The organism is Enterobacter cloacae complex sp. I2, assembly GCF_014896205.1.
GTDB lineage: Bacteria > Pseudomonadota > Gammaproteobacteria > Enterobacterales > Enterobacteriaceae > Enterobacter > Enterobacter quasihormaechei.
This window is the reverse complement of the sequence record NZ_JADBRA010000020.1, coordinates 1-110,701: the sequence shown is the minus strand read 5'-3', so window position 1 is coordinate 110,701 and position 110,701 is coordinate 1. Positions and strand designations below refer to the sequence as shown.

General features: G+C 56.8%; 100 protein-coding genes, 1 pseudogene and 1 riboswitch. Of the genes and pseudogenes, 49 read left to right on the top strand and 52 right to left on the bottom strand.

Features of this window, described 5'->3' with window-relative positions; all coding sequences use genetic code 11:
• Window positions 1-169: 169 nt before the first annotated feature.
• Window positions 170-673 carry a molybdopterin-guanine dinucleotide biosynthesis protein MobB gene (gene mobB, locus IM300_RS17585; RefSeq protein WP_193037599.1) on the bottom strand — a complete coding sequence of 168 codons (504 nt, stop codon included), beginning with the start codon at window positions 671-673 and terminating at the stop codon, window positions 170-172.
• Complete coding sequence (mobA, locus tag IM300_RS17580) at window positions 670-1,254, bottom strand: molybdenum cofactor guanylyltransferase MobA (protein WP_193037597.1); 585 nt, start codon at window positions 1,252-1,254, stop codon at window positions 670-672. Before mobA ends, mobB begins: the two co-directional genes overlap by 4 nt.
• Window positions 1,255-1,322: 68 nt before the next feature.
• Between mobA and IM300_RS17575 the strand changes: the two genes are divergently transcribed.
• The 3 genes from IM300_RS17575 to dsbA all read left to right on the top strand — a co-directional run bounded on the left by IM300_RS17575 (window position 1,323) and on the right by dsbA (window position 3,305).
• Window positions 1,323-1,592 carry a YihD family protein gene (locus IM300_RS17575; protein WP_003861904.1) on the top strand — a complete coding sequence of 90 codons (270 nt, stop codon included), beginning with the start codon at window positions 1,323-1,325 and terminating at the stop codon, window positions 1,590-1,592.
• 75 nt (window positions 1,593-1,667) lie between these two features.
• The gene (locus tag IM300_RS17570) at window positions 1,668-2,654 is read left to right on the top strand and encodes a serine/threonine protein kinase (RefSeq protein ID WP_193037595.1); all 987 of its coding nucleotides are present in this window, start codon (window positions 1,668-1,670) and stop codon (window positions 2,652-2,654) included.
• 27 nt (window positions 2,655-2,681) lie between these two features.
• Window positions 2,682-3,305, top strand: coding sequence for a thiol:disulfide interchange protein DsbA (dsbA, locus tag IM300_RS17565; protein ID WP_063449666.1), 624 nt, complete (start codon window positions 2,682-2,684; stop codon window positions 3,303-3,305).
• Between the two features lie 22 nt (window positions 3,306-3,327).
• Here the strand turns inward: dsbA and IM300_RS17560 are convergent, their stop codons facing one another.
• Window positions 3,328-4,236, bottom strand: a complete 909-nt coding sequence (locus IM300_RS17560; protein ID WP_193037593.1) for an acyltransferase — start codon at window positions 4,234-4,236, stop codon at window positions 3,328-3,330.
• Between the two features lie 439 nt (window positions 4,237-4,675).
• On the opposite strand from IM300_RS17560, the gene polA reads away from it, so the two are divergent.
• Window positions 4,676-7,468 carry a DNA polymerase I gene (polA, locus tag IM300_RS17555; RefSeq protein WP_193037591.1) on the top strand — a complete coding sequence of 931 codons (2,793 nt, stop codon included), beginning with the start codon at window positions 4,676-4,678 and terminating at the stop codon, window positions 7,466-7,468.
• A 310-nt stretch (window positions 7,469-7,778) separates the two neighbouring features.
• On the opposite strand, the gene yihA is transcribed toward polA, so the two are convergent.
• Window positions 7,779-8,408 (bottom strand): ribosome biogenesis GTP-binding protein YihA/YsxC, encoded by a 630-nt coding sequence (gene yihA, locus IM300_RS17550; RefSeq protein WP_003861913.1) that lies wholly within the window; start codon window positions 8,406-8,408, stop codon window positions 7,779-7,781.
• A 299-nt stretch (window positions 8,409-8,707) separates the two neighbouring features.
• On the opposite strand from yihA, the pseudogene IM300_RS22860 reads away from it, so the two are divergent.
• From IM300_RS22860 to hemN, 3 genes and pseudogenes are all read left to right on the top strand, one after another.
• Window positions 8,708-8,794 (top strand): annotated as a pseudogene (locus IM300_RS22860) (hypothetical protein); the annotation flags it as partial.
• A 194-nt stretch (window positions 8,795-8,988) separates the two neighbouring features.
• Window positions 8,989-9,504: a Der GTPase-activating protein YihI gene (yihI, locus tag IM300_RS17545; protein WP_006808729.1), complete on the top strand. Its 516-nt coding sequence runs from the start codon at window positions 8,989-8,991 to the stop codon at window positions 9,502-9,504.
• A gap of 188 nt (window positions 9,505-9,692) precedes the next feature.
• Window positions 9,693-11,066 carry an oxygen-independent coproporphyrinogen III oxidase gene (gene hemN, locus IM300_RS17540; protein ID WP_063865412.1) on the top strand — a complete coding sequence of 458 codons (1,374 nt, stop codon included), beginning with the start codon at window positions 9,693-9,695 and terminating at the stop codon, window positions 11,064-11,066.
• A 100-nt stretch (window positions 11,067-11,166) separates the two neighbouring features.
• Here the strand turns inward: hemN and IM300_RS17535 are convergent, their stop codons facing one another.
• The 4 genes from IM300_RS17535 to glnA form a co-directional block, all read right to left on the bottom strand.
• A complete protein-coding gene (locus IM300_RS17535) occupies window positions 11,167-11,277 on the bottom strand; it encodes a YshB family small membrane protein (protein WP_017382667.1) in 111 nt (36 codons plus the stop codon).
• A gap of 109 nt (window positions 11,278-11,386) precedes the next feature.
• A complete protein-coding gene (gene glnG / locus IM300_RS17530; protein WP_063449670.1) occupies window positions 11,387-12,799 on the bottom strand; it encodes a nitrogen regulation protein NR(I) in 1,413 nt (470 codons plus the stop codon).
• An 11-nt stretch (window positions 12,800-12,810) separates the two neighbouring features.
• Window positions 12,811-13,860, bottom strand: coding sequence for a nitrogen regulation protein NR(II) (gene glnL / locus IM300_RS17525; RefSeq protein WP_003861923.1), 1,050 nt, complete (start codon window positions 13,858-13,860; stop codon window positions 12,811-12,813).
• A gap of 167 nt (window positions 13,861-14,027) precedes the next feature.
• Entirely contained in the window at window positions 14,028-15,437 is a 1,410-nt protein-coding gene (gene glnA / locus IM300_RS17520) for a glutamate--ammonia ligase (protein ID WP_003861925.1), read from the bottom strand.
• Window positions 15,438-15,814: 377 nt separating this feature from the next.
• Between glnA and typA the strand changes: the two genes are divergently transcribed.
• Window positions 15,815-17,638, top strand: a complete 1,824-nt coding sequence (typA, locus tag IM300_RS17515; RefSeq protein ID WP_006808726.1) for a ribosome-dependent GTPase TypA — start codon at window positions 15,815-15,817, stop codon at window positions 17,636-17,638.
• Window positions 17,639-17,717: 79 nt separating this feature from the next.
• Here the strand turns inward: typA and ompL are convergent, their stop codons facing one another.
• The 7 genes from ompL to yihU all read right to left on the bottom strand — a co-directional run bounded on the left by ompL (window position 17,718) and on the right by yihU (window position 26,455).
• Window positions 17,718-18,404: a porin OmpL gene (gene ompL, locus IM300_RS17510; RefSeq protein ID WP_063865415.1), complete on the bottom strand. Its 687-nt coding sequence runs from the start codon at window positions 18,402-18,404 to the stop codon at window positions 17,718-17,720.
• A 74-nt stretch (window positions 18,405-18,478) separates the two neighbouring features.
• Window positions 18,479-19,903: an MFS transporter gene (locus IM300_RS17505; protein ID WP_193037589.1), complete on the bottom strand. Its 1,425-nt coding sequence runs from the start codon at window positions 19,901-19,903 to the stop codon at window positions 18,479-18,481.
• 43 nt (window positions 19,904-19,946) lie between these two features.
• Window positions 19,947-21,329, bottom strand: a complete 1,383-nt coding sequence (locus IM300_RS17500; RefSeq protein ID WP_049138041.1) for an MFS transporter — start codon at window positions 21,327-21,329, stop codon at window positions 19,947-19,949.
• Window positions 21,330-21,374: 45 nt separating this feature from the next.
• A complete protein-coding gene (locus tag IM300_RS17495) occupies window positions 21,375-23,399 on the bottom strand; it encodes an alpha-glucosidase (RefSeq protein WP_193037582.1) in 2,025 nt (674 codons plus the stop codon).
• Between the two features lie 16 nt (window positions 23,400-23,415).
• Window positions 23,416-24,657 carry a sulfoquinovose isomerase gene (yihS, locus tag IM300_RS17490; RefSeq protein ID WP_063865419.1) on the bottom strand — a complete coding sequence of 414 codons (1,242 nt, stop codon included), beginning with the start codon at window positions 24,655-24,657 and terminating at the stop codon, window positions 23,416-23,418.
• A gap of 14 nt (window positions 24,658-24,671) precedes the next feature.
• Window positions 24,672-25,547, bottom strand: a complete 876-nt coding sequence (yihT, locus tag IM300_RS17485; RefSeq protein WP_193037580.1) for a sulfofructosephosphate aldolase — start codon at window positions 25,545-25,547, stop codon at window positions 24,672-24,674.
• A gap of 17 nt (window positions 25,548-25,564) precedes the next feature.
• Window positions 25,565-26,455 carry a sulfolactaldehyde 3-reductase gene (yihU, locus tag IM300_RS17480; RefSeq protein ID WP_041911769.1) on the bottom strand — a complete coding sequence of 297 codons (891 nt, stop codon included), beginning with the start codon at window positions 26,453-26,455 and terminating at the stop codon, window positions 25,565-25,567.
• Between the two features lie 155 nt (window positions 26,456-26,610).
• Here yihU and IM300_RS17475 point away from each other — a divergent pair, with 155 nt between their 5' ends.
• The 8 genes from IM300_RS17475 to nadS all read left to right on the top strand — a co-directional run bounded on the left by IM300_RS17475 (window position 26,611) and on the right by nadS (window position 32,106).
• Window positions 26,611-27,507: a sugar kinase gene (locus IM300_RS17475; RefSeq protein WP_193037578.1), complete on the top strand. Its 897-nt coding sequence runs from the start codon at window positions 26,611-26,613 to the stop codon at window positions 27,505-27,507.
• 34 nt (window positions 27,508-27,541) lie between these two features.
• Window positions 27,542-28,342 carry a DeoR/GlpR family DNA-binding transcription regulator gene (locus IM300_RS17470; protein WP_063865422.1) on the top strand — a complete coding sequence of 267 codons (801 nt, stop codon included), beginning with the start codon at window positions 27,542-27,544 and terminating at the stop codon, window positions 28,340-28,342.
• A gap of 118 nt (window positions 28,343-28,460) precedes the next feature.
• On the top strand, window positions 28,461-29,060 hold the full coding sequence (yihX, locus tag IM300_RS17465; protein WP_063449678.1) for a glucose-1-phosphatase: 600 nt from the start codon (window positions 28,461-28,463) through the stop codon (window positions 29,058-29,060).
• The gene (locus IM300_RS17460) at window positions 29,054-29,935 is read left to right on the top strand and encodes a virulence factor BrkB family protein (RefSeq protein ID WP_063449679.1); all 882 of its coding nucleotides are present in this window, start codon (window positions 29,054-29,056) and stop codon (window positions 29,933-29,935) included. Before yihX ends, IM300_RS17460 begins: the two co-directional genes overlap by 7 nt.
• On the top strand, window positions 29,932-30,369 hold the full coding sequence (gene dtd, locus IM300_RS17455; RefSeq protein WP_193037576.1) for a D-aminoacyl-tRNA deacylase: 438 nt from the start codon (window positions 29,932-29,934) through the stop codon (window positions 30,367-30,369). Before IM300_RS17460 ends, dtd begins: the two co-directional genes overlap by 4 nt.
• A 44-nt stretch (window positions 30,370-30,413) precedes the next feature.
• Window positions 30,414-31,355, top strand: a complete 942-nt coding sequence (gene fabY, locus IM300_RS17450) for a fatty acid biosynthesis protein FabY (protein ID WP_063449681.1) — start codon at window positions 30,414-30,416, stop codon at window positions 31,353-31,355.
• Between the two features lie 148 nt (window positions 31,356-31,503).
• Window positions 31,504-31,815 carry a type II toxin-antitoxin system RelE/ParE family toxin gene (locus IM300_RS17445; protein ID WP_193037574.1) on the top strand — a complete coding sequence of 104 codons (312 nt, stop codon included), beginning with the start codon at window positions 31,504-31,506 and terminating at the stop codon, window positions 31,813-31,815.
• Window positions 31,816-32,106, top strand: coding sequence for a NadS family protein (nadS, locus tag IM300_RS17440; RefSeq protein ID WP_193037572.1), 291 nt, complete (start codon window positions 31,816-31,818; stop codon window positions 32,104-32,106).
• A gap of 41 nt (window positions 32,107-32,147) precedes the next feature.
• Here the strand turns inward: nadS and fdhE are convergent, their stop codons facing one another.
• The 4 genes from fdhE to fdnG are packed head-to-tail and all read right to left on the bottom strand — an operon-like array spanning window position 32,148 to window position 37,671.
• Complete coding sequence (fdhE, locus tag IM300_RS17435; protein ID WP_023315053.1) at window positions 32,148-33,077, bottom strand: formate dehydrogenase accessory protein FdhE; 930 nt, start codon at window positions 33,075-33,077, stop codon at window positions 32,148-32,150.
• Window positions 33,074-33,709 (bottom strand): formate dehydrogenase cytochrome b556 subunit, encoded by a 636-nt coding sequence (gene fdoI / locus IM300_RS17430; RefSeq protein ID WP_015569914.1) that lies wholly within the window; start codon window positions 33,707-33,709, stop codon window positions 33,074-33,076. The genes fdhE and fdoI overlap by 4 nt, the downstream gene beginning before the upstream one ends.
• A complete protein-coding gene (gene fdxH, locus IM300_RS17425) occupies window positions 33,706-34,608 on the bottom strand; it encodes a formate dehydrogenase subunit beta (RefSeq protein WP_003861960.1) in 903 nt (300 codons plus the stop codon). The genes fdoI and fdxH overlap by 4 nt, the downstream gene beginning before the upstream one ends.
• 12 nt (window positions 34,609-34,620) lie before the next feature.
• Window positions 34,621-37,671 (bottom strand): formate dehydrogenase-N subunit alpha, encoded by a 3,051-nt coding sequence (fdnG, locus tag IM300_RS17420; protein WP_193037570.1) that lies wholly within the window; start codon window positions 37,669-37,671, stop codon window positions 34,621-34,623.
• A gap of 371 nt (window positions 37,672-38,042) precedes the next feature.
• Between fdnG and fdhD the strand changes: the two genes are divergently transcribed.
• Both fdhD and IM300_RS17410 read left to right on the top strand, forming a co-directional pair.
• Complete coding sequence (gene fdhD, locus IM300_RS17415; RefSeq protein WP_193037568.1) at window positions 38,043-38,879, top strand: formate dehydrogenase accessory sulfurtransferase FdhD; 837 nt, start codon at window positions 38,043-38,045, stop codon at window positions 38,877-38,879.
• Between the two features lie 114 nt (window positions 38,880-38,993).
• On the top strand, window positions 38,994-39,206 hold the full coding sequence (locus IM300_RS17410; protein ID WP_003861966.1) for a DUF1471 domain-containing protein: 213 nt from the start codon (window positions 38,994-38,996) through the stop codon (window positions 39,204-39,206).
• A gap of 40 nt (window positions 39,207-39,246) precedes the next feature.
• On the opposite strand, the gene IM300_RS17405 is transcribed toward IM300_RS17410, so the two are convergent.
• Together IM300_RS17405 and IM300_RS17400 are read right to left on the bottom strand one after the other, a co-directional pair.
• Window positions 39,247-39,570, bottom strand: a complete 324-nt coding sequence (locus IM300_RS17405) for an AzlD domain-containing protein (protein WP_193037566.1) — start codon at window positions 39,568-39,570, stop codon at window positions 39,247-39,249.
• Complete coding sequence (locus IM300_RS17400) at window positions 39,570-40,229, bottom strand: AzlC family ABC transporter permease (RefSeq protein ID WP_063449690.1); 660 nt, start codon at window positions 40,227-40,229, stop codon at window positions 39,570-39,572. Before IM300_RS17400 ends, IM300_RS17405 begins: the two co-directional genes overlap by 1 nt.
• A gap of 103 nt (window positions 40,230-40,332) precedes the next feature.
• Here IM300_RS17400 and IM300_RS17395 point away from each other — a divergent pair, with 103 nt between their 5' ends.
• The 5 genes from IM300_RS17395 (at window position 40,333) to IM300_RS17375 (ending at window position 46,334) form a co-directional block, all read left to right on the top strand.
• The gene (locus IM300_RS17395) at window positions 40,333-40,881 is read left to right on the top strand and encodes a helix-turn-helix domain-containing protein (protein ID WP_003861973.1); all 549 of its coding nucleotides are present in this window, start codon (window positions 40,333-40,335) and stop codon (window positions 40,879-40,881) included.
• A gap of 17 nt (window positions 40,882-40,898) precedes the next feature.
• Entirely contained in the window at window positions 40,899-41,894 is a 996-nt protein-coding gene (locus IM300_RS17390; RefSeq protein WP_193037564.1) for a LacI family DNA-binding transcriptional regulator, read from the top strand.
• 104 nt (window positions 41,895-41,998) lie between these two features.
• Entirely contained in the window at window positions 41,999-44,122 is a 2,124-nt protein-coding gene (locus IM300_RS17385; RefSeq protein WP_193037562.1) for an alpha-galactosidase, read from the top strand.
• Between the two features lie 44 nt (window positions 44,123-44,166).
• Window positions 44,167-45,438, top strand: a complete 1,272-nt coding sequence (locus tag IM300_RS17380; protein WP_131637386.1) for an MFS transporter — start codon at window positions 44,167-44,169, stop codon at window positions 45,436-45,438.
• Window positions 45,439-45,842: 404 nt separating this feature from the next.
• Window positions 45,843-46,334: a hypothetical protein gene (locus IM300_RS17375; RefSeq protein WP_193037560.1), complete on the top strand. Its 492-nt coding sequence runs from the start codon at window positions 45,843-45,845 to the stop codon at window positions 46,332-46,334.
• Between the two features lie 64 nt (window positions 46,335-46,398).
• On the opposite strand, the gene rhaM is transcribed toward IM300_RS17375, so the two are convergent.
• The 9 genes from rhaM to rhaB all read right to left on the bottom strand — a co-directional run bounded on the left by rhaM (window position 46,399) and on the right by rhaB (window position 56,285).
• On the bottom strand, window positions 46,399-46,713 hold the full coding sequence (gene rhaM, locus IM300_RS17370; protein ID WP_063449695.1) for an L-rhamnose mutarotase: 315 nt from the start codon (window positions 46,711-46,713) through the stop codon (window positions 46,399-46,401).
• Window positions 46,710-47,858: a lactaldehyde reductase gene (gene fucO, locus IM300_RS17365; RefSeq protein ID WP_193037558.1), complete on the bottom strand. Its 1,149-nt coding sequence runs from the start codon at window positions 47,856-47,858 to the stop codon at window positions 46,710-46,712. The genes rhaM and fucO overlap by 4 nt, the downstream gene beginning before the upstream one ends.
• 97 nt (window positions 47,859-47,955) lie before the next feature.
• Window positions 47,956-48,960, bottom strand: coding sequence for an ABC transporter permease (locus tag IM300_RS17360; protein ID WP_193037556.1), 1,005 nt, complete (start codon window positions 48,958-48,960; stop codon window positions 47,956-47,958).
• Window positions 48,957-49,961: an ABC transporter permease gene (locus IM300_RS17355; RefSeq protein ID WP_193037554.1), complete on the bottom strand. Its 1,005-nt coding sequence runs from the start codon at window positions 49,959-49,961 to the stop codon at window positions 48,957-48,959. Before IM300_RS17355 ends, IM300_RS17360 begins: the two co-directional genes overlap by 4 nt.
• On the bottom strand, window positions 49,962-51,464 hold the full coding sequence (locus IM300_RS17350; protein WP_193037552.1) for a sugar ABC transporter ATP-binding protein: 1,503 nt from the start codon (window positions 51,462-51,464) through the stop codon (window positions 49,962-49,964). It abuts the gene before it with no gap.
• 99 nt (window positions 51,465-51,563) lie between these two features.
• Window positions 51,564-52,550 carry a rhamnose ABC transporter substrate-binding protein gene (gene rhaS, locus IM300_RS17345; protein WP_063865444.1) on the bottom strand — a complete coding sequence of 329 codons (987 nt, stop codon included), beginning with the start codon at window positions 52,548-52,550 and terminating at the stop codon, window positions 51,564-51,566.
• Between the two features lie 82 nt (window positions 52,551-52,632).
• Window positions 52,633-53,463: a rhamnulose-1-phosphate aldolase gene (gene rhaD, locus IM300_RS17340; RefSeq protein ID WP_063865445.1), complete on the bottom strand. Its 831-nt coding sequence runs from the start codon at window positions 53,461-53,463 to the stop codon at window positions 52,633-52,635.
• Window positions 53,464-53,559: 96 nt separating this feature from the next.
• Window positions 53,560-54,819, bottom strand: coding sequence for an L-rhamnose isomerase (gene rhaA / locus IM300_RS17335; protein WP_102750828.1), 1,260 nt, complete (start codon window positions 54,817-54,819; stop codon window positions 53,560-53,562).
• Window positions 54,816-56,285 (bottom strand): rhamnulokinase, encoded by a 1,470-nt coding sequence (gene rhaB, locus IM300_RS17330; protein ID WP_193037550.1) that lies wholly within the window; start codon window positions 56,283-56,285, stop codon window positions 54,816-54,818. Before rhaB ends, rhaA begins: the two co-directional genes overlap by 4 nt.
• Before the next feature lie 301 nt (window positions 56,286-56,586).
• Between rhaB and rhaS (IM300_RS17325) the strand changes: the two genes are divergently transcribed.
• Both rhaS (IM300_RS17325) and rhaR read left to right on the top strand, forming a co-directional pair.
• The gene (gene rhaS / locus IM300_RS17325; protein ID WP_063449704.1) at window positions 56,587-57,423 is read left to right on the top strand and encodes an HTH-type transcriptional activator RhaS; all 837 of its coding nucleotides are present in this window, start codon (window positions 56,587-56,589) and stop codon (window positions 57,421-57,423) included.
• Between the two features lie 73 nt (window positions 57,424-57,496).
• Window positions 57,497-58,345: an HTH-type transcriptional activator RhaR gene (gene rhaR, locus IM300_RS17320; protein WP_063865449.1), complete on the top strand. Its 849-nt coding sequence runs from the start codon at window positions 57,497-57,499 to the stop codon at window positions 58,343-58,345.
• Here the strand turns inward: rhaR and rhaT are convergent, their stop codons facing one another.
• A complete protein-coding gene (rhaT, locus tag IM300_RS17315; RefSeq protein ID WP_102750825.1) occupies window positions 58,346-59,380 on the bottom strand; it encodes an L-rhamnose/proton symporter RhaT in 1,035 nt (344 codons plus the stop codon). It abuts the gene before it with no gap.
• 288 nt (window positions 59,381-59,668) lie between these two features.
• On the opposite strand from rhaT, the gene sodA reads away from it, so the two are divergent.
• Window positions 59,669-60,289 carry a superoxide dismutase [Mn] gene (gene sodA, locus IM300_RS17310; protein WP_003861999.1) on the top strand — a complete coding sequence of 207 codons (621 nt, stop codon included), beginning with the start codon at window positions 59,669-59,671 and terminating at the stop codon, window positions 60,287-60,289.
• Between the two features lie 71 nt (window positions 60,290-60,360).
• Complete coding sequence (gene yiiM, locus IM300_RS17305) at window positions 60,361-61,035, top strand: 6-hydroxyaminopurine reductase (protein WP_193037601.1); 675 nt, start codon at window positions 60,361-60,363, stop codon at window positions 61,033-61,035.
• A 51-nt stretch (window positions 61,036-61,086) separates the two neighbouring features.
• On the opposite strand, the gene cpxA is transcribed toward yiiM, so the two are convergent.
• Together cpxA and cpxR are read right to left on the bottom strand one after the other, a co-directional pair.
• Window positions 61,087-62,460 carry an envelope stress sensor histidine kinase CpxA gene (cpxA, locus tag IM300_RS17300; RefSeq protein WP_015569937.1) on the bottom strand — a complete coding sequence of 458 codons (1,374 nt, stop codon included), beginning with the start codon at window positions 62,458-62,460 and terminating at the stop codon, window positions 61,087-61,089.
• The gene (gene cpxR, locus IM300_RS17295; protein ID WP_003862004.1) at window positions 62,457-63,155 is read right to left on the bottom strand and encodes an envelope stress response regulator transcription factor CpxR; all 699 of its coding nucleotides are present in this window, start codon (window positions 63,153-63,155) and stop codon (window positions 62,457-62,459) included. The genes cpxA and cpxR overlap by 4 nt, the downstream gene beginning before the upstream one ends.
• A gap of 150 nt (window positions 63,156-63,305) precedes the next feature.
• On the opposite strand from cpxR, the gene cpxP reads away from it, so the two are divergent.
• From cpxP to IM300_RS17265, 6 genes are all read left to right on the top strand, one after another.
• Window positions 63,306-63,812, top strand: a complete 507-nt coding sequence (gene cpxP / locus IM300_RS17290; RefSeq protein WP_064910931.1) for a cell-envelope stress modulator CpxP — start codon at window positions 63,306-63,308, stop codon at window positions 63,810-63,812.
• A 153-nt stretch (window positions 63,813-63,965) separates the two neighbouring features.
• On the top strand, window positions 63,966-64,850 hold the full coding sequence (gene fieF, locus IM300_RS17285; protein ID WP_107534226.1) for a CDF family cation-efflux transporter FieF: 885 nt from the start codon (window positions 63,966-63,968) through the stop codon (window positions 64,848-64,850).
• Between the two features lie 184 nt (window positions 64,851-65,034).
• Window positions 65,035-65,997, top strand: a complete 963-nt coding sequence (gene pfkA / locus IM300_RS17280) for a 6-phosphofructokinase (protein WP_003862009.1) — start codon at window positions 65,035-65,037, stop codon at window positions 65,995-65,997.
• 213 nt (window positions 65,998-66,210) lie between these two features.
• Window positions 66,211-67,200, top strand: a complete 990-nt coding sequence (locus tag IM300_RS17275) for a sulfate ABC transporter substrate-binding protein (protein WP_063865454.1) — start codon at window positions 66,211-66,213, stop codon at window positions 67,198-67,200.
• Between the two features lie 111 nt (window positions 67,201-67,311).
• A complete protein-coding gene (locus IM300_RS17270) occupies window positions 67,312-68,055 on the top strand; it encodes a CDP-diacylglycerol diphosphatase (RefSeq protein WP_193037548.1) in 744 nt (247 codons plus the stop codon).
• 73 nt (window positions 68,056-68,128) lie between these two features.
• On the top strand, window positions 68,129-69,433 hold the full coding sequence (locus IM300_RS17265) for an SLC13 family permease (RefSeq protein WP_193033035.1): 1,305 nt from the start codon (window positions 68,129-68,131) through the stop codon (window positions 69,431-69,433).
• A gap of 81 nt (window positions 69,434-69,514) precedes the next feature.
• Here the strand turns inward: IM300_RS17265 and tpiA are convergent, their stop codons facing one another.
• Complete coding sequence (gene tpiA, locus IM300_RS17260; protein WP_006808674.1) at window positions 69,515-70,282, bottom strand: triose-phosphate isomerase; 768 nt, start codon at window positions 70,280-70,282, stop codon at window positions 69,515-69,517.
• A gap of 111 nt (window positions 70,283-70,393) precedes the next feature.
• Window positions 70,394-70,990 (bottom strand): DUF1454 family protein, encoded by a 597-nt coding sequence (locus IM300_RS17255; RefSeq protein WP_193037546.1) that lies wholly within the window; start codon window positions 70,988-70,990, stop codon window positions 70,394-70,396.
• 112 nt (window positions 70,991-71,102) lie between these two features.
• Here IM300_RS17255 and IM300_RS17250 point away from each other — a divergent pair, with 112 nt between their 5' ends.
• Complete coding sequence (locus tag IM300_RS17250) at window positions 71,103-71,522, top strand: DUF805 domain-containing protein (RefSeq protein ID WP_063865457.1); 420 nt, start codon at window positions 71,103-71,105, stop codon at window positions 71,520-71,522.
• Here IM300_RS17250 and fpr read toward each other — a convergent pair whose 3' ends face one another.
• The 4 genes from fpr to IM300_RS17230 form a co-directional block, all read right to left on the bottom strand.
• On the bottom strand, window positions 71,523-72,269 hold the full coding sequence (fpr, locus tag IM300_RS17245) for a ferredoxin--NADP(+) reductase (RefSeq protein WP_107534223.1): 747 nt from the start codon (window positions 72,267-72,269) through the stop codon (window positions 71,523-71,525). It abuts the gene before it with no gap.
• Window positions 72,270-72,365: 96 nt separating this feature from the next.
• Window positions 72,366-73,376 carry a class II fructose-bisphosphatase gene (gene glpX / locus IM300_RS17240; RefSeq protein WP_193037544.1) on the bottom strand — a complete coding sequence of 337 codons (1,011 nt, stop codon included), beginning with the start codon at window positions 73,374-73,376 and terminating at the stop codon, window positions 72,366-72,368.
• A gap of 122 nt (window positions 73,377-73,498) precedes the next feature.
• Window positions 73,499-75,007: a glycerol kinase GlpK gene (glpK, locus tag IM300_RS17235; RefSeq protein ID WP_063449719.1), complete on the bottom strand. Its 1,509-nt coding sequence runs from the start codon at window positions 75,005-75,007 to the stop codon at window positions 73,499-73,501.
• A gap of 21 nt (window positions 75,008-75,028) precedes the next feature.
• The gene (locus IM300_RS17230) at window positions 75,029-75,874 is read right to left on the bottom strand and encodes an MIP/aquaporin family protein (protein ID WP_063865458.1); all 846 of its coding nucleotides are present in this window, start codon (window positions 75,872-75,874) and stop codon (window positions 75,029-75,031) included.
• A 399-nt stretch (window positions 75,875-76,273) separates the two neighbouring features.
• Here IM300_RS17230 and zapB point away from each other — a divergent pair, with 399 nt between their 5' ends.
• A complete protein-coding gene (zapB, locus tag IM300_RS17225) occupies window positions 76,274-76,513 on the top strand; it encodes a septal ring assembly protein ZapB (RefSeq protein WP_022649799.1) in 240 nt (79 codons plus the stop codon).
• An 81-nt stretch (window positions 76,514-76,594) separates the two neighbouring features.
• On the opposite strand, the gene rraA is transcribed toward zapB, so the two are convergent.
• The 7 genes from rraA to priA all read right to left on the bottom strand — a co-directional run bounded on the left by rraA (window position 76,595) and on the right by priA (window position 84,530).
• Window positions 76,595-77,080 carry a ribonuclease E activity regulator RraA gene (gene rraA / locus IM300_RS17220; protein WP_003862032.1) on the bottom strand — a complete coding sequence of 162 codons (486 nt, stop codon included), beginning with the start codon at window positions 77,078-77,080 and terminating at the stop codon, window positions 76,595-76,597.
• 92 nt (window positions 77,081-77,172) lie between these two features.
• Window positions 77,173-78,099: a 1,4-dihydroxy-2-naphthoate polyprenyltransferase gene (menA, locus tag IM300_RS17215; protein ID WP_102750818.1), complete on the bottom strand. Its 927-nt coding sequence runs from the start codon at window positions 78,097-78,099 to the stop codon at window positions 77,173-77,175.
• Between the two features lie 63 nt (window positions 78,100-78,162).
• Window positions 78,163-79,494, bottom strand: coding sequence for an HslU--HslV peptidase ATPase subunit (gene hslU / locus IM300_RS17210; protein ID WP_063449721.1), 1,332 nt, complete (start codon window positions 79,492-79,494; stop codon window positions 78,163-78,165).
• 9 nt (window positions 79,495-79,503) lie between these two features.
• Entirely contained in the window at window positions 79,504-80,034 is a 531-nt protein-coding gene (hslV, locus tag IM300_RS17205; RefSeq protein WP_022649795.1) for an ATP-dependent protease subunit HslV, read from the bottom strand.
• 94 nt (window positions 80,035-80,128) lie between these two features.
• On the bottom strand, window positions 80,129-81,097 hold the full coding sequence (ftsN, locus tag IM300_RS17200) for a cell division protein FtsN (RefSeq protein WP_017383099.1): 969 nt from the start codon (window positions 81,095-81,097) through the stop codon (window positions 80,129-80,131).
• Window positions 81,098-81,189: 92 nt separating this feature from the next.
• Window positions 81,190-82,215, bottom strand: a complete 1,026-nt coding sequence (gene cytR, locus IM300_RS17195; RefSeq protein WP_003862038.1) for a DNA-binding transcriptional regulator CytR — start codon at window positions 82,213-82,215, stop codon at window positions 81,190-81,192.
• Between the two features lie 119 nt (window positions 82,216-82,334).
• A complete protein-coding gene (gene priA / locus IM300_RS17190; protein WP_063865461.1) occupies window positions 82,335-84,530 on the bottom strand; it encodes a primosomal protein N' in 2,196 nt (731 codons plus the stop codon).
• A gap of 200 nt (window positions 84,531-84,730) precedes the next feature.
• Here priA and rpmE point away from each other — a divergent pair, with 200 nt between their 5' ends.
• Both rpmE and IM300_RS17180 read left to right on the top strand, forming a co-directional pair.
• Window positions 84,731-84,943, top strand: coding sequence for a 50S ribosomal protein L31 (gene rpmE / locus IM300_RS17185; RefSeq protein ID WP_003862040.1), 213 nt, complete (start codon window positions 84,731-84,733; stop codon window positions 84,941-84,943).
• A gap of 320 nt (window positions 84,944-85,263) precedes the next feature.
• Entirely contained in the window at window positions 85,264-85,944 is a 681-nt protein-coding gene (locus tag IM300_RS17180) for an oligogalacturonate-specific porin KdgM family protein (RefSeq protein WP_102750817.1), read from the top strand.
• 42 nt (window positions 85,945-85,986) lie between these two features.
• Here the strand turns inward: IM300_RS17180 and metJ are convergent, their stop codons facing one another.
• Window positions 85,987-86,304, bottom strand: coding sequence for a met regulon transcriptional regulator MetJ (metJ, locus tag IM300_RS17175; protein ID WP_015966498.1), 318 nt, complete (start codon window positions 86,302-86,304; stop codon window positions 85,987-85,989).
• Window positions 86,305-86,581: 277 nt separating this feature from the next.
• Between metJ and metB the strand changes: the two genes are divergently transcribed.
• From metB to katG, 4 genes are all read left to right on the top strand, one after another.
• Entirely contained in the window at window positions 86,582-87,742 is a 1,161-nt protein-coding gene (gene metB / locus IM300_RS17170; protein ID WP_063449724.1) for a cystathionine gamma-synthase, read from the top strand.
• A 2-nt stretch (window positions 87,743-87,744) separates the two neighbouring features.
• Complete coding sequence (locus tag IM300_RS17165; RefSeq protein ID WP_102750816.1) at window positions 87,745-90,177, top strand: bifunctional aspartate kinase/homoserine dehydrogenase II; 2,433 nt, start codon at window positions 87,745-87,747, stop codon at window positions 90,175-90,177.
• Between the two features lie 226 nt (window positions 90,178-90,403).
• On the top strand, window positions 90,404-91,294 hold the full coding sequence (gene metF, locus IM300_RS17160) for a methylenetetrahydrofolate reductase (protein ID WP_063449726.1): 891 nt from the start codon (window positions 90,404-90,406) through the stop codon (window positions 91,292-91,294).
• 144 nt (window positions 91,295-91,438) lie between these two features.
• Window positions 91,439-93,619, top strand: a complete 2,181-nt coding sequence (gene katG / locus IM300_RS17155; RefSeq protein ID WP_063865464.1) for a catalase/peroxidase HPI — start codon at window positions 91,439-91,441, stop codon at window positions 93,617-93,619.
• Between the two features lie 91 nt (window positions 93,620-93,710).
• Here katG and IM300_RS17150 read toward each other — a convergent pair whose 3' ends face one another.
• From IM300_RS17150 to argE, 3 genes are all read right to left on the bottom strand, one after another.
• Window positions 93,711-94,814, bottom strand: a complete 1,104-nt coding sequence (locus IM300_RS17150) for a glycerol dehydrogenase (protein ID WP_063449728.1) — start codon at window positions 94,812-94,814, stop codon at window positions 93,711-93,713.
• Between the two features lie 187 nt (window positions 94,815-95,001).
• On the bottom strand, window positions 95,002-97,653 hold the full coding sequence (ppc, locus tag IM300_RS17145) for a phosphoenolpyruvate carboxylase (RefSeq protein WP_107534213.1): 2,652 nt from the start codon (window positions 97,651-97,653) through the stop codon (window positions 95,002-95,004).
• Window positions 97,654-97,900: 247 nt separating this feature from the next.
• On the bottom strand, window positions 97,901-99,052 hold the full coding sequence (gene argE, locus IM300_RS17140) for an acetylornithine deacetylase (RefSeq protein WP_023295619.1): 1,152 nt from the start codon (window positions 99,050-99,052) through the stop codon (window positions 97,901-97,903).
• An 88-nt stretch (window positions 99,053-99,140) separates the two neighbouring features.
• Between argE and argC the strand changes: the two genes are divergently transcribed.
• The 4 genes from argC to oxyR all read left to right on the top strand — a co-directional run bounded on the left by argC (window position 99,141) and on the right by oxyR (window position 103,619).
• Entirely contained in the window at window positions 99,141-100,145 is a 1,005-nt protein-coding gene (argC, locus tag IM300_RS17135; RefSeq protein ID WP_063865466.1) for an N-acetyl-gamma-glutamyl-phosphate reductase, read from the top strand.
• Between the two features lie 6 nt (window positions 100,146-100,151).
• Window positions 100,152-100,928, top strand: a complete 777-nt coding sequence (gene argB, locus IM300_RS17130) for an acetylglutamate kinase (RefSeq protein WP_107534212.1) — start codon at window positions 100,152-100,154, stop codon at window positions 100,926-100,928.
• Window positions 100,929-101,033: 105 nt separating this feature from the next.
• Window positions 101,034-102,407, top strand: coding sequence for an argininosuccinate lyase (argH, locus tag IM300_RS17125; protein ID WP_063865468.1), 1,374 nt, complete (start codon window positions 101,034-101,036; stop codon window positions 102,405-102,407).
• Window positions 102,408-102,701: 294 nt separating this feature from the next.
• A complete protein-coding gene (gene oxyR, locus IM300_RS17120) occupies window positions 102,702-103,619 on the top strand; it encodes a DNA-binding transcriptional regulator OxyR (RefSeq protein WP_003862055.1) in 918 nt (305 codons plus the stop codon).
• On the opposite strand, the gene sthA is transcribed toward oxyR, so the two are convergent.
• Complete coding sequence (gene sthA / locus IM300_RS17115) at window positions 103,602-105,002, bottom strand: Si-specific NAD(P)(+) transhydrogenase (RefSeq protein WP_003862057.1); 1,401 nt, start codon at window positions 105,000-105,002, stop codon at window positions 103,602-103,604. The genes oxyR and sthA overlap by 18 nt on opposite strands.
• Window positions 105,003-105,198: 196 nt before the next feature.
• Here sthA and fabR point away from each other — a divergent pair, with 196 nt between their 5' ends.
• On the top strand, window positions 105,199-105,837 hold the full coding sequence (fabR, locus tag IM300_RS17110) for an HTH-type transcriptional repressor FabR (RefSeq protein WP_003862059.1): 639 nt from the start codon (window positions 105,199-105,201) through the stop codon (window positions 105,835-105,837).
• A 9-nt stretch (window positions 105,838-105,846) separates the two neighbouring features.
• Window positions 105,847-106,206, top strand: coding sequence for a YijD family membrane protein (locus tag IM300_RS17105; protein WP_006808647.1), 360 nt, complete (start codon window positions 105,847-105,849; stop codon window positions 106,204-106,206).
• A 90-nt stretch (window positions 106,207-106,296) separates the two neighbouring features.
• Here IM300_RS17105 and trmA read toward each other — a convergent pair whose 3' ends face one another.
• Window positions 106,297-107,397: a tRNA (uridine(54)-C5)-methyltransferase TrmA gene (trmA, locus tag IM300_RS17100; RefSeq protein ID WP_193037542.1), complete on the bottom strand. Its 1,101-nt coding sequence runs from the start codon at window positions 107,395-107,397 to the stop codon at window positions 106,297-106,299.
• Between the two features lie 104 nt (window positions 107,398-107,501).
• Window positions 107,502-107,677, top strand: a riboswitch (cobalamin riboswitch).
• Between the two features lie 65 nt (window positions 107,678-107,742).
• Between trmA and btuB the strand changes: the two genes are divergently transcribed.
• Both btuB and murI read left to right on the top strand, forming a co-directional pair.
• Window positions 107,743-109,593, top strand: coding sequence for a TonB-dependent vitamin B12 receptor BtuB (gene btuB / locus IM300_RS17095; protein WP_193037540.1), 1,851 nt, complete (start codon window positions 107,743-107,745; stop codon window positions 109,591-109,593).
• Complete coding sequence (gene murI, locus IM300_RS17090) at window positions 109,538-110,389, top strand: glutamate racemase (RefSeq protein WP_193037538.1); 852 nt, start codon at window positions 109,538-109,540, stop codon at window positions 110,387-110,389. Before btuB ends, murI begins: the two co-directional genes overlap by 56 nt.
• Window positions 110,390-110,701 lie beyond the last annotated feature (312 nt).

Sequence of the window (110,701 nt, the reverse complement as noted above, 5' to 3'; positions counted from 1 at the left end):
CAGAAGTGAAACGCCGTAGCGCCGATGGTAGTGTGGGGTCTCCCCATGTGAGAGTAGGGAACTGCCAGGCATCAAACAAGTGAAAAGGCCATCCGCAAGGATGGCCTTTTTGCGTTTATACGTCGAAAAAAAGTAGGCCTGGTAAGGCGAAGCCGTCACCTGGCAGATCTCAGACTGCACACCACTCCACAATAAACTCTGCAATCACATCCACGTTATTCAAATCCAGAACCGGTACGTCCAGCGACAACGCAACGTCACTGGCTACGGCAATAACATGCTCATCCAGCGTTAACTCACTTACGTTATGCCCCGCATCGCTTCTGAACAGCAGGATCTTCGCAACAGCCTCGTGCTTGAACCCCTCAACCAGCACCAGATCCAGCGTGGAGTGATTCATCCGGCTGACAAGATAAGCGAGATCCAGCGGTGCTTCATCCGGTGTTTCTGTCATTAACGCCCAGCGCTGGTGACTCGCCACCATCGTTTGTGCCGCGCCAGCCTTACGCAGCTCATAGCTATCTTTCCCCGGCTTATCGACGTCCATGTTATGGTGCGTGTGCTTAATCAGTCCGGAACGAATGCCTTTAGCGCAAAGTGCAGGTATCAGTTTTTTTAGCAGCGTAGTTTTCCCGGTGCCGCTCCAGGCAGAGATCGCTAAAACGGGTATCATTTCTTCTCCTGCATCATCTGCAAATCTTCCGTCGTGTTTACATTCACAAACGCCGATTTCATGTCGCTAAAATCAACGGCGTGCCCCCCTGACTGGCGCATAAATACCATTACGCGTCGCTCTCCTGAAGCCAGATAAGCGTCCAGTGCGGGGATTAACGCGCGGTGAATCAATGCGATCGTTGGATGGTCGCGTTCACCATCATGCACCCAGACGACGGGAGCACCATCGCGCCGCTCCGCCAGACGTTCAGCCAGACAGGACGGGATGAAGGGTGTATCACATGAACAAAAGAGAAACCACTCTCCGTGTGACTGCTGCATAACGGAAAGCATTCCCGCCAGCGGGCCGGGGTAGTCCACCAGGTTATCCTGATAAACCGGATATCCACTGCGCTGATAAATATCGATATGCCGGTTAGCGCTGATCGCCATCGACGACACCTGATTTGCCAGCGTATCAGCAACATGCTGCCATAAGGGGGTATTGTTCAGGAGCTGAAGACCCTTATCTTTTCCGCCCATTCGTGTTGCCCGGCCCCCGGCCAGAACGACCCCGATGATTTGCTGGCATTGATTCACGAATATCGCCTCTTTTATTGTGGGATTGACCCTGCTAACGTGTCTCTCTAAATGAAAGGAGCACTACCATGAAATGTAAACGTCTTAATGAAGTCATTGAGCTTCTCCAGCCGGCCTGGCAAAAAGAGCCAGAGCTGAATCTGATGCAATTTTTACAGAAACTGGCGAAAGAGTCAGGTTTTGATGGTGAACTGGCAGACCTTTCTGACGACATCCTGATCTACCACCTCAAAATGCGTGACTCGGCTAAAGATGCTGTAATCCCTGGCATTCAGAAAGATTATGAAGAGGATTTTAAAACCGCATTACTGCGCGCCCGAGGCGTAATTAAAGAGTAAAAGCTTGTAAGCGGAGCCACCGAAATCGCCACAAGATGATATCCTGAATCATTCGTATAATTTCCGGATGATCGGATGAACGACCAGGCTTTTACTTTCCAGACATTACACCCGGATACCATTGTGGATGCGCTGTTCGAGCAGGGTATTCGGGTGGATTCCGGGTTAACCCCTTTAAACAGCTACGAAAACCGCGTCTATCAATTCCAGGACGAAGAGCGCCAGCGCTTTGTCGTAAAGTTCTACCGTCCGCAGCGCTGGTCCGCAGAACAAATTCAGGAAGAGCATCGGTTTGCCCACGATCTGCTGGCTGAAGATGTTCCCGTTGCGGCACCGATCAAATTCAATAACCAAACGCTGCTGAGCCATCAGGGCTTTTACTACGCGATATTTCCGAGCCTGGGCGGAAGACAGTTTGAGGCGGATAATATCGATCAGATGGAATGGGTCGCCCGCTATCTGGGGCGCATTCATCAGACGGGACGCAAAAAACCGTTTGTTGCCCGTCCGATGATTGGTGTTCAGGAATACCTTATTGAGCCGCGACAGGTATTCGAAACATCGGCGCTGATCCCGAAGGCGCTTAAGGATAAATTTCTTACGGCGACCGATAAGCTTATTGATGCGGTAAAAACCTGCTGGCGGGATGATATTACCGCTCTGCGCCTGCACGGTGATTGCCACGCCGGGAATATTCTCTGGCGTGATGGCCCCCTGTTTGTCGATCTCGATGACGCACGTATGGGGCCTGCGGTTCAGGATTTGTGGATGCTGCTCAACGGTGATAAAGCCGAGCAGCGCATGCAGCTTGAGACCATAATTGAAGCTTATGAAGAATTTAGCCCCTTTAATTCAGATGAAATTGCCTTGATAGAGCCTTTACGTGCGATGCGATTTGTTTATTATCTCGCGTGGTTAATCAGGCGTTGGGAAGATCCGGCTTTTCCCCGAAATTTCCCCTGGCTTACCGGGGAGGATTACTGGCGCAGCCAGATATCCACATTTACCGAGCAGGTTAAGGTTCTTCAGGAACCCCCTTTGCAATTAACGCCGATGTATTAATTGGACACACTCAGGAGAGAGTTAATCATGAAAAAAATTTGGCTGGCGCTGGCTGGTATGATTCTGGCATTTAGCGCAACTGCTGCGCAGTTTACCGACGGCAAGCAGTACATTACGCTGGACAAGCCTGTTGCTGGCGAGCCTCAGGTGCTGGAGTTCTTCTCCTTCTACTGCCCGCACTGCTACGAGTTTGAGCAGGTGCTTCATGTTTCTGACAACGTGAAGAAAAAGCTGCCGGAAGGCACCAAAATGACGAAATACCACGTTGAGTTCCTTGGCCCATTGGGTAAAGACCTGACTCAGGCGTGGGCGGTGGCGATCGCGCTCGGTGTGGAAGATAAGATCACCGCGCCTATGTTTGAAGCGGTACAGAAAACCCAGACCGTACAGACCACGGCAGATATCCGTAAAGTATTCGTGGATGCCGGCGTGAAAGGTGAAGACTACGACGCAGCCTGGAACAGCTTTGTGGTGAAATCTCTCGTGGCACAGCAGGAAAAAGCTGCCGCGGACTTCCAGTTGCAGGGCGTGCCGGCGATGTATGTTAACGGCAAATACCAGGTGAATATGCGTGGTATGGACACGACCAGCATGGATATCTTCGTACAACAGTACGCTGATACCGTGAAACACCTGGTTGAGAAAAAGTAACAAACATAAAGAAAAACGCCGGTCATTGACCGGCGTTTTTGTATGAAGATTTCATCTTCGCTATCTGTTCGTCTTTCTCTTTCCAGAGTGTATTAAGCCAAAGCTGGAAACGACGTTTGAAGTTCTTATCGTTTACGTAATCACCGTGCAGCGCCTTGTCTACGGGCACCAGATCAACGCGGACTACGATACGTGTCAGCCTGCCGCTGAGCATATCGTAGAACGGCCTCCTGTCGTTTTCCGGATAGCAGAGCGTTACGTTCAGCAACTTATCAAACTGCTCGCCCAGCACGTTGAGCGCCATCGCGATACCCGCGGCCTTTGGCGGCAATAGATTCTGATAGGGAGAGCGCGTCTGCTGTCGCTTCTCTTCGGTAAAGCGTGACCCTTCGACGAAGTTAACGATGGTGGTGGGATGCGCGCGAAACTTCTCGCAAGAACGGCGTGTGGTTTCCACATCCTTACCGCGTCGTTCCGGATGACGAATTAAATAGCTGCGAGAATAGCGTTTCATAAACGGCATATCCAACGCCCAGCAGGCCAAACCAATGAAGGGCACCCAGGCCAGCTGCTGCTTCAGGAAGTACTTATTCATCGGAATGTGTTTGCGAAACAGCACACACAATACAACGATATCGGCCCAGCTGTGGTGATTGCAGATCAGCAGATACCAGTGCTTTTTGTTCAGCTTCTCCAGGCCCTGAACATCCCACTTCAGCCAGGGGTTCAGACACAACAGGATCGCCAGCCCTTCACACCAGCAGTACATCATAAAATTACAAAAAGCAGACACTGCGCGCCATACCGGAGGGACGGGCAGCAGGAGCTTAATTATTCCGGCAACGATGATTGGCACAGAACAGGCGATGGTAACCAGAATAGTTAAAATGACGCTTAGCAATAATGTTATCGCAGCGAGTAGTCTCGACATAATGAATATTTTCAGATAGTTAGCTGTAATTGAGCAGCCGGCTATCCGGTGCTGGGCGCCGATCTTATCAGAAATACGCCCAGACCAGGGCGCTTTCACACGAAGAGGCTGCTGCTTTTCCTGCTATGCAGCAAAATTCTCTATATAGACACGGTGCTTAAGGCTTATATCCACATAGACTAAATAACCACCAGTGGGAAGGGATCTTAAGCGATCTCAATTCAACCGATTGTTTTTCTTGAATAAATAAGTTTTCCTCATCAGCTTTATTGAACTGTTATTCACCTGTATTAAAAATATGCACAAACTTATCCACAGTTTGATTTTGCGAGCGATCTTCACGATCGCAAAATCTTTTCCTGTATAAAGCGCTAAAACCTGATGTTTTCATCCTTCTGTGGCATCCTTTACCCATAAATTCATAACAGGCACGGACATTATGGTTCAGATCCCAGAAAACCCACTTATACTCGTCGATGGCTCTTCTTACCTGTATCGGGCGTATCATGCGTTTCCTCCTCTGACCAACAGCGCAGGGGAACCTACCGGCGCAATGTACGGCGTGCTGAATATGCTGCGCAGCCTCATTCTGCAATATCACCCAACCCATGCGGCCGTGGTATTTGATGCGAAGGGTAAAACCTTCCGCGATGAATTATTTGAGCATTACAAATCTCACCGTCCTCCCATGCCTGACGATCTGCGTGCGCAGATTGAACCGCTGCACGCTATGGTGAAAGCGATGGGGCTGCCATTACTGGCGGTCTCAGGTGTTGAAGCTGATGACGTAATAGGTACTCTGGCGCGCGAAGCGGAAAAAGCCGGCCGCGCGGTCCTGATCAGCACCGGTGATAAAGACATGGCGCAGCTGGTAACGCCGGGGATCACGCTGATCAACACCATGACCAATACCATTCTTGGCCCGGAAGAAGTTGTCGCCAAATATGGCGTGCCGCCAGAACTCATTATTGATTTCCTCGCCCTGATGGGGGATTCCTCAGATAACATTCCTGGCGTGCCGGGCGTGGGCGAAAAAACGGCTCAGGCGCTGCTGCAAGGGCTGGGTGGGCTGGATACGCTGTACGCAGAGTCCGACAAAATTGCCGGGCTTACCTTCCGTGGCGCAAAAACCATGGCCGGAAAGCTCGCCGATAACAAAGAGGTGGCTTATCTCTCCTATCAGCTGGCCACCATCAAAACCGACGTAGAGCTGGAGCTTACCTGCGAGCAGCTTGAAGTGCAGGAACCCGCCGCAGACGAGCTGCTTGGCCTGTTCAGAAAATACGAATTCAAACGCTGGACCACGGATGTCGAAGCCGGGAAATGGCTTCAGGCGAAAGGGGCAAAACCTGCGGCGAAGCCGAAAGAGACCCTCGTCGTTGATGCTGAAGAGCAGGAAGAAGAAGAGGCGGCAGCGCTCTCCTTCGACAACTATGAAACCCTCCTTGAGGAATCACAGCTCGTCGCCTGGATTGAAAAGCTGAAAAAAGCACCCGTGTTTGCTTTCGATACCGAAACGGACAGCCTCGATAACATTTCTGCCAATATGGTGGGCCTGTCCTTCGCAACGGAGCCGGGTATTGCAGCCTATGTTCCAGTAGCGCATGACTATCTGGATGCGCCGGAGCAAATCTCCCGCGAGCGTGCCTTAGAACTGCTGAAGCCGATTCTGGAAGACGAGAACGCGCTGAAGGTGGGGCAAAACCTGAAGTACGACCGCGGTATTCTGCAAAACTACGGCATTGAGCTACGTGGTATCGCTTTTGACACCATGCTGGAATCCTACATTCTGGACAGCGTGGCGGGCCGCCACGATATGGACTCCTTATCTGACCGTTGGCTGAAGCACAAAACCATCACTTTTGAAGAAATTGCCGGTAAGGGTAAAAATCAGCTGACCTTTAACCAGATTGCGCTGGAAGAAGCTGGCCGCTACGCCGCGGAAGACGCTGACGTCACGCTACAGCTGCACCTAAAAATGTGGCCAAAATTGCAGAAGCACGAAGGGCCGCTGAATGTGTTCCAGAACATTGAGATGCCGCTGGTGCCGGTGCTGTCCCGCATTGAGCGTAACGGCGTTAAAATCGACCCAACCGTGCTGCATAACCACTCTGGCGAGCTGGCGCAGCGACTGACCGAGCTGGAACAGAAAGCGCATGAGCTGGCGGGCGAGGCGTTCAACCTGTCGTCCCCGAAACAGCTGCAAACCATCCTGTTTGAAAAACAGGGTATCAAGCCGCTGAAGAAAACCCCGGGTGGCGCTCCTTCAACCTCTGAAGAGGTGCTGGAAGAGCTGGCGCTGGACTATCCGCTGCCAAAAGTTATTCTGCAATACCGTGGTCTGGCGAAGCTGAAATCGACCTATACCGACAAACTGCCGCTGATGATCAATCCGAAAACGGGCCGCGTACACACCTCTTATCATCAGGCTGTGGCGGCGACCGGGCGCCTTTCATCAACCGATCCTAACCTCCAGAACATTCCGGTGCGTAATGAAGAGGGCCGCCGTATTCGCCAGGCTTTCATTGCGCCAGAGGATTATCTGATTGTTTCCGCAGACTACTCGCAAATCGAACTGCGCATTATGGCGCACCTGTCGCGTGATAAAGGCCTGCTGACGGCGTTTGCCGAAGGGAAAGACATCCACCGGGCAACCGCTGCCGAAGTGTTTGGGCTGCCGCTCGAGAGCGTGACGAACGAACAGCGTCGTAGCGCAAAAGCGATCAACTTTGGTCTGATTTACGGTATGAGCGCCTTTGGCCTGTCACGTCAGCTCAACATTCCGCGTAAAGAGTCGCAGAAGTATATGGATCTCTACTTCGAGCGGTATCCGGGCGTGCTGGAATATATGGAGCGCACCCGCGCGCAGGCGAAAGAGAAAGGCTACGTTGAAACGCTGGACGGCCGTCGTCTCTACCTTCCGGACATCAAATCCAGCAACGCCGCGCGCCGCGCGGGTGCTGAACGTGCTGCGATCAACGCCCCGATGCAGGGCACGGCCGCAGACATCATTAAACGTGCGATGATCGCCGTTGATGCCTGGCTGGAAAAAGAGAAACCGCGCGTAAAAATGATCATGCAGGTACACGATGAACTGGTATTTGAAGTTCATAAAGACGACCTGGATACGGTCTCACAGAAAATCCATGAACTGATGGAAAACAGCATGAAGCTGGACGTTCCGTTGCTGGTGGAAGTAGGCAGCGGCGAAAACTGGGATCAGGCTCACTAAAGGTTCACGGAACAACGCGCGTTTTATGTAAGTAAGCAACATAAGAACGCGCATTTTGTGACGATCATTAGAATTCCCTATGTAAAGAATGAAAAAAAACTACAAAAAGTGCTTTTTCCAGCGATAAAAAAAGAGTAGAGTTAACGATGTAGGGTACAGAGGTAAGATGTTCTATCTTTCAGACCTTTTACTTCACGTAATCGGATTTGGCTGAATATTTTAGCCGCCCCAGTCAGTAATGACTGGGGCGTTTTTTATTGCGGCAAGGAAAGTTTCGGGCGAAAAAACGCGGTCATCGCCGCGCCTGTTGTTACTCTGCTTCCGCTTCTGTCGCCGGTTCCAGGTCGTTAAACCAGCTGTCGAGCTTCTGCCGCAGTTTGTCCACGCCCTGCTTTTTCAGCGAAGAGAACGGTTCAACCTGCACATCACCGTTGAATGCCAGCACCGCCTCACGAACCTTGTTCACCTGCGCCTTGCGCGCGCCGCTCGCCAGCTTATCCGCTTTTGTCAGCAGCACCAGCACTGCAATATCGCTTGCCACCGCCCAGTCAATCATCTGCTGGTCGAGATCTTTTAGCGGGTGGCGAATATCCATCAGCACCACCAGGCCTTTCAGACACATGCGTTTTTCCAGGTATTCACCCAGCGCACGCTGCCATTTGATCTTCATCTCTTCCGGTACCTGCGCGTAACCGTAGCCCGGTAAGTCGACCAGGCGTTTGCCTTCAGCCACTTCAAACAGGTTAATCAGCTGAGTACGGCCAGGTGTTTTTGAGGTACGCGCTAGGTTTTTCTGATTGGTCAGCGTATTCAGGGCGCTGGATTTTCCCGCATTGGAGCGGCCAGCAAATGCCACTTCAATCCCTGTGTCTGAGGGCAGGTGGCGAATATCGGGCGCACTGGTGACAAAATGCGTCTGTTGGTAGTTCCAGGTAGTCACGTGGTCGTCTCCAAAAATCGTAATCTGCGGGGGATTATACCTGAATGCGGGCAAAAGGCTTTTCCCATCGTCATTGACCTGTAAGTAAAGACCCTGCGGCGTGTGAGAGATCTGCCTTTATGCGTATGAGAAATTTCAGAGAAATCGCAGGCGCTAAAAGAATCAAAACATTAAAATTCAAAGAGTTAATAATGAGTAATTATCTGAAAATCCGGTTTAGTACCTTTTCGTTGCTTGTTAGTTTAAGAGAACAAGGTAAAGTGTGCGTCAAGGCGAGGATGCCAGCAGGATAACGACTTAAGGATAAGGGTCAGGAGCGCCAGGAGGCGAAGACTCAGGATTGTCAGGACGACCGGCGCCTGGAGGCGTTTTTAACAGGAAACGGAACCGTATCACGGACGGTAGTAGCCAAGGGATAAACAGGGTTTGTTGTAGGCAAACACGGAATGTCTGACCCGTTAAGGGTTGTGAGTCAGGAAAAAAGGCGACAGATTGCTCTGTCGCCTTTTTTCTTTGCTTGCTTTCTGCTAGATTTCGCCGCAATTCTATACTGAAGAAAACGACTTAAAGATAAAACATCATGAAAAAACCGACCTCCGCTGCGGGCGCGAAACGCCCTGCAAAAGCACGCCGCAAAACGCGCGAAGAACTGAATCAGGAAGCGCGCGATCGCAAACGCGATAAAAAACACCGTGGCCATGCTTCGGGTAGCCGTGCTAACGGTGGCGGTGCCGCAGGCGCTTCTGCAAAAGGCAAACAGCAGAAAGATCCTCGTATCGGCAGTAAAACTCCCATTCCACTGGGCGTGACAGACACGCCGGTCACTAAGCAGCACAAACCAAAGAGCGAGAAACCTATGCTTTCACCGCAGGCTGAGCTGGATATGCTGGAGAACGATGAGCGCCTGGACGCGCTGCTGGAACGTCTTGAAGAGGGTGAAACCCTGACCGCCGAAGAGCAGTCCTGGGTGGACGCCAAACTGGACCGCATTGATGAACTGATGCAAAAGCTGGGTCTGTCCTACGATGATGAAGAAGACGAAGAGGAAGACGAAAAGCAGGAAGATATGATGCGTCTGCTGAAAGGTGGAAACTAACATTTGCACCCGGCAGGTACACTCGTCCTGCTTATAACCCTTCCGGTTATATGTTATCTGGTGTGGTTATTCGTTAAACTACGGCGGTTGTCGCGGCGACAGAAGTGGCTGCGCACCCGAATGATGGCCCGCAACGGGACCAGAACGGGCCGCCGTATACGAACGCGACACCAACGGAAGGAGTGAGCATGTCTGTACCATCTATCGACTGGGATTTGGCCCTGATCCAGAAATATAACTATTCCGGGCCGCGTTATACTTCATACCCCACCGCGCTGGAGTTCTCTGACGCTTTCGGCGAGGCGGATTTTCAGCAGGCTGTCGCGCGCTACCCTGAGCGCCCGCTGTCGCTCTACGTCCATATTCCGTTCTGCCACAAGCTCTGCTACTTCTGCGGCTGCAATAAAATCGTTACCCGCCAGCAGCACAAAGCTGACCAATACCTCGATGCGCTAGAGCAGGAAATCCTGCACCGCGCACCGCTGTTTTCCGGGCGCCACGTCAGCCAGCTTCACTGGGGCGGCGGTACGCCAACCTACCTGAATAAAGCGCAAATTAGCCGCCTGATGACGCTGCTGCGCGAGAACTTCAGCTTCATCAACGACGCCGAAATCTCGATCGAGGTCGATCCGCGTGAAATCGAGCTGGATGTGCTGGATCATTTACGCGCCGAGGGCTTCAACCGTCTGAGCATGGGCGTGCAGGACTTCAACAAAGAAGTACAGCGCCTGGTCAACCGCGAGCAGGACGAAGCGTTTATCTTTGCCTTACTCAACCATGCGCGTGAAATCGGCTTTACCTCAACGAACATCGACCTGATATACGGCCTGCCGAAGCAGACGCCGGAAAGCTTTGCCTTCACGCTTAAACGCGTGGCTGAGCTCAACCCGGACCGCCTGAGCGTCTTTAACTATGCGCACCTGCCGACGCTGTTCGCCGCTCAGCGCAAAATCAAAGATGCGGATCTGCCCTCCGCCCAGCAGAAGCTGGACATTTTGCAGGAGACCATCGCCTCGCTGACCGAAACCGGCTATCAGTTTATCGGTATGGATCACTTTGCCCGTCCGGACGACGAGCTGGCGATTGCCCAGCGCGAAGGTGTTCTCCACCGTAACTTCCAGGGATACACCACTCAGGGCGATACCGATCTGCTCGGAATGGGCGTCTCCGCCATTAGCATGATTGGCGACTGCTACGCCCAGAACCAGAAAGAGCTGAAGCTGTACTATCAGCAGGTAGACGAAACCGGCAACGCGCTGTGGCGCGGCATCGCGTTAACGCGCGACGACTGCATCCGTCGTGATGTGATTAAGGCGCTGATCTGCAACTTCCGCCTCGATTTCAGCGAGGTGGCGTCGCAATGGGATCTGCACTTCAGCGATTACTTTGCCGAAGACCTGAAGCTTCTGGCGCCGCTGGCGAAAGACGGGCTGGTGGATGTGTCGGAGAGCGCGATTGAGGTCACGCCGAAAGGGCGTCTGTTGATTCGTAATATCTGCATGTGCTTCGACGCCTATCTGCGCCAGAAAGCGCGTATGCAGCAGTTCTCGCGGGTGATTTGAGCTGCAATGCCGGGTGGCGCTTCGCTTACCCGGCCTACATCTCGCACTTATGTAGGCCGGGTAAGGCAAAGCCGCCACCCGGCTTTTCCTCAACAGCTCGCTAGCTAAACAGCCCAACCAGCGCCGCACACAGCACCGCCGCAACGGCAGTTTGTGGCGTGTGGCTTTCCGCTGCTCCGCTCGAAAGCAAAGTCACTAATGATTCCAGCATGATGCTCCCCCCAATTTCCGGGCACGATCATACAAAACTCATCGGAACAGTAAAGCGCAAAATAACGGCAATTTGCGCTCAATTAATCATCTTTACACTGCGGTAGAGATCACTCCATTCCCAGCTCTTTCAGCTTGCGCGTCAGGGTATTCCGACCCCATCCCAGCAGGCGAGCCGCTTCCTGTTTGTGGCCCTGAGTATGACGAAGCGCGGTAGTCAACAGCGTGCGCTCCATCTCAGGCTGCGCTTCGGAGAGCAGATTTTGATGACCGGAACGCAGCGCGCGATCGGCCCACTGCGCCAGCAGCGTCGCCCAGCTGTCCGGCAGCGCATGTCCGGTGCTGCTTTCGGGCACGGTGGCTTCAAACAGTTCGGCAGGGAGATCCTGAATCAATACCTCCTGTCCGGCGGCCATCACGGTCAGCCAGCGGCAGGTGTTTTCCAGCTGACGCACGTTGCCCGGCCACGCCAGACGGGTGAGGGCGGCATCCGTTTCGGGGTGAAGCTGCTTGGCTTCCACGCCCAGCTCGCGGGCCGCCACTTGCAGGAAATGACGCGCCAGGCGCGGGATATCTTCCCGACGCTCGCGCAGCGGCGGCAGGTGCACGCGGATCACGTTCAGGCGATGGAATAAATCTTCACGGAACTTGCCCTCCTGCACGCGCAGCTCCAGGTTCTGGTGCGTCGCGGCGATAATACGCACGTCCACCTTCACCGGCGCATATCCGCCCACGCGGTAAAACTGACCATCTGCCAGCACGCGCAGCAGACGGGTCTGAACATCCAGCGGCATATCGCCGATTTCATCCAGGAAAAGCGTTCCACCGTCAGCCTGTTCAAAGCGTCCCTGACGAATGGTGTTCGCGCCGGTAAACGCCCCTTTTTCGTGGCCAAACAGTTCAGATTCAATCAAATCCTTGGGGATCGCCGCCATGTTGAGGGCGATAAAGGGTGCTTTCGCCCGCGGGCTGTGGCGATGCAGGGCGTGCGCGACCAGCTCTTTACCGGTGCCCGATTCACCGTTAATCAATACGCTGATGGACGACCGGGACAAACGCCCGATGATGCGGAACACGTCCTGCATGGCCGGCGCTTCACCGATGATGTCCGTCGTAGGCCCGAAATCCGGCGCGTGGCGGGGCTGCTGTTGCTCCTGATAGTGGCTGATGGCGCGTTCGACCAGAGCAACGGCTTCGTCGATATCAAACGGTTTTGGCAGGTAATCAAACGCCCCCTGCTGGTATGCGCTGACGGCGGCATCCAGGTCGGAGTGGGCGGTCATTATGATGACCGGAAGCATAGGGTGGCGCTGTTTGATCTGCTTTAAGAGCGCCAGTCCGTCCATTCCCGGCATGCGAATATCCGAGAGCAGCACGTCCGGCGTTTTGGTGGTAAGCGCATCGAGCACCTCGCTGCCGCTCTCAAACGTCGTGCAGCTTAATCCCGCTCCCGTGAGCGCGCGTTCAAGCACCCAACGGATGGAGCTATCGTCATCGACTACCCAGACTATCCCTCGTTGCATAAACGTCACCTTTATTTTTTAATCGGCAGGAAAACCGAAAACTCGGTATGTCCCGGCCAACTGGTAAATTCAATTTTGCCGGAGTGTTGGTCAATCAAATTACGGGCTATGGATAACCCCAGCCCGGTGCCGCCTTCGCGACCGCTGACCATCGGGTAGAACAGGGTGTCCTGGAGATGCGGCGGGATCCCCGGCCCGTTATCTTCCACATCAATACGTGCCGCCAGACGATAACGCACACCGTGCAGCGTCAGCTGGAACGCGGTGCGGGTACGCAGAATAATTTCGCCCCCCTCCGGGCCCAGCGCCTGCAACGCGTTACGCACAATGTTCAACAGCACCTGTTCAATCTGGTCCGGATCGTGCGCCAGCTCCGGCAGGCTTGGGTCGTAATCACGCACCAGCGTGACGTTATCCGGCAGCTCCATAGAGACGAGTTTCACCACTCGCTCCGCAACTTTGTGAATGCTTTCTGAAACGTGCATCCCCGGCTGCTGTGGCCCGAGCAGACGATCGACCAGATTACGCAGACGGTCCGCCTGCTCAATAATGACGTTGGTATACTCCGCCAGGGCAGGGTCAGGCAGCGCTTTGGTCAGGAGCTGTGCCGCACCGCGTAAGCCGCCCAGCGGGTTTTTAATCTCATGAGCCAGCCCGCGCACCAGGTCGCGCGCCGCAATCTGCTGCGCATGCTGAAGCTGCTCCTGGCTGAGACGACGCTGGTTATCCATCGGCGCCATTTCCAGCAGAATCATGCCATCCGGCAGGCGCTGGGCAGTGAGGGACAAAATATGCGAGCGTCCGTCAATCACCAGCGTCACTTCGTTATCGGTGAAGCCCTGGCCCGCCTGCAAACTCTCCTGCATCAGGCCAATATTCAGCGAGAAATAGCTCAGCAGTTCCGGCAGCGGCGTGCCAAACAGCTTACGGGCGCTTTGGGCGAGCAGCTGCTGCGCCGCCGGGTTGGCGTAATGCACCGCCAGCTCGTCGTCGACCAGCAAAATACTGTTAATCAAAGAATTGAGGATCTGCCCAGCATCGGGCAGCGTGCCAGTTGCCATTCAGCAGTCTCCTGGAGTAGTTGCACTATTTTAGTGCAGTATAGCGTTTTAAAGGTAAAAAGCGCGTGAGATCAGGTTGTTGGTGGAGAAAAAAGCCCATCCGAAGATGGGCTAAAGTTTCCACGGCAACTACTCCCGACGCGAAAGCGCCGGGCAAAACAAATCAATTAAACGCTGTAGTACAGCTCGAACTCAACCGGGTGCGGCGTCATGCGAACGCGGTCGTTTTCTTCGGTACGCAGCGCGATGTAAGCGTCGATCGCTTCATCGGTGAACACGCCGCCAGCGGTCAGGAACTCGCGGTCTGCGTCCAGCGCTTGCAGGGCTTCTTCCAGAGAGCCGGCAACCTGTGGGATCTCTTTCGCTTCTTCTGGCGGCAGGTCGTACAGGTTTTTGTCCATTGCTTCGCCTGGGTGGATCTTGTTCTTGATACCGTCCAGACCGGCCATCAGCAGTGCTGCGAAGCACAGGTATGGGTTAGCCGCCGGGTCCGGGAAGCGCACTTCGATACGACGCGCTTTCGGAGACGCCACCACCGGGATACGAATAGATGCAGAACGGTTACGGGCAGAGTAAGCCAGCATCACCGGTGCTTCGTAGCCTGGGACCAGACGCTTGTAGGAGTTGGTGGTCGGGTTCGCCAGGGCGTTGATCGCTTTAGCGTGCTTGATAACACCGCCGATGTAGTGCAGCGCCTGCTCAGACAGACCCGCGTACTTGTCGCCAGAGAACAGGTTGGTGCCGTTCTTGGACAGGGACATGTGGCAGTGCATACCGGAACCGTTATCGCCGAACATTGGTTTTGGCATGAAGGTCGCGGTTTTACCGAAACGGTGCGCAACGTTGTGCACAACGTATTTGTAGATCTGAATCTCATCCGCTTTTTTGGTCATGGTGTTGAAGCGGGTAGCGATTTCGTTCTGGCCAGCCGTCGCCACTTCGTGGTGGTGCGCTTCAACAACCAGGCCCATCTCTTCCATGATCAGACACATGGTAGAACGGATGTCCTGTGAAGAATCGACCGGAGGAACCGGGAAGTAACCGCCTTTCACGCCTGGACGGTGACCTTTGTTACCGCCTTCGTATTTGGTGGAAGAGTTCCATGCGCCTTCGATGTCATCGATAGCCACGTGGGAGCCAGAAATGGAAGCACCAAAACGGATGTCGTCGAACAGGAAGAACTCTGGCTCTGGCCCGAACAGAACGGTGTCTGCGATGCCGGTAGAGCGCAGGTACTCTTCAGCGCGTTTTGCGATGGAGCGTGGGTCACGGTCATAGCCTTGCAGCGTGCCGGGTTCCAGGATATCGCAGCGGATGATCAGCGTAGGTTCTTCGTAGAACGGGTCAATGAGCGCAGTGGTTGCATCTGGCATCAGAACCATGTCGGATTCGTTGATGCCTTTCCAGCCGCCAATGGAGGAGCCGTCAAACATTTTGCCTTCTTCAAAGAATTCGGCGTTCACCTGATGAGCAGGGATCGTGACGTGCTGTTCTTTACCTTTGGTATCGGTGAAGCGCAGATCAACAAACTTCACTTCATGTTCGTTCAGCATCGTCAAAACGTGTTCAGCGGACATACTTAACTCTCCAGATTGGTCATTGTCGTCGTGGTAACGAGGTCTTCAAATCGGCTGGGCTGCCATATTTTTACTGTATTTCTGTAAAGCGAAATCTGTGCCAACTTTTAAAACACCCCCAAAAGGCGTTATCATGCGCACCATAGTGCAGAAGGGCTGCACCACATTGGATTCGTTGCACCATTATAGTGCTTCAATGTGAACATTGAGCACCATATTGGTGCAATTTACGTTAAAGTGCCCTTTTACCGCTCCGTGAAAGCGATCACAAAGCATCTCTGCAATACTTGTTTGCGGGGGATGTTTGTGATCCTGTTTTGTAGTGCGATTAATCCGTGTACAATAACGCGCTATTTCTAAATGCCTGAGGCAAAGTTGTGATCGAAAAATTGCGTAATATCGCCATCATCGCGCACGTCGACCATGGTAAAACTACCCTGGTTGATAAGCTGCTACAGCAGTCTGGTACGTTTGATGCTCGTGCCGAAACTCAAGAGCGTGTGATGGACTCCAACGATTTGGAGAAAGAGCGTGGGATTACCATCCTCGCCAAAAACACCGCTATCAAATGGAATGACTACCGTATCAACATCGTTGATACCCCAGGGCACGCCGACTTCGGTGGTGAAGTTGAGCGCGTGATGTCCATGGTGGATTCCGTGCTGCTGGTGGTTGACGCATTTGATGGCCCTATGCCGCAAACGCGCTTCGTGACCAAAAAAGCATTTGCCCACGGCCTGAAACCTATCGTTGTGATCAACAAGGTTGACCGTCCTGGCGCGCGTCCTGACTGGGTTGTTGACCAGGTATTCGACCTGTTCGTTAACCTCGACGCGACCGACGAGCAGCTGGACTTCCCTATCGTTTACGCCTCTGCGCTGAACGGTATCGCGGGTCTGGATCACGAAGACATGGCTGAAGACATGACTCCGCTGTACCAGACGATTGTTGACCGCGTTCCTGCGCCAAACGTTGACCTGGAAGGCACCCTGCAAATGCAGATCTCCCAGCTCGACTACAACAACTACGTTGGCGTAATCGGCATTGGTCGTATCAAGCGCGGTAAAGTGAAGCCTAACCAGCAGGTCACTATCATCGATAGCGAAGGCAAAACCCGTAACGGTAAAGTCGGTAAAGTTCTGACTCACCTGGGTCTTGAGCGTATCGAGAGCGACATCGCTGAAGCGGGCGACATCATCGCCATCACCGGTCTGGGTGAGCTGAACATCTCCGACACCATCTGCGATCCGCAGAACGTTGAAGCGCTGCCAGCCCTGTCCGTTGATGAACCAACCGTATCTATGTTCTTCAACGTCAACACCTCTCCGTTCTGTGGTAAAGAAGGTAAGTTCGTTACCTCTCGTCAGATCCTTGACCGCCTGAACAAAGAGCTGGTGCACAACGTTGCGCTGCGCGTTGAAGAAACTGAAGACGCTGATGCATTCCGCGTTTCCGGTCGTGGTGAGCTGCACCTGTCCGTTCTGATTGAAAACATGCGTCGTGAAGGTTTCGAGATGGCGGTTTCCCGTCCGAAAGTTATCTTCCGCGAAATCGATGGCCGTAAACAAGAGCCGTTCGAAAACGTAACGCTGGACGTTGAAGAGCAGCACCAGGGTTCTGTGATGCAGGCGCTGGGCGAGCGTAAAGGCGACCTGAAAAACATGAATCCAGATGGCAAAGGCCGCGTACGTCTCGACTACGTGATCCCAAGCCGTGGCCTGATCGGCTTCCGTTCTGAGTTCATGACCATGACCTCCGGTACGGGTCTGCTGTACTCCACCTTCAGCCACTACGACGACGTGCGTCCGGGCGAAGTGGGCCAGCGTAACAACGGCGTGCTGATCTCCAACGGTCAGGGTAAAGCGGTTGCGTTTGCGCTGTTCGGTTTGCAGGATCGCGGTAAGCTGTTCCTGGGTCACGGTGCTGAAGTTTACGAAGGCCAGATCATCGGTATTCACAGCCGTTCTAACGACCTGACGGTAAACTGCCTGACCGGTAAGAAACTGACCAACATGCGTGCGTCCGGTACTGACGAAGCAACGGTTCTGGTTCCACCGATCAAGATGACTCTGGAGCAGGCTCTGGAATTCATCGATGATGACGAACTGGTCGAAGTGACGCCTCAGTCAATTCGTATCCGTAAACGTCACCTGACCGAGAACGATCGTAAACGTGCTATGCGCGGTGCGAAAGAAGAGTAATTCGGTTATGCCGTAGGCCGGGTAAGCGCAAGCGCCACCCGGCAACGAAAAAGCCGCTGAGCGATCAGCGGCTTTTTTATTAGAACGAATACCGTAACCCTAACCGAATCCGGTACTGCTCGCGGTTGTAATCATTCCATCGGTCCAGCCACTGAAGCTCGAGGTACGGCAGCCAGTTTCTGTCGATCTTATAGCTGAACTTGTTGGTTATTTCCCAGTGATGGTCTTTGCCATTTTTGCTGTGGTAATCATTTATCCGCTGGAAAAAGTGCGGCTCAAAGGTGTAGAAAAACGCATCCGTCACTTTGAAATTCCAGTAGTTGGCGAATTCGTGCGTGTCGTTCTTATCCATCTGCCCGTTATAGTCCGGCGTATCGTAATTGTTACGGTTATAGCGATAGCGGAACGTCAGATTAAACCCGTCCGTGAATTTATAGTTGGTATCTAAATACACCGCGCCACCCGAACCGGCGCTGCTGTCGTTGATCAACCCGCCGGGCTGAAAGGTGAGTTTATCCGTCGGTTTAAAGAGCGGATACCACCCCTCTATTTCGTTATAGCTGTGCTTGAGCTCATCCCATCTCCCCACGTTGTAGGCGTTGGTGAACATCAACCCCGCGCCCATATCGAAGTTATAGCCCGCACGCAGGATCACTTCGTGCAGCTCAGAGGCCGTATTGTAGGCTTCACGGGTTTCAACATAGGCCCCGGCGAATACCGGGCAGGACACAGACGACACGATCAGTACAGTGATGATTCTTTTCATAATTTGTCCATGTATCAGGTACAGAAAGGCCTCCCTCCTGATGAACAGGAAGGAAATACGGGCCGAATTTATTGTTATAAAGTGACTGCTGACGCTTTATTGTTGGGTGTTATCTCAGGGGTATTCGCTGACTGTTTTTTCCGTTTTCCAATCTCCTCGATGATAAAGGCGAAGCGCGCTTCGTTGAGTTTATAAAACAGCCCCATGGTCACGGCGGCGACGATTGCCAGGCCGCACGGCCAGAGGAAAATAAGCTGACGCAAACCCAGCAGCGTGCCCGCGCTCTGTACGGCGTGGGGAACGTAGCCGATCTGGGTCAGCATAATGCCGGGCAGGAAGCCGGCGAGGGCGGCGGAGATTTTGCGCGAGAAGGTATAGCCGGTGTAAACCGATCCCTCGGCGCGGATGCCGGTTTTCCACTCGCCGTAATCAACGGTATCCGGCACCAGCGCCCAGTTCAGACTGTTCACAAACGCGGTGCCGAAAAAGGCCATGCAGGAAAAGAGCACGAACAGCAGGGAGCTGGTTCCCCAGAAGAAGTTCAGCACGTCGCCCACCGCCCACAGCGCCAGCCCGCCCAGATAGACGGGCTTCTTGCCAAAGCGCTTCACCGCGCCGGGCACCAGAAACACGCCAATCAGAATGCAGCCCATGCTGAAAAAGCCCATCCACGACAGTAAATGCAGGTCGTTTAGCACGTACTGGGTGTAATAGACCTGAATCGCCAGCTTGATGTTAAACGCGGCGAGGGTGCAGAGGTTGGCGATGCACAGCACCAGCAGCGGCGGATTGCGAAAAATCGCACAGAACGATTTCAGAATGCCGGGCTTATGGTGATCGGGTGTGATCTCGACGTAGCGCTCTTTCACCCCGCTGTAGCACCACCACATGCAGAACAGGCCGCCGGTGACGAACACCAGCGCGGCTACCAGATAGCCGAGGGAAGGCTGGCTGACGAACAGCGCCTGAATGGGCATAAAGCCGACGGTGCAGAGCAACAGCCCCACCGTTGCGCCGCCCTGACGCCACGCGGCAAGCTGCGCGCGCTCGTTCGGGTTTTTGGTGATAGCCGGCACCATCGCACCGTAGGCACAGTTCATCAGGCTGTAGCAGAGCCCAAACATCATGAAGAGCACGGTGGCGATAGCCGTTTTGACCGTCAGGCTAAAGTCGTTGGCCATAAACTGCGCCGTCGCGACCAGCGCCACCGGCACGGAGGCATACAAAATGAATGGCCGGAATTTTCCCCGCGCGCCGATGTTTCGCCGGGAATCCAGCAACACCCCGGTAAGCATGTCGGTAAAGGCGGTAAAAAACTTTGCCACCAGGAAAATAATGCCGCCGTAGAACGCGGGCATCCCCAGTTCATCGGTGTAAAACTTCAGCAGGTACAGCGTGCCAATACACAGCATTAGATTCGAGCCAAAATCGCCCATCCCGTAGGCGCACTTCTCTCGCAGGCTCAATTTCAGGGTTAACGGATCAGTATTGTGTGTCATGGTCGATCCTCAGAGCGCCCCGCAGGGCGCTCTATCACGTCATTTATGCCGTACGTTTGCGCAGTTCGATCTCTTCCACGATGCGCACATACATCTTCTCGTTGAGGTTGTAGAAGCAGCCCATCGCCACGATGGTAATGACCGCCAGCAGGCTCGGGTAGATAAATATCAGCTGCCGCAGCCCTTCAACCGTCCCGGCGGACTGCACCACGTTGGGCACATAGCCGATCTGCGTGAGCATGATCCCCGGGAAGAAGCCCGCCAGCGCCTGCGAGACCTTACGGAAGAAGGTAAAGCCGGTATAGACCGTCCCCTCGGAGCGCACGCCGGTGCGCCACTCGCCGTATTCCACGGTATCGGACACCAGCGCCCAGTTCAGGCTGTTCACGAACGCGGAGCCGAAGAACGCCAGGCAGGAGAACGCCACAAAGCTCACCGAGCCGCCGCCGAAGAAGTAGTTGAGCAGATCGCCCGCCACCCAAATCATCAGCCCGCTGATGTAGACCTTTTTCTTGCCGAAGCGCCGCACCGCGCCGGGCATCATAAAGACGCCGATAAAAATACAGCCCATGCTGAAGAAGCCCATGTATGACAGCAGGATCGGGTCGTTCAGCACGTACTGCGTGTAGTAGACCTGAATGGCGAGCTTAACGTTAAACGCGCCCAGCGTGCACAGGTTCGCGATGCACAGGATAAACAGCGGACGGTTTCCGGCAATGGCGCGAAACGACTGCAACAGCCCCGGCTTTTGCGCCGGGTTAGCAGGCTGCGTCTCGACGTAACGCTCGGTGACGCCCTTATAGCACCACCACATAAAGAACAGCCCGAACAGCGAGAAGAGGGTGGCGGCAAAGATGTAGCCAAGCTGGTCGTTACCTTCAATCAGGTTCATCACCGGGACAAAGCCCACCGTACAGAGCAGCAGGCCGAGCGTGGCGCCGCCCTGACGCCAGGCCGCCAGCGAGGCGCGCTCGTCCGGGTTTTTGGTGATGGCGGGCACCATCGCGCCGTAAGAGCAGTTCATCATGCTGAAGAACAGGCCGTACAGCATGAACAGCACCGTCGCCATCACCGTTTTGCCGGTCATCTCAAATGGCGTACCGACGAAGTTGGCAATCGCCAGTAAGGTCACCGGGAAGGCGGCATACAGCACGAACGGGCGGAATTTCCCTTTCGGGCCAATTTTGCGCCGGGAGTCGAGCATGATCCCGGTGCCCATATCGGTGAAGGCGGTAAAGAATTTGGCAATCAGGAAGATGATCCCGCCGTAGGTGCCGGGCAGCCCCAGCACGTCGGTGTAAAACTTCAGCAAATAGAGCGTGCCGATATCCAGCAGGATGTTAGAGCCGAGATCGCCCATCCCGTAGGCGAGTTTTTCTTTAAACGGCAGGCGTAGGGTTGCCGGATCGGAAGTATGTTGACTCATTATTGTTCTCCGTCTGCCCGCAGGTTTCCCTGCGGGCGAGCCTTATCAGATATCACGTAAGGTGCTAAACAGATCTGCCCATTCGCTGTGCTGGCGATAGAAGACCGGCGGCTTGCCGATCGGGGCATCGACGGTCACGTCACCGCCCTGGCAGATTTCCCCCGTCCACGCATTGACCCAGCTGTCCTGCGGCAGATAGAGCGACCAGTCCCGGCGGCCCTCTTCATGAACCGGCGCCACCAGCAGATCGCGGCCAAACAGATACTGGTATTTCAGCGTGTAGGCGCGCGCGTCGTCCTCGTAGTGCAGGAACAGCGGACGCATCACCGGCAGGCCGCTTTTCGCGTTCTGCGCAACCGCAGCTTTGATATACGGCTTCAGGGTGGTGAACACGGTGGTCATGCGCGCGAAGTGCGCGATGGTTTCCGCATCGCCGTCGAACTGCCAGTTGTCGCCAGGGCGGTTGCCCTCGTGGGTACGCATCATCGGCGTAAAGGCGCTGAAGTCGCACCAGCGCAGGAGCAGCTCCTTGCTGCGCTTCATCTCGAACAGGGTGGTATAGCCGCCGATGTCGCTGTGGTGCAGGCCGTGCCCGGTCATCGCCAGCGACAGAGCCGCGGGCACGACGGACGCCAGACCGTCGTCCAGGCTCCAGTCAACGTTTTGATCCCCCGCCCACATCATCACCGAGTGCTTCTGGCTGCCGGTATAACCCGCGCGCATGAAGAACAGGATCTCCCCGAGCTTGCCGGTCTCTTCCAGCGCCTCGTAGTTACACTTCGCCCACAGGGCAGGCCAGGCGTTATGCATGATCTCCGCGCTCACGCCGTTGTGCAGGAAGGTATCGGTCGGCAGATATTCCCCGAAATCGGCCATCCAGCCGCCGCAGCCCAGCTCGATCAGGTTCTTTTTAATGACCTCTTTGTACCAGCCGTAGGCTTCCGGGTTGGTCAGGTCGATAACGCCCGCGTAGAACTCGCCGAATTCAACGTGGTAATCCTCGCCGTCGGCGTTTTTGGTCAGATAGCCGCGTTTCGCCGCCTCTTCGCAGAGATCTTTATCGCTGGCGACGTACGGGTTGATATAGGAGAGGAACTTTACGCCCTCCTGCTTCCACTGCCCGATCCGCTCGTCAAGCTGCGGATAGAGCTCGCTGTTCCACTTCCAGTTCCACATCACGCGTTTGCCGAAGGAGGTCATGCGGATGCCGGACCAGTCCTGCGCCCAGATGCCGTTCACCTTCACGCCGCCCTCGCGCATGGCGTTGAGCTTCTGCTGGCACACCTCGGTGCCGCCCTGGATGCCCAGCGTCACGCCGTCGTAAACCCAGTCCGGCAGCTCAGGCTGACGCCCCAGCAGGCCGGTCAGTTTTTCCAGCAGATCGACGTAGGTTTGTGCACATTCGAAGCGTAGCGTGGCGTTATCTTCCCAGAACGCCAGCTCGTGGAAGTCCGGTGCGCTGAAGTCAAAGTTCATGTAGCAGCTGTTATCCACGTGGCAGTAATACTTCTGGGTGCTCACGAAGGTAGGCTGCGGGAAGAAGGTCCAGTAGTAATCGCCGCCCGCGTTCTCTTTGCAGTCGGCCTGCCAGGTGACGTAGGTCTGCTTGTTGCGGCCCACGCCCTGCTCGCTGGTCCACAGCGGGAACGGCTTGCCGCGCAGATCGAAGTACGAGAACTGCTCGCCGCAGCCGTAGATATGATCTTCCGGCTGCGCCGCCAGCCGCAGCCAGATGCGGTTATGACTGGCGGCATCATTTTTCAGCTTCAGCTCCAGACGGCCTTCCGCATCCACGCCCACCAGTAGCGTGGCGCTCACCGCATCGCCGCGGGTAAAGCGGATGGCCCAGCCCGCGCTTTGCTGCGTGACGGTCGCGTCCGTCAGGGCAATCTTTTCGTTGAGCTTGTCTTTAATGCTGAAATTGCCGCGAAACATCTCGATATCGGCCTCGCCTGCTCCGATCCACAGGCAAGGCGCTTCTTCGGAGTGGGACAAAATCAGGCGATCCTGCCAGCGCAGGGTGAAGCCACGTTCGTTATTCTTCAGGTCAATATTGTGTAGGGTACGCATAAAAACTCCGTCTTTATTATTTGGCCTGGCTATCCAGCAATCCGGCGGCGACGGCAGGCGCTAAGCCGGGCGCCAGCGGCAGGCGGGGGATCACCAGGCAGTGCAGCAGATGGTAAATATCCTGCTTACCGTCCCAGACTTTGGTGGTCACTTCGTTATTGGTGTCCAGCTCCTGCCACCAGGAACCGTTTTCGTAATCCATCAGGTACGTGATGCAGTAATCCCACCACTTCTGATACCAGGCTTCGTACTGCGCTTCGCCGGTCACGGTATAGAGGGCATAGGCCGTGCCCATCGCCTCGACGATGGGCCAGCGCACGCGTTCGCGAACGATAGGCTTGCCGTCCCAGCCCACGGAGTAGACAAACCCGTCGGCGCCGTCGGGTGCCCAGGCGTCGCGGATGGTGGCGTGGAACAGGCCTTTCGCATCTTCCAGCAGCCACTCCGGCGGGGTTTCAAAGCGCGCTTCCAGCGCGGCGCGCAGGTGCAGCATCAGGCGGCCCCACTCAATCCAGTGTCCCGGCGTGCCGCCGTAAGCGCGGAAGCGGTGAGCAGGGTTATCGATGTTGTAATCGCGGATCGGGTTCCAGTCGGTGTCGAAATGCTCGTTAACGCGATACTCGCCCTTGCGCGCCACGTCGTGAATAATCACCGAGGCGATGCGCAGGGCGCGGTCGAGCCACTTACGATCGTGAGTTACGTCATAGACAATCAGGAAGGCTTCCACGGCGTGCATGTTGGCGTTACCGCCGCGGTAATCTTCCGTTTTGCTGAAGGCTTCATCCCAGGACTCAAGGCACATTTGCTCCTGTTCGCTCCAGAAGTAGCGCTCAATCACCTCAATGGCATCGTCCAGCAGCCTGCGTGCCTGCGGGTGGCCGGTGGTGACGGCGCTCGCCGCGCCCAGCAGGACGAAGAAGTGCTGATAGCCCTGCTTGGAGGCATCCATTACGCCTTCATCGTTTACGCAGGCGTACCAGCCGCCGTGCTGTTTGTCGCGCAGCGGGCCGTTGAGGGCATTAATGCCGTGTTCAACCAAGGCATACGCGCCGGGACGGCCCATGTTCGCCGCTACCGCGTACACGTGCAGCATACGGGCGGTGATCCACAGATGGGTGCCCATATCGCTGCGAACCTGCCCGTTATTGCCCAGCCAGCCAAAGCCGGTCGGTACGGCGGCGTTTTTGCCGAAATCAAGAATGCGGTCGGTCTCTTGTTCGAGCCAGCGGTTGTGGCTCAGGGTGTTAAACCATTTCATGTTCGGGTCCTTTCTTAACGGCGAGCCATCATTTCGTCGACGATCTCACCCAGACGCTGAAGTTTTGGTACGGAAATATCACGCAGCATCAGCTCGGTATCCGGCAGGCCAATCACCGAGGACCAGACGGCGCGACCGGCTAAAAAGCCCGATGCCCCTGCCTGCATCGCCACGCTCACGGCGCGCGGGAACAGCTTATCGTCCACGCCGGACGAGAGGATCACCCACGGCATGGCGATGTTCTCGTTCAGCTTCTGCGAGGCCGCCAGCAGTTCCTGCTGCGTGCCCTTGCCAAACAGCGGCATCTCCACCTTGTAGAGGTCGGCACCGCTGTCGCCCAGCTCTTTCGCCGCATCAATAATCGCCTGTTCGCGGTTAAATTCGGCTCCGCGACGCGGCGGACGTACCACCGGCTCGATAATGCTCAGCAGCCCGTTGTCGTGGCACAGTGTATTGAACGCTTTCACCATCTCCAGGCGCTGCTGCGGATCTTCATCGCTGCGCCACAGCACCAGCAGCTTCAGCGCCTTGCCGCCATCGCGTTTGACCGCCTGAGCGTCGATGCTTTTGTCGATCACCACGCTGTCGACCGGAATACCGTTCCCCGGAATAAACTCGTCGGCGGCCACAATCATCGCGCAGCTGTTGGCTACGGCGTGCTGCTCGACAATCTGGCGATAGCAGAACTGCTGGTCGACGAGGATCGCAGAGGCGTACGGCGACAGAATTTTCGCCGCGTTGACCTTAAAATCCGTCAGGTGCTGGTCGGTTACCGGCACCGGCGCGCCTGCGGCGGCAAACATCAGGCGCATCGCTTCGCGTTGATCCACGGCCAGCATTGCAAAACCGCCGGAAGGTCGGGTGATATCTTTCAGGGTGTACATCGTCATTCCTCAGTCCTTTCGTATCAGTGTGATTTTTTCAGCCCGGCAGATGCGCGAACCTGTTCAAGAATGGCCGTCCAGTCTTCGCGCCCGCGCCCGGCGGCGCGAGCCTGGTTGTAAACTTCGCGGGACGCCGCGCCCAGCGGCATCGGAACGTGGAGCTGGTTAGCCACGTCCAGGGCGATCCCCAGATCTTTATGCGCAAGGTCGATCATGAAGGCGGGTGAAAGATCGCCTTTCAGCACCTTGTTTGGCCATGAGGTGGTGAAGTGGCCTTTACCCGCCGGCGTGCCGCTCATCACCTTCAGCGCCACGTCAAAGGAGAGGCCAAGCGCTTCACACAGTACCGCCGCCTCGGCGGAAAGCGCGTTCAGGGCGATGCTCATGTAGTTATTGATGAGCTTTACGCGGATGCCCATGCCCGGCCCGCCGGCGTTAATCAGTTCATTGCCCATCGCCATTAAGACGGGGGTGGCGCGTTCCACCTGCTGCGCGGTGCCGCCCGCCAGCAGGAGCAGCGTGCCGGCGATGGCATGGTCAGACGTGCGTCCCACGGGCACGTCCATCAGGCTGAAGCCCCGCTCAGCCATGTCGCGGATCAGCGCGTCGGTTTGCAGCGGGTGGATGGTGGACATATCAATCACCAGCGCGTCGCGGGATAACCCTTCGCACACGCCGTGCTCGCCGAACAGTACGCTGCGCACCAGGTCGCCGTTTGGCAGCATGGTAATGACGAATTCGGCGTCCGTTGCGGCCTGAGCGGGCGTAGCCGCCGCCCGTGCGCCGCTCTCCACCAGCGCCTGAACCGCCTGCGGGTTCACGTCAAAGACGTTAAGCTGGTGACCTTGCTTCAACAGATTCTTCGCCATTGGCGCGCCCATCTGCCCTAAACCGATAAATGCGATTGCTGACATGCCTCTCTCCTGTCACATCGTGTCAATTTCTGCGCGTTTGTGTTGTCTGTTTTTGATCGTATTTGTAATTTATAGTCAAAAAATTGACACGGGTCACTTTTTAAACATTTGGTGAAATTAAAATGAAGGCATCAGAAATCGCAGAAGGAATCACCATGACTCGCATCGTTTGTGTCGGCATTACCGTGCTGGATCGCATCTGGTATCTCGATGATTTACCGAAAGAAGGTGGGAAATATGTCGCAAAAGACTACACGGAAGTGGGCGGCGGCCCGGCGGCCACGGCGGCAGTGGCAGCGGCAAAGCTGGGTGCTGAAGTGGATTTTATTGGCCGGGTGGGGGACGACGATACCGGCAGACGGCTGCTCGCGGAGCTGGAATCCCTGGGGGTAAACACCCGCTATACGCGCGTGTTTAACGGTGCCCGATCGTCACAATCGGCGGTGCTGGTGGACGCAGGCGGAGAGCGAGTGATTGCCAACTACCCCAGCCCCGCTCTGCCCGCCGAGGCAGACTGGCTGCATGAAATCGACTTCTCCCAGTGGGATATTGTATTAGCAGACGTGCGCTGGCATGACGGGGCAAAACAGGCATTTACCCTGGCCCGTCAGCAGGGCGTACCGACGGTGCTTGATGCGGATGTCACCCCGCAGGATATCGCGGAGCTGATCGCCTTAAGCGACCACGCGGCCTTCTCCGCGCCGGGGTTGCGCCGCCTTACGCACCGGGACGAAACAGAAAATGCCCTCAGAAAAGCACAAACGCTCACAAATGGACATGTGTATGTCACGCAGGGGCGAGAGGGCTGCTTCTGGCTGGAAAACGACACGCTATGTCATCAGCCTGGCTTTGAGGTGAACGTCATTGATACCACCGGCGCGGGCGACGTTTTCCACGGTGCGCTGGCGTTCAGCCTGGGACAGCAATCCACCGCCGCAGACGCCGTGCGTTTTGCCAGCGCCGTCGCAGCGCTGAAATGCACAAAGCCCGGCGGGCGCGCAGGTATACCCGACTGTGATCAAACCCGCTCTTTTTTGTCACTTTTTGTATAAAATGCGGGGCGTGATGGTTTTCAGAGGACAGCCCATGAGCCTTACCGAACTGACCGGCAACCCGCGTCACGATCAGCTGCTGACGCTGATTGCCGATCGTGGCTATATGAACATTGATGAACTGGCGCAGCTGCTGGACGTGTCGACGCAAACGGTGCGCCGGGATATCCGTAAGCTCAGCGAGCAGGGGCTGATTACGCGTCATCATGGCGGCGCGGGCAGGGCGTCCAGCGTGGTGAACACGGCGTTCGAACAGCGCGAAGTGTCGCTTACTGAAGAGAAGCGGGCGATTGCCGAAGCCATTGCGGACTATATTCCCGATGGCTCGACCATCTTTATTACTATCGGAACCACCGTGGAGCACGTTGCCCGGGCGCTGCTTAACCATAATCATCTGCGCATCATCACCAACAGCCTGCGGGTGGCGCATATTCTGTATAAGAACCCGCGCTTTGAAGTGATGGTGCCGGGCGGCACGCTGCGCCCGCACAACGGCGGCATTATCGGCCCGGCGGCGACGGCGTTTGTGTCGGGCTTCCGGGCGGACTATCTCGTGACCAGCGTCGGGGCGATTGAACACGACGGCGCGATGATGGAGTTTGACGTCAACGAAGCCAGCGTGGTGAAAACCATGATTGCCCACTCCCGCCACATTTTACTGGCGGCCGATCATACGAAATACCACGCCTCCGCGGCGGTTGAAATTGGCAACGTGGCGCAGGCGACGGCGCTGTTCACCGATGAGCTGCCCGGCTCGGCGCTGCAAAACCACCTCAAATCCAGCAAGGTTGAGGTTGTCGAAGTCAATTCCGGAGAAGAGCAGCAGGCTGGCTGACCTTCTGATGGCCCGATATGTCGATTCGGGCCTTTCCTTTCTCTAAGCTGAATCTGGCGCATAGCTAAAGTTTCTCTTTCCCGCTACAGTTACTTTTCCACGGCGAAAGGAGATAAACATGCTTTATATCTTTGACTTAGGAAATGTAATCGTCGATATCGATTTTAACCGGGTGCTGGGTGCATGGAGCGATTTTAGCCGTGTTCCGCTGGCGACGTTAAAGCAGAATTTTGCGATGGGCGAGACTTTCCATCTGCACGAGCGCGGTGAGATCAGCGATGAAACGTTCGCAGAGCGTTTCTGTCAGGAAATGGGTCTCTCGTTAAGCTACGAGCAGTTTTCCCACGGCTGGCAGGCCATATTTGTCGCGATCCGCCCCGAAGTGATCGACATCATGCACAAGCTGCGCGAGCAGGGACATCGAGTTGTTGTGCTGTCTAATACCAACCGCCTGCATACCACCTTCTGGCCGGATGAATACCCGGAGATCCACGCGGCGGCTGATAAAGTGTATCTCTCCCAGGAGATGGGGATGCGTAAACCGGAGGCGCGCATCTACCAGGCGGTGTTGCAGGAAGAAGGATTCACGGCGGCGGATGCGGTCTTTTTTGACGACAACGCCGATAATATAGAAGGGGCTAACCAGTTAGGCATCACCTCCGTTCTGGTGACCGGAAAAGAGACGATACCGAACTACTTTGCGAAGCAGTTATGCTAAAAACCGTTCATCAAAAAGCCAACCATCACACGCGCCCGCTCAGGGCGTGGCTGAAACTCCTCTGGCACCGCATTGATGAGGACAACATGACCACGCTGGCAGGCAATCTCGCCTACGTGTCATTGCTCTCGCTGGTTCCGCTGGTGGCGGTGATTTTTGCGCTTTTTTCGGCGTTTCCGATGTTTGCCGATGTGAGCATGCAGCTTCGTCATTTCGTCTTTGCGAACTTCATTCCTGCCACCGGCGACGTGATCCAGAACTACATCGAACAGTTTGTCGCTAACTCCAGCAAGATGACGGCGGTGGGGGCGTGTGGGCTGATTGTCACCGCGCTGCTGCTGATGTACTCCATCGACAGCGCGCTCAACACCATCTGGCGGAGCAAAAAAGTTCGCCCGAAGGTCTATTCCTTTGCCGTCTACTGGATGATATTAACCCTCGGCCCCTTGCTGGCGGGGGCGAGCCTGGCGATCAGTTCCTACCTTCTTTCGCTGCGCTGGGCGAGTGACTTAAACAGCGTGATCGATAACATGCTGCGCATCTTCCCGCTGATTTTATCGTGGCTTTCGTTCTGGCTGCTTTATAGCGTGGTGCCAACCACGCGTGTACCTAACCGGGATGCCGTGGTTGGCGCGCTGGTCGCGGCGTTACTCTTTGAGCTGGGCAAGAAGGGATTCGCGCTTTATATCACCATGTTCCCCTCTTATCAGCTGATTTACGGCGTGCTGGCGGTAATCCCCATTTTGTTTGTCTGGGTCTACTGGACGTGGTGTATCGTCTTGCTTGGCGCCGAAATAACTGTCACTCTCGGGGTCTACCGCGAACTCAAAAAAGCAGCAGAAGCTGAAAAACAACAAGAAGCAGACCAACCATGATTGCATTGATTCAGCGCGTAACCCGTGCCAGCGTCACCGTGGAGGATGAGGTGACGGGTGAAATTGGCCCAGGACTTTTGGTGCTCCTGGGTGTCGAAAAGGATGACGACGAACAAAAAGCCAACCGCCTGTGCGAGCGCGTGCTGGGCTACCGGATTTTCAGCGATGCGGAAGGCAAGATGAACCTGAACATTCAGCAGGCTGGCGGCAGCGTGCTGGTGGTCTCCCAGTTTACGCTGGCCGCCGATACCGAGCGCGGCATGCGCCCGAGTTTTTCGAAGGGCGCGGCACCGGATCGCGCAGAAGCCCTTTATGAGTATTTTGTTGAGCGCTGTCGCCAACAGGACATGAATACACAAACCGGACGATTCGCTGCGGATATGCAGGTTTCGCTGGTGAACGATGGCCCCGTCACATTCTGGCTCCAGGTTTGAGCCAGCTGGCGGCCTGGCCGCGGGTAACAAGAGAGAGTACAGCTATGTATCACCTTCGAGTACCGCAAACGGAAGAAGAGTTAGAGGTTTATTACCATTTCCGCTGGGAAATGCTGCGCAAGCCATTACATCAGCCGAAAGGATCTGAACGCGACGCCTGGGATGCAATGGCGCATCATCAGATGGTGGTGGACGAAGAGGGCAACCTCGTCGCCGTGGGGCGTCTGTATATCAATGCCGATAACGAAGCCTCTATTCGCTTTATGGCCGTTCACCCCTCCGTGCAGGACAAAGGCCTTGGAACGCTGATGGCGATGACGCTGGAATCCGTTGCCCGTCAGGAAGGGGTTAAGCGCGTCACCTGTAGCGCCCGCGAAGATGCCGTTGAGTTCTTTGCCAAGCTCGGTTTCGTGAATCAGGGTGAAATCAGCGCCCCGCAGACCACGCCGATTCGTCACTTTTTGATGATCAAACCTATCGCCACCCTGGATGATATTCTCCATCGCGCCGACTGGTGCGGACAGCTCCAGCAGGCGTGGTATCAGCACATACCGCTCAGTGAAAAAATGGGCGTGCGTATTCAGCAGTATACCGGACAAAAATTTATCACCACCATGCCGGAAACCGGCAACCAGAACCCGCACCATACCCTGTTTGCCGGGAGCCTGTTTTCTCTCGCCACGCTCACCGGCTGGGGGCTGATCTGGCTGATGCTGCGCGAGCGTCATCTCGGCGGCACTATTATTCTTGCCGATGCCCATATTCGTTACAGCGCGCCGATTAGCGGCAAGCCGAGCGCGGTGGCCGACCTGGGCGCTCTGGGCGGCGATCTCGACCGCCTGGCGCGTGGACGTAAAGCACGCGTGCAGATGCAGGTTGAGCTGTTTGGCGATGATACGCCAGGCGCTGTGTTTGAAGGCACCTATATCGTTCTTCCTGCGAAGCCGTATGGCGCGTATGAAGAGGGGGGGAACGAGGAGGAGTAACGGTCTTCTGGAAAGCGGCTCGCAAATACACAACGTAGCAGGACGTATCCTTCGCTTTATTCGGCGTATCCCATTAACGTAATCAGCAAGGGGTACGTCATTGACGTACATTAGACATTTGTTACTATAAGCCAATGGCGTATGTTTAATGCTATTCATTGAAACGGACATTTTCACAGAAGACGTCAAAACGTTACTGGATGACGACGAATATCATAGGTTCCAGATATTCCTGGCGACGCAACCGGAGTACGGCGATCTTATCCAGAATACGGGAGGCTTGCGGAAGATTCGCTGGCTTGCTGGCGGAAAGGGAAAGCGTGGTGGAGTCAGAGTTATCTATTTTTACCGTACGCGTGAGTTTGAAATCAGACTGCTGCTCATCTATCGCAAAGGGATTAAAGATGACCTGTCCGCGGGGGAGGAAGCTATTCTGAAAAAGATGATAGAGAGGTGGTAAATGGATAAGACGCTGTTTGAGCGATTAACCCAAAGCGTTGGGCAAATGAACGAGATTGCCGAGGGCCAACGCGAGCCGTCGCGTACCTTTCAAATCGATGCGATGAAAATAAAAGAAATTCGTCAGGCATCCGGGTTGTCGCAGAGTAAATTCGCGACCTTAATCTCTGTCAGCGTTGATACATTGCGTAACTGGGAACAAGGCAGACGCTCGCCTACGGGCCCGGCTAAAGCGCTGTTGCGCGCTATTGCTAACGATCCTCAACATGTCATCCCTGCGCTATCGCAGTAATTAGCCCGGTTGCACTGAGGCTCACCGGGCTTTTATGGAGATTACTCCCCTTCACCCGGGAACAGGAACGGGTTAATCGAGCTACGGGCAAAGCCCTCCTGCTCCATTTTGGCGTCCAGAATCAACGAGGCGAGATCGTCGGCCACTGCTTCGACTTTCGGATCCTTTTCCTGATACAGAATCTTCAGGTAAGTCCCGCAGTCGCCGCAGCTTTCGGCTTTCACCGCCGCGTCTTCATTTTCCAGCGACCAGTAGTTGAGATCGCGAGTCTGCTCGCAGTTGCTGCACTTGATGCGCACCACGTGCCACTCGGTTTCACACAGGTTGCAGTGCAGGTAGCGCAGCCCCTGCGTCGTCCCAATCTGCACCATGCTGGAGACCGGCATTGAGCCGCACACCGGGCAGAACTGGCGCGCTTCGCCGTATTCGGCGCGGGCTTTACCCGGGATCAGGCTCGCCATTTGCGCCCAGTAAAGCGACAGCGCAGCCCAGATAAACGGCGCTTTATCGCTGCTGACCAGCGAGAAGTCGGAGGCAAACAGCGCGCTCGCCATCTCTTCCAGCTCTTGCTCTGAAGCTTTTTCCAGGTTCTCAATGACCGCCAGCGCCGTGCCGCTCATCTCCGGCTTCAGCTCGGCAATCAGCGAATGCAGCAGCTTATGCCAGTGCTTGTCGCGCGGCAGGACGTGAATATCCAGCGGCGGCTTGCCCTGCTCGTTAGCTTCTTTGATGCGCGCGGTCAGGTCCATTTGCAGCGGGTGATCGTACAGCACCACCTCCTGCGCATGGGCAACCAGCGCGGCAAAACGCAGAAAATCGCCCAGCGGGTTGTTCTCTGCCAGCTCGCGCAGACGCTCTGCGCGGCGGTTGTAGAGGTTCTTGAGTCTGGGGAATAACAACGGCGGAATATACTCCGCCGTACGTTTCTCGCTCGACCCCAGCTCATCTTGCGGGATTATGCGAATACTCATTCAGATGACTTTTCCTGTTTCTGGCGGACTTCACGGTACCAGCGCGGGTGATGTTTCTTCGCCCACGTTTTGGTTACCCATCCTTCCACCATCGCGGTAATGGTGCCTTTCACCCAGAGGGCGGCGTAAATATGCACCATGATAACCACAATTAACGCCACTGCGGCAAATGAATGCAGCATTAACGCAAATCGGATCACCGGGATTGAGAAAGCAGGCGCAAAGTACGGACGCCAGATGATCACGCCGCTCACCAGCAACAGGACCAGGAAGATAATCGCCGCCCAGAATACGCATTTCTGACCGAAGTTATAACGCCCGGTATCACCCACTTCCTCGTTGACGACGATCTTACGAATATTCTTCGCCCAAAAGATATCATCCCGATTGATTAGGTTATGGTGCCAGTAACGGAAAAACATGATGATAAACGAGGCAAACATCACCACACCCACGAACGGGTGAAGGATGCGCGCCAGCTGCGGCGTGCCCAGGATCTGCATCAGCCAGTTGAAGGAGGGGAAGAAGAACCCCAGCCCGCTTATCGCCGCCAGCATGAAGCAGAAGGCGGTGACCCAGTGGTTGATGCGTTCCGGCGCGGTGTAGCGCACGATGGTGTCACGTTTTCTCATTTGCGCACCTCGTCTTTCTCTTCATGCAGGTTGTCGTCTTCCTCTTCCGCGCGGTTCGGACCGACGCCGACGTAGTGGAAGATGCTCGCTGCAAAGGTAGCCGCAAAACCGACCGCGGCCAGCGGTTTCCAGATGCCTTTCCAGAACTTCACGGTGGCGCTGATTTCCGGGTTCTCCGGCAGGCCGTGATACAGGTTCGGCTTGTCGGCGTGGTGCAGCACGTACATCACGTGCGTCCCGCCAACCCCGGCCGGATCGTACAGACCAGCATTATCGTAACCACGGGTTTTCAGCTCGCCCACGCGCTCTGCCGCCAGCGTTTTCATATCCTCTTTGGAGCCAAAGTGGATAGCGCCGGTTGGGCAGGTCTTCACGCATGCTGGCTCCTGGCCGACGTTTACGCGGTCTACGCACAGGGTACATTTGTAGACGCGGTTGTCTTCCGGGTTCATGCGCGGCACGTCGAACGGACAACCCGCGATGCAGTAGCCGCAGCCAATGCACTGCTCGGACTGGAAGTCGACGATGCCATTGGCATACTGAATGATAGCCCCTTCTGACGGACACGCCTTCAGGCAGCCCGGATCCGCACAGTGCATACAGCCGTCTTTGCGGATAAGCCATTCCAGTTTGTCGTTCTGCTCTACTTCCGAGAAACGCATTACCGTCCAGGACTTGGCGGTCAGGTCTGCCGGGTTGTCGTACACTCCGACGTTGTGACCCACTTCGTCACGGATGTCGTTCCACTCTGAACAGGCCACCTGACAGGCTTTACAGCCGATACAGGTGGTCACGTCGATAAGCTTCGCCACTTCCTGCTGGTGGTCCCGCGCCTGAGGCGCGGGCGTGAAACCGTTAGTCGCGGAACGACGGATAATGTCTTGAGATTGATAAGCCATAAGTCGTCTCCGTTACACCTTTTCCACGTTCACGAGGAAGGCTTTAAACTCCGGCGTCTGCGTGTTCGCATCGCCGACGAACGGCGTCAGGGTGTTCGCAATGAACCCTTTCTTCGCCACGCCCTCATAGCCCCAGTGAATCGGAATACCGATGGTATCCACCTGCTGACCGTGAACGTTCAGCGTGCGAATACGCTTGGTCACTACCGCTTTGGCTTTGATGTAGCCACGGTTGGAAGAGACCTTCACGGTATCGCCATGGGCAATGCCGAGCTTGTTCGCCAGCTTCTCGCCGATCTCCACAAACTGTTCCGGCTGCGCGATGGCATTAAGCAGCGCGTGCTTGGTCCAGTAGTGGAAGTGTTCGGTCAGACGGTAAGTGGTGCCCACGTACGGGAACTTGTCCTTTTTACCCAGCGCTTCAAAGTCGCCCTTGAAGATACGCGCTGCCGGGTTAGAGACCACGTTCGGGTGCAGCGGGTTGGTGCCCAGCGGCGTCTCAAACGGCTCGTAGTGTTCCGGGAACGGCCCTTCCGCCATCTTGTCGATAGCAAACAGGCGCCCCATCCCTTCAGGCTGCATGATAAACGGCCCAACGTCGCTGCCCGGTGCGGCAGTGCTGTAGTCCGGAATATCCACGCCGCCCCATTTCGCGCCGTCCCACTTCAGAAGCTGACGCTTCGGATCCCACGGGTTGCCCTGCGGGTCAGCGGAGGCACGGTTATAGAGGATGCGGCGGTTAAGCGGCCACGCCCATGCCCAGCCCAGCGTATTACCGAGGCCCGACGGGTCGGCGTTGTCGCGGTTGGCCATCTGGTTGCCTTTCGGCGTCCAGCTACCGGCAAAGATCCAGCAGCCGCTTGACGTCGTACCATCATCGCGCAGGTGCGCGAAGGTGCTGAGCTGGTCGCCTTTTTTCGCCAGAACCGCACCGGTCGCCGGGTCGATAACGTCCGCCAGCGCCTTACCGTTGCTCTCCATGGCCACTTCTTCCGGCGCAGGGTTTTCCGGCGTCGAGTAGTTCCAGGTCATGTTCAGCACCGGCTCAGGCGTTGCGCCGCCCTCAGAGGCGTACATTTTACGCAGGCGTAAGAAGATGCCGGCCAGGATCTCGCCGTCGTTCAGGGCGATGCCCGGGGCGTCCGCGCCTTTCCAGTGCCACTGCAACCAGCGGCCAGAGTTGACGATAGAACCGTTCTCTTCCGCGAAACAGGTAGACGGCAGACGGAACACTTCGGTCTGAATCTTCGACGGATCAACGTCGTTCGACTCACCGTGGTTCTGCCAGAAGGTCGAGGTTTCGGTATTGAGCGGGTCAATCGTCACCAGGAACTTCAGCTTCGACAGAGATTCGACAACCTTGTTCTTGTTCGGGAACGACGCGACCGGGTTAAAGCCCTGGCAGATATAGCCGTTGACCTGGCCCTGATGCATCATCTCGAAGTACTGGAGGACGTCGTAACCTTTGTCCCACTTCGGCAGCCAGTCAAAGCCCCAGCTGTTGTCCGCCGTCGCCTTGTCGCCGTAGAAGGCTTTCATCAGCGAGACGAAGAACTTCGGATAGTTGCCCCAGTAGTTCACCTGGCCTTCGAGCAGCGGTTTTGGCGTGCTGGCCGTCAGGTAAGTTTGCAGGTCAGTCTGTTTTTCGCTTGGCAGGTTCATGTAGCCCGTCAGGCTCTGAGACAGCAGGCCGAGGTCGGTCAGACCCTGGATGTTAGAGTGACCGCGCAGGGCGTTCACGCCGCCGCCAGCCATCCCCATGTTGCCGAGCAGCAGCTGAACCATCGCCATGGTGCGGATGTTCTGCGCGCCGATGGAGTGCTGCGTCCAGCCGAGCGCATACAGGAACGACGCGGTTTTATCTTTCGCGCTGGTTTCCGCAATCAGCTCGCACACCTTCAGGAAGTCTGCCTTCGGCGTCCCGCAGATGTTCTCGACAACGTCCGGCGTGTAGCGGGAAACGTGCTCTTTCAGCAGGTTCCACACGCAGCGCGGGTGTTGCAGGGTGGTGTCGCGCTTCGCAAAGCCGTTTTCGTCCAGCTCGTAGTTCCAGCTGGTTTTGTCGTATTTGCGTTTTTCGGCGTCATAACCGCTGAACAGGCCATCGTCGAAGCTGTAATCCTCACGCACGATCAGGCTGGCGTTGGTATAGGCTTCGGTGTATTCGCGGTTATATTTTTCGTTGGTCATCAGGTACAGCAATACGCCTGACAGGAAAGTGATGTCAGTACCTGAACGAATAGGGGTGTAGAAATCCGCCACTGACGCCGTACGCGTAAAGCGGGGATCGATCACAATCAGTTTCGCACCGTTGTGGATTTTGGCTTCCATCGCCCAGCGGAACCCGACAGGGTGCGCTTCAGCGGCATTACCGCCCATCACCACAATGAGGTTGGCGTTCTTGATGTCGACCCAGTGGTTGGTCATCGCACCGCGACCAAATGTTGGAGCAAGACTTGCTACCGTTGGTCCGTGTCAGACACGCGCCTGGTTGTCGACCGCGAGCATACCGAGTGCGCGCGTAAATTTCTGGGTTAAATAGCCGGTTTCGTTACTGGAGGCTGAAGCACACAGCATCCCGGTGGAGAGCCAGCGGTTAACGGTGGTGCCTTCGGCATTCTTCGCGATAAAGTTGGCATCGCGGTCTTCTTTCATCAGCTTAGCGATGCGATCGAACGCCTCTTCCCAGCTGATTTGCTGCCATTTATCAGAGCCTGGCGCGCGATACTCAGGAAACTTCAGGCGGCTCTCGGAGTGGATAAAATCTACCAGACCGGCCCCTTTCGGACACAGCGCACCACGGTTGACCGGATGATCCGGATCGCCTTCAATGTGGAAAATGGATGCTTTGGCGTTTTTCGCACCGTCGCCGAGGCTATACATTAACAGCCCACAGCCGACGGAGCAGTACGTACAGGTGTTACGGGTTTCGCGGGTACGCAGCAGTTTATACTGCCGCGTTTCCGCCAGCGCTACGCCGGGCGCAAAGCCCAGTGCCGCCGCCGTGGTGCCTGCCATACCGCCAGCGCAGATCTTAAAGAACTGCCTTCTGCTGACCTGCATGGGTCACTCCTTGGTTCATTACGACATTGCTATGTAGTTTTACTTTGCGGTTGAGAATTAACCGCAAAGGAGAAAAATTTGCATTAAACCCCCATTTCTCCGAGGGATAAGCGCAGAATACCACAATGTCGGTACGCCTGTTCCAACGGCGTTAAAACAAAGTGAACGTATTATCACGGCATTGATTATAAAATGTGATATCAGTCACATTTTTCTCTGGGGATGTTAAGGGTGTGTAGCAGGCGACCGGTTGCACCCCTCCGAATTGAGTAGGAGAATGGTTGCTGAAAAGTTGATCCATACTATGCGTAAGGTCTGCTGTTTGTGTTGCAATAGCAGGCTCACTTCCGTGGTTGTTCAGGAATACCGTTGTGTCTAAACAAAACCGTGCTGCCCACGCGTCGCCACTGCCTGCGGGCATTGTGGAACTGTCGGTACACAGACCGCCCCATATCTCAGATGCCACGCCAGATTTTCTGGCGGAAGAAGTCCCCGTTGCGCTGGTTTACAACGGTATTTCGCATGTGGTGATGATGGCCTCGCCGAAAGATCTCGAGCTGTTCGCCATCGGTTTCTCCCTCTCGGAAGGCATTATTGCCCATCCGCAGGAGATCTACGGCATGGACGTCGTGCCGGCCTGCAACGGTCTCGAAGTGCAAATCGAACTCTCCAGCCGCCGCTTTATGGGGCTTAAAGAGCGTCGACGGGCGCTGGCCGGACGTACCGGCTGCGGCGTGTGCGGCGTTGAACAGCTTAACGATATTGGTAAACCGATTGTTCCCCTGCCGTTCACCCAGACGTTTAATCTGGCGCATCTTGACCGGGCGCTTGAGCATCTGAACGACGTTCAGCCCATCGGCCAGCTCAGCGGCTGTACGCATGCGGCGGCGTGGGTATTGCCGTCGGGGAGTATTGCAGGCGGGCATGAAGACGTTGGCCGCCACGTGGCGCTGGACAAGCTGCTGGGCCGCCGCGCACGGGAAAACAACGTCTGGCAGCAGGGCGCGGCGTTAGTCTCCAGCCGTGCCAGCTATGAGATGGTGCAAAAGTCCGCCATGTGCGGCGTGGAAATCCTGTTTGCGGTGTCGGCGGCAACCACGCTGGCGGTGGAGGTGGCGGAGCGCTGTAACCTGACGCTGGTGGGGTTCTGCAAGCCGGGTAGAGCAACCATTTATACCCATCCTCAGCGGTTAATGGTTGATCAGTAATTTTGAATGATATAGGCAAATCCTTCCGCTTTTAGTTGATCGGGATGAGGGCTACTATTTATCTCATCAAGGCACGGTGCCTTACCAAAACAACTTAACGAAAGGGTTTATCTCATGAAAAGCATCAAAACTTTTGTCGCTGTAATCGCTCTGGCTACATCTTTCGGTTCTTTCGCTGCGCAGACAGTGACCGCATCCGCCTCTACGCTGGACGGTGCTGAAGCTAAAATCGCCGCACAGGCTCAGGAAGCAGGCGCGTCATCCTATAAAATTACCCAGGCGTTCACCGGTAACCGCGTCCACATGACCGCTGAACTGAACAAATAATTTCGCTATACCGTCGAAAGAGCGCCCCTGGGGCGCTTTTTTAGTTTATACCCGCCAGACGCAGCAGCGCCGTCACCACCGCCGCCGCGACGATCACCACAATTAACGGCATTTTTCGCCAGGCCAGAAACACAGCGAACCCCACGCCCAGCACGCGCGCCATCCCCGCAAAATGTTCCCCTTCATAAAACGTTGTTGCCAGCGCGACGGAGAACAGCAAAACGGTAGCCGCATCGGAAAGCAGCGCCTGCGATCGTTCAGAAAGCGCCAGCCGGTTGCCGAGCTTTGCCCCGCCAAGACGCATCAGATAGGTTCCGGCAGAAAGAATGGCGATGCCGAGAATAAAGACCGTCATGTTTTCCATTATTTTTTCCTCGCGGCGAGACCGAGCAAAGAGAGCAGTACTGGCAGGCCCACCGGCGCAAACGGCACCGCTGCCAGCGACAACACAGCACCGCTACAGGCGCGGATCAGCGTGGTGCGGTTTTTAAATGCCGGCACGACTAACGCCAGCAGGATCGCCGGAAACACCGCGTCCAGCCCGATGGTCTCCGGGTCCGGCAGCAGCTTGCCGACCATTGCCCCCAGCACCGCCCCCAGCGGCCAGATGATTGCCACGCCTAGCCCGCACAGCCAGTAGGCCGCCTTACGCTGCTCGGCGGTTTTTTGCGACAGGCCGAACACCACGCTTTCATCGTTCATGATATGACAGCCCAGAAAGCTCAGGCCGCGCTTGCCCACCAGCTCACGTACCGTCACGCCGAACGGCACATGGCGGGCGTTAACCAGCAAACCGGCCGCCGCCGCTGCCAGCGGATTGCCGCCGCTCGCCACGATGCCGATGAACATAAACTCGGATGCGCCCGCCAGCACCGTGAGGGAAAGCACAAACGGCACCCACAGCGGGAAGCCGTAGGCCATCGCCAGCGAGCCGTAAGACATGCCGACCACGCCTACCGCGAGGCAGACCAAAATTATCGCTTTTATCGTGTCGCCTTTCAGACAAGAGAGGTGATTCTTCATACCCTTTTAGCCATATCGAACGTATTTCCATTATAATGAACGCATCAAAATCGTTTTACAAGATGAACGAATCGTTCGTTATAGAGAGACAGAGGCCGTTTTTATGACGCAGCCAATCAGCGTGATCGCCAAAAGCCTGGTGCGGGAACGCCTGCGAACCGGGCTTTCACTGGCGGAAATTGCCCGCCGTGCCGGGATCGCCAAATCCACGCTTTCTCAGCTGGAGTCTGGCAACGGCAATCCCAGCCTGGAAACGCTCTGGTCGCTTTGCGTGGCGCTGGATATTCCGTTTGCCCGGTTACTGGAGCCGCAGCAGCCCGTCACGCAGGTGATCCGCCGCGGCGAGGGCACAAAGGTGGTTGCCGGGCAGGCGAACTACGAGGCGATTTTGCTGGCGGCGTGTCCGCCGGGGGCGCGTCGTGATATCTATCTGCTGCTGACTCAGCCGGGCGCAGACCGTATTTCCCAGCCGCATCCGCCGGGGTCGGTTGAGCACATTATCGTGACCCAGGGGCGGGCGATGGTCGGCCTGATCGACGCGGCGGAAGAACTCGGCCCGGGCGATTACATTTGCTACCCCGCCGATCAGCCGCATATCTTTAAGGCGCTGGAGCCGGATACGCACGCCCTTCTGGTGGCGGAACAAAATTAACGAAGATACGGAAAATCATGTCGCTCAAAGCCATTGCTAAAGAACTGGGGCTGTCCGTCACTACCGTCAGCCGCGCCCTCAACGGGTATGACGACGTTTCTGCTGAGACGCGCGCCCGCGTGGAGGCGGAGGCCCAGCGCCGTGGCTACCGACCTAATACGTTTGCGCGCCGCCTGAAGATGGGCAAAATTGATGCCGTCGGCCTCGTTTTTCCCGTGCATCCTGTTCCGCTCAATAACAGCGTTTTTATGGACATGGTCGGCGAAATTAGCCACGAACTGGCGCGACATGAGATCGATCTGCTGCTCATCGCTGACGACGATCTGGCGGACAAACACAGCTATATGCGCATGGTGCAAAGCCGGCGCGTGGATGCGCTGATTGTGGCCCATACGCTGGATCGCGATCCGCGTCTTGAGCAGCTTCAGGCCGCCGGTTTCCCTTTCCTGGCGCTTGGCCGCAGCCAGCTGCCGCAGCCGTACGCGTGGTTCGATTTCGACAACTATGCCGGCACGTACCAGGCCACCCGCTGGCTGATCGAGAAAGGCCATCAGCGCATTGCCCTGCTGGGCGAAAGCAATAATCAGGCATTCATCACCCAGCGGCGACAGGGCTACCTGGACGCGCTGCGGGAAGCCGGGCTCTCCAGCGAATGGCTGCGCGCCATGCCCCCTTCGCGTCGCGTAGGCTATGCGACCACGCAAGAACTTCTCTCCCTGCCGCAGCCCCCCACGGCCATCATTACCGACTGCAACACCCACGGCGACGGCGCGGCGATGGCGCTGGCGCAGATGGGGCGCCTGTCCGGCGACGAGGCCGTCTCGCTGGTGGTTTACGACGGTTTACCGCAGGACAGCATTGTCGATATCGACGTGGCGGCGGTGCTCCAGTCCACCCGCCAGGGCGTCGGAAAGCAGATTGCGGACATGGTGCGCCAGCTGATCAACGGCGATGACGTCGAACGGCTCCAGGTGCTCTGGCAGCCGGAATTCTTCCCGGGTCAGACGGCCTAAACCGGGCAAATTTCCAAACCCGATCACAGATCCGAAACGTTTTGGTTTGTATCCGAAACGTTTCGGATCAACACTCAAGGCATCCCGACGACAGGAGATGTCTGATGCAAGATGCCATTTTACGACTCGAAAGCACCACGGTTGACGTGGTGCTAAAAACCTATCCGTTCGCCGAAATTCTCTACTGGGGGCCGCACCTTCACCACTTTTCGCCGCAGGATGTCGCTACGCTGGCGCGGCCGGTGGCGAACGGCAGGCTGGACGTGGACTCACCGGTGACGTTGATGGCCGAGCTGGGGCACGGGCTGTTTGGCTCGCCCGGTATTGAGGGGCATCGCCAAGGGCTGGACGGGTCCCCCGTCTTTACCACTACAGACGTGCAGCAGCAGGGACACACCCTGACGGTAACGGCGGAGGATAAACAGGCGGGCCTGCGCCTGACCAGCGAGCTGGTGCTGGAGGCCAGCGGTGTGCTGGTGGTGCGCCACGGGTTAACCAACCTGAAAGCACAGGCGTGGCAGGTGGACCGATTCGCCGTCACGCTGCCGGTAGCCGAGCGCGCGCAGGAGGTGATGGCCTTTCACGGACGCTGGATCAGGGAATTTCAGCCGCACCGCGTCACGCTTGAGCACGACAGCGTTGTCATTGAAAACCGTCGGGGTAAAACGTCCCACGAACATTTCCCGGCGCTGATCGCCGGTACGGCATCGTTCAGCGAAATGCAGGGCGACGTCTGGGGCGTGCATCTGGGCTGGAGCGGCAACCACCGCCTGCGCGCCGAAGCGAAAACCGATGGTCGCCGTTATATACAGGCCGAAGCGCTTTACCTGCCGGGTGAAATGGCGATTGAAGAGGGCGAAACGCTCTGGACGCCGCGCCTGTATGCCAGCTACTCCCCGCACGGGCTGAACGGCATGAGCCAGCAGTTCCACCGCTACCTGCGCGACCACATCATCCGCTTCCCGGAAAACAAACCGCGCCCGGTACACCTCAATACCTGGGAGGGGATCTACTTCAGCCACGACCCGGAGTACATCATGCGTATGGCCGACGAGGCCGCCGCGCTGGGCGTGGAGCGCTTTATTATTGACGACGGCTGGTTCAAAGGCCGCAACGACGATCGCGCCGCGCTGGGCGACTGGTACCTGGATGAGAAAAAATACCCGAACGGCCTGACGCCGGTCATCAGTCACGTTAAACGGCTCGGCATGGAGTTTGGCATCTGGATCGAGCCGGAGATGATTAACCCGGATTCCGATCTGTATCGCGCGCATCCTGACTGGGTGCTGGCGCTGCCGGGCTACGCGCAGGCGACCGGGCGGCACCAGCTGGTGCTCAACCTGAACATCCCGCAGGCCTTTAATTATCTCGTGGAGCGCATGAGCTGGCTGCTGGGCGAACATGCTGTCGACTACGTGAAATGGGACATGAACCGCGAGCTGGTGCAGCCCGGGCACAACGGTAAAGCCGCCGCCGACGCGCAGACCCGCCAGTTTTACCGCCTGCTGGACGTGCTGGGCGAGCGTTTCCCGCACATTGAATTTGAATCCTGCTCCTCTGGCGGGGGGCGAATCGATTATGAAGTGCTGACCCGCAGCCACCGCTTCTGGGCGTCCGATAACAACGACGCGCTGGAGCGCAACACGATCCAGCGCGGCATGAGCTACTTCTTCCCGCCGGAGGTGATGGGGGCGCATATCGGTCATCATAAATGTCACGCCACCTTCCGCCAGCACAGCATCGCTTTCCGTGGGCTGACGGCGCTGTTTGGGCATATGGGGCTGGAGCTGGATCCGCTCACCGTGGATGCGCAGGAGCGTGAGGGCTATCGCCATTACGCCGCGCTGTATAAGCGGTGGCGCGAGGTGATTCATCACGGTACCCAGTGGCGCGTGGACATGCCGGATGCCACCACGCTGGCGCAGGGTATAGTGAGTGAAGACAAAACGCAGGGGCTGTTTATGGTCAGCCAGCTCGCAATGCCGGATTACACCCTGATGATGCCGCTGCGCATGCCGGGGTTAGACGCCAGCGCGCAGTACCGCATCACGCTGCTGGATCATCCGAACATTCAGATCACGGGCGAGGGTGGACACACCATGCGCAAGCTGCCGGCGTGGATGGAAGCCCCGCAAACGGCAAGCGGCGAATGGCTGATGCGGGCGGGTATTGCGCTGCCGATTCTGGATCCGGAAACCGCCATTCTGATTGGCGTGGAACGCGTGTAAAGGTGACGGGCCGGGCAGCCGGCCCTCCGTTGAGGATAAAAATAATGAACACAACAACCTGTACCCACAAAGACAACCCTAACTTCTGGATCTTCGGGCTGTTCTTCTTTCTCTACTTCTTCATCATGGCCACCTGCTTTCCTTTCCTGCCGATCTGGCTGTCGGACATCATCGGTCTGAACAAAACCCATACCGGGATTGTCTTCTCCTGCATCTCGCTGTCGGCCATTGCCTTCCAGCCGGTGCTGGGCGTCATTTCGGACAAGCTGGGGCTGAAAAAACACCTGCTGTGGATAATCTCAGTGCTGCTGTTTCTGTTCGCGCCGTTTTTCCTGTACGTCTTCGCGCCACTGTTGAAAACCAATATCTGGCTGGGCGCGCTGAGCGGCGGGTTGTATATCGGCTTTGTTTTTTCAGCCGGATCCGGGGCGATTGAGGCCTACATTGAACGCGTGAGCCGCAACAGCCTCTTTGAGTACGGCAAGGCGCGCATGTTTGGCTGCCTCGGCTGGGGGCTGTGCGCCTCAACGGGCGGCATTCTGTTTGGCATCGACCCGTCGTATGTTTTCTGGATGGGATCGGCGGCGGCGCTTTTGCTGATGCTGCTGCTGGTGGTCGCGAAACCGAAGCCCAACCAGACGGCGCAGGTGATGAACGCCCTGGGCGCGAACCAGCCGCAGATCACCGCTAAAACCGTGTTCAACCTGTTCCGCCAGCGCAGAATGTGGATGTTCATTCTGTACGTGATTGGCGTGGCCTGCGTGTATGACGTTTTCGACCAGCAGTTTGCCACCTTCTTTAAAACCTTCTTCGCCACGCCGGAAGCGGGCACCCGGGCGTTCGGTTTTGCCACCACGGCGGGGGAGATTTGTAACGCCATCATCATGTTCTGCTCGCCGTGGATCATTAACCGCATCGGCGCGAAAAACACGCTGCTGATTGCCGGGGTAATTATGGCGACGCGCATCATCGGTTCGTCGTTTGCCACCACCGCCGTGGAGGTGATCGCCCTGAAGATGCTGCACGCGCTGGAGGTCCCGTTCCTGCTGGTGGGGGCATTCAAATACATTACCGGAGTGTTTGATACGCGCCTGTCGGCCACCATCTACCTGATTGGCTTCCAGTTTGCCAAACAGTCGGCAGCGATTTTCCTCTCCGCCTTTGCCGGAAATATGTATGACCGGATCGGCTTTCAGGAGACGTACCTGATGCTGGGCTGTTTCGTACTGGCGATTACGGTGGTGTCGGCGTTTACGCTGAGCAGCAGGCGGGAGATTGCTGCACGAAGTAACACGGTGGAGGCGAACCAGGCATAGGCGCTGTAAAACGACGAAACCCACCAGAGGTGGGTTTCATAAATCGCTTTGCCTATGGTGTACGCAACCAGAACCTATAAAAAGGGGAAGTAGACAGTACAGGCTTTCAGGACCAAATTCTAACGGTTGAAGGATCCACCGTCAACTGTATCTACAGGTCTATGGTATGCTTCGGCACATCGTTCTGGGAGCACGAAAAAATGCCGCAAGTCACTAATTATAAACCGATTATTTCATTGATCTCATCAATACGTCTGGACGGATATCGCACAACGTTTCGTCCAAATAATGAATGCGAATTATACGGTATATACATCTGGTCTCAGCATGCAGCAGCGTCCATTTATCCTCTCCTCCAGAACCTTGAGATCTCTTTAAGAAACGCGGTCGACAGAGAAGCCAGGATGAGATTTGGCGATATGTGGTGGGAAACGATTCACTGCACAAAAGATAGGGATGAGTGTCATTTCTATAAAAACATCGAGAAGGCTAAAGAGTGCCTTACCCGTGAATGGCGCAAAAAAGAGATGGGACGCAGGCGAGGAGCTTATGCTCAGGTGCAACCGGTCCCGGAATGGAGTCACGATCGGATTATGGCCTCAACGGATTTTAGTACCTGGCATTATGTTTTGAACAATGAATTTAACGCTCCCGCGCCGCGAGATAACCATGGGTATTTATGGCCAAAATCATTGAGTAAAGTATTTAAAAATTACGCCAGAATTAACACGAACCCGCAAAAAGTCAGAAAAGCGCTGATCGATCTCATCTTTGAACTGAGAGAGTATCGAAACCGTTTTGTGCGTTATCGCCCGAGCAGATTGCCGTTATTGAACAGTACTGTCACGATGCGAAAGAGAGGAACGAAACCATCATCTGGGAGCATGATACGGTAGTTTATGGATTGAGAACTTTGCGCTAAAAGCAGGTGACGCGTGCGTTGCATCACCCGCTTTGCCGTTACGCTAAGTAAAACACCTCTTTCAGATCCGAACTCACCGGGCTGTTATCCGGGTTCGACGGCATGACGTCAGCCATATGTTTCCACCAGCGCTGGCAGACGTCGGTATTCGCCACCGCGTTCCAGCGCTCCTCCGACTCAATCTCCACCGTCGCAAACAGCAGGTTGCGTTCTCTGTCGAGATAAATGGCGTAGTGGTGCGCGCCGTGGGCTTTCAGCACCGCTTCCAGTTCGGGCCAGATCGGATTGTGGCGTCGGGCGTACTCTTCGTGCGCGTCCGGGTTTACCTGCATCACAAACGCTTTGCGGATCATAATGCCTCCAGATACAGCTCGCGGACCTCGTCGCGGCTGGCGGTGCGCGGGTTGCACGGCGCGCACGGATCGGCGAGGGCTTTATCCAGCCAGCCTTCAATGTCGGCTTTGGTGACGCCGAGCTGGCTGAAGCCGGACGGAATGCCGACGCGGGCGCTCAGGTCACGAATCGCCTGAATCGCTGCCATGCTGGCGGCTTCGTCGCTCATTTCGCGCGTGTCAACGCCCATTGCCTGCGCCACGCGGGCAAAACGCGCGACCGCGTTCGGGCGGTTAAAGTTTTCGATGATCGGCAGCAGGATGGCATTACATACGCCATGAGGCAGGTTGTGCGTTGCGCCCGGCTGGTGCGCCAGAGCGTGTACCAGCCCCAGCCCGGCGCTGTTGAACGCCATACCCGCCAGGTACTGACCGAAGGCCATCTGCTCGCGCGCTTCCAGGTTATGACCGTCGTCGACCGCTTTCGGCAGCCAGAGGTTGATCAGGCGAATCGCCTCCAGCGCATTGGCATCGGTCAGCGGGTGCGCGCCAACGGACACGTAGGCTTCAATGGCGTGGGTTAATGCGTCCATGCCGGTTGCGGCGGTCACGGAGGCCGGAATATCGAGCATCACACTGGCATCGTCCACCGCGATATCCGGGATGATGTTCGGGTCGATGATGACTTCTTTCACCTGACGCGCGGAATCGATGATCACCGCGTTGCTGGTCATCTCCGCCGCCGTGCCCGCGGTGGTGTTGATGGCCACCAGCGGCACGCCCGCGTTTTTCACCTTGCCGACGCCGGAATAATCGGTTGACGGACCCGGGTTGGCGGTGAGGATTTTTATCGCTTTGGCGGTATCAATTGGGCTGCCGCCGCCAAAGGCGATGATGTAATCGCATTCCGCGTCCTGGTAAGCGGCAAAGCCTTTCTGCACCAGCGCCTCCGTCGGGTTCGGGAACACCTCATCGAACAGGTGATACGACATCTGATGGGCGTCCAGCGCGGTAAACAGGCTGTCGAGCAGGCCGAGCTTCACCAGCTGGCCGTCGGTGACAACCAGCGCTTTTCCCCACTGCTTGTTCGCCACCAGGTTGACCATATCGCCGATTGCACCCGCGCCGTGCAGGCTGATTTTTGGAAGTGCCAACATAAAGCTCATGATAATTCTCCTTAATTACTGTGAATTTTATGCCCGGCGGCGCTGCGCTTGCGCGGGCCTACGGTTAAGCAGGCCGGTTAAACGCAGCTCCACCCGGCTATGAGATCCGTCTTCGCTGCATCACCCGGCGGGTAATAATCGGCAGTGAAATCACCACAATCAGCATCGCGCCGATAATCACCGACATCACAATGCCGGGCACGTTGAGCAGGCTCAGGCCAAAGGTCACCAGCCCCATCAGGAAGGCGGCGATAATCACGCCCACCATGCTGCCGGACCCGCCGAAAATATTGACGCCGCCGAGCACCGCCATCGTCACCACCGCCAGCTCCCAGCCCATCGCAATCGTCGGGCGAGTGCTGCCCAGACGCGAGGTGAGCAGCACTGACGCCAGGCCGGACATTAACCCCACCAGCGCGAACAGCATCAGGTTGTGGCGTTTAATGTTAATGCCGGAATACCACGCGCCGGTCGGGTTATTGCCGATGGCGTAGGTGCGGCGGCCAAAGTTGGTGCGGTGCAGCACAAAGGCAAACAGAGCGGCCAGCACGATAAACAGCGCGAACTCAAACGACAGCGCGCCCCAGACGTAGCCCTGGCCGAACCAGGCGAAGCTCTCCGGGTAGCTGTTCAGCGCCTGGTCCCCGAGCAGGATGTAGGCGATCCCGCGGTACAGGCTCATGGTGCCGATGGTGATGACGATGGACGACAGATTAAAGCGCGTCACCAGGATGCCGTTAAACAGTCCGCACAGCAGCCCGACGCCAAGTCCCACGCAGACCAGCAGCGGCGTATCGACGCCCGCCGCCGCGCAAAAGCCCATCACCGTGGAGCTGAGCGCGATGGTGGAGGCCACCGACAGGTCAATTTCCCGGGCGATAATCAGCATCGCCATCGGCAGCACGATGATCGCCTTTTCGGTGAAGTTGAACGTCGCATCGGAGAGGTTCCAGACGTTGAGGAAGTAGGGCGAGGCGAGCGCGTTCACTATGAATACCGCCAGCGTCACCGCCAGCAGGAAACCTTCCCAGCACAGCAGGCGCCGGAAGATGCCCGTCGCAGAGGTCGGTTCGATCGCTTCAGATGTCATCATTTTGCTCATGATTTCACCGCCAGTTTCTGACGCGCCAGCGCGGCGTCGCGCAGGATCAGCCTGCCTTTGCGCCTGTTGCCGCGCTCGTTCAGCAGCACTGCAACGATAATTACCGTGCCGGAAATGGCCATCTGCCAGAACGGGGAGACGCCGATCACCGGCAGGGCGTTGTTAATCACCCCGAGGAACAGGGCGCCAAACAGACAGCCGAGCACGCGCCCGGTGCCGCCCATGGTGCTGATCCCACCAATCACGCAGGCGGCCACCACCTGCAATTCAAAACCGTTAGCGACGTCGACATACGCAACGGCAAAGCGCGAGATCCACAGGTAGCCGCAGAACCCGGCCAGCAGTCCGGAGAGGCAAAAGCTGATGAACTGCATTTTCCCGGCGTTGATCCCGGTATAGTACGCCGCCGTCGCGTTGCCGCCTGCGGTATAGAGCGCCCGTCCGGTACGGCTGTAGCGCAGGAAGTAGCCCACCAGCAGCAGCGCGGCGATGGCGCACCAGCTCAGTACCGGCAAGCCCAGCAAAGAGGCTCGCGGCAGCCCGAGAAAGTCGGCGCTCATCTGGTTGGCGTTCACCCAGCCGCCGCCGGAGAGCAAAAAGATAATTCCGCGGTAGATGCTCATAGTGCCGAGCGTCACCACAATCGCCGGAATGCCCAGCTTCCACACCAGCAGGCCGTTCATCGCGCCCATCAGCAGCCCAAGCGCGCTTGCCAGGATAAGCAGCGGCCAGACGGGCACGTCCGGGTAGTGGAAGTTAATCAGGGCGACAATCATCCCGGTCAGGGCAAGATTGGCCGCCATCGACAGGTCGATGCCTTTGGTGAGCAGCACCATCATCTGCCCGAGCGCGAGAACGATCAGAATGGCGGTGTCGTTAAACATTTCCACCAGGTTGCCCGGCGCGACAAACGACGGCACGCGGCTGCCGATGGCGACGATCATCAGTACAATCACCGCGCCAAGCAGCGCTTCACGGTGTTTTAAGAGTGAGCTCAGCATTTATGCCGCCTCCTGTTTTGCACCGCTGGCGGCGCTGACGATGGTTTCCGCCGTCGCATCTCCCGCCTGGTATTCGGCGACCATCAGCCCCTCGTGCATTACGATGATGCGGTCCGCCATGCCCATCACTTCCGGCAGTTCGGACGAAACCATAATCACCGCCAGCCCCTGACTGACCAGCTCGGACATAAACTGATGAACGGCTGCCTTTGAGCCGATATCGATGCCTTTTGTCGGCTCATCAAGGATGATCACATCAGGGTGCGTTGCCAGCCATTTGCCGATAACGACCTTTTGCTGGTTGCCGCCGGAGAGGGTCTCTACCGCCTGCTTCCAGCTGAAGGCCTTCACGTGCAGACGTTTGGCATACTCGTCTGCCAGCTTCCATTCGCGGTCGTCGTGCAGTACGCCGCTCGGATTGAGCGTGCTGAGCTGAGGCAGGCTGATGTTCTGGGCAATCGGCAGCGCGATAATCGCCCCCTGTTTCTGCCTTTCTTCCGGCACGCAGACAATACCGGCTTTGATGGCATCCGCAGGCTGGCGAAAGCGCCGGGGCTGACCATTGAGGATAATTTCCCCGGACGCTGGCCGCGTAACGCCGGAAAGCGCCTGCATCAGTTCGGTACGCCCGGCACCGACCAGCCCGTAGAAGCCAAGGATTTCGCCTTTATGCAGGGAGAAGGAGATGTTTGCGAACTCGGTCGTGTGGCAGAGGTTTTTCACTTCCAGCACCGTTTCGCCCTTCTCGCAGTCGATTTTCGGGAAGGTTTGCGTAATGGCGCGCCCGACCATCATCGACACCATGCGCTCCTCGGTGATCTCATTTATTGCACCTGCGCCGACGAACGCGCCGTCGCGCAAAATGGTGTAATGGTCCGCCAGCTCAAAAATCTCGTCGAACTTGTGGGATATAAACAGGATGGCTTTCCCCTCCTGCTTTAAGCGCTCCACAATCTGGTAAAACTCGAGGATTTCATGCTGCGACAGCGCCGCCGTGGGTTCATCAAGAATAACCACCTGCGCCTCAAAGGAGAGCGCGCGGGCAATCGCTACCATGTGACGCTGGGCGATGCTCAGGGTTTTCAGCGTCGCGCGCGGGTCGATTTGCACCTCCAGCCGCGTGAGGATGGCCTGCGCCCGGCGGTGCATTTCCGGCCAGTCGAGCTTTTTCAGGAAGCCCTTGTGAAGGTACTGACCGACAAAGATATTTTCGGTGACCGATAGCTCATCGAACAGTACGGTTTCCTGGTGAATGGCGGTGATGCCGATTTTATGCGCCGACTCCGGCGTCGGGAGGTGCACGGGGATCGCTTTGTAGAGGATCTCGCCCTCGTCGGGCTGATAAATGCCGGTCATCACTTTGACCAGCGTCGACTTGCCCGCGCCGTTTTCGCCTATAAGCGCCGTCACTTTGCCGGGCCACAGCGCAAGCTGCACGTTCTCAAGGGCACGCACGCCGGGGAACACCTTCGTGATGCCAGAAAGCTGTAGCAATGGGGTCATGATAGTTCTCCTGGACAGGGGAATGTGTAGGGCGGGTAAGCGGCAGCGCCTCCCGCCTTTTGCCGGATGGCGCTACGCTTATCCGGCCTACAAATCGCATCAAAAGATTTTTGAGAACTTATCAATATTGCTGGCATCGTAGACGAACGGCTCGGCCATCGCGCCGTTGCCGTCAGCATCCAGCTTCACTTTGCCCAGTCTGCCCATGCTGGCCTCGCCTTTCGTGGCCGTGCCTTTCACCAGATCATCCGCCAGGTAGGTTGCCGCATAGCCGAGGTCGATCGGGTTCCAGATGGCAAAGCTCTTGCTCGCGCCGGATTTCACCGCGCCCGCCATCTCAGACGGCAGGCCTAAGCCGGTGACGTACACTTTGCCAATCTTGCCCTGGTCTTTTACCGCCTGCGCGGCGGCCACGATGCCCACGGATGAAGGCGAGACGATAACCTTCAGGTCCGGATAGGTTTTCAGCAGACCGACCGCCTCACGGTAGCTTTTGTCAGAGAGATCGTCCCCGTAGGCCACCGTCACCAGGTTGACGGAAGGGTACTTCGGCAGCACCTTTTTCATCTCCGCAATCCAGGTGTTCTGGTTGGTGGAGGTTGGCGTGGCGCTCAGCACGGCGACGTCGCCCTTTTCCACGTTCAGCGCTTTCAGAGCATCGGCGGCGAGCTTGACGTTGGTTTCGCCAATCAGGGCGTTATTGGAGGGATTGAGATGGATTTGACGTCCGGCTTTCGCCACGCCGGAATCCCACGACACAACCTTGATGCCGCGCTGCATCGCTTTTTTCAGCACCGGCACGACGGCGTCCGGATCGTTCGCGGAGATCGCGATCGCATCCACGCCCTGAGCGATCAGCCCGTTCAGCACCTCGATCTGCGCTTCCGCCGTGGTGGTGGTCGGGCCGGTATAAATCACTTTTACATCGCCTAACTCTTTGGCCGCCTCCTGCGCGCCGACGTTCGCTGCTTCGAAGAATCCATTTCCTAAGGACTTCGCCACCAGGGCGATTTTCACTTCTGCTAAAGCGGAACCGGACAACGCCAGAGCGGCAACGGTGAGGATCAAGCTTGCTTTTATTTTCATTGCTTTTACTCCACTGACTTGAGTTAGTTGTAGGGATTGCAGGTGGTTTTCGCCCCGTCTCGGTAAGCGGGGCGCGATGTTGTTAGTTGTACAGATCTAATGCGGACTGCATCGGGGTGACGCCAAAGCGTTTGCCCAGGGCGATCAGCTCTTCCCGGGTGATGGTCTGCTTCATGCCGCCCATGGAGTAGACCTTCACCAGCACCTCCGCGGATTTCTCGGCGGTGTCGATCAGGCCGAAGGTTTCATCCAGCGTCGGGCCGCTGCCGAAGACACCGTGGAACGGCCACAGCACCAGGGCGTGCTTTTGCATATCCGTCGCGGTCGCCTGGCCGATTTCATCGGTACCCGGCACCATCCACGGCAGAATGCCGACGCCGTCCGGGAACACTACCAGACACTCGGTACTGCCTTCCCACAGCTTGCGGGTAAAGAAATCAGAATTATTTTCCAGCACGTAGGTCAGGGCGATCAGGTTAGTGGCGTGGCAGTGCATGATCACGCGGTCTTTGCCGTTGGTCGCCTTGATGCGCTCGCAGTGGGAGAGGAAGTGCGCCGGCAGCTCAGAGGTCGGCACCGCGTCGTCCGTTAGCCCCCAAAGGATGTGGTAGCCCGCGCCGTCGCTGTCCACCTTCACCACGCCGAGGTTGGCTTCCGGGTCCAGCTGAACGTTGCGGAAGAACTTGCCGGAGCCGGTAACGATAAACGGCGTGTTGGCGAGCAGCGGCATCGGCTGGCTCAGGGCGATATAGCGCGGCTTCTGGTGGAAATCGGCGGCAAAGGGCTCGATATCCGCGTCGTCCAGGCGCAGCGTGAGGTTGCCGCCGTTGCGCTCGTCCCAGCCCTTCAGCCAGGCGTCGGAGGTGGCTTTGATCATGCCCTGGACGAACCAGGAGGTGGTGATGGTCTGCATACAGTGTTTCCTTTGAAAATGCCGGGTGGCGTTACGCTTACCCGGCCTGCTTTTACCTGTAGGCCCGGCATGCAATGCGCTGCCGGGCGATATTTTTTACTGACGAGCGGCGAGAACGTCCTTCTCATACGCCCGCACGTTGTCCAGCCACTGGCTGCCCGCCGGGGCGTCGTGACGCTGGCAGTACATCTCCCACACCGCCTGCCACGGCAGGGATTTCTGCTCTTCCAGCAGCGCCAGGCGCGCGGTGTAATCGCCGCTCTCTTCCAGCTGTTTCAGCGCGGCGGTTGGCTCCAGAAGGGCGCGCAGCAGGGCTTTCTTCATGTTGCGGGTGCCGATAACCCACGCCGCGATGCGGTTGATGGAGGCGTCGAAGAAGTCGAGCCCGATGTGCACGCGGTCAAACAGATCGTGGCGGATGATTTCGCTGGCAATCGCCTGGGTTTCGTCGTCCAGCAGGACCACGTGGTCGCTGTCCCAGCGCACCGGACGGCTGACGTGCAGCAGCAGGCGCGGCACGTAGAGCATGGCGGCGGAGATTTTGTCGGAGATCACCTCGGTCGGATGGAAGTGGCCAGCATCCAGGCACAGCGCGGTCTGGCGGCTGGTGGCGTAGCCCATGTAGAACTCGTTTGAGCCCACGGTGTAGCTCTCTGCGCCAATGCCGAACAGCTTGCTCTCCACCGCGTCGATATGGTGCGACGGGTCCAGCTTTTCGCTGATGGCTTCATCCAGCGCGGCCAGCAGGCGCTGGCGCGGCGCCAGACGGTCAACGGTGATGTCCTTCATGCCGTCCGGGATCCAGATATTCATCACCGACGGCGTGCCGAGCTGCTCGCCGAAATACGCGGAGACGCGGCGGCTGGCCTTCACGTGGTCGATCCAGAACTGCCGGATTTCGTCGTTGGCGTGTGCAAGGGTAAACCCGTCCGCGCTCAGCGGGTGCGAGAAGCAGGACGGGTTAAAATCCAGTCCCAGCCGGTTGGCCTTTGCCCACTCCACCCAGTTCTTAAAGTGTTCCGGTTTGATTTCGTTACGCGCGACCGGCGCGTCGGATTCGAGATAAATCGCGTGCAGGTTCAGGCGTTTTGGCCCCGGGATCAGGCTCAGCGCCAGTTCAAGATCCGCACGCAGTTCGGTGGCGTTGCGCGCTTTGCCCGGGTAGTTACCCGTTGCCTGAATGCCACCCGTCAGGGAACCGCCCGGGTTCTCGAAGCCGGCAACGTCATCACCCTGCCAGCAGTGCATGGAGACGGGCAGACGGTCGAGCTGGCGCAGCGCCTCTTCGACATCCACGCCGACGGCGGCGAAACGCTGTTTAGCCAGGTCCCAGGCTTGTTCAAGTTGAGTGGTCATGCGCAAAGCTCCTTAGTCAGTCGTTTTTGCTGAAACTGCGCCCGGTAGCGGGCAATGTCATGGCAGGGATTGGGGGTGAAGGTGGTCAGGCTGTTATTCGCCGTCACCACCGAACGGAAATCGTCAACGTTTGATAGTTCGTCCAGCGTCATTAGCTGAATGCCGATGTTGCCGAGCGTGGAAGCCTCTACGGGGCCTGCCACCACGGTAATGCCGCAGGCATCGGCGCAGAGCTGGTTCAGCAGCTGGTTCTGGCAGCCGCCGCCCACGATGTGCAGCTGGGTGAACGGTTTACCGCGAAGGTCAGCCAGCTCGCTCAGGATGTCGGCATAGAGCAGGGCGAGGCTGTCAAAAATACAGCGCGCCAGCTCGGCGGGGCGGGAAGGTACCGGCTGCCCCGCGTCAAAACAGGCGGCCTGGATCTCAGCGCTCATGTGCACCGGGTTAATAAAGCGGTCGTCGTTCGGGTTAATAAGGAAGGTGCAGGCCTTCAGCTTTTCGGTTTCCGCGATAAGCGCGGGCAGGTCGGTGACGTTCTGCTCTTTCAGCACCCGCTGGAGCAGCCACAGGCCCATGATGTTCTTCAGCACGCGGTAGCGTCCTTCGGCACCGCCTTCGTTGGTGATATTGGCGGCCAGCGCGGCGTCGCTGGTGTAGGGCGTTTTGCTCTCAAAACCCATCAGCGACCAGGTGCCGGAGGAGAGATAGGCCGCGTCTTTGCTGGCGAGCGGCGAGGCAATGACCGCGCTTGCGGTGTCGTGACTGGCGACGGCGACAACGGGAATTTCATTCCCCTGCGGGCAAATCCACTGGCCGATCACGTTGCCCGGATGGGTTGGCGCGCCGAACCAGGACGGCGAGGCGCCCGTCCATGCCAGCAGGTGTTCATCCCAGTTATCGGTATTGATATTGACCAGCTGCGTGGTGGTGGCGTTGGTGTATTCCCAGTTCATGTTGCCGGTCAGACGATAGCTTAAGTAGTCCGGGATCAGCAGCGCATGCGCCACCTTTTCAACCAGCTCTGGCTGTTGCTCAACCAGCGCACGCAGCTGATACAGCGTGTTAAACGGCAGGAACTGGATGCCGCTGCGACCATAGATGTTCTCCTTGCCAAGCTGCGCGATGGCGTGCGCCATCAGCCCATCGGTGCGGCTGTCGCGGTAGGAGACGGGCAGGCCGACGCGTTCGCCGTGACGGTCCAGCAGCACGTAATCCACGCCCCAGGTATCAATGCCGATACTGTCGATGCGGATACCGTCTTCGCAGACGTGGTGAAGTCCGGTGCGGATCTCCGCTTCCAGCGCATCGATATTCCAGGTCGCAAAACCGTCCTGTTTTTGCAGACAATTGGCGAAACGGTGCATTTCGCGAAGCGTAAGGGTGTGCTGGTCACAGTCCCAGGTGGCGAGCATTACACGGCCGCTGGATGCGCCTAAATCGACAGCCACACAATGGCGAAAAGTCATGGTCGGGTCCTTTCTTAAGTCATTAGCGATGAGTGTAAGAAAGGGAAGAAATAGCCACCTTCTCGCCACTGACAGCCCAAATCTCGCGCTGGCAAGAAAGCAAAGGTGAACGTGAGGGAGTTCACAGTTTCCAGTAATGACGGGGTTTGCAGGCAGTGTGACGCTGACCGCATTTCCCGATCTTTCCGCCTGTTTCTTGAAAAACCGGCAGCTTTTGCGCGGTTTACTGTCAAAAATTTAAGGTGAGCGTGGAAGGCCTTAATTACTATTTTGAGAACTTTTCTCATTGGTGGGGGCCGTTATGACCGTACTGCACAGCGTCGATTTTTTTCCTTCGGGAGCTTCTCCGGTCGCGATTGAGCCACGGCTTCCTCAGGCTGCATTTCCTGAGCATCATCATGATTTTCATGAGATTGTGATTGTTGAGCACGGAACGGGCATCCACGTGTTCAACGGTCAGCCGTATACCATCAGCGGCGGCACGGTGTGCTTCGTGCGGGATCACGACAGGCACCTGTATGAACATACCGACAACCTGTGCCTGACCAACGTGCTCTATCGCTCTCCGGACGCGTTCCAGTTTCTCTCCGGGCTGAATCAGCTGTTGCCGCAAGAGAAGGATGGCCACTATCCGTCGCACTGGCGGGTGAATCAGTCCACGTTGCAGCAGGTGCGTCAGCTGGTGAGCCAGATGGAGCAGAGCGAGGACGCAGAGGAGACGCACGCGATTGCCACCCGCGAGCTGCTGTTTATGCAGCTGCTGGTGCTGCTGCGCCGCAGCAGCCTGGTGGAAGGGATGGAAAATAACGACGCGCGGCTGAACCAGCTCATGGCCTGGCTGGAAGATCATTTCGCTGAAGATGTCTGCTGGGAAACGCTGGCGGACGACTTTTCGCTCTCGCTGCGCACGCTGCATCGTCAGCTCAAGCAGCATACCGGGCTCACGCCGCAGCGTTACCTTAACCGTCTGCGCCTGATCAAAGCGCGCCATCTTTTACGCCATACCGACGAAAGCGTCACGGATATCGCTTATCGCTGCGGTTTCGGCGACAGTAACCACTTTTCAACGCTGTTTCGCCGGGAATTTAGCTGGTCGCCGCGCGATATTCGTCAGGGGAAAGACGCGTTGCTTCAGTAACGCGAGGGCAGTCACCGTTTTTTTGCCGCAAAAAGGCTAATAATGTCCGGTTATTCGCCCTAGAGGTTGTGGTGTGGCTGCTCAGTTAATTCTTCGCAAAGATGATTTTTTTGCCTCCGCGAGTCAGGCCGTCGCGGTGGCGGACCGCTACCCGCAAAATGTCTTTGCCGAGCATACCCACGAGTTCTGCGAGCTGGTGATGGTGTGGCGCGGCAATGGCTTACACGTCCTCAACGACCGGCCCTACCGCATCACGCGCGGGGATCTGTTTTACATACGCGCCGAAGACAAACACGCCTACGCCTCGGTTAACGATCTGGTGTTGCAGAACGTCATCTACTGCCCTGACAGGCTTAAACTGAATGTCGACTGGGCGGGCAACATTCCGGGATTTCTGAATGCCGGAGGCGAACCGCACTGGCGCTTAAGCAGCAGCGGCATGGCTCAGGTGCGCCAGACAATTTCCCAGCTGGAGCAGGAGAGCCAGAAGGGCGACCCGGTGGCGAACCAGATGTCGGAGCTGCTTTTCGCCCAGCTGGTGATGACCCTGAAGCGCCATCGTTACGCCACGGATAATCCCTCCGCCACCACGCAGGAAGCGCTGCTGGATAAGCTGATCGCACTGCTTGCGGGCAGTCTGAACAAGAGTTTCGTGCTGGAAAAATTCTGCGAGCAGGAGCAGTGCAGCGAGCGCGCGCTGCGCCAGCAGTTCCGCACCCAGACGGGTATGACGATAAACCATTACCTGCGCCAGCTGCGCATCTGCCACGCCCAGTATCTGTTACAGCATACGGAGCTGATGGTCAGCGAAGTGGCGATGCGCTGCGGATTTGAGGACAGTAATTACTTTTCGGTGGTGTTTAACCGCGAGGTGGGGATGACGCCGGTTCAGTGGCGTCATCGCAGTCGAAAGGCGGCGTAATCAGTTCGCCATGCCGAGGCCGACAATGTTGGCGGCGATAATAATCACCACGCAGCCCAGGCTCAGCACGCCAACCGGACGGCGCCCGGCGTTGTTCCACTCCTTCAGCACCAGCCCAACCAGCCCGCCGCACAGCACGTAGAAGCTCATGTGCAGCATCCAGCTCATATAGTCATACTGCGCCGGAATGCTGGCGTGGCCCCAGGCGTAAAAGAAGAATTGCAGATACCACATCAGGCCGCCGAGCGCGGAGAGCAGAACGTTGGTAAGGATCAGGGGTTTTGCCAGCGAGAAGTCGGCTTTTACCGACAGGTTTTTCACTTTTGCCAGACGAATGAAGCAGAAGCCGAGGTTTACCAGCGCGCCGCCGCCCATGATCACCACGTAGCTTGGCAGGGCAACATACAGCGGGTCGACGCCCAGCGCCGCAGCGGCCTCGTGCATCGGTTTGGCGGCGTTCATGGCAAACGACATGCCCGCCGAGAAGACGCCGCACATCACCGCCAGCAGCAGCCCTTTCTTCAGGTTGAACTCTTCGGCCCTGATGCCCATCTTGCGTTCTTTTAGCTGGCCTGCGCGGGTGACGATCCCCACGCCGATCACCGCCACCAGCACGCCCAGCAGCGTCATCCGGCCGCCCTGGGTGTTGATCAGCACATCGAAATGACCGTTAAGGATGGGCGTCATCAGGGTGCCCACTATCAGCGTAATGCCAATCGCGATGCCGATGCCCATCGACATGCCGAGGTAGCGCATGGTGAGGCCGTAGTTGATATTACCGATGCCCCACATTGCGCCGAACAGAAACACCGGCAGTAACGTAGAGGCGTTGAAGGAGGAGAAGTAGCCCCAGAAATCGGGCAGCAGCACGGCGCTGATGGTCCACGGCAAAATCAGCCAGGAGACCGTACCGCCAACGGACCACATGGTTTCCCATGACCAGCCTTTCACCTTTTTAAACGGGGCATAGAAACAGGCAGCACTGGCCGCGCCTATCAAATGCCAGAAAATACCCATCGTAATCGCATGATTCATTTTTTTATCCTCATCGTTTTTATTGTCGGTGGCTTCCCGCCGACTTGATGAGTGTAAAAATTAGGCGGTTTGGGAACCTTCAGAAGGTTGCCGCACTTTTGTGGAGGGTGGCAATCAGCACGTTAAGCGCGTGAGCAGACTCACAATTTTGTGATTCATCGAAATTGTAATAACCCTATAAAAACTACGGCATTGATAATCATTTTCAATATCATTTAATTAACTATAATGAACCAACTGCTTACGCGGCATTAACAGCTGTGCCGCCCGACAATAATGGAGAGGATTATGAGTTATACACTGCCATCCCTGCCGTATGCCTACGACGCACTGGAACCGCATTTCGACAAGCAGACGATGGAAATCCATCACACTAAACACCACCAGACCTACGTGAACAACGCGAATGCTGCGCTGGAAAGCCTGCCAGAGTTCGCTAATCTGCCTGTTGAAGAGCTAATCACCAAGCTGGACCAGCTGCCAGCAGACAAGAAAACCGTACTGCGTAACAACGCGGGCGGTCACGCTAACCACAGCCTGTTCTGGAAAGGCCTGAAAACCGGCACCACCCTTCAGGGCGACCTGAAAGCGGCAATCGAGCGCGACTTCGGCTCCGTTGACAACTTCAAAGCGGAATTCGAAAAAGCCGCTGCAACCCGCTTCGGCTCTGGCTGGGCGTGGCTGGTTCTGAAAGGTGACAAACTGGCGGTCGTTTCCACTGCAAACCAGGACTCCCCGCTGATGGGTGAAGCCATCTCTGGCGCATCCGGCTTCCCAATTCTGGGCCTGGACGTGTGGGAACACGCTTACTACCTGAAGTTCCAGAACCGTCGCCCTGACTACATCAAAGCGTTCTGGGATGTCGTGAACTGGGACGAAGCCGCAGCGCGTTTCGCCGCTAAAAAATAAAGTTGCATTGACGCCTGTGAGAAGCGAGTCTGATGACTCGCTTTTTTTGTATCTGCGTAATGGAGGCAGCGATGCATTACCCGGTGAACGTGTTTACAGGCAAGGTAAGGGAGTACGACGGCAGCCGCCCGAGCGCCATCGCCAAAGTGCAGGTCGACGGTGAGCTGTCGCTGACCGAGCTCGGGCTGGTGGGCGACCAGCAGGCCGAAAAGAAAATCCACGGCGGGCCCGATCGCGCGCTGTGCCACTATCCGCGCGAGCACTATCAGCACTGGAAAACCGAATTTCCTGAACAGGCGGACCTCTTCGGCGCGCCCGCGTTTGGCGAAAATCTCTCAACGGAAGGGCTGACGGAAAAGAACGTCTTTATTGGCGATATTTACCGCTGGGGCGATGCCCTGATTCAGGTCACCCAGCCGCGATCGCCGTGCTTTAAGCTCAACTACCATTTCGGTATTCAGGATATGTCGGCCCAGCTGCAAAACGCGGGCAAAACCGGCTGGCTGTATCGCGTTGTGCAGGCGGGACAGGTTTCGGCGGATGCGCCGCTTGAGCTCGCGTCGCGCCTGAGTGAGGTGTCGGTGTACGAGGCCTGCGCGATTGCCTGGCATATGCCTTTCGACGATGAACAGTATCATCGCCTGCTGTCGGCGGCGGGGTTGTCTACCAGCTGGACAAGAACGATGCAGAAGCGGCGTATAAGCGGGAAGATCGAGAGTAGTTCGCGGAGATTGTGGGGGAAATAGGCTCCGTAAAAAGTAGGCCGGGTAAGCGAAGCCGCCACCCGGCACATACCGTTACGAACGCTTATACAGCGGTAGCCACAGCGTTAACCGCAGCCCGCCCAGGGGGCTGTCATCGGCTTTCACCCAGCCACGGTGCTGCTGCATGGCGGTTTCAACAATCGCCAGACCCAGCCCCGTACCGCCGGACTCGCGGTCGCGCGCCTCGTCGGTGCGGTAGAACGGACGGAAAATCTGCTCGCGATCTTCCGGGCTGACGCCTGGACCATCGTCATCAACAATGACGGTAATCCCGTCTTTATCCACCGAAAACGCCACTTCAATCTTCGTGTGCGAATAGCGCAGGGCGTTACGCACGATATTCTCCAACGCGCTTTCCAGCGTGTTGGGGTTACCGTAGAGCGGCCACGGGCCCGGCGGGAAGTTGACGGTAAACGATTTCCCCATCTGCTCTGCTTCGAACGCCGCGTTGTCCAGCACCTCGTGCCACAGGTGATTGGCTTTCACCGTTTCGCTCACCAGCGCGTTTTTCTGCTGGTTACGCGACATCACCAGCAGATCGTTGATCATGCTGTCCAGACGATGCGCTTCCGTCTCAATACGCTCCAGCTCTTTGCTTTCCCCGCTGCGGCGGCGCAGCAGGGCGGTGCCCAGCTGTAAGCGCGTGAGCGGCGTACGCAGTTCGTGTGAGATGTCTGACAGCAGGCGTTGCTGGGCAGTCATCATCCGATCAAGCGCGCTGACCATCTGGTTAAAACTGGTGCCGGCGGCCAGGAACTCCTGCGGCCCGGATTCCAGCTCCGGATGCTGCCTGAGGTTGCCTTGTGCCACTTCGTCCGCCGCGTTTTTCAGCTTACGCGCCGGTTTCGCCAGGCTCCACGCCAGCCATAACAGCAGCGGGGAACTGACCAGCATCGTGACGATCAGCAGCAGAAGCGGACGGTCAAACAGCAGGTTGATGAAGTCGGACTGGGAACTGCTCGCAGGGCGAATCAGGTAGAGCTGATAGTTATCTTCCCCATCCCGTACCGAGAAAGGGCCGACCATCTCTACCCGACCATATTTCTTTTTCTGTGGGTGATCGGCGTTATCCGCCTGGCCAATAAAGTTGCGGATGATCTGCATCTCATTGCGATCGGCCCCAATCACGCGACCTTCGCTGGTAACCAGCAAAAGACGTTGTCCGGGGGGCGCCCACTTGTCGATAGCGCGAAACAGTCTGCGCCACCACATTAAATCGTTCGGCGGATCGTTTGCCAGCTCCGCTTCCACGTGCTGCTCGATCATCACGCCCTGACGTTGCTCGCTGTCGAGAAGCTCCGTCATCTGGCGTGAGTCGAGTTTTGGCAACATCAAAACGAGCATTAAAACCAGTGCCAGCGTCAGCCAGAAGATGGCGAAGATGCGGGCGGTTAAGCTGCCTATCATGAAGCGGAAACCATCAGATAACCGCGACCACGCAGGGTTTTAAACCATGGGTGACCGTCTTTACGCTCCGGCAGCTTACGGCGCAGGTTCGAGATATGCATATCGATGGCGCGGTCAAACGGGGTAAGGCGTTTGCCGAGCACTTCCTGGCTTAAGTGTTCACGCGACACCACCTGGCCGAGATGCTGCGCCAGCAGATACAGCAGGGTGAACTCGGTGCCGGTTAGCTCCAGCGTTTCACCGTCGAAGCTCGCTTCCTGGCGGCCCGGGTTCAGGCTCAGGGAGTCCACTTCCAGCGTAGGTGAACTGTTGTCGGTATTCTGCTGCTGCTCGCTCCAGTGAGAACGGCGCAGGATCGCACGAATACGGGCCACCAGTTCACGGTCGTTGAACGGCTTAGGTAAGTAGTCATCCGCACCCAGCTCAAGGCCGAGAACGCGGTCAAGTTCGCTGCCGCGTGCGGTCAGCATAATAACGGGGGTCTGGTGTGTCTGGCGAAGCTCTTTCAACGTATCAATGCCGTTTTTCTTCGGCATCATGACGTCGAGCAAAAGTAAATCGATGCTGTCGTCAAGGAGACTCAGCGCCTGTTCCCCATCATGGGCAACCAGGACGTTGAAACCTTCCATGTCGAGCAACTCCTTTAAAAGAGATGTGAGCTCTCGGTCATCATCAACTAACAGGATTTTATTCATTGTTTAAATACCTCCGAGGCAGAAATTACGACATCAAGGCTATCTAATCCATGACTTTACGTTGTTTTACACCCCCTGACGCATGTTTGCAGCCTGAATCGTAGACTGTCTCTCGTTGAATCGCGACACGAAAGATTTTGGGAGCAAGTGATGCGCAAAGTTACCGCTGCCGTCATGGCCTCAACGCTGGCCTTCAGTGCGTTTAGCCAGGCTGCTGTAGCTAACATCAGCGATAACGGCTCCTCGGTTGAGGGCGCAACGCAGCACAGCAGCCAAAACCATATGTTTGACGGCATAAGTTTAACCGAACATCAGCGTCAACAGATGCGAGATCTGATGCAGAGGGCACGACACGACCAGCCCCCTGTTAATGTTAGCGAAATGGAGACAATGCATCGCCTTGTCACCGCAGAAAATTTTGACGAAAACGCTGTACGCGCTCAGGCCGAAAAAATGGCGCAGGAACAGGTTGCCCGCCAGGTAGAGATGGCGAAGGTTCGCAACCAGATGTTCCACCTGCTAACGCCCGAGCAGCAAGCGGTTTTGAACACCAAACATCAGCAACGTATGAACCAGTTGCGTGAGGTTGCACGGATGCAGCGAAGCTCAGATATGACGCTTTTCAGTAGCAATAGCAGTACCCGTAGTAACCAGTAAACCCTGTTTTCCTTGCCATAGACACCATCCCTGTCTTCCCCCACATGATGTGGGGGTTTTTTTTGCCCGTCGTTCAGGTTTGTTAACGCTTTATTCATCCTTTCACTCCACCGCCATCCGTTATACTAGCGCCATGGCATGACAGGAGTGTTTATGAATCAATCCTATGGACGGCTGGTAAGCCGGGCCGCAATAGCCGCGACGGTGACGGCGTCGTGTTTGCTGATCATTAAAATCTTCGCGTGGTGGTACACCGGCTCGGTCAGTATTCTGGCGGCGCTGGTGGATTCGCTGGTGGATATTGCCGCCTCGCTGACCAACCTGCTGGTGGTGCGCTACTCGCTGCAACCGGCGGATGAAGAGCATACGTTTGGGCACGGCAAGGCGGAATCGCTGGCCGCGCTGGCGCAAAGCATGTTTATTTCGGGCTCCGCGCTTTTCCTGTTTTTGACCGGCATTCAGCACCTTATTTCGCCTTCCCCTATGAACGATCCGGGCGTTGGCGTGGTCGTAACGGTAGTTGCACTTATAAGCACACTTGTTCTTGTAACGTTCCAGCGCTGGGTCGTACGCAAAACTCAAAGCCAGGCTGTACGGGCCGATATGCTTCATTATCAGTCTGATGTTATGATGAATGGGGCTATTCTTATTGCGCTTGGTCTGGCCTGGTATGGCTGGCATCGGGCCGATGCGTTGTTTGCGTTAGGGATAGGGATCTATATTTTATACAGCGCGTTGCGGATGGGGTATGACGCGGTACAGTCGCTTCTTGACCGTGCGCTTCCGGACGCAGAACGTAATGAAATTTATGCCATCGTGACCAACTGGCCTGGCGTCAGTGGCGCTCACGATCTTCGTACGCGGCAGTCAGGGCCGACCCGCTTTATTCAGATTCATTTGGAAATGGAAGACAACCTGCCACTGGTTCAGGCGCATATGGTCGCTGAACAGGTGGAGCAGGCGATTTTGCAGCGTTTCCCTGGGTCAGACGTCATTATTCACCAGGATCCGTGCTCTGTCGTACCCAGGGCGTTTTGAGCATTCGTAATTCGTTGTAAAAAAGAGAGCCAGACCAGCATTTTGTGGATAAATTACCACCATATGGCCTGACCTGAATCAATTCAGCTGGAAGGGATTGATATACTATTTGCAGTATTCGACGGTTGAACAGTTTCTTCCGGCAGCAGATTTCAATTTTGCATTCCTAAGTTCAGAGGTAGTCATGATTAAGAAAATCGGTGTGTTGACAAGCGGCGGTGATGCGCCGGGCATGAACGCGGCAATCCGTGGGGTTGTCCGTGCAGCGCTGACGGAAGGTCTGGAAGTTTTTGGTATCTATGACGGTTACCTGGGCCTGTATGAAGACCGCATGGTTCAGCTGGACCGCTACAGCGTGTCTGACATGATCAACCGTGGCGGTACTTTCCTCGGTTCTGCGCGCTTCCCGGAATTCCGTGACGAACACATCCGCGAAGTGGCTATCGAAAACATGAAAAAACGCGGCCTGGACGCGCTGGTGGTTATCGGCGGCGACGGCTCGTACATGGGTGCAAAACGTCTGACGGAAATGGGCTTCCCGTGCATCGGCCTGCCTGGCACCATCGACAACGACATTAAAGGCACCGACTACACCATCGGTTACTTCACCGCGCTGGGTACCGTTGTGGAAGCGATTGACCGCCTGCGTGACACCTCTTCCTCTCACCAGCGTATTTCCATCGTTGAAGTGATGGGCCGTTACTGCGGTGACCTGACCCTGGCGGCGGCAATTGCCGGTGGCTGTGAGTTCGTGGTGGTTCCGGAAGTGGAATTCAGCCGTGAAGATCTGGTCGCTGAGATCAAAGCCGGTATCGCGAAAGGTAAGAAACACGCGATCGTTGCCATCACCGAGCACATCTGTGACGTTGACGAACTGGCGAAGTACATCGAAACCGAAACCAAACGCGAAACTCGCGCGACCGTTCTGGGTCACATTCAGCGCGGCGGTTCCCCGGGCCCATACGACCGTATCCTGGCGTCCCGCATGGGTGCATACGCGATTGAGCTGCTGCTTCAGGGCCACGGTGGCCGCTGCGTCGGTATTCAGAACGAGAAACTGGTTCACCATGACATCATTGACGCCATTGAAAACATGAAGCGTCCGTTCAAAGGTGACTGGCTGGACTGCGCGAAAAAACTGTACTGATTCGTTGTGTTTGTTATGCCCGGTGGCGCTGCGCTTACCGGGCCTGCGTAGCGACAAATGTAGGCCGGGTAAGGCGAAGCCGCCACCCGGTTTTTTTATGCCCCGCCATTTTTTATTCCTCCACGTTATAGCCAATCTTTTTTTATTCTTTAATCATAGGTTAGCTTTCTGGCACGCTGCATTCATCAAAACACTGCATAAGAGAGCTGGGCGATGAAGAAATGGGGCGTGGGGTTAACATTATTGCTGGCATCGACCAGCGTTCTGGCAAAGGACATTCAGTTACTGAACGTGTCGTACGACCCGACGCGTGAGCTGTACGACCAGTACAACAAAGCTTTTGCGGCGCACTGGAAACAGGAAACCGGCGATAACGTGGTGGTTCGCCAGTCTCACGGCGGCTCCGGTAAGCAGGCGACATCGGTGATCAACGGCATTGAAGCCGATGTGGTTACCCTGGCGCTGGCTTACGACGTGGACGCCATTGCGGAGCGCGGCCGTATCGACAAAAACTGGATCAAACGCCTGCCGGACAACTCTGCACCCTACACTTCAACCATCGTCTTCCTGGTGCGTAAAGGCAACCCGAAACAGATTAAGGACTGGAACGACCTGGTGAAACCGGGCGTGTCGGTCATCACGCCGAACCCGAAAAGCTCCGGCGGCGCACGCTGGAACTACCTGGCGGCCTGGGGCTACGCGCTGCACCACAACAACGGTGACCAGGCGAAAGCACAGGAATTCGTGAAAGCGCTGTTCAAAAACGTCGAGGTGCTGGACTCCGGTGCGCGCGGCGCAACCAATACCTTCGTTGAGCGCGGCATCGGCGACGTGCTGATCGCCTGGGAAAACGAAGCCCTGCTGGCAACCCACGAGCTGGGTAAAGACAAGTTTGAAATCGTGACCCCGAGCGAATCCATCCTCGCTGAGCCGACCGTCTCCGTAGTCGATAAGGTTGTTGATAAGAAAGGGACCAAAGCGGTGGCGGAAGCCTACCTGAAGTACCTTTATTCGCCGGAAGGTCAGGAAATTGCGGCGAAAAACTTCTATCGCCCGCGCGATGAGGCCATCGCGAAGCAATACGAGAACGCCTTCCCGAAACTGAAGCTGTTTACGATCGACGATGTTTTTGGCGGCTGGACCAAAGCGCAGAAAGAGCACTTCTCCAGCGGCGGCACCTTCGACCAAATCAGCAAGCGCTAGGCGTTTCATAAAGCACGACACGGTAACCCGGTGTGAGAAATCCGCCGGGTTTTTTATTTGGTCATCATTTTGCGTTACTCTTTTGCCTTTACTGAAAACAGGGAACGCGTTGTGAAAAAAATTATCTTACTGATTCTGATCGTTATCGCCCTTGCCGCAGGCGGCGTGTACTGGATGAAAGCGGGTAATCCGAATGCGTTGCGCCATATCGTGCTCGACCAGTGTGTGCCCAACCAGCTGCAAAACCGTAACCCGGCGCCGTGTGCGCAGGTGAAGCCGGACGCTGGCTACGTGGTGTTTAAAGACCGCAACGGGCCGCTGCAATACCTCCTGATGCCCACGTACCGTATTAACGGCACCGAAAGCCCGCTGCTGATTGAACCTCAGACGCCGAATTTCTTCTGGCTGGCGTGGCAGTCGCGTAACTTTATGAGCATGAAGCGGGGCGCCGACGTACCTGACAGCGCCATTTCGCTGACCATCAACTCCCCGACCGGGCGCACGCAAAACCATTTCCATATCCACATCTCCTGCCTGCGCCCGGACGTGCGCGAGAAGCTGAACGCGGCGCAGGGGCAAATCAGCACCCAGTGGCTACCTTTTCCAGGCGGGCTGGAGGGGCATGAGTACCTTGCCCGTCGGGTGACGGAGAACGAACTGGTGCAGCGCAGCCCGTTTATGATGCTGGCGGAAGAGCTGCCTGAAGCCCGCGACCATATGGGACGCTTCGCGCTGGCGATGGCGCAGCAGTCGGACGGCTCGTTTGTACTGCTGGCGACGGAGCGTAACCTGCTGACCTTTAACCGCGCGTCGGCTGAGGAATTACAGGATCATCAATGCGATATCCTGAAGTGACCCCACCATAAATAGCGTTTACTCGCCCTGCCTGTCGCCGTAGACTTGCTGAAAAATTCTACAGGAGACAGGCATGTCGCTCTGGTTAACGCATCCTCTGCTGCTTCCCTCGCTGATCGTCGGCGTCACCATCGTGCTGTGGGCGACGTCGCTGTTGCCAGAATTTATTACCGCGCTGCTGTTCTTCACGGCGGCGATGACCGCCAGAATCGCCCCGCCGGAGGCGATCTTCGGCGGCTTTGCCTCGTCGGCTTTCTGGCTGGTGTTCAGCGGTTTTGTGCTCGGCGTGGCGATCCGGAAAACCGGCCTGGCGGACAGGGCGGCCCGGGCGCTGTCGGCAAAGCTTACCGACTCCTGGGTGCTGATGGTGGCAAGCGTTGTGCTCCTGAGCTATGCCCTGGCGTTCGTCATGCCCTCGAACATGGGGCGTATTGCGCTGCTGATGCCAATTGTTGCCGCAATGGCGAAGCGGGCCGGCATTCCTGATGGCTCGCGGGCGTGGTTTGGCCTGGCGCTTGCCGTAGGCTTTGGCACGTTCCAGCTTTCGGCCACCATCCTGCCCGCCAACGTTCCCAACCTGGTGATGAGCGGCGCGGCGGAAGGCTCATACGGTATCCACCTCAATTATGTCCCTTATTTGCTGCTGCACACGCCGGTGCTGGGCATTCTCAAAGGCCTGATTCTGATTGGCCTGATCTGCTGGCTGTTCCCCGGCAGCCCGAAACCGGCGAAGGATCTGGCGCCATCGGAACCGATGGGGCGTGACGAAAAACGGCTCGCCTGGCTGCTGGCGGCGGTACTGGTGATGTGGGTGACGGAGAGCTGGCACGGCGTGGGCCCGGCGTGGACGGGGCTGGCAGCCTCGGTCATCGTCATGCTGCCGCGCATTGGCTTTATCACCGGCGAGGAGTTCTCCGCCGGGGTGAATATGCGTACCTGTATCTACGTCGCGGGTATTCTCGGGCTGGCGATTACGGTGACGCAAACCGGTATTGGAGCGGCAGTGGGTGAGGCGTTGCTGCATATCATGCCGCTGGATGCAGACAAACCGTTTACCAGCTTCCTGGCGCTGACGGGGATCACCACGGCGCTCAACTTCATTATGACCGCCAACGGCGTTCCGGCGCTGTACACCACGCTGGCGCAGAGCTTCTCGGACGCGACCGGCTTCCCGCTACTGTCGGTGATCATGATTCAGGTGCTGGGGTATTCCACGCCGCTGCTGCCGTATCAGGCGTCGCCGATTGTGGTGGCGATGGGCTTAGGGAAAGTGCCTGCGAAGGCGGGCATGGTGCTCTGCCTGGCGCTGGCGATAGCGACGTATCTAGTGCTACTGCCGCTGGATTATCTGTGGTTTAGCCTGCTGGGACGGCTGTAAAAAAGCCCGGTGGCGCTGACGCTTACCGGGCCTACAGAACCGTAGGGCGGGTTAGCGAAGCGCCACCCGCCACAAAGGCAATTACGCCTGCTTAGCCGCTTCTGCTGCTTTAACGATCACCGCGAAAGCGTCAGCCTTCAGGGATGCGCCGCCAACCAGCGCGCCGTCGATGTCTGGCTGGGTGAACAGCTCAGCAGCGTTGGAGGCGTTAACGGAACCGCCGTACTGGATGATCACTTGCTCAGCCACTTTCGCGTCTGCTTTCGCAATGTGGTCACGGATGAACTTGTGCACCGCCTGAGCCTGCGCAGGAGTTGCAGATTTGCCGGTACCGATCGCCCAGACTGGCTCGTAAGCGATAACCGCGCCTTCGAACGCTGCCGCGCCCTGCGTTTTCAGCACGGCGTCGATCTGACGCGCGCACACTTCTTCGGTTTTGCCCGCTTCGTTTTCAGCTTCGGTTTCACCGATGCACAGCACCGGGATCAGACCCTGCTCTTTCAGCACGGCGAATTTCTTCGCGATGAACTCGTCAGATTCTTTGTGGTAGGTGCGACGCTCGGAGTGGCCGATGATGATGTATTTCGCGCCGATGTCTTTCAGCATTTCAGCGGAGGTTTCACCGGTGAATGCGCCGGACAGGTTAACGTCAACGTTCTGCGCGCCCAGCACGATGTGGCTGCCGTCAGCGGCACGTTTAGCCAGATCCAGGTACATATCCGGCGGAGCGATAGCAACCGCGCAGCCGGTCACGCCAGCCAGCTCTTTACGCAGGTTAGCAACCAGTTCGTTTACCATGTGGCGGCTGCCGTTCAGTTTCCAGTTACCCATCACTAAAGGATGTCGCATTTCAATTCTCCACGCTCAATAAGCGAATTAAGGAATATGGCCACCCTTAAGGGCAGCATGGTCTGTGAATCAGTATAGAGATTTTCCCTCGAAAGGCTTTGCTTTTTGTCATTAATTCGCCCCCTCGAGTGCGTCTGATAACGCCAGCTTAATCGGTTCAACTGCGAAGGTCAGCCCCTTTTCGCCGTTGTCTGCGACGACGTAGCGAACAGCGCCTTCCGTATCGGCGTAATAGCGTTTGTTTTTCCCGGCGGTAAGCAGTTTTTGCAGCTTTTGCTGGCTTTGCGCCTTGGTGAAGGTGGGGGTAAAGGCGCGCAGGATGGCGCTCATGTACTCCAGCGCTTTCGCTTTCGCCGCTTTCTGTTCTGGCCCCTGAATCGGCAGCCAGGTGATCTGCATACTTTTGATTTTTAACGTTCCGCGCTCAAGGGCAGTGGATGCATACAGATTCTCGTTAATTTTGCTGGCGGCGCGGGTCAGGGTCGGCGTATCGCGGGCACCGTCAATCGCACGGAATTCCCCCAGCGCAAGCGAAGGGTTTTCTTTGTTGAAGGCCTCGCGGAACTGGCTGATAGATTGATCGAAAGAGGGGGCGCCCGCCAGAAGATAGGGCGCGGTGACCGGGGAGGCCGTTTCCGCGGCGCACAGGGGGAAACTGGCGCTCAGCATCGCTAAACACAAATAAAGAGAGTGTGCCGAACTTTTCATCAACATTGCCCCTGGCCGTCATTGCCCATGATTAAAACGATATCTGGTTGGCTTGTCAAAAGGTCACAACTCCAGGGTAAAATGCGGGCTAAACAATAATAAGGAACCTTACATGACCATACAGCAGTGGCTGTTTTCATTCAAAGGGCGTATTGGACGCCGTGACTTCTGGATCTGGATGGCTGCGTGGGTTATCGCCATGCTGCTTCTGTTTTTCGTTGCCTACAACGCCTGGCTGAGCACGCAAACCGCGGCATTTGCGCTGGTCTGTTTGCTGTGGCCAACCGCGGCGGTGGTGGTGAAGCGTCTGCACGATCGTGGCCGCTCCGGCGCATGGGCTTTCCTGATTATTCTGGCGTGGATGCTGGTGGCGGGAAACTGGGCGATGCTGCCCTCCATTCTCCCGTGGGTAGTGGGCAGACTGCTGCCGACGGTTATCTTTGTGATGATGGTTGTCGAACTGGGCGCGTTTATCGGCACCCAGAGCGAGAACAAATACGGAAAAGATACCCTTGAGGTGAAGTACCGCTGATCACCAGTAGTGTTCAGCGGTCATGTGGCCCGGCCGGCGGCGAAGGTGCTTCGTCATCTGCCGGGTATCCTTCAGGAGCTGCTGCGTATCGCGCACCATCTGCGGGTTACCGCACAGCATCACGTGGCTGGTGTCGGTATTCATCGGTAAACCCACTGCCTCTTCCAGCGCGCCGCTTTCAATCAGCGCCGGAACGCGGCCTGTTAACGAGCCGGCTGCGGTTTCGCGGCTGACCACCGTCTGAATCTTTAATTTCCCGCCGTAACGCTGTTCCAGCGCCTGCATCTGCGGCAAATAGCTCAGGTCGGCGGCGTAACGCGCGGCGTGGACCAGCACGATGTTCTTAAAGCGCTCCAGGTCTTTGCCGTACTCCAGGATGGAGAGATAAGGGCCGATGGCCGTACCGGTCGCCAGCATCCAGAGCGTTTCACAATCCGGAATTTCATCCAGCACAAAGAAGCCTGCCGCGTCGCTGACAATCTGCACCTCATCGCCCGGTTTCAGCGCAGCAAGGCGCGGGCTGAGCTTGCCGTCCGGAACGGTGACCAGGTAGAACTCGAGATCCGGGTTATCAGGCGCGTTAACGTAAGAGTAGGCGCGCTGTACGCGTTCACCGTCGATATCCAGCCCGAGCTTGGCAAACTGCCCGGCGGTAAACGGATGAACGGGCGCGTGCAGCGTGAGGCTAAATAGCGCATCGGTCCAGAACTGTACCTTTGTGACTTTACCTGTTACCCAGTCCGCCATGATCTTCTCCTGTGCTGTGTCTCTCTTCTATCTTCCGTACTTGTGGGAAACATTTCCAGCCCATTCGGGCCGGAAAGCTCTATCGATCAAACGGTTTTACAGAATGTGCGTCTGCACGTCCGGGTCTTTGCGATCGAGATAATGAATGGACTGAATGCGGCGAATGGTGCGGGATTTACCGCGGATCAGCAGGGTTTCGGTGGTGGCCATGTTGCCCTTGCGGGTGATGCCGTCCAGCAGATCGCCTTTGGTGATGCCGGTGGCGGAGAAGACCACGTTATCGCTGCGGACCATATCGCTCAGGGCGAGCACTTTATTGGCTTCGATGCCCATCGCGGCACAGCGCGCCAGCTCGTCTTCACCGATGCGGCGGTTCTCGTCGCTGTCGCCTTTAACCTCATGGCGTGGCAGCAGGCGCGCCTGCATATCACCGTCCAGCGCGCGGATCACTGCCGCAGAGACCACGCCTTCCGGTGCGCCGCCGATGCCGTAAAGCACGTCGACTTCGCTGTCCGGCATGCAGGTCAGAATAGAGGCGGCTACGTCGCCATCCGGAATGGCAAACACGCGCACGCCGAGTGCTTGCAGATAAGAGATGGTGGCGTCGTGGCGCGGTTTCGCCAGAATGGTCACGGTGAGTTCGTTGAGCGGTTTACCCAGCGCCGCCGCGATATTGCGCAGGTTGGCATCCAGCGGCAGGCTGAGGTCGATTGCGCCTTTCGCGCCTGGGCCGACAATCAGCTTTTCCATGTACATGTCCGGCGCGTTGAGGAAGCAGCCTTTATCGCCCACGGCCAGCACCGCCAGCGCATTGGCCTGGCCCATCGCCGTCATGCGCGTGCCTTCAATCGGGTCGACCGCAATATCTACCGCATCGCCTTTGCCGGTCCCGACTTTTTCACCGATGTAGAGCATCGGGGCTTCGTCGATTTCGCCTTCGCCAATGACGATAGTGCCGTCGATATTGACCTGATTAAGCACAATGCGCATGGCGTGGACGGCTGCGCCGTCTGCGGTATTTTTGTCGCCACGACCCAGCCACTTATAGCCTGCAAGGGCGGCAGCTTCGGTGACGCGGGAAAACTCGATAGCAAGTTCACGTTTCATGAGGTACTCGTACAATCAAAAGGAATTGCACGAAGTTTATCACAGAGTGGGGAGGGGCGAGGGACCGGTGCGGTCGGAGCCCCTCACCCTACCCCTCTCCCCAGAGGAGAGGGAATATAGGCTTACTCGTCGTGCTCTTCCCATGCCAGGGCACGTTTCACCGCTTTCTTCCATCCGCTGTAGCGGTAGTTGCGCTCGGTGGTTTCGATCCCAGGACGGAATTCGCGTTCGATGACCGCTTTTTCCTGAAGCTCATCGAGGTTTTGCCAGAAGCCAACCGCCAGGCCTGCCAGATACGCTGCGCCAAGCGCCGTCACTTCTCGCACCTCAGGACGCTCAACGCGGGTGCCCAGAATGTCGGACTGGAACTGCATCAGGAAGTTGTTGGCCACCGCGCCGCCGTCCACGCGCAGGGCGTGCAGACGAATGCCGGAGTCGGCCTGCATCGCTTCCAGCACGTCGCGCGTCTGGTAGGCGATGGATTCCAGGGTCGCACGGATGATGTGGTTTGAGTTTACACCACGCGTCAGGCCGAAAATCGCGCCGCGGGCGTACGGATCCCAGTACGGTGCGCCCAGACCGGTAAACGCGGGCACCACATATACGCCGTTGGTGTCTTTCACCTTAGTCGCAAAGTATTCGGAGTCAAACGCATCGCTGATCAGCTTCATCTCGTCGCGCAGCCACTGAATGGACGCGCCCGCCATGAATACCGCCCCTTCCAGGGCATAGTTCACCTCACCGCGTGGGCCGCAGGCGATGGTGGTCAGCAGACCGTTTTCTGATTTCACCGCTTTCTCACCGGTGTTCATCAGCATAAAGCAGCCGGTACCGTACGTGTTCTTCGCCATCCCTTCCTTAACGCACAGCTGGCCGAACAGCGCCGCCTGCTGGTCACCGGCGATACCGGCGATAGGAATACGCGTGCCGCCTTTACCGCCGATGTTGGTCTGGCCGTACACTTCTGAAGATTTACGCACCTGTGGCAGCATGGCGCGCGGAATGTCCAGCGCGTCCAGCATCTTGTCATCCCACTCCAGGGTGTTGATGTTGAACAGCATGGTGCGCGAGGCGTTGGTGTAGTCGGTGACGTGAACGCGTCCCTGTGTCATCTTCCAGATAAGCCAGGTATCGACGGTGCCGAACAGCAACTCGCCGCGTCGTGCGCGCTCGCGTGAACCTTCCACATGATCGAGGATCCACTTCACTTTGGTGCCGGAGAAATAGGGATCAATGACCAGACCGGTTGCGCTGCGGATGTACTCTTCCATCCCGTCGCGCTTCAGCTTTTCGCAGATCTCTGACGTGCGGCGGCACTGCCAGACAATGGCGTTGTAGATTGGCTTACCGGTTTCGCGCTCCCAGACAACGGTGGTTTCACGCTGGTTGGTGATACCGATAGCAGCAATCTCGTCAGAACTGATGTCGGCTTTTGCCAGTACTTCCACCAGCGTGGAGCTTTGTGACGCCCAGATCTCCATTGGGTCGTGTTCTACCCAGCCTGGACGCGGATAAATTTGCTCAAATTCGCGTTGAGACACGCTGACAATGTTCGCGTCGTGATCCATTACGACAGCGCGGGAGCTGGTAGTGCCCTGGTCGAGCGCAACGATATATTTTTTTTCGGTCATGGTATGTGTCCCGTAGTCAGATTACAGCGAAGCTTTTTGTTGTGCGGTGGAAGTCGTCTCTTTTTCCTCTTCCACACAGGTGTCGCACGGTAAGTGGCGACCAATTAATTTGCGATAGCCAAATGCGCCCAGCGCCGCCCCTACGATTGGCCCGAACAGCGGAACCAGGAAGTAAGGAATGTCCTTGCCGCCAGTGAAGGCGACGTCGCCCCATCCGGCAAAGAAGGCGAAGGTTTTTGGGCCCAGGTCGCGCGCCGGGTTCATTGCAAAGCCGGTCAGCGGCCCCATCGACGCGCCGATAACCGCAATCAGCAGGCCAATCAGCAGCGGCGCCAGCGGGCCGCGCGGAATGCCGTTTCCGTCGTCGCCCAGCGCCATAATGACGCCCATCAGAATAGCGGTAATCACCATTTCAACTGCGAACGCCTGCACAAAATTAATATGCGGATTCGGATACGTTGAGAAAATGCCCGCCAGATCCAGACTTTCGACACTACCACGCACCATGTGGTGCGTCTGCTCGAAGTCGCTGAAAAGATTGTAATAAAGCCCGTAAACTAACGCCGCTGCGCAAAAGGCGCCGGCAAATTGTGAAATGATGAAAGGGACAACTTTGCGTCCGTCAAAGCACGCGAACAGCCACAATGCGATGGTCACCGCCGGGTTAAGATGTGCGCCGGAAACGCCTGCGGTCAGGTAGATGGCCATCGCCACGCCCAGACCCCAGATAATACTGATTTCCCACTGACCAAAACTGGCACCCGCCACTTTCAGTGCAGCGACACAGCCTACTCCGAAGAATATCAACAACCCGGTACCCAGAAACTCGGCAATGCACTGGCCTTTTAAGGTTGATGTCTGACTCATAATCGGAATCCTGCAAAAGAGTAATGTTTATTGTTTGCGTGACCGCCCGTGACAGTCACGGTGTCCTGTAGACACAGTGTTAATTTATCGTTAACGAGCACAAACGAGAAATATCGAAATCGAAATGTGTGGTCTGTGTCAATAAAATGAGCGTTTTCGCGCCATAAAGCGCGTTTTTGCATCAGATAATGATTATGGGCTGAATCATTTCTTTAACTTATGGGTTAACAACTTAGGGGTATATGCGGCGAACGCACCAGGACGAGGCCGAAAAGTGTTGCAAACCGCGATCTGCGTGGCATGCCGCTGGACAGGGGCGACGGCGCTCCATACAATCGGAACATATGTTGTGCGCGTTTATCTTAAAGCGTCGCCTTGCAATTCAGGAGAGGTAGGATCATGTCTTTAGAAGTGTTTGAGAAACTGGAATCGAAAGTACAGCAGGCGATTGACACCATCACGCTGCTGCAAATGGAAATTGAAGAGCTGAAAGAGAAGAACAACTCCCTGTCTCAGGAAGTTCAGAACGCTCAGCACAGCCGCGAAGAACTGGAGCGCGAAAACAACCAGCTGCGCGAACAGCAGAACGGCTGGCAGGATCGCTTGCAGGCGCTGCTGGGACGTATGGAAGAAGTCTGATTTCCTTGGGAATGAATTGAGTAAGCCGGGTAAGGCGAAGCCGCCACCCGGCTTTTTTTATAGAGCTCGCTTACCGATTAACTACTCAATGTCCAGCGCATCTTCGGAAAGGATAATCCCGGTATTGTCGGCATAAAGATGGTCGCCGGAGAAGAAGGTTACGCCGCCGAAATTGACGCGCACGTCGCTTTCGCCGATGCCTTCACCCGCTGCGCCAACCGGAATGGCGGCAATGGCCTGAATCCCGATATCCAGGTCTTCCAGATCGTCCACCTGGCGCACGGAGCCGTAGACCACAATCCCTTCCCACTCGTTTTGCACGGCAAGGCGGGCAAGGTCTGCATCGATCAGTGCGCGGCGTACTGAACCGCCACCGTCCACCAGCAGGACGCGGCCACGGCCGTTCTCTTCGAGCAGATCGTACAGCAACCCGTTGTCCTCGAAACATTTCACCGTGATGATTTGCCCGCCAAATGACGACCGTCCGCCAAAGTTGGAAAACAGGGGTTCAACGACGTTGACATCTTCCTGGTAGATGTCGCAAAGCTCGGAGGTATCGTATTTCATAGGTTTAACGCTCTGTTGCTGCGAATGTGTTCAGTATATCGTGCGAAATGCGTTGTTGGCAAAATCATCAATTGTTAATTGATATTTGTCAGCTAACTCAGCGTCTGGCTTAAGACAATCCCGATGACGAACAGCAGGTTAGTCAGCAATGCGCCTTTTACCGTGCGTTCCAGCATCGGCGGCATGGCGGCCGGGCTAAGTTCACGCATCACGTAACGGGCCTGCTTAATCAACAGCGGTGCGGCGAGCACAAACAGCCAGCCCCACAGGCTGTGCAGAGAAATCAGGTTGAACAGCGCCAGGCAGACCAGCGCGCCGATGAGCAGGCAGGCGTGATAGCGGCGTGCATTCACCGGCCCCAGACGCACCGCAAGGGTGTTTTTACCGTTCTCGCGGTCGCTGTCGATGTCGCGCAGGTTATTGATATTTAGCACCGCTGTCGCCAGCAGGCCACAGGCGGTCGCGGGCAGGAACAGGGCAGGGATCACCGTATGTGCCTGCAAGTACCAGCTTCCCATCACGCTTAGCCAGCCGAAGAAAACCAGCACGGAGATATCGCCCAGGCCAATATACCCGTAAGGGCGCGTGCCGACGGTATAGGTAATGGCCGCAATAATGGCGAGCAGGCCCAGCACCAGGAAGCCAATGAAGTCGCTGGTGGTTTTCGAGGCGACCGTCACCAGCGCCAGCCCGGACAGGCAAATTAACACCACGGTGATAATCAACGCCCGCTTCATCTGTGCCTGGGTGATCACCCCTTTTTGCATCCCGCGCAGTGGCCCGATACGGTCAGGCTTGTCGCTGCCTTTTACCGCATCGCCATAATCATTCGCGAGGTTAGAGAGGATTTGCAGCAGCCCGGCGGTAATGAGCGCCAGACCTGCCACCAGCGGATCGAAATGCCCCTGCCACCAGGCAAGCGCGGTGCCGACAATAATAGCGGCAAAAGCCAGAGGAAGCGTTTTAGGGCGCAGACTTTCGAGCCACGCCTGCGTACGGCTGATATCAGTCATAGTTATTTAGCCAATAAAAAATGGGGGCAATAGCCCCCATCAACAGTGATGAAAATGCATTGAACGCGATTATAGAATAAAACGGCTCAGATCTTCATCTGCCACTAACGCATCCAGGTGTTTGCTCACATAGTCTGCGTCAATGGTAATGCTTTGACCGTTAAGGTCGCTCGCATCATAAGAGATGTCTTCCATCAGGCGTTCCAGCACGGTGTGCAGACGACGCGCACCGATGTTCTCGGTGGTCTCGTTGACCTGCCACGCGGCCTGGGCGATGCGCTTGATACCGTCATCGGTAAATTCAATGTTCACGCCTTCGGTGGCCATCAGCGCTTTGTACTGTACAGTCACAGAAGCGTTTGGCTCGGTCAGGATACGTTCGAAATCTTCGGTGGTCAGCGCCTGCAACTCAACGCGGATAGGCAGACGACCCTGGAGTTCCGGAATCAGGTCAGACGGACTGGCAATCTGGAACGCGCCGGAGGCGATAAACAGAATGTGGTCAGTTTTCACCATGCCGTGCTTGGTGGAAACGGTGCAACCTTCTACCAGCGGCAGCAGGTCGCGCTGAACACCTTCGCGGGAAACATCCGGGCCGGACGCGTTGCCGCGCTTACAGATTTTGTCGATTTCGTCGATAAAGACGATACCGTGCTGCTCAACGGCGTCGATAGCGTCCTGTTTCAGCTCTTCCGGGTTAACCAGCTTCGCGGCTTCTTCTTCAATCAGCAGCTTCATCGCGTCTTTGATTTTCAGCTTACGCGCTTTCTGCTTCTGGCCGCCCAGGTTCTGGAACATGGACTGCAACTGGCTGGTCATCTCTTCCATGCCCGGAGGCGCCATGATTTCTACGCCCATCGGCGCGGCAGCGAGATCGATCTCAATCTCTTTATCGTCCAGTTCACCTTCGCGCAGCTTTTTGCGGAATGCCTGACGCGCAGCAGACGGTTCAGCCTGCTGTTCAGCCTGTCCCCAGTTGTTTTTTGCCGGTGGGATCAGCACGTCGAGAATGCGCTCTTCGGCCATCTCTTCGGCGCGATAGCGGTTTTTCTCGATCGCCTGGACGCGCACCATCTTAATTGCCGAATCGGTCAAATCGCGGATGATGGAGTCCACTTCTTTACCCACATAGCCCACTTCGGTGAACTTGGTGGCTTCCACTTTGATGAACGGCGCGTTAGCCAGCTTGGCCAGACGACGGGCGATTTCGGTTTTACCCACCCCGGTCGGGCCGATCATCAGAATGTTTTTCGGCGTCACTTCGTGGCGCAGCTCTTCGTCGAGCTGCATGCGACGCCAGCGGTTACGCAGTGCGATAGCCACGGAGCGCTTGGCGTTGTCCTGGCCGATAATGTGTTTGTTCAGTTCGCTGACAATTTCGCGTGGGGTCATTTCAGACATGGGCGATCCTTACGCTTTGGAGGTCAATTCTTCGATGGTGTGATTGTGGTTGGTATAGATGCAGATATCACCTGCAATATCCAACGCTTTCACCGCGATATCGCGCGCGTTCATGTCGGTATTTTCCAACAGCGCACGGGCTGCGGCCTGGGCGTACGGGCCGCCAGAGCCGATGGCAATCAGGTCGTTTTCAGGCTGAACCACGTCACCGTTACCGGTGATGATCAGCGAGGCGTTTTCGTCGGCCACGGCCAGCAGCGCTTCGAGCTTGCGCAGCATGCGGTCGGTACGCCAGTCTTTTGCCAGCTCAACGGCGGCTTTCACCAGATGACCCTGATGCATTTCCAGTTTGCGTTCAAACAGTTCAAACAGCGTGAAGGCATCCGCCGTGCCGCCCGCGAAACCGGCGATCACTTTGTCGTTATAAAGACGACGGACTTTCTTCACGTTGCCTTTCATGACGGTATTACCCAGCGTGGCCTGGCCATCACCGGCAATTACCACCTGGCCGTTACGGCGTACACTTACTATTGTTGTCACGAGCAGACCCCCTGGTTACAGATTCGGGAAACAGAAACCCTGAGCCTGTGCTCAGGGCTGAATTAAATGATAGATGGGGGGGATTTCGGGGGTTTCAACCCCCGGAGGCGAGTCGAATGCAGTTTGTGTGGCCAGCCACTTTCAAACGGGAAATGGTGCCGTCTGCGTTTTCTTTGCCTTTGACCGGGCCAATCACCACGCGATTCCAGCCGTTATTGGTGGTAATGCGTGAGTCAAATCCTTCAAATGCCAGCTGAGCACGCACCGTTTCGGCCTGCTCGGCGCCTTTAAACGAGCCGCACTGAACCATCCAGCGGCGTTCATCTTTTTTCTCCGCCGTCTGCTTCGGCGCCTCGGTCTCTTTGGTGACCGGCGCAGCCTGCTGCGTTTTTGGCTGTTGCGCAGTGGTATGCGCAGGCGTCTGCAACAGATCCTGATACGGCTGTGCCGTTTGCTTCTGCGGCTGCGCTTTCGGCTGCTGCTGGACAGGCTGCGTTTGCACGGTACGCGTCTGTTGCTGCGGTTGGGTGCGCGGCTGCTGTACCGGCTGCGTTTGCGTCCACTGCTGCTGCTGCGTTTGCTGCTGAGCCTGACGCTGGCGCTGCAACGTTTGCTGACGCTGCGCCGGGGTTTGTTCGTTCCACGGCACTTCGTTCAGCTGCGTAGGCTGCTGGCGCATATCGGCCTGCATCTGTGCCAGCAACTGACGCTGTTCGTCCGTTAGCTGATCGGCATTCTTCACTTCACCCCCGGCAGAAGGTTCGGTAGGCGCACGTACGCCTGGCTGGCGGCTTTCCAGCTCTTTAATGTAGCGCCAGCGCTCTTCAGGCTTCGGAGGCAGGCCGTTACCGACGACCTTGTTGCCCTGAAGGGCTTCAGACTCTTCTTTTTTATGGTGCGTAATGAAGTAGAGGCCGCCAATAAAGGCCACCAGCACGGCCGCAGCAATGGCGACCATGGCTGGAGAGACAGCAGACAGGCTACGTTGCTTGCTTTTTGAACTACTCTTTTTGCGTCGCGAAGGTGCCGGCTGGCCGCGACGTACATAATCTCGTTGTGCCACTATCGTTTCGCTGTATTTATTCGTTCGTCAGCCCGCCATGTTACTTAAGCGACGGGGCTTTGACCAGATAAGGGTGTAGAAAGGTATTTACTTTAAGTTAATGCCTGGGTAGAGCCGCGCACAATCAGCTCACAATCCAGTAGCCGTGACCCGCTGCTAACTGTTTGACCGTGCAGCTGATCCAGCAAAAGCAGCATCGCTTCCCGGCCAATGTCATACCGCGGTTGTGCAACGGTCGAAAGCGGCGGATCGCAAAATTCCGAAAGCGAAATATTATCAAAGCCGATAATCGACAGGTCCTGCGGCACGCGCAGGCCGTGACGTTTGGCGTAAGATAATGCGCCCAGCGCCATCACGTCGCTGTGGCAGAACACCGCGGTAGGCGGTTCTGGCAAGGCCAGCAATTTTTCCAGCGCCTGCCCGCCCGCTTCAAAGGTGAAATCACCGCGCGCAATGTAGTGCGGATCGACGATAGCCCCGGTACGGCGCAGCGCCTGAACGTAGCCCTGCAACCGGTAATGACACAGCGGCATCTCTTCTGGCCCGGCAATACACCCGATACGCTTATGCCCCAGCTCCTGAAGATAGTTCACGGCGTTGAACGCGGCGGTGAGGTTGTCGATATGTACGGTCGGCAGCTCCAGCTCCGGCGCAAACTCGTTCGCCATGACCATCGGCGGTAGATTGCGCTGTTCTTCGATGCTGGCATCAAACGGCAGGCGCGAGCCAAGCAGCAGCATGCCGTCAATCTGCTTGGTGATGATCAGGTCGATGAACGTTTTTTCCTGCTGGTTCTGGTGGGCACAGTCACCAATCAGCACCAGATAGCCCTGGGCAGCGGCGGTAACCTCAATGCCGCGAATGATTTCGCTGAAGAAGGGATCGCAGATGTCCGGCACGATCACCAGGATGGTGCGGGATTCATTGCGTTTAACGTTGCGCCCCATGGCTTGCGGGAAATAACCCACCTCAAGCGCCGCCTTTTCAACCCGGTTTCGGGTTGCCTGGGAGACTTTGTCAGGGTTCATCAATGCGCGGGACACGGTTGCTGTTGAGACTTGTGCTTTCTCGGCAACGTCTTTCATGGTCGCCGAGGCAACCTCTTTCCTGGACTTCAACGTCTTCTCCTCGCCTGAACACCGAACTGCGTACAGCACCATTTTTACAGATAGTTAATGGAATCGGTTACAGAATTTTCATAAAAAGTGTGAGGCGAGTTAAATTTTTCGATCCGCATTCAGCCTTCAATCGGATCGACGTCCAGAACCCACTTCACTTTTCGCGCTTCCGGCAGGGTATTGATCAGCGCCAGCGTGCCGCTGACGATCTGCTGTAAACGGATACGCGAAGGGTGCTGAAGCAAGAGTTGCCAGCGGAAACGGCCACCGCGTTTCGGGGCGAGCGCGGGGACCGGGCCTAAAATCCACAGCTGATTATCCACCAGCGGGCTGGCTTGCAGGAGATTTCTCAGCTGTTGCAGAAACAGCGGCGCCTGCTGGTTGTTATGATCTTCCGCACGGATGATGACGTGGCTGGTCCACGGGGGAAGCTGCATCGTCTGGCGTTCAGCCAGCGCCTGGTCCGCGAAGGCGTCATAGCCTTTATGCAGCAGGGTTTGCAGCAGCGGATGTTCAGGATGGTGCGTTTGCAGTACGACCTCGCCCTGTTTACCCGCGCGTCCGGCGCGCCCGGCAACCTGGGTATAAAGCTGGGCGAAACGCTCGGCGGAGCGGAAATCTGCCGAGAACAGCGCGCCGTCGACGTCCAGCAGGGCAACCAGCGTCACGTCCGGGAAGTGGTGTCCTTTCGCCAGCATCTGGGTGCCAATCAGGATGCGCGCCCCGCCGCGATGCACTTCCGCCAGCTGCTGCTCCAGCGCCCCTTTACGGCTGGTGGTGTCCCGGTCGATACGGGAGATGGGCACGTCCGGGAAGAAGGGCGCGAGCGCCTGTTCAAGCTGTTCCGTGCCCAGACCGACCGGCACGATGTGCGTTGATCCGCACGACGGGCACTGGCGCGGCACCGGACGCTGGCTGTCGCAGTGGTGGCAGCGCAGGTGGCGCTGGGCCTGGTGGAAGGTGTAGTAGTGATCGCAGCGCGGACACTCTGCAATCCAGCCGCAGTCGTGGCACAGCAGCGCAGGCGCGAAGCCGCGGCGGTTCAGGAACAGGATCACCTGGTTGCCCGCCTGCAAATGCTGGCGCATGCGGCTAATCAGTGCAGGCGCTAGCCCGGCCTGTACCTGCTGGCCTTTCAGATCCAGCACGTGCTGGATGGCCGGGCGGGCATTCCCTGCGCGGCGCGTCAGGCGCAGCATGTGGTATTTACGCTGGCGCACGTTGTGCAGCGTTTCAAGCGCGGGCGTAGCGGACCCGAGAATAATGGGGATTTGCTCGCTGTGCGCGCGGTAGACCGCCAGATCGCGGGCGTGATAGCGCCAGCCTTCCTGCTGTTTATAGGAGCTGTCGTGCTCTTCATCGATCACGATAACGCCGAGGTTTTTAAACGGCGTAAACAGCGAGGAACGGGTGCCGATAACAATCGCCGCTTCGCCATTTTTCGCCTTCAGCCAGGCGCTGAGGCGCTCGCTGTCGTTCAGGCCGGAGTGCAGCACCTCAACGGGCGCGTTAAAGCGTTCACGGAAGCGGGCGATGGTTTGCGGCGTCAGGCCGATTTCCGGCACCATCACCAGCGCCTGTTTCCCCTGCGCGAGCACGTTTTCCAGCACGCTCAGATAAACTTCGGTTTTACCGGAGCCGGTGACGCCCGCCAGCAGCCAGGCGGAGAAACGATCGGCGGCACTGTGAATCGCGCCCACGGCGGTGGCCTGCTCGGTATTCAGACGCAGGCGATCGCCCGACACGGAAAAGCCGTCGCGCCAGTCGTGAAGGGCAGGTGCTTCGCTGGCCAGCTCGCTCAGCCCTTTCTTCCTTAATGCCTGTAACGCGGTTTCGCTCACCTCAAGCTCGTCGACCTGATGGCGCCAGATTTTTCCCTGACGCAGCGCGGCCAGCGCCTGCTGCTGTTTCTGCGAGCGCTTGAGGCTATTAATATCGACCGCCTGCCCCTGCTCGGTGGCAAACCAGTACCACATGGGCGCATGGCTGGCGCGCTTGCCCTGACGCAGCATGATGGGCAGGGCGTGGAACAGGACGTCGCCAACCGGATGGTGATAGTAATCCGCTGCCCACAGCAGCAGCCGCCAGGTACTGGAAGAGTAAACCGGTTCATCGTCCAGCACCTCAACGACCGATTTCAGCTCGTTAAGGGGCAGTTCGCTTTTATCGCTGATGGACACTACGATCCCGACGCGCTGCTGTTTGCCAAACGGCACGGTCACGCGACAGCCCGCTTTGGCGCTCATGCTGTCGGGCAGCAGGTAGTCAAAGGTACGGGGAAGCGGAACGGGCAGGGCAACGTGAGCGACGGGCATCGAATCTTCCTGACTTGAAAAGTGGCGCGTTAGTATACACATTAGTGAAAGCGGCGTGCGGATCAGTTTGCATACGTTGGTCAAATTCTGTATGATTCGCCGCCTTTGGTGTATTTTACGCCAAAGAACTTACATTCAACATCGCGTGGTGTCTGGCGTTAGGGCTGGAAGAGCGACGCGGCCTTAACTGAGGTTCTCCCATGAAAAAAGATATTCACCCGAAATACGAAATGATTACTGCAAACTGCTCTTGCGGTAACTCTATCCAGATCCGCTCCACCGTGGGTCACGATCTGAACCTGGACGTGTGCGGCAAATGCCACCCGTTCTACACTGGTAAGCAGCGTGATGTTGCAACCGGTGGCCGTGTTGACCGCTTCAACAAGCGTTTCAGCATCCCGGGTGCTAAATAAGCATCCAGAAGAAACCGCCTCCGGGCGGTTTTTTTGTGCCTGTAATATCTCACCTGAATTAATTTTAAATTTATATTCCCACTTTAAATATATATTTTAAATTTCCCGAAAAATAAACATCGTCATTCAATATAATCCTATTTATACGGATAGTGAGCTTTATCTCTGTATTCTTGGCCTGTTTGCCATTTTATCGCCTTACATGGCAATAAATAAAAGGTTTCCCTCTGCGGGTAAAATTACACTGCGCTCGACATATATTCTTATTTGCCATTTGAGCAGCGATGGCTTTCAGGGTGTATTTACGTGAGGGAAAAAGGATGAAGCTGAAGCAATTGTTATTCGTGCTTCCATTACTATCGTGCGCGGCGCAGGCGGGGTATGTGGATTACCGACACGAGTATTACGATGATGGACGTAACTATGACCGTGTGTACATGTCACACCGTTTCGGTACGGGCTTTGGGGTAGCTGTAGAGGCCGTCTCACGCTCCGATGAAAAGCAATCTAATGATGCGCTCACTAATATGGAGAGCAACAGCAACGAATATACTGCCAGCTACCAGTTCACCTGGCAGGGATTTATCTGGCAGCCGGGTGTCGCCGTTGAAATGGGCGACGATATGGCTATTTATAAACCGTATTTACGCGTGCAGTATAATATTAACGAAAGCTGGTGGACGGCGTTCCGTTATCGTTCTGAATATACTCGCCGTAATGCAGACGGTAAAGATGATCGTATGGTATATCGCCCGGAAATGTGGCTGGGATATAATATCGAAAACTGGATGTTCGAACTGAACGGAATTTATAAGTTCGCCGACAATGAAGATCTGTATAACAACAAAAAAGAGGATTATGAATATAACTTCCGCGTGGCGTATAACATCGATTCGTGGGTGCCATTTGTGGAAGTGGGTAATGTCTCTTCCGGCTACAACACCGCTACCACTGACGACCGACAGACGCGTCTGCGTGTCGGCTTAGGCTACAACTTCTGAGAAACCATCCCGCTGAGTACCCTCAGCGGGATCGCACCGCAGTCAGTATTCCCACGTCTCCGGGTCGATGCCCAGCTCACGCATGATCACCTTCGCCTCTTCCGGGATTTCGTCACTGCGCTCTTTGCGCAGATCTTCATCGTTTGGCAACGGTTGACCGGTAAACGCATGCAGGAACGCTTCGCACAGCAGTTCGCTGTTGGTGGCGTGACGCAGGTTGTTCACCTGACGACGCGTGCGTTCATCGGTGAGGATCTTCAACACCTTCAGAGGAATGGAAACCGTGATTTTCTTGACTTGCTCACTCTTCTTACCGTGCTCAGCGTATGGGCTGATATATTCGCCGCTCCATTCAGCCATGAGATACCTTTAATCCTCTCAGTCATTAATCTAAAGGCGCAAAACCGGTAACTGACGGGTTTTGAACCGTAATCTTGCGTAGTTTACCGTAGAGACGATACCGAGGCACGGATATTGCCGCTGTAGCGTGTCCTAAAGCATATAATTTTAACGGCTATTTGCGCATTGCTCAATCTATACGCAAAGAAGTTTAGATGTCCAGATGTATTGACGTCCATACTTTCAATGTTTACTCTGGTGGCTGACTTTTCACCTCATTCGCCAGGAAGCCCTCACCATGACGCGTAAACAGGCCACCATCGCAGTGCGTAGCGGATTGAATGATGACGAGCAGTACGGCTGCGTTGTCCCGCCGATTCATCTCTCCAGTACCTACAATTTCACCGGATTTAATGAACCCCGCGCGCATGATTACTCGCGTCGCGGCAATCCTACGCGTGACGTCACTCAGCGCGCGCTGGCGGAACTGGAAGGCGGCGCGGGTGCGGTATTAACCAATACCGGCATGTCTGCTATTCACCTGGTGACCACGGTGTTCCTGAAGCCTGGCGATCTGCTTGTAGCACCGCACGACTGTTACGGCGGCAGCTATCGTCTGTTTGACAGCCTGGCAAAGCGTGGCTGCTACCGCGTGCTGTTTGTCGATCAAAACGACGAACAGGCGCTGAAACAGGCGCTTGCCGAGCAGCCGAAGCTCGTTCTGGTGGAAAGTCCAAGCAATCCATTGTTGCGCGTTGTCGACATTGCGAAAATTTGTCAGCTCGCAAGGGATGCGGGAGCGATAAGTGTAGTGGATAATACGTTCCTCAGTCCGGCCCTTCAGAACCCACTGGCACTGGGTGCCGATCTGGTGTTGCATTCATGCACTAAATATCTGAACGGCCATTCTGACGTGGTGGCGGGCGTGGTGATTGCAAAAGATCCCGACGTTGTCACGGAACTGGCATGGTGGGCCAATAACATCGGCGTCACCGCGGGCGCGTTCGACAGCTACCTGCTGTTGCGCGGCATCCGCACGCTGTCGCCGCGTATGGACGTGGCGCAGCGTAATGCCCAGGCGATCGTGGATTTCCTGCAAACCCAGCCGCTGGTGAAGAAGCTTTATCACCCGTCGCTGCCGGAAAACCAGGGGCACGAGATTGCCGCGCGCCAGCAGAAGGGATTTGGCGCGATGTTAAGTTTTGAACTGGATGGTGACGAGCAAACGCTGCGTCGCTTCCTGAGCGGGCTGTCATTGTTTACGCTGGCGGAATCCTTAGGGGGAGTTGAGAGCTTGATCTCCCACGCCGCAACCATGACGCACGCAGGTATGGCACCGGAAGCACGTGCCGCCGCCGGGATTTCCGAGACGCTGCTGCGTATCTCGACCGGTATTGAAGATTCTGAAGATTTAATTGCCGACCTGGAAAATGGCTTCCGGGTCGCAGCCAAGGGGTAATCATGAGTGTGATAGCGCAGGCAGGGGCGAAGGGTCGTCAGCTGCACAAGTTTGGTGGTAGTAGTCTTGCTGATGTGAAATGTTACCTGCGTGTCGCAGGGATCATGACCGAGTATTCACAGCCGGGGGACATGATGGTTGTCTCAGCGGCGGGCAGCACCACCAACCAGTTGATCAGCTGGCTGAAACTGAGCCAGACCGATCGCCTCTCTGCGCATCAGGTGCAACAGTCTTTACGTCGTTACCAGAGCGAGCTGATTGCCGGCCTGCTGCCTGCGGACGTGGCGGACGGGCTGATTAGCGCCTTCACGCACGACCTTGAGCGTCTGGCGGCCCTGCTGGACAGCGGGATCACCGATGCGGTGTATGCCGAAGTGGTGGGTCACGGTGAAGTGTGGTCCGCGCGCCTGATGGCCGCCGTGCTGCAACATCTTGGCGTGGACGCCGCCTGGCTCGACGCGCGTGATTTCCTGCGTGCGGAACGCGCCGCACAGCCGCAGGTGGACGAAGGGCTGTCCTATCCGCTGCTGCAACAGCTGCTGGTGCAACATCCCGGGAAACGTATTGTCGTCACCGGCTTTATCAGCCGCAGCAACGCGGGCGAAACCGTACTGCTGGGCCGTAACGGCTCTGACTACTCGGCAACGCAGATCGGTGCCCTGGCGGGCGTATCCCGCGTCACCATCTGGAGCGATGTCGCGGGTGTGTACAGCGCGGATCCGCGCAAAGTAAAAGATGCCTGTCTGCTGCCGCTGCTGCGTCTCGACGAAGCGAGCGAGCTGGCGCGTCTGGCGGCCCCGGTGCTGCATGCGCGCACGCTACAGCCGGTTTCCGGCAGCGACATTGACCTGCAACTACGCTGTAGCTACACGCCGGATCAGGGTTCCACCCGCATCGAGCGCGTGCTGGCATCCGGCACGGGGGCGCGTATTGTCACCAGTCACGATGACATCTGCCTGATTGAGTTCCAGGTGCCTGCGGGCCAGGACTTCAGGCTGGCGCATAAAGATATCGATACGATCCTGAAACGTGCGCAGGTGCGTCCGCTGGCCGTTGGCGTGCATAATGACCGTCAGCTGTTGCAGTTCTGCTATACCGCCGAAGTGGTGGACAGCGCATTAAAAATTCTTGATGAAGCGGGCCTGCCGGGCGAGCTTCGCCTGCGTCAGGGGCTGGCGCTGGTGGCGATGGTGGGCGCGGGCGTCACCCGTAACCCGCTGCACTGCCACCGCTTCTGGCAGCAGCTGAAGGGCCAGCCGGTTGAATTTACCTGGCAGTCGGAAGAGGGCATCAGCCTGGTTGCCGTGCTGCGTAAAGGGCCAACTGAAAGTCTGATTCAGGGTCTGCACACCTCTCTGTTCCGCGCGGAAAAACGCATCGGCCTGGTGCTGTTCGGGAAAGGGAATATCGGTTCCCGCTGGCTGGAGCTGTTCGCCCGTGAGCAGGTCACGCTTTCGGCGCGTACCGGATTCGAATTTATTCTTGCGGGCGTGGTGGACAGCCGCCGCAGCCTGCTGAACTACGAAGGGCTGGACGCCAGCCGGGCGCTGGCCTTCTTTAACGATGAAGCCGTTGAGCAGGATGAAGAGTCGCTGTTCCTGTGGATGCGCGCGCACCCGTATGACGATCTGGTGGTGCTGGACGTTACCGCCAGCGAACAGCTGGCCGATCAGTATCTGGATTTCGCCAGCCACGGTTTCCACGTCATCAGCGCCAACAAGCTGGCGGGAGCGAGCAGCACCGATAAATATCGCCAGATCCACGACGCGTTCGAAAAAACGGGCCGTCACTGGCTTTACAACGCCACCGTTGGTGCAGGTCTGCCGGTTAACCATACCGTGCGTGATCTGATTGAAAGCGGCGACAGCATTCTGGCGCTGAGCGGCATTTTCTCCGGCACACTCTCCTGGCTGTTTTTGCAGTTTGATGGCACCGTTCCGTTCACCGACCTGGTGGATCAGGCGTGGCAGCAGGGCTTAACCGAGCCGGATCCGCGCGTTGACCTTGCCGGTAAAGACGTGATGCGCAAGCTGGTGATCCTGGCGCGTGAAGCGGGCTACGACATTGAGCCGGGTCAGGTGCGCGTTGAGTCGCTGGTGCCTGCGGGCTGCGAGGAAGGGTCCGTAGATCATTTCTTTGAGAACGGCGACGAGCTGAACGAGCAGATGGTGCAGCGTCTGGAAGCGGCAAACGAGATGGGCCTGGTACTGCGCTACGTGGCACGCTTCGAGGCGAACGGTAAAGCGCGCGTGGGCGTGGAGGCGGTGCGTCCTGAGCATCCGCTGGCCGCTCTGCTGCCGTGCGATAACGTCTTCGCCATTGAAAGCCGCTGGTACCGCGATAATCCGCTGGTGATCCGTGGCCCGGGCGCGGGACGCGATGTCACCGCCGGGGCAATCCAGTCTGACATCAACCGACTGGCTAAGCTGCTGTAATCTCGCTTGTTCCCTCTCCCCGTGGGAGAGGGTTAGGGTGAGGGCGGCAGACCGCACTCACCCCCATCATGAACGCCCCTCATCTTCCCTGAGCAATCCTCACCGTTATTGTTGATTATTTCAGTTGACGCCACTCCGCTTTTCCGTCATTTTTACATCTGGACGTCTAAACGTATAGAAGTTCACAGCACAATAAACAACGACACGCGAAAGGTAGAGGTAAGGTATGAGCTTTTTTCACGCCAACCAGCGGGAAGCCCTGAATCAGAGCCTGGCAGAAGTTAACGGCCAGATTAACGTCTCTTTTGAATTTTTCCCGCCGCGCACCAGTGAAATGGAGCAAACCCTGTGGAGCTCTATCGATCGCCTGAGCAGTCTTAAACCGAAGTTTGTTTCCGTAACCTACGGTGCCAACTCCGGCGAGCGTGACCGCACGCACAGCATCATTAAGGGCATTAAAGACCGAACCGGCCTGGAAGCGGCGCCGCACCTGACCTGTATCGACGCCACCCGCGACGAGCTGCGCGCCATCGCTCAGGACTACTGGAATAATGGCATTCGCCACATTGTGGCCCTGCGCGGTGACCTTCCGCCGGGCAGCGGTAAGCCAGAGATGTTTGCCGCCGATCTGGTCGGGCTGCTGAAAGAGGTGGCGGACTTCGATATTTCCGTTGCGGCGTATCCTGAAGTTCACCCGGAAGCGAAAAGCGCCCAGGCAGACCTGCTTAACCTGAAGCGTAAAGTGGAGGCCGGTGCCAACCGCGCGATTACTCAGTTCTTCTTTGACGTGGAAAGCTACCTGCGCTTTCGCGACCGCTGCGTCTCGGCGGGTATTGATGTTGAAATCATTCCGGGCATTTTGCCGGTCTCGAACTTCAAACAGGCGAAGAAATTTGCCGATATGACCAACGTGCGCATTCCGCTGTGGATGTCCAAAATGTACGAAGGGCTGGACGACGATCCGGAAACCCGCAAGCTGGTGGGCGCCAATATCGCCATGGACATGGTGAAGATCTTGAGCCGCGAAGGGGTGAAAGATTTCCACTTCTACACGCTGAACCGCGCGGAAATGAGTTACGCCATTTGCCACACGCTGGGCGTTCGTCCTGCCCTGTAAAGCAAAATCCCTCACAAAGATGAGGGATTTTTAATCGAACCGATAGTTAAAAGGTATTAACTATCGAATCTGTGGATTAATTCAACTATCTCTTATCGCTAGTGGTGTATATCGTAACGGTAACACTGTAAAGGGAGCATAGCGATGAGCATGTCAGACGAGACCAATAACGCGGCATCTGCCGGCAAATGTCCGTTCCATCAGGGCGGCGTCGATCATAGCGCGGGTGCAGGTACCAGCAGCAAAGAGTGGTGGCCTAAACAACTCCGCATCGATCTACTTAATCAACACTCCAGCCGTTCAAACCCACTGGGTGAAGACTTCGATTACCGCAAAGAATTCAGCAAGCTCGACTATTCTGCCCTTAAGGGCGACCTCAAGGCCCTGTTAACCGATTCTCAGCCGTGGTGGCCTGCCGACTGGGGCAGCTATGCGGGCCTGTTTATCCGTATGGCCTGGCACGGCGCGGGCACCTATCGCTCCGTGGACGGTCGCGGCGGCGCAGGTCGCGGTCAACAGCGCTTCGCGCCCCTGAACTCCTGGCCGGATAACGTCAGCCTGGACAAGGCGCGCCGCCTGCTGTGGCCAATCAAGCAAAAATACGGACAAAAAATCTCCTGGGCCGACCTGTTTATCCTCGCGGGTAACGTGGCGCTGGAGAACTCCGGCTTCCGCACCTTTGGTTTTGGTGCCGGGCGTGAAGACGTCTGGGAACCGGATCTGGACGTGAACTGGGGCGATGAAAAAGCCTGGCTGACCCACCGTGACCCGGAAGCGCTGGCGAAGCGCCCGCTGGCGGCCACTGAAATGGGCCTGATTTACGTTAACCCGGAAGGGCCAAACGCCAGCGGTGAACCGTTGTCCGCGGCGGCGGCAATCCGCGCCACCTTTGGCAACATGGGCATGAACGACGAAGAGACCGTCGCGCTGATTGCTGGCGGTCATACGCTCGGTAAAACGCACGGCGCAGGGGAAGCCACGCACGTGGGCACTGACCCGGAAGCGTCGCCGATTGAAGCGCAGGGCTTAGGCTGGACCAGCACCCACGGCACCGGAATTGGCGCTGACGCCATTACCTCCGGGCTGGAAGTCATCTGGTCGCAAACCCCGACCCAGTGGAGCAACTACTTCTTCGAGAACCTGTTCAAGTACGAATGGGTGCAGACCCGCAGCCCGGCGGGCGCGATTCAGTTTGAAGCCGTGGATGCGCCAGAGATCATGCCTGACCCGTTCGACCCGTCGAAAAAACGCAAGCCAACCATGCTGGTCACCGACCTGACGCTGCGCTTTGACCCGGAATTCGAGAAAATTTCCCGTCGCTTCCTGAACGATCCGCAGGCCTTCAATGAAGCCTTTGCGCGCGCGTGGTTCAAGCTGACCCACCGCGATATGGGGCCAAAAGCGCGGTACATTGGTCCGGAAGTGCCGAAGGAAGATCTGATTTGGCAGGATCCACTGCCTCAGCCGGTGTTCCATCCGACTCAGGAAGATATCGAAAGCCTGAAAGCGGAAATCGCGGCCTCGGGACTCTCCGTGAGCGAGCTGGTTTCTGTGGCCTGGGCGTCGGCATCCACCTTCCGCGGCGGCGACAAGCGTGGCGGCGCCAACGGTGCACGTCTGGCGCTGGCTCCTCAGCGCGACTGGGACGTTAACGCCGCGGCGGTTCGCGCGCTGCCGGCGCTGGAAGCGATCCAGCGCACCACCAACAAAGCGTCACTTGCGGATATCATCGTGCTGGCGGGTGTGGTGGGCGTTGAGCAGGCAGCGAAAGCGGCAGGCGTTTACGTCAATGTGCCGTTCACCCCGGGCCGCGTGGACGCGCGTCAGGACCAGACGGATATCGAGATGTTTAACCTGCTCGAGCCGATTGCCGACGGTTTCCGTAACTATCGCGCACAGGTGGATGTATCTACCACCGAGTCGCTGCTGATCGACAAAGCCCAGCAGCTGACCCTGACCGCGCCGGAGCTGACGGTGCTGATCGGCGGCCTGCGCGTACTGGGTGCAAACTTCGACGGCAGCAAGAATGGCGTGTTCACTAACCGCGAGGGCGTGCTGAGCAACGATTTCTTCGTGAACCTGCTGGATATGAACACCCAGTGGAAAGCGACCGACGACTCAAACGAACTGTTTGCCGGGAGCGATCGCGCCAGCGGCGAGGTGAAATACACCGCCACCCGCGCTGACCTGGTCTTCGGTTCAAACGCCGTACTGCGCGCGCTGGCCGAGGTTTACGCCAGCAGCGATGCGCACGAAAAGTTCGTTCGTGATTTCGTTGCCGCGTGGGCGCGAGTGATGGATTTGGACCGCTTTGACGTGAAGTAACCCTTGTGCCGGGTGGCGGCTACGCCTTACCCGGCCTACAAATTAAAGTGCCATGTAAGCCGGGTAAGCGCAGCGCCACCCGGCTTTTTTATTACTCCCACTCCTGGAGGAAACGCTGTCCGTACTGGTCCGCAACCAGCAGCGCCGCATACACCTGATCCGCCGTTACGCCGCCAGGCATGTTATGAATGGTTTCCCCTTCGGCACAGGACGCTTCCGCGATCAGCCGCATTTTGGCCGGGATATCCTCTTTGATGTTTAGCTGCGCCAGGGTGATCGGCAGTCCAACGCTGTGGCAAAGCGCGGCGACGGTCTCTATTTCTTCAACCGGCGCGTTCTCCAGAACTAGCTGCGTCAGCGTGCCGAACGCGACCTTTTCACCGTGGTAGAAATGATGTGCATCCGGTACCGCCGTCATGCCGTTGTGAATGGCGTGCGCCGCCGCCAGACCGCCGCTTTCAAAACCCACGCCGCTGAGATAGGTGTTGGCTTCGATAATGCGTTCCAGCGCGGGCGTCACCACGTGCTGCTCTGCCGCCAGCATCGCTTTCTCACCCTCTTCAACCAGCGTGTTGTAGCACAGCTCTGCCAGCGCTAGCGCCGCCTGCGTGCACTTGCCGCCCGCCATGGTCGTGGCGCCGCTGCGCGAGCAGGCGCGCGCTTCAAACCAGGTAGCCAGCGCGTCGCCAATCCCGGCGGCGAGCAGGCGAGCCGGTGCACCCGCCACCACTTTGGTGTCGACAATCACCATGTTCGGGTTGTGCGGCAGCATCAGATAACGCTCGAACTCACCGCTGTCGGTGTAAATCACGGACAGGGCGCTGCACGGCGCATCGGTGGAGGCGATGGTCGGGGCAACGGCAACCGGAACGTTCATAAAGTGCGCAAGCGCTTTGGCAGTATCCAGCGTTTTACCGCCGCCGATACCCAGCACTGCCAGACAGTCGGCGCTGTCGGCCAGTTTTTTCAGACGATCGATTTCATTTTGCGAACATTCGCCGCCAAACGGCGCAATTTCGGCGTGGAGATCGGCTTGTCTGAAGCTCTGGCGCAGGGTTTCTTCAGCAAAACCCAGCACAAACTTATCGCCCACCACCAGCCAGCGGGCTGCCAGCGGCTTCAGATAGTCGCCGAGACGGGTGAGCACATCAGCACCCTGGATGTATTTTCCCGGGGATTGAATAATACGGTCCATAACATTACTCCCTTAGTGTTTGAGGTAAATCCTGTCCTGTTCGAACGGCTCTGAGAGTCACTCTACTCCCGGCGTGCCGGACATTTGTTGCGCTATGTCTAAGGGAAGCGTGATTGCCTTACGGGCGGCAGGGAAGAGGGAAGATCGAGATGTGCCCGGCAGGCTTAGCGCTGCCGGGCATTAAGCATTAACCGGTGTTACGCATACCCGCCGCAACGCCGGCAATCGTCACCATCAGCGCCTGTTCAACGCGCGGATCCGGCTCTTTACCTTCCTCTTCCGCCAGGCGGGAACGGTGCAGCAGTTCAGCCTGTAAAACGTTCAGCGGGTCGGTGTAGATGTTACGCAACTGGATTGATTCGGCGATCCACGGCAGGTCTTCCATCAGGTGGGAATCGTTGGCGATATCCAGCACCACCTTGATGTCGCCTTCCAGCAGCTCGCGCAGCTCTTTACCCAGCGTCCACAGTTCTGGTTTCACCAGGCGCTGATCGTAGTATTCCGCCAGCCACAGGTCGGCTTTCGAGAAGACCATCTCCAGCATGCCCAGACGGGTGGAGAAGAACGGCCAGTCGCGGCACATGGTTTCCAGCTCGCTCTGCTTACCGTCTTCCACCACTTTTTGCAGCGCCGCACCGGCACCCAGCCAGGCGGGCAGCATTAAGCGGTTTTGCGTCCAGGCGAAGATCCACGGAATGGCGCGCAGGGACTCGACGCCGCCGGTCGGGCGACGCTTGGCCGGACGCGAACCCAGCGGCAGTTTACCCAGCTCCTGCTCAGGCGTTGCTGAACGGAAGTAAGGCACGAAGTCTTTGTTTTCACGCACGTAGCCGCGATACAGGTCGCAGGAGATGTCTGACAGCTCGTCCATGATGCGGCACCAGGACTCTTTTGGCTCCGGCGGCGGCAGCAGGTTCGCTTCCAGGATCGCACTGGTATAGAGCGACAGGCTGCTGATGGTCACTTCCGGCAGACCGTATTTGAAGCGGATCATCTCGCCCTGCTCGGTCACGCGCAGGCCGCCTTTCAGGCTTCCCGGCGGTTGAGAGAGCAGCGCTGCGTGGGCAGGCGCACCGCCACGGCCAATGGAGCCGCCGCGTCCGTGGAACAGGGTCAGCTCAATACCGGCTTTCTCGCAGGTTTTAATTAACGCGTCCTGCGCCTGATACTGCGCCCAGGAAGCGGCCATCACGCCCGCATCTTTCGCGGAGTCGGAATAGCCAATCATCACCATCTGTTTGCCCTGAATAAAGCCGCGATACCAGTCGATGTTAAGCAGCTGGGTCATCACGTCGTTGGCGTTGTTCAGGTCGTCGAGGGTCTCAAACAGCGGCGCGACAGGCAGAGCGTAGTCGATGCCCGCTTCTTTCAGCAGAAGGTGAACGCCCAGCACGTCGGACGGGGTTTTCGCCATGGAGATCACATAGGCGGCCACCGATCCTTTCGGCGCATCCACGATCGCTTTACAGGTGTTGAGCACTTCGCGGGTGTCATTGCTTGGCTCCCAGTTGCGCGGCAGCAGAGGGCGCTTGGAGTTCAGCTCGCGGATCAGGAACGCCTGCTTGTCGGCTTCGGACCAGCTTTCATAGTCGCCGATGCCGAGATAGCGGGTCAGTTCGCCCAGCGCTTCGGTATGGCGGGTACTTTCCTGACGGACGTCGATACGCACCAGCGGTACGCCGAAACACTTCACGCGACGCAGGGTATCGAGCAGTTCGCCATTCGCAATGATGCCCATTCCGCAGGCCTGGAGCGATTTATAACAGGCATATAGCGGTTCCCAGAGCTGTTCGTTCTGGCTCAGCAGACCTTCTGGCTTTGGCAGGCGCTGGCCTTTCAGGCGCGCTTCCAGCCAGGCCTGAGTTGCAAGCAGCTGACCGCGCAGTTTTTTCATCAGGAAACGGTACGGCTCGCTGGCACCTTCTTCACCGGCCAGCGCACGCAGTTCCGGCGTCGCTTCTACCATCGACAGCTCGGAGATCAGCACCTGAATATCTTTCAGGAACAGGTCGGTCGCTTTCCAGCGGCTCAGCAGCAGGACGTGACGGGTGATTTCCGCCGTCACGTTCGGGTTGCCGTCGCGGTCACCGCCCATCCAGGAGGTAAAGCGCACCGGCACAAAGTCTACCGGCAGGCGATAGCCGAGGTTCTCTTCCAGCTGTTCGTTCAGCTCGCGCAGGTAGTTAGGCACCCCTTCCCACAGGCTGTTTTCCACCACCGCAAAGCCCCATTTGGCTTCGTCGACCGGGCTTGGGCGATGCTTACGAATTTCATCGGTGTGCCAGGACTGGGCAATCAGCTGGCGCAGACGGCGCATCAGCTGGTTACGTTCGTAGTCGGCAATGTCTTTGTTATCCAGTTGCTTCAGGCAGTTGTTCACTTCCACCATTTTGTGGATCAGCGTACGACGGGTGATTTCGGTTGGGTGTGCGGTCAGAACCAGCTCCAGCGAAAGGGATTCCACCGCGTTTTTGATGGTCGCTTCGTTGAGGTCGGGCTGGTCTTTGAGTTTACGAAGGGTGCGGGCAATGACTTCCGGGTTGCTGGCCGCTTCGCCTTTTGGCGAAATGCTGTGGTATTGCTCAGCGGTGTTTGCCAGGTTCAGGAACTGGCTAAAGGCGCGGGCAACGGGCAGCAGCTCATCGTTAGAAAGGTTCTGCAAGGTGGTGAGCAGCTCCTGACGATTTGCCTCGTTACCGGCACGGGAAGATTTGGACAGCTTGCGGATGGTTTCAACGCGGTCGAGAATGTTCTCCCCTAATGCGTCTTTGATGGTATCTCCAAGCACTTTGCCGAGCATGCTGACATTACTACGCAACGCGGAATATTGTTCGTTCATAAAAACCCAGTCACCCCATCATTTTTGTTTATGCCCAGGCGAAAATCTTCTGGACATTATTTTGTCATCTCCCTTTATAAAGCCACGTAAAACCCCCGTCGTCAATTGCTGCGAAAACGGTTCAGCAAACGAATAAATGCGGGCAATTTACGAAATTTAATTCGCTTCGCGTCAGATAAGAGATGCTTATGGGAATGTGACGGAGATCGCGGGATTTTCCCCCTCTCCAGGGAGAGGGGAAGCGTCATTAATGCCAGCAGAAATGATGCACAACCTGGGTAATCAGTTCGCGGGTGGGCTTGATGAAGCGGGTTTCCAGATACTCATCCGGCTGATGGGCCTGGTTAATGGAGCCAGGACCAAGAACCAGCGTCGGGCACAGGGTCTGAATAAACGGTGCTTCGGTGCAGTAGTTCACCACGTCGGTTTTCTCGCCGAGCAGTTTTTCCACGACCTGAACCAGCTGATGGTCTGGCGGGCATTCGTAGCCTGGAATCGGCGGATGCAGTTCAGAGACCGTCAGGCGTCCCGGCCAGCGCTCGCTGACCGGAGCCAGCGCTTCGTTCAACAGGCCATCCAGATCGCTCAGCGTCATGCCCGGCAGCGGACGAATATCCATATGCAGTTCGCAGCAGGCACAGATACGGTTGGACGCATCGCCACCGTGCAGGCTACCGAGGTTCAGCGTTGGATAAGGCACGGTAAACGCCTCGTAGTGATAACGCTCTTTCAAATCGTCGCGCAGGGTCATGATGCGGCCAATGGCGTCGTGCATCAGCTCAATGGCGTTCACGCCGCGCGCCGGATCGCTGGAGTGACCGGACTGGCCCAGCACGCGCACCGCGGTAGAAATATGGCCTTTGTGCGCACGAATCGGTTGCAGAGAGGTGGGCTCGCCGATGATCGCGCAGTCCGGGCGAATCGACGTGTTTTCAGAGAAATAACGTGCACCCGCCATGCTGGTCTCTTCATCGGCGGTCGCCAGAATGTAGAGCGGCTTTTTCAGGGTTGTCACGTCCACGTCACGCAGCGCGTCGAGGATAAAGGCGAAGAAGCCTTTCATGTCCGCCGTGCCGAGACCGTAGAGCTTGTTGTCGTGTTCGGTCAGGGTGAACGGATCGCGCGTCCAGCGGCCATCGTCAAACGGCACGGTGTCGGTATGACCGGCCAGCAGCAGGCCGCCCGCACCGGTTCCGGTACTGGCGAGCAGGTTAAATTTGTGGCGTGTTCCGGGGACGGGCTGAACCTCAACGTTAAACCCAAGATCGCTAAACCAACCCGCCAGCAGATTGATTAAAGACTCATTGCTCTGATCCAGCGCTTCTTCCGTCGCGCTGATGGAGGGTGTGGCAATCAGGGCGCGGTAAATCTCGATAAATGGCGGTAAGTTCATTTTCATTGTTGACACACCTTAGGTCGTGATAGTATCAATATTCATGCAATAAATGTGAATAAAAATACATTAACGTTGAGCATAAAGGAACCCGATGTTGAATACGCTGATTGTAGGCGCTAGCGGTTATGCGGGCGCAGAGCTTGTAAGCTACGTAAATCGTCACCCTCATATGACCATAACCGCTTTGACCGTGTCAGCGCAAAGCAATGATGCCGGAAAGTTAATTTCTGATTTGCATCCGCAGCTTAAGGGCATTGTCGATCTGCCGTTGCAGCCGATGTCCGACATCAGCGAGTTCACCGATGGCGTTGACGTGGTGTTTTTAGCCACGGCGCATGAAGTCAGCCACGACCTGGCACCGCAATTTTTAGCGGCCGGCTGCGTGGTCTTTGACCTCTCCGGCGCGTTTCGCGTAAACGACAGCGCGTTCTACGAAAAATATTACGGTTTTTCCCATCAGCATCCGGATCTGCTTGAAAAAGCGGTCTACGGCCTGGCGGAGTGGAGCGCCGATAAACTGAAAGAAGCGAACCTGATTGCCGTGCCGGGCTGCTACCCGACGGCGGCGCAGCTCTCGCTGAAGCCATTGATCGACGCCGGTCTGCTGGATCTGCACCAGTGGCCGGTGATCAACGCCACCAGCGGCGTGAGCGGAGCAGGGCGCAAGGCCGCTATCTCCAACAGCTTCTGCGAAGTGAGCCTTCAGCCGTATGGCGTGTTCAATCACCGTCATCACCCTGAAATCACCACGCATCTGGGCGCGGAGGTGATCTTCACCCCGCACCTGGGCAGCTTCCCGCGCGGGATCCTCGAAACCATTACCTGCCGCCTGAAGCCGGGCGTGACCCAGGCGCAGGTGAGCGAGGCCTTCACGCAGGCATACGCGGATAAACCGCTGGTGCGTCTGTACGACAAAGGCGTGCCGGCATTGAAAAACGTGGTTGGCCTGCCGTTCTGCGACATCGGCTTTGCCGTACAGGGCGAGCATCTGATTGTGGTCGCCGCAGAAGATAACTTACTCAAAGGCGCTGCCGCGCAGGCAATGCAGTGTGCAAATATTCGTTTCGGCTTCCCTGAAACGCAGGCTCTTATTTAAGGTGTGATGATGAACCCATTAATTATCAAACTCGGTGGTGTACTGCTGGACAGTGAAGAAGCGCTGGAGCGCCTGTTTACCGCGCTGGTGAACTATCGCGAATCGCACCAGCGTCCGCTGGTGATTGTGCACGGCGGCGGCTGCGTGGTGGATGAGCTGATGAAAGGGCTGAATCTGCCGGTGAAAAAGAAAAATGGCCTGCGCGTCACCCCTGCTGACCAGATTGACATCATTACCGGCGCGCTGGCGGGCACGGCGAACAAAACGCTGCTGGCATGGGCGAAGAAACACCATATCGCCTCCGTTGGCCTCTACCTGGGCGACGGTGACAGCGTAAAAGTGACCCAGCTTGACGAAGAGCTCGGCCATGTTGGACTGGCGCAGCCAGGTTCGCCTAAGCTGATTAACACCCTGCTGGAAGGCGGTTTTCTGCCGGTAGTGAGCTCTATCGGCGTGACCGAAGCGGGCGAGCTGATGAACGTCAACGCGGACCAGGCGGCAACCGCCCTGGCGGCCACGCTGGGCGCTGACCTGATCTTGCTCTCCGACGTGAGCGGCATTCTGGACGGCAAAGGCCAGCGTATTGCGGAAATGACCGCCGCAAAAGCCGAGCAGCTGATCGATCAGGGCATTATTACCGACGGCATGATCGTTAAGGTGAATGCGGCGCTGGATGCGGCGCGCACGCTGGGTCGCCCGGTGGATATCGCCTCCTGGCGCCACGCGGAGCAGCTTCCGGCGCTGTTTAACGGCACGCCGATTGGTACGCGTATTCTGGCTTAAGATTCTGTGCCGGATGGCGCTTCGCTTATCCGGCCTACGTGAATTTTGTAGGCCCGGTAAGCGCAGCGCCACCGGGCAAAAATATCATCATTAAGGAAATTCGTTATGGCACTTTGGGGTGGGCGTTTTACACAGGCAGCGGATCAGCGGTTCAAACAGTTCAACGACTCTTTGCGCTTTGACTACCGCCTGGCCGAACAGGATATCGTCGGCTCTGTGGCCTGGTCCAAAGCGCTGGTGACCGTTGGCGTGCTGACCGCAGACGAACAGCAGCAGCTGGAAGAGGCGCTGAACAACCTGCTGGAAGAGGTGCGTCTGGATCCGCAGCAAATCCTCCAGAGCGATGCCGAAGATATTCACAGCTGGGTGGAAGGCAAACTCATCGACAAAGTCGGTCAGCTGGGTAAAAAACTGCATACCGGCCGTAGCCGTAATGATCAGGTTGCGACCGACCTGAAGCTATGGTGCAAAGAGACCATAGGCGAACTGCTGGCGGCAAATCGTCAGTTGCAGGGCGCGCTGGTGGAAACCGCGCAGAACAACCAGGACGCGGTGATGCCGGGTTATACCCACCTGCAACGCGCGCAGCCGGTGACGTTTGCGCACTGGTGTCTGGCCTACGTTGAGATGCTGGCGCGTGATGAAAGCCGATTGCAGGATACCTTAACGCGTCTGGACGTGAGCCCGCTGGGCAGCGGCGCGCTGGCCGGTACCGCATATGAAATCGACCGCGAGCAGCTGGCAGGCTGGCTGGGCTTTGCTTCCGCCACCCGCAACAGCCTGGACAGCGTCTCTGACCGTGATCACGTGCTGGAGCTGCTGTCGAATGCGTCTATCGGAATGGTGCACCTGTCGCGCTTTGCCGAAGACCTGATCTTCTTTAACTCTGGCGAAGCGGGCTTCGTGGAGCTGTCCGACCGCGTGACCTCAGGCTCATCCCTGATGCCGCAGAAGAAAAACCCGGACGCGCTGGAGCTGATCCGCGGCAAGTGCGGTCGAGTGCAGGGCGCGCTCACCGGCATGATGATGACCCTGAAAGGGCTGCCGCTGGCGTATAACAAAGATATGCAGGAAGACAAAGAAGGGCTGTTCGACGCGCTCGATACCTGGCTGGACTGTCTGCACATGGGCGCGCTGGTGCTGGACGGCATTCAGGTGAAACGTCCGCGCTGTCAGGAAGCGGCGCAGCAGGGCTATGCTAACTCCACCGAGCTGGCGGACTACCTGGTGGCGAAAGGCGTACCGTTCCGTGAGGCGCACCATATTGTGGGCGAAGCGGTTGTGGAAGCGATTCGTCAGGGTAAAGCCCTTGAAGCGCTGGCGCTGGCCGACCTGCAAAAATTCAGCGCGGTTATCGGGGATGACGTCTATCCGATTCTGGCCCTGCAATCCTGCCTGGATAAGCGTGCAGCGAAAGGCGGCGTATCGCCGAAGCAGGTGGCGCAGGCGATTGCGGATGCGAAAAACCGCCTGATTTGATGCCTGAAACGTCGGGTGGCGGCTTCGCCTGACCCGACCTACAAAACCCCCGCCCAACCCTGAGTTGGGCTTTTTTTTGCAAAAAAAAAGCGGACCACGGGGTCCGCAAAAGTTCACGTTGGCTTTAGTTTTTCGAGTTTTGAGAGAAACTCGCTGACGGTGCGGGGACGTCAAGGGTCAAACACGGCCGCCTCGTCTATGTGGCGTATTATTCAACAGAATGCTTGATAGGGATAATCGTTCATTGCTATGCTATCTATCGCCATGAACTATCGTGGCGACGGAGGATGAATAATGAATATTCGTGATCTTGAATACCTGGTAGCGTTAGCCGAGCACCGCCATTTTCGCCGCGCGGCAGATTCCTGCCACGTCAGCCAGCCTACCCTGAGCGGACAGATCCGCAAGCTGGAAGATGAGCTGGGCGTAATGCTGCTGGAGCGCACCAGTCGTAAGGTACTGTTCACCCAGGCAGGTCTGCTGCTGGTGGATCAGGCGCGCACCGTGCTGCGCGAGGTCAAAGTGCTCAAGGAAATGGCAAGCCAGCAGGGGGAGGCGATGTCCGGCCCGCTGCATATTGGCCTGATCCCAACCGTTGGCCCGTACCTGTTGCCGCAAATCATTCCAATGCTGCACCAGACGTTCCCGAAACTCGAAATGTACCTGCACGAAGCGCAAACCCATCAGCTGCTGGCGCAGCTGGACAGCGGCAAGCTCGACTGTGCGATTCTGGCGCTGGTCAAAGAGAGTGAAGCATTTATTGAAGTGCCGCTGTTCGACGAACCGATGATGCTGGCGATCTATGAAGATCACCCATGGGCGAACCGCGATCGCGTGCCGATGGCCGATCTGGCCGGGGAAAAGCTGCTGATGCTGGAAGACGGTCACTGCCTGCGCGATCAGGCGATGGGCTTCTGCTTCGAAGCGGGCGCTGACGAAGATACCCATTTCCGCGCAACCAGTCTGGAAACGCTGCGTAATATGGTGGCGGCGGGAAGCGGTATTACGCTGCTGCCGGCGCTGGCGGTGCCGCACGAGCGTAAACGCGATGGCGTGGTCTATCTGCCGTGCATCAAGCCGGAGCCGCGTCGCACCATTGGTCTGGTTTATCGTCCGGGTTCACCGCTGCGCAGCCGCTATGAGCAGCTGGCAGAGGCCATCCGCGGTGCGATGGATGGCCATTTCGACAGCGCGTTAAAACAGGCGGTTTAAGCCGTTCAGCGCGGCTACCCGATAGGCTTCCGCCATGGTCGGGTAGTTAAAGGTGGTGTTAACGAAGTACTCAATGGTGTTGCCACCACCTTTTTGCTCCATGATCGCCTGGCCGATGTGAATGATTTCCGCCGCGCGTTCACCGAAGCAGTGAATACCGAGGATCTCTTTCGTCTCGCGATGGAACAGGATCTTCAGCGTACCCACGCTCATCCCCACGATTTGCGCCCGCGCCAGATGTTTAAACTGGGCACGACCCACCTCGTAAGGCACCTTCATGGCCGTCAGCTGCTGTTCGGTTTTCCCGACAGAACTGATTTCCGGAATGGTGTAGATACCCGTCGGGATATCTTCAATCAGATGCGCCGTCGCTTCACCTTTCACCAGGGCCTGTGCGGCGATGCGGCCCTGATCGTACGCAGCGGAGGCCAGGCTTGGGTAACCAATCACGTCGCCCACCGCGTATACGTGCGGCAGCGCGGTCTGATACATGCTGTTGACCTTCAGCTGACCGCGGCTGTCGGTTTCGAGCCCGATATTCTCCAGCTGCAATGAATCCGTGTTGCCGGTACGGCCGTTGGCGTACAGCAGGCAGTCTGCCTTCAGCTTCTTACCAGACTTCAGGTGCATGATCACACCGTCGTCGCAGCCCTCAATCTTCTCGTACTCTTCGTTGTGGCGAATCACCACGCCGCTGTTCCAGAAGTGGTAGGAGAGAGAGTCGGACATCTCCTGATCGAGGAACGCCAGCAGGCGGTCGCGGGTGTTAATCAGGTCAACTTTGACCTCCATTCCGCGGAAGATCGACGCATATTCACAGCCAATCACCCCCGCACCATAGATGATCACATGGCGTGGTTCGTGATGCAGGCTGAGGATGGAGTCGCTGTCGTAAATGCGCGGGTGCGAGAAGTCCACGTCTGCCGGATGGTACGGACGGGAACCGCAGGCGATCACAAATTTTTCAGCGGTGAGCGTCTCAACCGAACCATCGTGGCACTCCAGCGCCAGGGTGTGTTCATCCACAAAATGGGCGTTGCCTTGCAGAATTTCACAGTGGTTGCGCTCATAAAAACCCTGACGCATGCGCGTCTGCTGGTTAATGACCGTGTCTGCGTGATTCAGGATATCGGCAAAGGAGGAACGAAGAAGTCGGGAGTGGTCGCTGTAAAGAGGATTCTGGTTAAATTCGATAATGCGGCTAACGGCGTGGCGGAGGGCTTTCGAAGGGATGGTGCCCCAGTGGGTGCAACCGCCGCCAACATTATGGTAGCGCTCAATCACCGCTACTCTGGCTCCCTGTTTTACCAGACCCATAGCAGCACCTTCGCCGCCGGGGCCGGAACCAATAACTATTGCGTCGTAATCGTAGGAATGTGGCATGGCAAGGCTTACCTGTTCTTATACATAAAAGCAACAGAATCATAACATCATTGCCTGGGTAACCCAATTATCGTTGTGCTTTTTTCGGGCAGTGGGGCACAAACCGCGCGTAAACAATCATTCACAAAGCCAGGTAAACAGATTAATTTTATTCTCTGGTATAGTGCCAACGGGCCTTTGGAAGGATTCAACTATCGTGATGGGCGTAAGAGCACAACAAAAAGAGAAAACCCGGCGTTCGCTGGTGGAAGCCGCATTCAGTCAACTGAGTGCTGAGCGGAGTTTTGCCAGTTTGAGCCTGCGTGAAGTGGCGCGCGAGGCCGGGATTGCGCCAACGTCCTTCTATCGTCATTTCCGTGATGTGGATGAACTGGGCCTGACCATGGTCGACGAGAGCGGTTTAATGCTGCGCCAGCTTATGCGTCAGGCGCGTCAGCGTATCGCCAAAGGCGGCAGCGTGATCCGCACCTCCGTGTCGACGTTTATGGAATTTATCGGCAATAACCCTAACGCGTTTCGCCTGCTGTTGCGTGAGCGTTCCGGGACGTCAGCCGCGTTTCGTGCCGCCGTCGCGCGTGAAATTCAGCATTTCATCGCGGAACTTGCCGACTATCTGGAACTCGAAAACCATATGCCGCGTGCGTTTACCGAAGCACAGGCTGAGGCGATGGTGACGATTGTGTTCAGCGCGGGTGCCGAAGCGCTGGACGTCAGCATTGAACAACGTAAGCAACTCGAAGAGCGACTGGTATTGCAGCTGCGGATGATTTCTAAAGGTGCGTACTACTGGTATCGCCGTGAACAAGAGAAGTTGGCACATCAAAACGATGAGTGAAGGTGAGTAATGAAACAGTCAGGTCAGGATAAAGGAACGCTGTTGCTGGCATTGATCGCTGGCTTATCCATTAATGGTACGTTTGCGGCGGTTTTCAGCTCAATTGTACCGTTCTCGATTTTCCCGATTATCGCGCTGGTGCTGACGGTGTACTGCCTGCATCAACGTTATCTGAACCGCACCATGCCTGTCGGGTTACCGGGGCTGGCCGCAGCCAGTTTTATCCTGGGTGTGCTGCTGTACAGCACCGTGGTGCGTGCGGAATACCCGGATATTGGCTCTAACTTCCTGCCTGCGGTACTGTCCGTGGCGCTGGTGTTCTGGATTGGCTCTCGTATGCGTAGCCGCAAGAGCCAGTTGCCAGAATAAAGGGTTTTGTCAATGTAGGCCGGATAAGCGATGCGCCATCCGGCTTTTTTGGCAGGTGTCGCTTCGCTTACCTGCCCTACAAGATTCACATTACTTTGCAGTAAGCAGTACGCCGCACTCCATATGGTGCGTATACGGGAACTGATCGAACAGCGCCAGACGTTCAACCTTGTGCGTCTGGCTTAACGTTTCCAGGTTCATGCACAGCGTCTCCGGGTTACAGGAGATGTACAAAATACGCGGGTACGCCTGCACCATCTTCTCGGTTTCGCTATCCAGCCCGCTGCGTGGCGGATCGACAAAAATCGTCTCGCACTGGTAGCTCTTCAAATCAATGCCTTGCAGGCGGTTAAACTCACGTACGCCATTCATCGCCTGGGTGAACTCTTCTGCCGCCATACGAATGATTTGTACGTTATCGATGTGGTTAGCGGCGATGTTGTACTGCGCGGCCGCCACCGACGGTTTGGCAATTTCCGTCGCCAGCACGCGCTCGAAGTTACGCGCCAGCGCCAGCGAGAAGTTACCGTTACCGCAGTACAGTTCCAGCAGATCGCCCGTCGACCCTTCCGTCGCGTTCAGCGCCCACTCCAGCATCTGCACGTTCATGGCGGCGTTCGGCTGGGTGAAGCTGTTCTCCACCTGGCGGTAAACCATCTCTTTACCCGCTACCGGCAGACGCTCATCGACGTAATCCTGGTCCAGCATGATTTTGGTTTTGGTCGCGCGGCCAATCAGGTGCACGTTGATGTTCTGCGCGCGCAGCGCATCGCGCAGGGCTTCGGCCTGCTCGCGCCACTCGTCGGTCAGCGCTTTATGATAGAGCAGAGAGACAATGGCCTGATTGCTTTGGGTGGTCAGGTAGTCAATCTGGAACAGCTTGTTGCGCAGCACTGGATTGTTGCGCACGCCGTCAATCATCAGCGTCATCAGCTGGTTTATCAGTTCACTTGCCGCCGGAAAACTGTCTACGCGAATGCGGGATTTCGTCTGCTGATCGAAAATGATGTGGTACAGGTCATCGCCATCGTGCCAGATGCGAAACTCGGCGCGCATACGGTAGTGGCTGACCGGAGAACGAAACACCTCAGGAACGGGCGCGTTGAATGGCGTCATCATACTTTGCAGGCGGACAACTTTTTCTGCCAGCTGTGCGTCGTACTGTTCTGTCGGGAGGTGTTCTGGGGTCATGATGCATCCTGAGTGAGAAAGAATTACGCGGGGATTGTAGGGATTGTGCAGGGGATGTCCAGATTTAATGGCTAATAGCTATCTGGACATCTATACGTGTCTAATTGTAGCATTCTGTTTCCGGTCTCCTGAGAGTGAAAAGGGAATCCAGTGCAAATCTGGAGCTGACGCGCAGCGGTAAAGACTGGCGGGATGAGAGTTACAGACACTGTGAAAACGGGAAGTCTTCATCCATAAACGCCACCCAGCCCGAAGACCTGCCGGGACCACGTCGCATTTGGTTTCATCATCGCGTGCTATCGATGAGGCCTGCGGCATCCTTCTTATATTATGGATGCTTTAACAATGATTAAAAAAGTATCGCTGTTGACGGCGTTTTCCGTCACGGCATTTTCGGGCTGGGCGCAGGAAAGCGCTGACTCGTTGGTGGTGACAGCAAACCGTTTCGAACAACCGGCAAAAACTGTTCTGGCTCCGACATCCGTCGTGACGCGTGAGGATATTGAACGCTGGCAGGCAACGAGCGTTGTGGAAATCATGTCACGCCTGCCGGGCGTAGACATCGCACAAAGCGGAGGGATGGGGTCGGCCTCTTCTACGTTTATTCGCGGTACGGAATCCCGTCATGTTCTGGTGCTGATTGATGGCATCCCCCTGAACAATGCCGGGATCAGCAACGTTCCCGACTTAAGTCAGATCCCGACCTCGCTGATTCAGCGTATAGAGTACATTCGCGGCCCGCGTTCGGCGCTGTACGGCTCCGACGCGATTGGCGGCGTCATTAACATCATCACCGGGCGCGATAAGCCGGGCGCGGAAATTTCGGCGGGCGTTGGTTCAAAGGGGTATCAAAACTATAACGGTGCCTTCCAGCAGGTGTTCGATAAAACGAAAATCACCATGGCCGGGGATTACACCTATACCCGTGGTTTTGATATTGCCGCAAAAGATGCCCCGCGCCAGCCAGACCGCGATGGTTTTATGAGTAAATCTCTGTTTGGCTCGGTGGAACAGCAGTTTACCGACAGCGTCAGCGGGTTCTTCCGTGGCTTTGGCTACGATAACCGCTCCGCGTACGACGGTTACGATCATTATGGCGCGACCGGCATTGACGGGCGTCCGGACACGCGTCAGGTCTACAGCCAGAACTGGGACACCGGGTTGCGTTACAACCAGGGTATCTTCCAGTCACAGCTGGTGGCAGGCTATGGCCGCAGCAAAGACCAGAACTATGATCCGAAAAAAGGCCGCTACGCTGACTCCGCAACCATGGATGACGTGAAGCAGTACACCACCCAGTGGCTGAATACGGTTGAAGTGGGGCACGGCAATATCGGCGCGGGTCTGGACTGGCAGAAGCAGAAAACCCAGGCGGGAACGGGCTATCTGGAAAAAGGTTACGAACAGCGTAACACCGGCGTGTTCCTTTCAGCGATGCAGCAGTTCAACAGCGTGACGCTGGAAGCAGCGGCGCGTAATGACGATAACTCTAACTTTGGCAATCATGCCACCTGGCAGACCAGCGCCGCGTGGGAGTTCATCGACGGGTATCGCATCATCGGTTCTTACGGCACAGCGTATAAAGCGCCGACCATGAGCCAGATCCACAGTAAGGATTACGGCAATCCGGACCTGAAGCCAGAAGAGAGTAAGCAGTGGGAAGGCGGTTTTGAAGGCCTGACGGGGCCGGTAAACTGGCGCGTGACGGGCTATCGTAATGATATTGATAACCTGATTAACAGCGACCCGCGGACCTACCGTTATTACAATGTGGATAAGGCTCGCATCAAAGGGATTGAGGCGACGGCGCAGTTCGATACCGGACCGGTAGGGCACCAAATTTCTTATGACTACGTTGACTCGCGCAATGCGAAAACCAACGAGGTCCTGGCGCGTCGCTCAAAGCAGCAGGTTAAGTATCAGCTTGACTGGCAGGTGTGGGACCTCGACTGGAATCTGGCGTACCGTTATCTGGGCACCCGCTATGACGTTGCCGTTGATCCCAATACCTATGCAACAGAACGCGTAAAAATGGGCGGCGTCAGCCTGTGGGATGTCGCGGTTTCATATCCTGTCACCTCTCATCTCACAGTTCGTGGTAAAATAGCCAACCTGTTCGATAAAGATTACGAGACAGTTTATGGCTACGAAACTGCAGGACGGGAATACACCTTGTCTGGCAGCTACACCTTCTGATCCGCGTCCCACCGTGCTGGTGTTTGATTCCGGCGTCGGTGGGCTTTCAGTCTATGATGAGATTCGGCAGCTCCTGCCGGATCTCCATTACATCTACGCCTTCGATAACGTCGCGTTCCCGTATGGGGAAAAGAGTGAAGACTTTATCGTTGAGCGCGTGGTTGAAATCGTTACCGCGGTTCAAAAGCGCTACCCCCTGGCGCTGGCGGTGATTGCCTGCAATACGGCAAGCACGGTCTCTCTTCCTGCCCTGCGCGAAAAATTCCCGTTCCCGGTTGTGGGCGTTGTGCCGGCAATTAAACCTGCTGCACGCCTGACGGCGAACGGCATCGTGGGTTTGCTGGCGACGCGCGGTACGGTAAAACGTCCTTATACGCGCGAGCTTATTGAGCGCTTTGCTAATGAATGCCAGATCGCCATGCTCGGTTCCGCGGAGCTGGTGGAAATGGCGGAAGCGAAGCTGCACGGCGAGACGGTCTCGCTTGAAGAGCTGCGCCGCATTCTGCGTCCATGGCTGCGGATGCAGGAACCCCCGGATACGGTTGTTCTTGGATGTACCCATTTCCCGCTGTTACAGGAAGAGCTATTAAAGGTCCTGCCTGAAGGAACCCGGCTGGTAGATTCCGGTGCGGCGATTGCGCGTCGGACGGCCTGGCTGCTGGAACACGAGGCGCCGGATGCGAAATCAGCGGAAGCGAACATCGCTTTCTGTATGGCGATAACAAATGAAACTGAACAACTTTTACCCGTTTTACAGCGTTACGGCTTCGAAACGCTCGAAAAACTGGCGCTGTAGCACGGTTTTGAGCAAAAAAGAGACGGTTGAACGTTTTTTTTCAAAGAGGGGTTGTCAACGTCTGAGAACTGCCTATAATGCGCCTCCACTGACACGGAACAACGGCTTACAGGCCGCCGGGACAGCGGGGTTCAGAGATGAACGCCAACAGAGAAAAGTAAAAATAATTGCTTGACTCTGAATGAGGAAAACGTAATATACGGGACCTCGCAACGGTGAGCTGAAAGCCGCGTTGCAACTGCTCTTTAACAATTTATCAGACAATCTGTGTGGGCACTCAAAGTGACATGGATTCTTAACGTCGCAAGACGA

Bases quoted from the DNA above. Each gene is read 5' to 3' on its own strand.
- mobB (WP_193037599.1), bottom strand. From the start codon at position 673: ATGATACCCGTTTTAGCGATCTCTGCCTGGAGCGGCACCGGGAAAACT.
- IM300_RS17575 (WP_003861904.1), top strand. From the start codon at position 1,323: ATGAAATGTAAACGTCTTAATGAAGTCATTGAGCTTCTCCAGCCGGCC.
- IM300_RS17570 (WP_193037595.1), top strand. From the start codon at position 1,668: ATGAACGACCAGGCTTTTACTTTCCAGACATTACACCCGGATACCATT.
- dsbA (WP_063449666.1), top strand. From the start codon at position 2,682: ATGAAAAAAATTTGGCTGGCGCTGGCTGGTATGATTCTGGCATTTAGC.
- IM300_RS17560 (WP_193037593.1), bottom strand. From the start codon at position 4,236: ATGTCGAGACTACTCGCTGCGATAACATTATTGCTAAGCGTCATTTTA.
- polA (WP_193037591.1), top strand. From the start codon at position 4,676: ATGGTTCAGATCCCAGAAAACCCACTTATACTCGTCGATGGCTCTTCT.
- yihI (WP_006808729.1), top strand. From the start codon at position 8,989: ATGAAAAAACCGACCTCCGCTGCGGGCGCGAAACGCCCTGCAAAAGCA.
- hemN (WP_063865412.1), top strand. From the start codon at position 9,693: ATGTCTGTACCATCTATCGACTGGGATTTGGCCCTGATCCAGAAATAT.
- IM300_RS17535 (WP_017382667.1), bottom strand. From the start codon at position 11,277: ATGCTGGAATCATTAGTGACTTTGCTTTCGAGCGGAGCAGCGGAAAGC.
- glnG (WP_063449670.1), bottom strand. From the start codon at position 12,799: ATGCAACGAGGGATAGTCTGGGTAGTCGATGACGATAGCTCCATCCGT.
- glnL (WP_003861923.1), bottom strand. From the start codon at position 13,860: ATGGCAACTGGCACGCTGCCCGATGCTGGGCAGATCCTCAATTCTTTG.
- glnA (WP_003861925.1), bottom strand. From the start codon at position 15,437: ATGTCCGCTGAACACGTTTTGACGATGCTGAACGAACATGAAGTGAAG.
- ompL (WP_063865415.1), bottom strand. From the start codon at position 18,404: ATGAAAAGAATCATCACTGTACTGATCGTGTCGTCTGTGTCCTGCCCG.
- IM300_RS17505 (WP_193037589.1), bottom strand. From the start codon at position 19,903: ATGACACACAATACTGATCCGTTAACCCTGAAATTGAGCCTGCGAGAG.
- IM300_RS17500 (WP_049138041.1), bottom strand. From the start codon at position 21,329: ATGAGTCAACATACTTCCGATCCGGCAACCCTACGCCTGCCGTTTAAA.
- IM300_RS17495 (WP_193037582.1), bottom strand. From the start codon at position 23,399: ATGCGTACCCTACACAATATTGACCTGAAGAATAACGAACGTGGCTTC.
- yihS (WP_063865419.1), bottom strand. From the start codon at position 24,657: ATGAAATGGTTTAACACCCTGAGCCACAACCGCTGGCTCGAACAAGAG.
- yihT (WP_193037580.1), bottom strand. From the start codon at position 25,547: ATGACGATGTACACCCTGAAAGATATCACCCGACCTTCCGGCGGTTTT.
- yihU (WP_041911769.1), bottom strand. From the start codon at position 26,455: ATGTCAGCAATCGCATTTATCGGTTTAGGGCAGATGGGCGCGCCAATG.
- IM300_RS17475 (WP_193037578.1), top strand. From the start codon at position 26,611: ATGACTCGCATCGTTTGTGTCGGCATTACCGTGCTGGATCGCATCTGG.
- IM300_RS17470 (WP_063865422.1), top strand. From the start codon at position 27,542: ATGAGCCTTACCGAACTGACCGGCAACCCGCGTCACGATCAGCTGCTG.
- yihX (WP_063449678.1), top strand. From the start codon at position 28,461: ATGCTTTATATCTTTGACTTAGGAAATGTAATCGTCGATATCGATTTT.
- IM300_RS17460 (WP_063449679.1), top strand. From the start codon at position 29,054: ATGCTAAAAACCGTTCATCAAAAAGCCAACCATCACACGCGCCCGCTC.
- dtd (WP_193037576.1), top strand. From the start codon at position 29,932: ATGATTGCATTGATTCAGCGCGTAACCCGTGCCAGCGTCACCGTGGAG.
- fabY (WP_063449681.1), top strand. From the start codon at position 30,414: ATGTATCACCTTCGAGTACCGCAAACGGAAGAAGAGTTAGAGGTTTAT.
- IM300_RS17445 (WP_193037574.1), top strand. From the start codon at position 31,504: ATGCTATTCATTGAAACGGACATTTTCACAGAAGACGTCAAAACGTTA.
- nadS (WP_193037572.1), top strand. From the start codon at position 31,816: ATGGATAAGACGCTGTTTGAGCGATTAACCCAAAGCGTTGGGCAAATG.
- fdhE (WP_023315053.1), bottom strand. From the start codon at position 33,077: ATGAGTATTCGCATAATCCCGCAAGATGAGCTGGGGTCGAGCGAGAAA.
- fdoI (WP_015569914.1), bottom strand. From the start codon at position 33,709: ATGAGAAAACGTGACACCATCGTGCGCTACACCGCGCCGGAACGCATC.
- fdxH (WP_003861960.1), bottom strand. From the start codon at position 34,608: ATGGCTTATCAATCTCAAGACATTATCCGTCGTTCCGCGACTAACGGT.
- IM300_RS17410 (WP_003861966.1), top strand. From the start codon at position 38,994: ATGAAAAGCATCAAAACTTTTGTCGCTGTAATCGCTCTGGCTACATCT.
- IM300_RS17405 (WP_193037566.1), bottom strand. From the start codon at position 39,570: ATGGAAAACATGACGGTCTTTATTCTCGGCATCGCCATTCTTTCTGCC.
- IM300_RS17400 (WP_063449690.1), bottom strand. From the start codon at position 40,229: ATGAAGAATCACCTCTCTTGTCTGAAAGGCGACACGATAAAAGCGATA.
- IM300_RS17395 (WP_003861973.1), top strand. From the start codon at position 40,333: ATGACGCAGCCAATCAGCGTGATCGCCAAAAGCCTGGTGCGGGAACGC.
- IM300_RS17390 (WP_193037564.1), top strand. From the start codon at position 40,899: ATGTCGCTCAAAGCCATTGCTAAAGAACTGGGGCTGTCCGTCACTACC.
- IM300_RS17385 (WP_193037562.1), top strand. From the start codon at position 41,999: ATGCAAGATGCCATTTTACGACTCGAAAGCACCACGGTTGACGTGGTG.
- IM300_RS17380 (WP_131637386.1), top strand. From the start codon at position 44,167: ATGAACACAACAACCTGTACCCACAAAGACAACCCTAACTTCTGGATC.
- IM300_RS17375 (WP_193037560.1), top strand. From the start codon at position 45,843: ATGAGATTTGGCGATATGTGGTGGGAAACGATTCACTGCACAAAAGAT.
- rhaM (WP_063449695.1), bottom strand. From the start codon at position 46,713: ATGATCCGCAAAGCGTTTGTGATGCAGGTAAACCCGGACGCGCACGAA.
- fucO (WP_193037558.1), bottom strand. From the start codon at position 47,858: ATGAGCTTTATGTTGGCACTTCCAAAAATCAGCCTGCACGGCGCGGGT.
- IM300_RS17360 (WP_193037556.1), bottom strand. From the start codon at position 48,960: ATGAGCAAAATGATGACATCTGAAGCGATCGAACCGACCTCTGCGACG.
- IM300_RS17355 (WP_193037554.1), bottom strand. From the start codon at position 49,961: ATGCTGAGCTCACTCTTAAAACACCGTGAAGCGCTGCTTGGCGCGGTG.
- IM300_RS17350 (WP_193037552.1), bottom strand. From the start codon at position 51,464: ATGACCCCATTGCTACAGCTTTCTGGCATCACGAAGGTGTTCCCCGGC.
- rhaS (WP_063865444.1), bottom strand. From the start codon at position 52,550: ATGAAAATAAAAGCAAGCTTGATCCTCACCGTTGCCGCTCTGGCGTTG.
- rhaD (WP_063865445.1), bottom strand. From the start codon at position 53,463: ATGCAGACCATCACCACCTCCTGGTTCGTCCAGGGCATGATCAAAGCC.
- rhaA (WP_102750828.1), bottom strand. From the start codon at position 54,819: ATGACCACTCAACTTGAACAAGCCTGGGACCTGGCTAAACAGCGTTTC.
- rhaB (WP_193037550.1), bottom strand. From the start codon at position 56,285: ATGACTTTTCGCCATTGTGTGGCTGTCGATTTAGGCGCATCCAGCGGC.
- rhaS (WP_063449704.1), top strand. From the start codon at position 56,587: ATGACCGTACTGCACAGCGTCGATTTTTTTCCTTCGGGAGCTTCTCCG.
- rhaT (WP_102750825.1), bottom strand. From the start codon at position 59,380: ATGAATCATGCGATTACGATGGGTATTTTCTGGCATTTGATAGGCGCG.
- sodA (WP_003861999.1), top strand. From the start codon at position 59,669: ATGAGTTATACACTGCCATCCCTGCCGTATGCCTACGACGCACTGGAA.
- yiiM (WP_193037601.1), top strand. From the start codon at position 60,361: ATGCATTACCCGGTGAACGTGTTTACAGGCAAGGTAAGGGAGTACGAC.
- cpxA (WP_015569937.1), bottom strand. From the start codon at position 62,460: ATGATAGGCAGCTTAACCGCCCGCATCTTCGCCATCTTCTGGCTGACG.
- cpxR (WP_003862004.1), bottom strand. From the start codon at position 63,155: ATGAATAAAATCCTGTTAGTTGATGATGACCGAGAGCTCACATCTCTT.
- cpxP (WP_064910931.1), top strand. From the start codon at position 63,306: ATGCGCAAAGTTACCGCTGCCGTCATGGCCTCAACGCTGGCCTTCAGT.
- fieF (WP_107534226.1), top strand. From the start codon at position 63,966: ATGAATCAATCCTATGGACGGCTGGTAAGCCGGGCCGCAATAGCCGCG.
- pfkA (WP_003862009.1), top strand. From the start codon at position 65,035: ATGATTAAGAAAATCGGTGTGTTGACAAGCGGCGGTGATGCGCCGGGC.
- IM300_RS17275 (WP_063865454.1), top strand. From the start codon at position 66,211: ATGAAGAAATGGGGCGTGGGGTTAACATTATTGCTGGCATCGACCAGC.
- IM300_RS17265 (WP_193033035.1), top strand. From the start codon at position 68,129: ATGTCGCTCTGGTTAACGCATCCTCTGCTGCTTCCCTCGCTGATCGTC.
- tpiA (WP_006808674.1), bottom strand. From the start codon at position 70,282: ATGCGACATCCTTTAGTGATGGGTAACTGGAAACTGAACGGCAGCCGC.
- IM300_RS17255 (WP_193037546.1), bottom strand. From the start codon at position 70,990: ATGAAAAGTTCGGCACACTCTCTTTATTTGTGTTTAGCGATGCTGAGC.
- IM300_RS17250 (WP_063865457.1), top strand. From the start codon at position 71,103: ATGACCATACAGCAGTGGCTGTTTTCATTCAAAGGGCGTATTGGACGC.
- fpr (WP_107534223.1), bottom strand. From the start codon at position 72,269: ATGGCGGACTGGGTAACAGGTAAAGTCACAAAGGTACAGTTCTGGACC.
- glpX (WP_193037544.1), bottom strand. From the start codon at position 73,376: ATGAAACGTGAACTTGCTATCGAGTTTTCCCGCGTCACCGAAGCTGCC.
- glpK (WP_063449719.1), bottom strand. From the start codon at position 75,007: ATGACCGAAAAAAAATATATCGTTGCGCTCGACCAGGGCACTACCAGC.
- IM300_RS17230 (WP_063865458.1), bottom strand. From the start codon at position 75,874: ATGAGTCAGACATCAACCTTAAAAGGCCAGTGCATTGCCGAGTTTCTG.
- zapB (WP_022649799.1), top strand. From the start codon at position 76,274: ATGTCTTTAGAAGTGTTTGAGAAACTGGAATCGAAAGTACAGCAGGCG.
- rraA (WP_003862032.1), bottom strand. From the start codon at position 77,080: ATGAAATACGATACCTCCGAGCTTTGCGACATCTACCAGGAAGATGTC.
- hslU (WP_063449721.1), bottom strand. From the start codon at position 79,494: ATGTCTGAAATGACCCCACGCGAAATTGTCAGCGAACTGAACAAACAC.
- priA (WP_063865461.1), bottom strand. From the start codon at position 84,530: ATGCCCGTCGCTCACGTTGCCCTGCCCGTTCCGCTTCCCCGTACCTTT.
- rpmE (WP_003862040.1), top strand. From the start codon at position 84,731: ATGAAAAAAGATATTCACCCGAAATACGAAATGATTACTGCAAACTGC.
- IM300_RS17180 (WP_102750817.1), top strand. From the start codon at position 85,264: ATGAAGCTGAAGCAATTGTTATTCGTGCTTCCATTACTATCGTGCGCG.
- metJ (WP_015966498.1), bottom strand. From the start codon at position 86,304: ATGGCTGAATGGAGCGGCGAATATATCAGCCCATACGCTGAGCACGGT.
- metB (WP_063449724.1), top strand. From the start codon at position 86,582: ATGACGCGTAAACAGGCCACCATCGCAGTGCGTAGCGGATTGAATGAT.
- IM300_RS17165 (WP_102750816.1), top strand. From the start codon at position 87,745: ATGAGTGTGATAGCGCAGGCAGGGGCGAAGGGTCGTCAGCTGCACAAG.
- metF (WP_063449726.1), top strand. From the start codon at position 90,404: ATGAGCTTTTTTCACGCCAACCAGCGGGAAGCCCTGAATCAGAGCCTG.
- katG (WP_063865464.1), top strand. From the start codon at position 91,439: ATGAGCATGTCAGACGAGACCAATAACGCGGCATCTGCCGGCAAATGT.
- IM300_RS17150 (WP_063449728.1), bottom strand. From the start codon at position 94,814: ATGGACCGTATTATTCAATCCCCGGGAAAATACATCCAGGGTGCTGAT.
- ppc (WP_107534213.1), bottom strand. From the start codon at position 97,653: ATGAACGAACAATATTCCGCGTTGCGTAGTAATGTCAGCATGCTCGGC.
- argE (WP_023295619.1), bottom strand. From the start codon at position 99,052: ATGAAAATGAACTTACCGCCATTTATCGAGATTTACCGCGCCCTGATT.
- argC (WP_063865466.1), top strand. From the start codon at position 99,141: ATGTTGAATACGCTGATTGTAGGCGCTAGCGGTTATGCGGGCGCAGAG.
- argB (WP_107534212.1), top strand. From the start codon at position 100,152: ATGATGAACCCATTAATTATCAAACTCGGTGGTGTACTGCTGGACAGT.
- argH (WP_063865468.1), top strand. From the start codon at position 101,034: ATGGCACTTTGGGGTGGGCGTTTTACACAGGCAGCGGATCAGCGGTTC.
- oxyR (WP_003862055.1), top strand. From the start codon at position 102,702: ATGAATATTCGTGATCTTGAATACCTGGTAGCGTTAGCCGAGCACCGC.
- sthA (WP_003862057.1), bottom strand. From the start codon at position 105,002: ATGCCACATTCCTACGATTACGACGCAATAGTTATTGGTTCCGGCCCC.
- IM300_RS17105 (WP_006808647.1), top strand. From the start codon at position 105,847: ATGAAACAGTCAGGTCAGGATAAAGGAACGCTGTTGCTGGCATTGATC.
- trmA (WP_193037542.1), bottom strand. From the start codon at position 107,397: ATGACCCCAGAACACCTCCCGACAGAACAGTACGACGCACAGCTGGCA.
- btuB (WP_193037540.1), top strand. From the start codon at position 107,743: ATGATTAAAAAAGTATCGCTGTTGACGGCGTTTTCCGTCACGGCATTT.
- murI (WP_193037538.1), top strand. From the start codon at position 109,538: ATGGCTACGAAACTGCAGGACGGGAATACACCTTGTCTGGCAGCTACA.